The sequence below is a fragment of the Clostridium sp. KLE 1755 genome, assembly GCF_000466465.2.
Classification (GTDB): Bacteria; Bacillota; Clostridia; order Lachnospirales; family Lachnospiraceae; genus Eisenbergiella; species Eisenbergiella porci.
Genome location: NZ_KE992738.1, coordinates 115343 through 201141 on the forward strand (window position 1 = coordinate 115343; position 85799 = coordinate 201141).

The following is an 85799-nucleotide window of genomic DNA, read 5'->3' on the forward strand; positions in this document are numbered from 1 at the left end:
ATGATTGCCCTGAATCTCACCGTTTTCGCCATCATTGTCCTTGGCCTGAACATCTGGACCACCAATGACAATGCGCTTTATTCCGCGGGACTGGGGCTTTCCAATATCACGAAAATCAAGAAAAGCCCGCTGGTGCTCATTTCCGGCGCACTGGGAACCGTGGCCGCCATTTGGCTTTACAATAACTTTACGGGCTGGCTGAACATCCTTAACTGCACCCTGCCGCCTGTGGGCGCCATCCTGATTCTGGGTTATTTCTGCCATAAGGAGGATTATGACCAGGATAAGGAAAATACGCTGGAGGTGAACTGGTTTGCCATTGCCGGCGTAATCCTGGGAGCTGTTGTGGCGAATGTAGTCCCAGTGGGAATTGCATCTATCAACGGAATGGCCGTGGCGGTGGTCTGCTATCTTGTGGGTTTTGCGGCCGGCAGGAAAAAATAACTGTGAAGGCATTGCCAGCAGGAAAAGATAACAGTGAAGGTATCGCAGGCAGGAAAGGAAGAAAGTAAATGCTGATTAAGAATATTCATCTGGAAAACAGTGCGGAAACAACGGATATCAGAATAAACGATGGCGTGTTCGGGGAAATTGCGCCGTCCCTCCAGGCGCTGCCGGGAGAAGAGGTCATTGACGGAACCGGCAAAATGATTCTTCCGCCCTTTATTGAGTCCCATGTGCATCTGGACACCTGCCTGACGGCAGGAGATCCGGTCTGGAATATGTCCGGCACCTTATTTGAAGGCATTGAATGCTGGAGCAAACGGAAGGAAAAGCTGACGAAGCAGGATGTGAAGGAGCGGGCCGGAAGGGCCATCCGCATGCAGGCTGCAAACGGCGTGCAGTTCGTCCGCACCCATGTGGATGTGACGGATCCCAAACTGGTGGCCATGGAAGCCATGCTGGAGCTGAGGGAAGAGCTGAAAAATGAGGTTACCGTCCAGATTGTTGCCTTTCCCCAGGAGGGAATTTTAAGCTATCCCAACGGTAAAGCGCTGATGGAAAATGCTGTGAAGATGGGAGCCGACTGTGTGGGAGCCATTCCCCATTTTGAGTTTACAAGGGAATACAGTGTGGAATCCCTGAATTTTGCCATGGATCTTGCATACCGCTATGACAGGCTGGTGGATGTGCACTGCGATGAAATCGACGACGAAGCGTCCAGGGGGCTGGAGACGCTGGCGGCAAGGGCCTATGAAATGGAAATGTTCGATAAGGTGACGGCCAGCCATACCACTGCCATGCATTCTTATAATAATGCCTATGTGAACCGCCTGATGAGGCTGTTGAAAATGAGCCGTATCAACTTTGTGGCCAATCCGCTGGTGAATACGCATCTGCAGGGCCGCACAGATACCTATCCCAAACGACGCGGTGTAACGAGGGTGAAGGAGCTGCTGGAGGCCGGGCTGAACGTTTCCTTCGGCCATGACGATATTTTCGACCCCTGGTATCCGCTGGGAACCGGAAATATGCGGGATACCGTATTCATGGGCCTGCATGTATGCCAGATGATGGGATATCAGGATATCTGCGATTCCTATAAGCTCATCACCTATAACGCGGCCAGAACCCTGCATCTGGGAGAAAACTACGGCATCCGGGAAAAGAATCCCGCGGATTTCATCATCCTGAACGCGGATAATTTTTACGATGCCCTGAACAAAAAAAGTGAGGTGCTCTATTCCTTCCGGGGCGGGAAAATGCTTGCCAAAACCGTACCGGCGCAGACGGAGATCTGTTTCTAGCCGTCGTCTGTCATCTGAATTTGTCAAAAAGCCGAAAGGCTTTTAAATAACCTGTTTAATACTATACTTATGAGGAGGATTAAAAAAATGGGTGAAAGAACCAAGAAGCAAAAGCTGATTCTCGGCATTCAGCATACCCTTGCCATGTTCGGCGCCACGGTGCTGGTTCCGGCATTGACAGGGCTGAATACGTCAATCACACTGTTTTGTGCCGGACTCGGCACGCTGCTGTTCCACTGGGTAACGAAGAAAAAGGTGCCCGTATTCCTGGGCTCCAGTTTTGCCTTTATGGCAGGAATCATGGCAATTATCGGGGACTCCCGTATGGGGGATCCGGATTTTATGGAGAAGCTGGCCTCGGTCAAGGGCGCGCTTATCATTGCCGGCCTGGTATATGTGCTGTTTGCCGGCCTGATCAAGATTTTCGGCTATGAAAAGGTGAACAAGCTGCTGCCTCCTATCGTGACCGGACCGATTATCATTGTTATCGGCCTGCGTCTGAGCGGCACCGCCATCAACAGCGCTTTTTATTACAACGGAGAATTCAGCCTGAAATCCGTGCTGGTTACGGTGGTGATTCTGACTGTGGTCATCTGTGTATCCATTTTTGCAAAAGGGATTTTCAACCTGATGCCGATTCTGTTTGCCATTATCGCAGGCTACCTTGTCTGCCTGCCGCTTGGCTTCTGCGATTTTACCGCAGTGAGAGAGGCTCACTTCCTTTCCTTTATGGATAAGGACATTGTGGCACAGCTGCTGTGCATACCTCAGTTCAAGCTGGACGCCATCCTCGCCATTGCCCCGATTGCACTGGTTACGATGATTGAGCATGTGGGCGACATCACCACCAACGGCGCCGTGGTAGGCAAGAACTTCATGGTGGATCCGGGCGTTCACAGAACGATTCTGGGCGACGGCCTTGCAACTGCGCTGGCAGGCCTTCTGGGCGGCCCTGCCAATACAACCTATGGAGAAAATACGGGTGTTCTGGCCGTAACCAAGGTATACGACCCTTCCGTTATCCGTATCGCGGCTGTGTTTGCCATGATTCTGGGTATCTTCGGAAAATTCGGCGGATTTATCACAAGCATCCCGTCACCCGTTACCGGCGGCATCAGTATCGTGCTTTACGGTATGATTTCCGCAGTGGGCGTGCGTATCCTGATTAATTCCAGGCTGAACTTCGGCAACAGCCGCAACCTGCTGGTGGCCGCTATCATCCTGGTTCTGGGAATCGGCTGCGACAGCATTCCCGTATACGGCGCGGTTACCATTTCCGGCCTGGCGCTGGCAGCGGTTGTTGGCATCATTCTGGCATTCATCCTTCCCGAAGGGGACGACAGCGTGCTGAACTGACCTGCATAATTTACAGGTTATAGGTAACAGCTCAGAACGGCAGAGCCATGAAAGAAGATATCCGGCCTGGACTGTTACATTTCCAAAATAAAAAGACGTCTGAGTACTTCCGCATAGCGGCAGCATTCAGACGTCTTTTTTCCTTACCGTCAATCTTTCTGTGTAGTAATCCTGATATCCCCGGAGCTGCATTTGATTCGCACCCAGTTGTCAAATTCTTTGTCAAAGGTATAATAGGTATCGCCCAGGTCATGTTTATTTATCCTGATATCCCCGTAATCTGTCTTTAAATCATAACCGAAAGAATCCGTAAGCTGCGTTACAAGCTCCACACTGCCATAATCCGATTTAATATCCAGATTTTTGAAAAGGAAGCCTTCTGCATTCATGTCCCCGCTGCTCAGAGTGAGTCTGGCATTTTCAGAGGTGATACCGTTCAAATCCACATTGCCGTAATCACTGTCCACAGTGAGCACCCCGGTGGAGGACTGCTGCATTTTCAGCGTTCCGCTGCTTAAGAAGAGCGTGGTATTACCTGAGATTTCCGAGTTTTTCAGAATACAGTCGCCATAGTCATCGGAAAGCTTCAGACTTTCCGCCTTCAGGTTATCCGCGGTAAACTTCCCGGAGCTTAGGCTGAAATCCGCGCTGGTACAGGTGATATCCGTAAGACGCGCGTCGCCGTAATCATCATCTATTGTAAGCTGGCCCGTTTTCAGCCCGGACAGCTCCGTTTTTCCGGAGGAGGTGGACACATACACTGTGTCAAGCTGCGTATTTTCCGGAATATATACTGTGAGATATTCTCTTGAGCTGTTCCAGCTGTTGTATACAGTGCCGGAAAAACTGCTACCGAAAAGGAAAAAACGGTTATTACCGTAGTTATGCGGAGGCTGGCTTATGGTCAGGCAGCCGTTTTTCACGCTGATAACAGGCTTCTCCCATGCGGTCAGTTCATATTCCAGAGAAAAATGATCCGATTCTTCAATGGTAATATCAGCATAATCCATCCGTATATCTATCCGTGTGAATGGCTCCAGCTGATCGATTTTATCCGTCTGCACGGAGGGACCGTTGGGCTGGTTGCTTACCAGAGGGGAATAGACCACAAGCCCGTTTCCCGGTTCATAGCCCACGCCGGTCACAGCGCCTCCCAGAAGGCGTCCCGTCAGGGCCAGAAGCATCCCCACCCCGCACAGGATCCCACACACTATAAAGAATGTTTTACGCTTGCTCATTTCGTTCCCCCTTCTTTTTCAGGATACGGCCAAAGAGCCGGGCCATTCCGATAATTGTCCATTTACATGCCAGAACTATGCCATATACAGCTATCAGCCCAAAGCCCGTAAAGAAAAGGCCCATGCCAAAGCAGGTCATTGCAGCTGCGGGCGCGGATAGGAGCACTGTAAAGCCTGCGGCAAAGATCACCGGGCCAAGGACTGCCACACACAGTGCGAGTAAAACAAATGCAGCCAGTATGAGAAGTATGCACAACAGGCACAGCAGCACAAGCGCCAGAAGCAGCAGGGCGAACGGCAGCGCCACCGGCACCGCGCAGATGGCAAGAATTCCAATCCACAGCGCGTTCATATTTTTCCTGATTCCTTTATGCGGTACGGAAGTCTTATCAATTGCCATATTGGTGATAATCTGTTCGGCAGCGTTTTCCGGGCTCCCCAGATCCTCTATGGCCTGCTGTTCCCGCTCCGGCCCCGCTTCATCAAAATATTCCTGAAAATATGCCATGGCCTCCCGGTAACTGTCGCCGGGCAGAATGCGGAGCCGCTTTTCCAGGGCATTCATGTATTCGGTTCTGTTCACTGTTTTTCACCTCCATGGGCAATTTCATATATAGCATTCACATAAAGGCGCCACTCATTTTCAAGATACTGACAGACACCCCGGCCCTCCGGCGTAATCTGGTAATATCTCCGGTTGCGCCCCTGATACTGCTGATCATAGGTTACCACCAGACCGTTTCCCTGCAGCCGCTTCAGAATCGGATACAGCGTGGAATCCTTTGTATTGGTAACAGTTTTCAGCTGCTGGCTGATTTCATATCCATAGCTGTCCCTTTTGCATAATACAGACAAAATCAGATATTCCAGCTGCGGCGTGCTGAGAGGATAAATCATATGACCCCTCCTTCCCCTTTATATATTATCTTATTGTATATATACTAATTTTATATATTATATTACGTATAATATATGCGGTCAACATTAATAAGAAATTATTAAGTATCTTTTTATTACAGTGCAGGCAGGCCTGCGGCATCATAAACGACCACGAACGGGGCTGTTTCCTCTATAAAAAGATCATAGACACCCATCCCATGCTTACAAACTCACCGACGGCTGATTTTTTCCTTTACCCGGCAGACATATTCCTGTCCTGTATTTCATAAGGTTTATTAGAGCCTGTCTGAAAAATCACCGCACCCCTCCGGCCGGATGCGCGGACGCTTCAGACAGGCATCAGGACAAGATAAAGGAGTGGGAACGTGTTTGAGTCAAAAAGCATTCAGGAAACATGCATACAGCTGGACAGCGATATAGACAAAGGACTGACGGAAAAGGAAGCGGCGAGGCGATACCAGGAATATGGAAAAAATGAGTTGAAGGAACCGCGGAAGAAAACTGTGATTGAATCCTTCCTGGAGCAGCTTAACGATCCGCTGATCTATGTGCTGCTTGCAGCGGCCATCATTTCCCTCCTGCTTCATGAGGTGAGCGATGCGGTGATCATAGCCATTGTGGTATTCATGAATGCCATAGTGGGGATGATTCAGGAGGGAAAGGCACAGAAGGCCCTGGATTCCCTGAAAAAGCTGACAAGTCCCAGGGCCTACGTGATAAGGGAAGGGAAGGAGCGGGAGATTCCTGCTTCACAGCTGGTGGTGGGCGATATTGTCTGCCTTGACGCAGGCTGCCAGGTGCCCGCGGATCTGCGCCTGACCAGAACAAGCAGCCTGAAGGTGGAGGAATCGGCGCTTACCGGGGAGTCCCTGCCTATTGAAAAGGACGCCGCCTTCATCGCCAGGGGTGCAGCCGCCTTCGGACGCAGCTCACAGTCCGGGAAAATGTCCGATCTGGCGGCAGCGGATTCCGGCCTGACGGCTGCGGGCAAACGGGAAGCAAAAGTACAGAAGGAGATGCACATTCCCCTGGGAGACCGGTATAACATGGCCTACATGTCCACTATCGTGACTTATGGAAGAGGAGAGGGGATCGTTACCGCCACAGGCATGGATACGGAAATTGGGAAAATCGCCTCCCTCATCAACGAAAGCCATGAGGATATCACTCCCCTGCAGAAACGTCTTGGAGAACTGGGAAAGATTTTGAGCCTGCTTTCCCTGCTTTTATGCGCGGCGCTGTTCCTGATAGCGCTGATTCAGAAGCGAAATATGATTGAAATGCTCATCACCGCCATATCCCTGGCGGTTGCGGCGGTGCCGGAGGGGCTTCCCGCGGTGGTCACCATCTGCCTGGCCCTGAGCGTTACCAAAATGGTGAAGGTGCATACTATAGTCAGAAAACTCCCCTCGGTGGAAACCCTGGGCGCGGTCAGCGTTGTATGCTCGGATAAAACAGGCACGCTGACCCAGAATAAAATGACGGTGGAAACCTGCTTTACCAACCAGAAAATGGTGGGGAAAAAGGAGCTGGCCCGGGAAGAATACCGGGAATTTTTAAAGGGCATGACCCTGTGCAACGACGCCGTGCTGGAAGGCGGGGAACGAATCGGGGATCCCACGGAGCTGGCGCTTCTGGATTTGTCCGCGCGCTACGGCCTGCACCGGCAGGCGCTGGAAAAGGAATATCCGAGAACCAGGGAGCTTGCCTTTGACTCCACACGCAAGATGATGTCCACCTTCCATCAGCGGGGGAACCAGACGGTTACCTATACGAAGGGCGCGCCGGATGAAATCCTGAAAAAATGCACCGGCGTCCTGCTGTACGGAAAGCCTGTGCCCATATCGGACCAGCAGAGGAGGCAGATAAAAAAAGCGGTGGAGGAAATGTCCTCCCAGGCGCTGCGTACCCTTGCCGTAGCCATGCGCACCGGCGGCAGCGGCCCGGTGGAAGCGGAGCTTACGTTTGTGGGGATGGTGGGAATGAAGGATCCGGCCCGTCCGGAAGCGGCGAATGCCGTGGAACGGTTCCGGGATGCCGGCGTCACAACGGTGATGATAACCGGGGATCATGTGGATACGGCCTTTGCCATAGGAAAGCAGCTGGGGATAGTGAGCCGCCCGGAGCAGTGCATGACAGGGGAGGAGGTATCGCATCTGCCGGAGGAACGTTTCCTGAAGAAGCTGGATCAGGTGCGGGTGTTTGCCAGGGTGTCGCCGGAGCATAAGGTGAGGATTGTAAAGGGCTTTAAGGAAAAGGGAAATATCGTGGCCATGACCGGAGACGGCGTAAACGACGCTCCCTCCCTGAAGGCGGCGGATATCGGGATTGCCATGGGAATGACAGGGACCGATGTGGCAAAGCAGGCCTCTGACATCATCCTTACGGACGATAATTTTGCCACGATAGAAAAGGCGATTGTGGAGGGCAGAGGGGTGTATGAGAACATCAAAAAATCTGTGATATTCCTCCTTTCCTCCAATCTGGGCGAAATCATGACCATGTTCTTAGCGGTGCTGTGCGGCCTGGCATCCCCTTTGAAATCCAGCCACATCCTGTGGATTAACCTGATTACAGATTCCCTTCCGGCGCTGGCGCTGGGGGTGGACGACAATGATGAGGAAAGCCTGATGCGCCGGCCGCCCCGGGATCCGAAGGAAAGCCTTTTCGCAGGCGGCGGCCTGGCCTGCACCTGTTTTTACGGACTGCTGATTGCGGGAATCAGCCTGACGGCATTTTTTACCATTCCCTATGCTGTAATTCTTGAAAAACAAATTCCGCTGACCATCAATAATTTTGCCACGGTGCTTTCCCATGAAGCTATCCTGAACCGGGCGCAGACCTATGCCTTCACGGTTCTTGGCATGTCGCAGCTGTTCCATGCGGTGGGAATGCGGGATATGCGAAAGTCCATATTCCGGATGAACCACTTTAACAACAAGCTGATGATAGCGGCCTGTGTGATCGGATTCCTGCTGCAGTTTGCCGTGACGGAAATACCGTTCCTGACGGCGGCGTTCGGAACCGCGCATCTGTCCCTGCGGGAATGGCTGCGTCTTGGAATCCTGGCGGCCTTCCCGCTGCTGGCCCATGAGCTGATGATCCTTTTTTCCTTTGACTTTGTAAAAAAAGGGAACCGGAAGCACAAGCTGCAGGCCAATACCGTTTCGGAATCATAACAGGCGGCTGTCCGAGACGGCGGAAATAAGAACAGACTGAATAAACCGGCCGGAATCCGGCCAGGCTTTATCAGTCTGTTTTTTTAAACTTTATTCTGGCCTGTACAGCCTTTCCAACATATCTGCGATCAGCTTGGTATCGTAATCATTTAACAGGCGGATATACTGAATGGCCCTTTGCTGCTGGGCCGAAGTATGTTCCGTATCGTTAAAAAATTCCATGGGCGTAATGTTGAAATAATCGCATATGTAAAGAAATTCTGTCATGGAAGGCAGAGCCCGGCCGGAGGCAATGCTGTGAATATAGCTTGTACTGTGCCCGAGTTCAATGCTCATTTTTCTCTCTGCAACGTCTTTTTGGAGCCGAAGCTCGGTTATCCGATCCCGAATAAATTGTTCTTCCATGAAATCCGCCTCCCTCCATGTGATAATCATAATATACAATTGTTATAATTACGAATATTTATAGCGTCTGTTATTGTTGAAACGTACGCTGGAATCGTCTATAATGAAGTAGCAGATGCACATAACAGACGTCTGCCGACAGGAGAAAATAATAAATGAATAAAAAAAGTATTTATCGGAAGGTGGCAAAGGAGTATGGGGTAAGCGTCCAGGAAGTAAAACAGGAAATGCAGGCAGCGTTGGAGCATACATACAAAAATACGCCAAATGACGGAATTACCGGAGCGTGGCAGAACAAGGTGCCGAAAAAAGGGGAAATTCCCACCCCGGATGAACTGCTTCGGTATGCGCAGAGGGAATTTTTATGGAAGGAAAACGGAAAGGGTTAAACCGGCTTACCGGCAGTTTTTAAAATGAACATAGTACACAGCAAATAAGAAGCCCCCACAAAAAAATGTGGAGGCTTCTTATTCTTATGAGGGGGGAGATAGTTTAACAAAACTTGTGAGTTATTGTTTCTCTATCTGTTATTTATGATACAGGAAAAGTGTGTCCTAAGTGTGACGCAAATCAAAAAATCTTATAAAAAGTATGAAGGATTTCTTTCCGAAATATAAAAAGAAAGCTTTTGGGGAGACTGTTTAATGAAAATAAAAATAAATAACTGACTTACTATTTACAAAAAGTCAGTCAGTTGCTATAATACACAAAAAGGCGGCAGAACAGCCAATAAAAGGCAGGTGACAGAATGCGGGTAACGAAGGAACCGGAAATACGCCGGGCGGAGCTGATAGAAGCGGCCCGGCAGCTGTTTGACAAAAACGGAATCAAAAACACACAGGTCAGCCAGATTGTGGAAAAGGTAGGCGTTGCCAAGGGACTTTTTTACTATTATTTTAAATCCAAGGATGAAATAGTTAATGAGGTTGTGGATTTGGTAATGTCGGAGCTTAAGGAAGCCTCCCTGAAAATCCTGGCGGATACGCAGCTTACTTTTTATCAGAAAACGTCGGAATTCGTTGCGCTTTATATGCACATGATTGACCAGTTTTCGGGAGATGAGGAAGAGAATCTGGACAGTATGCTGGAAATCATTTCCCATAACCCCATCGCCCAGGATGCCAATGAGCTTCTGCAGGCACAGCTGGAACGGCTGATCCGGCAGGGGGTCAGGGAAGGGCATCTGACCATTGCGTATCCTGAAGAAACCGTCAGAGTCCTGATTTTCGGACTGTTGGCGCAGTCCAGGAAGCGGCTCCTTTCCATGGAACAGGTGATTACGATCGTAGAGCAGACCATGCATCTGCCGGCCGGGTCACTGAAAGACGAGATGGTTTGGCAAAAGGAGCACAGGGCTTTGAACGGACCGCAGTAAAAAGAGAACGGAAAACCAGGAGGAAAATCCTCTGCTCGCAGAGGGCTCTCGCATTCCTTCGGAAAACCAGGAGGATTGAAAATGGCTCAGTATAGTAAACCATTGGATGAAGTAATAAGTGAACTGCACAGCAGCCGGTCGGAAGGGCTGTCGGGTGCGCAGGCTGAGGAGAGGCTTGCGCAGTACGGACCTAACCGGCTGCGGGCTAAGAAGAAGAAAAGCAATCTGCAGAGATTTCTGGAACAGTTCAAGGATGTGATGATACTCATATTGATTGCTGCGGCAGTCGTTTCTTTTATCGTTGCCTGCAACGGCCATGATACATCGGAATTTTTTGAACCGCTGCTGATTCTGGTAATCGTGATTCTGAACGCCGTTATGGGCATGGTGCAGGAAAGCAAGGCGGAAAAAGCCATGGAAGCGCTGCAGAGTATGTCGGCGCCCCATGCAAGGGTTATCCGTGACGGGAAAGAGCTGCTCATTGACGCCGATAAAGTGGTTCCCGGCGACATTATACTGGTGGAAGCAGGCGACAATATCCCTGCGGATGCCAGGCTGATTGAATCGGCCAGCCTGAAATCGGAGGAATCGGCGCTCACCGGAGAATCCGTGCCCAGTGAAAAGGATGCATCTCTTCAAATAGAAGAAAAAGCGCCTCTGGGAGATCGGGCCAACATGATTTATTCCGGCTGCAGCGTGGCCTACGGACGCGGCAGAGCTATCGTTACGGCCACTGGGATGCAGACGGAAATGGGACATATCGCAGGGCTTCTGGAGGGCGAGTCGGATACCCAGACACCCTTGCAGCAGAAGCTGGCGCAGCTGGGCAAATACCTGGGCTTTCTGGCGATTGCCGTATGTGCGGTCATTTTTGTCATTGGCCTGATTGACGGCATGGCCGTGATGGAAATTTTCATGACAGCCGTATCCCTTGCCGTATCAGCGATTCCGGAAGGGCTTCCGGCGATTGTTACCATCGTGCTTTCCATCGGCGTGCAGCGTATGGTGAAGCAGAATGCCATCATCCGCAGGCTTCCCGCCGTGGAAACGCTGGGCAGCGCCTCTGTTATCTGCTCGGATAAGACCGGTACGCTGACCCAGAACCGCATGACCCTGGTGAAGGCCTATGACGCGGCAGAGGATCTGATGGAGGACATTTCCGATGAGGATACGCCTGCCATCCGCAGGCTGCTGCAGTATGCTTCCCTTTGCTGCGATGGTTCAGTGATTGTCAAGGACGGAGAAGTACAGCATATCGGGGATCCCACGGAAACCTCCATTGTATATGCCGCCATGAGAAACGGCAGCCCTAAGGAAACCCTGGCCAGGGAATATCCCAGACTGACGGAGCTGCCCTTTGATTCCGACCGTAAGCTGATGACCGTTGTCTGCAGAATCGATGGGAAAAATGTGGTCATTACCAAGGGCGCCTTTGATTCCATGCTGCCCATCTGCACCACAGGCGATATGAAAAAGGCGCAGGAGCTGGTTGACTCCATGAGCTCCAACGCCCTCCGCGTCCTGGCAGTGGGCTATAAGGAAATCGACAGCGTGCCTGAAAATCCTACCATTGAAGAACTGGAAAGCAATCTTACCTTTATGGGGCTTGTTGGCATGATCGATCCGCCCCGCCCGGAGGTACGCGATGCAGTGGCTGTCTGCCGGAAGGCCGGCATTAAGCCTGTTATGATTACCGGCGACCATGTGGTGACGGCTTCCGCCATTGCAAAGGATCTGGGAATTATGGAGGAAGGCGACGAAGCCATTACCGGCGCACAGCTGGCGCAGATGAGTGAAGAAGAATTGAACCGGAAGGTACGCCATATATCCGTATACGCCAGAGTTTCTCCGGAGGATAAGATCCGCATCGTCAAGGCCTGGCAGGCACAGGGCGAAATCGTTTCCATGACGGGAGACGGCGTAAACGATGCGCCCGCGCTGAAGGCGGCGGATATCGGCTGCGCCATGGGCATAACAGGTACGGACGTGGCAAAGGGCGCGGCGGATATGACGCTGACAGATGATAATTTTACCACCATCGTTTCCGCAGTGAAGGAAGGCCGGGGGATTTACGGCAATATCAAGCACGCGGTGGCGTTCCTGCTGGGAACGAACATCGGCGAGGTGCTGACGGTATTTTTATCCATGCTGTTCTGGAAGCAGAGCCCGCTGCTGTCCATGCAGCTTCTGTGGATCAACCTGGTAACAGACAGCCTGCCCGCCATTGCGCTGGGTATGGAAGCTGTGCCTGATGATGTGATGGAGAAGAAGCCCAAGCCGAAGAATGAAGGCATTTTTGCACATGGGCTGGGCGTGCGGATCGTTCTGCAGGGCGCCATGTTCGCTGCCCTGACGCTGTTTGGCTTCTGGCTGGGATGGAATGAAACGGGCACGGTAGAAGCGGGACGTACCATGGCTTTCATGGTGCTGGCATCCACGCAGGTGTTCCATGCCTTTAATATGCGTTCCAGCCATTCGCTGTTTAAGACCGGATTTTTTACCAATAAGTATTTAAACGGCGCGGCTGCCCTGTCGCTGGTGCTGATTGCACTGATTACCTTTGTGCCCCCGCTGGCGCTGGTTTTCGGCCTGACTGCACTGCCCGGGCATCTGTATTTGACGGCCCTCGGCCTGGCGCTGGTGCCGGTGGTGGTGCTGGAAATCGCCAAGGCGGCGGGGATGATTGCGCATCATCAGTAAGCAAGAGATGGAAATTTTTGCAAAATATATGGAGAAAACAGTCCTGTCACGGATGTGGACTGTTTTCTCCATTTTTTTATGCCCGGAAGTAACACAATATCCATGTTAAAAAAGCGATCCTCCATGCTGGAATCAGTTAACAGATTGCAGGAGACCTAAAAACAGGGTATAATCTTTTAGAGAGAAAGAGCGGATCCTAGTATGAACAGACCTTTACCAATCGGGATTGAAGATTTTAAAAAGTTACGGGACAATGACTTTTACTATGTAGATAAATCGATGTTTATAAAAGAACTGCTGGATAACAGAAGCGGGGGCAGTCTGGTTATGCGCCCACGCAGATTTGGAAAAAACTTAGGCCTCAGCATGCTGAAATACTAATTTGAAAAAGCTTATGATGAAGCAGGCAGTCAAATAGACAAAAAGGTGGTGGATACCTATGCCAAATTGGAAGAAAAGGCGGAAGAGGCTTTAAAGCAGATAGAAGAAAAACAGTATGATGCGGAGCTTCGTCTGGAAGGATACCATACCTTTGTGAAATATGAGATTGCTTTTTATAAGAAGCTCTGTAAAGTGATTAGTAAATATTAAAAAAGGAATTGAGCTATGGAAATCCAGGGTCTGTAGTTACATCCTTGAAAGTTAACCAGTTGGCCGATAGCTGGACAAGTCGCGGATTGGGGGTAAACCAACATGAATGCAAAGTTGAAATTCTTTGGGAAAAGTTATAATACAGGAGGTACCAATGTTTGACTCTGACACTGATTAAGCCCTTTTATATCCACCTGTTTTTCACCATCCTCTGGTTCCTCTTCATGACCTGGCTGTCGCACCAGGACGGCGAACACACCAGCAGAACAAGCCTGGAACTGGCAAACCATATGAAGCACTGGTTCCCGGTCAGGGATATCGGTAAACTTAACCAGCAGCTGAGAAGAGCAGCCCACGTGATTCTCTTTGCCGTTTTCACAATACTCCTGATCGGAACCCTGCACTCGGCCCATGTATCAACAGCCGCCATGGCAGCGGGGCTGATCTTGGCAGTCTTCTGGGGATGGGCGGATGAGGCGACCAAACCGATGATTCAGGGCCGCCATTTTTCCTGGTTTGATGTCCGCCTGAACTGGATGGGAACCGGAATCGGCATCCTGGCCGGAATTCTTCTTTACAGATGATTTTTCCAAAGTCCTCCGGCCGGATCCACTCTCCCGCATCTATTTCTTCTTGACCTTATTCAACTCCGCATTCACCACCTGCAGGGCATTTTCCGGTACATTATCACCCATGCCCATTCCGGTCATCATTTCCATCAGCCCTTCCACGCTTTTTTCGCCCATCATCCCCATCATGCTCTTCTTCAGCTTCATTCCCGTCATGGCATAGAGCGCACCGGCCAGCACAGCTGCGGCGTCCTCCTGGTCCAGAACCTCCTTCACCGTGTCCTTTATGGAAAAGAACCCTTCCGGAAATTCCATAGCCGCATTGGCATCCACAGCCGCAGCCTCGTCAAACCAGTTAGCGGCGCCCTCCATATCGTCCTCATCCTCTTCCGCAGGAAGCGTATAGATTTCAGGCTTTGTCTCCACCTTTTCCAGCGTCATAGTATCGGAACACTCGCCCGCACAGGCGGTCAGGCAGGTAAAACCGTCAAAAAGAGGGACCTGCTCAAACAAAAATACTTTATCACCCTTCAAGGTCTGATATAACTCCCCGTTTACATACAGGCTCACTTCCGGCTGATTGGAATACACCTTCACGCGGGTACTTCCGCCGGCTATGGAAGCTTCCGGGACGCCGTTTCCGTTGCCTTTTTTATTCTCAGCGGGGGTTTTACCATCCAGGCGGTCCGTATCCCCGGGCCGCTGCGCATACCGCCGTCCACACAGATGCACAAAGGGCTCCCTGCTCCAATACGCTTTATAAAGATAAAAAGCATCCTTTTTAATTTTCCGATCCAGCGTCACCAGCCCCTTATTATTCCGGCCTGCAGTGCCGCCTTCGTTGCGCGCCGCGCAGCCGAAATCAAACATATTCCACACATGGGTGCTCCATAAATAGGGGCGGGCCATAAGGATTTCGGCCATGTGTTCGTGGTACTCCGCCTGATAGCTTTCCGAGTAATCCCGGCATTTCGGCTCATCGGGCTGATAGGTTATGATACCCTCCGCGCCGTATTCCGACAGTCCCAGGCAGATTTCAGGATGCTTTTCGTGAAAATTATCCAGCCATTTTTCATTATCTGTGTATTTTCCGCCGTACCAGCCAAAATAATGATTATAGCTTTCCAGATCCGTGATGCCGTGAAGACGGCTGTCCAGGGGAACCATGCTCACATGGGCCATAGTAGTCAGGCGGGTGGGATCGATTTCTTTTACCAGCGCATTCAAATCCTTATGATTTTCCACAAGGCCCGGTTTTTCGCCGGCGATGGTGATTTCGTTGGAAATTCCCCAGAAACAGATGGATGGGTGATTATAATTCTGATACACCAGCTCCTGCATCTGTGTCCGGCAGTTTTCATGCGCCTTTGGGTCGTCGCTCTGGCTGCTGATATAGGGAATCTCCGCCCATACTATAAAACCATATTCGTCACAGGCATCATAAAAATCCCTGCTGTGCTGGTAATGGGCAAGACGCACGGTATTCGCTCCCAGCTCGTGGATGAGGGCGGCGTCCTCATAGTGATCCTGCCTGGTGAGCGCATTTCCTTTATAAAGGCGATCCTGATGGCGGGAAACACCGCGCAGCATCATAGGTTTACCGTTAAGGAAAAATCCCTTTTCAGGATCCACGGCAAAGGAACGGATGCCGAAACGGCAGCTGATCTCGTCCACGGTTTCGTTCCGGTAAACAAGGGCTGCGGTGCAGGTATACAGATAAGGATCCTCCACACCCTGCCACAGATGGGCTTTGGGCAGAAAGACGCTTGTCCCCGGATTTTCGGCAGGCCGCCAGCATTCGGCTGTCTTTTTACCCTGTGCGTCCGTAATGGTATAACATACCGTATAATCGGCATCCGCATTTTTTACCCAGCTCTGCAGCTTCAGGAAGGCGCTTTCCCCATCCGGCTGGGAGGTGACGGAAAGGCCGGGTGCGCCCCAGTATTCCAGGTCAAAGTGTACCCGGGGAACGACAATGAGGTTAACGCCGCGGTACAGTCCGCCATAGAAGGTGAAATCCGCCATACGCGGGTAAATATGAGGGCGGTCGGAATTGTCCGCTGCGATGGCGATCAGGTTGGCTTTCCCTGAGCCTTCCGGGTGGAGATAGTCTGTGATATCCACGGTAAAGGAGGAAAAACCTCCTTCATGATAAGCGGCTTCTTTGCCATTGACGAACACCCTTCCGGAAAGGGAAGCGGCCAGGACCTCCACGTACAAGCGGCTGTCACATAAGCCGGAGGGCGTGGGAAATTCCTTTGCATACCAGCAGGCGCCTCTGTAGTAGCTGCCTTTGCCGTCCTGTCCGTCCACCGCATTCCAGGTATGGGGCAGCGTCACGGTTTCCCAGTCCGCAGGAAGCGTCAGGGGAAGCCCTGTATCTTCTTTTCGGAAGGACCAGTTTTCGTTGAAGGGAATCACTTTTCTCATAGTTGTCTCCTTTTTTTATTTGTAAAATTCCGGGAGGCCGGGGAAAACAGCGCGGCCGGTCATAATTAGTAACGGCCCGGAATTGTCCAGCACGTTTCCAGTTACGATAGTATTACCTATATTTTACTTTTTATCATGGAAGAAAACAAGGCAGGGATAGAATTTGGAAGCTGTCAGGCCATGGGAAATATGGTATAATGTCGGCGTAGCCGACATTATACCTGCGCATACTGTTTTCTGCGTCTACCGCAGAAAATCAGGCGCTGAATTCCGCCGGAGGCCCGTATCCGCGAAGCGGATATGGTATAGTAATAGGGAGTAATTATTCAGCCAGGCCATATCACCACAGGAGGAAAAAAGCGTGTCATTACGTTTTTATACAGGAGCATCCGGCGCGGGAAAAAGCACCGGTTTATATAAGGAAATCATTGCGCGGTCGCAGCAGGAGCCGGATCGGAATTTCCTGATCATCGTACCGGATCAGTTTACGATGCAGACGCAGAAGGATTTGGTGATGATGCATCCGCGGCAGGGGATCATGAACATTGACGTACTCAGCTTCGGACGGCTTTCCCACCGTATTTTTGAAGAGGTGGGGGCGGATGAGCGGCCGGTGCTTGATGATACCGGCAAGAGCCTGGTGCTGCGCCGGATTGCGGGGCAGCTGAAGGGGGAGACGGCGGTCATCGGCGGCAACCTGAATAAGACAGGCTACATCCATGAAGTAAAATCAGCTATTTCCGAGTTCATGCAGTACGGGATCGGTGTGGAGGAGCTGGAAAAGCTCACCGATTTTTCAAAAAAGAGAGGCCAGCTGTACCATAAGCTGAAGGATCTGGGCGTGCTTTACCGGGGCTTTCAGGAGTTTATCCATGAAAAATATATCACTACGGAGGAAACGCTTGATTTGCTTGCCAGGCTCCTGCCGAAATCCCGCCTGGTGAAGGGAAGCGTCATCGCCTTCGACGGCTTCACCGGCTTTACGCCGGTGCAGAACCGGGTTCTTCGGCAGCTGATGGAGCTGGCACAGGAGGTAATCGTAACAGCAGTGCTGGATGGCAGCGAGGATATGTATGATGAAAAGGAGGAGCAGAACCTGTTCCACCTGAGCAAAAAAACGGTGGCCTCCCTGACCCGGCTGGCCGCGGAGGCGGGCGTGGCCAGGGGGGAGGATGTAATCCTGCGGGATAATCCGGTGCCCAGGTTCCGGGACAACCCCTCCATGGCGCATCTGGAAAAACATCTGTTCCGTTACCCCCTAAGGCCTTATGAGGGAGAGACGCAGATTCGGATCATGGAGGCCTCCAGCCAGCGTGAGGAGGTGCGCCAGGTCTGCATTGCGATCCGGGAATATCTGCGCCGTACGGGAAACTGCTACCGGGATGTGGCGGTAATTGCAGGGGATTTGTCGGCCTATGCCAGCTTTTTAGAAACAGAAGGCGGACTTTACGGAATTCCCTTCTACCTGGATCAGACACGGGGAATCGTGCTGAATCCGTTTATCGAATATCTGAAGAGCGCGCTTCAGATCGTGACCCAGGGCTTCACCTACGAATCGGTATTTCACTATATCAGAAGCGGCCTTGCCGATTTTACCCCGGATGAAGCGGACCGGCTGGAAAATTATGTGCTTGCCACCGGCGTGCGGGGGAAAAAGAGATGGAATACACTCTTCGTGCGCAAAACACCGGATATGGAAAATGAACTGGAGGAGCTGGAAGGGCTGAACGAAAGCCGTAGTAAGCTCCTTGACCAGCTGGAGCCTTTGATGGGTCGCTTTGCGGACACGAAGGCGCTGGTGATGGGGCTGTATGCTTTTATCGAACAAAACCAGGTACAGCTGAAGCTGAAGGTCTATGAAGAACAGTTTGAAAAAGAAGGGGATGCGGTAAAGCAGAGGGAATATGCACAGATTTACAGGCTGGTGATGGATCTGCTTGACAGCATCGTGGAGCTGATTGGCAGCGAACCGGTAAAAATGGATGAGTTTTCCAGGATTATGGAGGCGGGCTTCCAGGAAATCCAGGTGGGAACCATCCCTCAGAACGTAGATCGCGTCGTGGCCGGAGATATGGAAAGAACCCGTTTAAAACAGGTAAAGGCGCTCTTTTTCCTGGGTGTGAACGACGGATATATTCCGAAACAGGCGGGAAGCGGCGGCATTATTTCGGATATGGACAGGGAATTCCTGGCGGAAAGCGGGATGGAGCTTGCGCCTACCCCCAGGCAGCAGATGTATATACAGAAGCTGTATCTTTACATGAATATGACCAAACCTTCGGACTGCCTGTACCTGTCCTATTCCCGGATGAGCGGGGAAGGCCGTTCCATGAGGCCGGCCTACCTGATCGATACGGTACAGAAGCTCTTCCCTTCTATAAGAATAGAAAAGCCGGAGGAGCTGCCAAAGCTTGCACAGGTGCAGACGCTGGAGGACGGCAGATCGGGACTGGTGCAGGGGCTGCGGCAGTTCGCAGATGCGAGAATGAAGGAAAACAGCAGGGAGGAGCAGGATTTCCGTCATTTATACCAGATCTATGCTACCGAGGAAAAAACGCGGGACTGGACGAAGCAGATGCGGGAAAAAGCCTTCTACAGCTACCGGGACAGGCCTTTGGCCAGAGAGGCGGCGCTGGCGCTGTTTGGCCGCACCCTGCTTGGAAGCGTCAGCCGGCTGGAGCAGTATGCCTCCTGCGCCTATGCCCACTTCCTGCAGTATGGGCTGATGCTTAAGGAAAGGGAGGGCTACAGCTTTGAGGCGGTGGACATGGGCAACCTGTTCCACGGCGTGCTGGAGATTTTCGGGGAAAAACTGAAGGAAAAGGGCTGGAGCTGGTTCGATTTTCCCAAGGAAGAGGGGGATAGCCTGATAGAGGAGGCGGTGGAGGCCTATGCGGTCACCTACGGAGAATCGGTGCTTTTTGACAATGCGCGCAACCAGTATATTATCACCCGCCTGAAGCGGATTTTGAAGCGGACCGTGTCCACCCTGCAGTACCAGCTGAAAAAAGGAGCCTTCCGGCCGGAGCAGTTTGAGGTGTCTTTTTCCGTGCTGGAAGAGCTGGAATCGGTGAACATTTCCCTCACCGGAGAGGAAAAGCTGCGTCTGCGCGGGCGGATCGACCGGGTGGATGTATGCGAGGAGGAAGACAAGGTTTACGTGAAGGTCATAGACTACAAATCAGGGAACCGGGATTTCAGCCTGGCGGCGCTGTATTACGGGCTGCAGCTGCAGCTGGTGGTCTATATGAACGCGGCGGTTGAAATGGAGGAAAAAGACTATCCTGACCGGAAGGTGGTACCGGCGGCCATGCTATATTACCGGGTGTACGATCCGCTGGTGGAAGGCGAGGAAACGGATACGCCGGAGCAGATCCAGGAAAAAATCCTGGCTGGCCTGCGGATGACGGGTGTGGTAAATGCGGACGAGAAAATCGTGGAAAGCCTGGATCGGGAGTTTGGCACGAAATCCGACGTCATCCCTGTGGAGAGGAAAAAGGACGGTTCTTTCAGCGCCCGTTCCAGCATCCTTGAAGAGAATGATTTCCGGGTCATATCGGATTATGTCAACCTGAAAATCAGGGAAATCGGCAGCGGCATCCTGAACGGAAACATTGCCCTCAACCCCTATGTCCAGTCTGGCGGCCAGACGGCGAAGGATGCCTGTACCTACTGTCCTTACAGCAAGGTATGCGGCTTTGATAAGAAAATTCCCGGCTACCGGAAGCGGGAGCTGGAAAAGCTGGAAGAACAGGAAGCCCTGGAACGGATGAAAGAGGCTTTGGAGACGGAAGGAGAAGACGATGGCAGTGACATTTACACCGGATCAGCAGGCGACAATTGATGCCAGGGACAGCAGCATTCTGGTGTCTGCTGCGGCCGGCAGCGGAAAGACGGCGGTATTGGTGGAGCGGATCATCCAGATGGTGAGCGACGCAGAGCATCCCGTGGATATCGACAGGCTGCTGGTGGTGACCTTTACCAATGCGGCGGCCGCCCAGATGCGCGAGCGAATCACCCAGGCGCTTTCCGGCAGGGTGGATGCGAATCCGGGGAACGCCCACCTGCTTAAGCAGCTTACGCTGATACACAACGCGCAGATTACCACCATTGACAGCTTCTGCCTTTATATTATAAGGAATCATTTTGATGAGATTGACCTGGACCCGGATTTCAGGGTGGCGGACGACGGGGAAATCAAGCTGCTCCAGCAGGACGTTCTGGCGGATATGCTGGAGGAATATTTTGCCGCGGGAGATGAGGAATTCCTCTCCTGTGTGGAATATTTTGCCCCGGCGGGGAAGGAAAAAAGGCTGGAGGAGCAGATTCTCGGCCTGTATGAATTTGCCATGAGCTATCCCTGGCCGGGAGAGTGGCTCACCGGGCATCAGGATGACTATGCGGTTACGGAGGACAGCCTGGATGAATGCAGCTGGATCTTTTTGCTCAAAAGCTATATCCGTTCCATGCTGGAGGAGGCGAAGGAGCTTCTTGCCATGACAAAGCGGCTGTGTGAGGAACCGGGCGGCCCCTATATGTACCTGGATACCCTGGAGGCGGACGGGCTGCTGATAGACAGGCTGCTGGCGGCGGATACGCTGGAGGACATGTATGAGGCGTTTTCAGATCTCACCTTTGGCAGAATCAGTTCCAAGAAGGACGAAAGCGTGTCCCCTGAAAAAAGGGATCAGGCAAAACAGATGCGCAATGGCATCAAGGATCTTTTAAACGGACTTGCAAAAAAATATTTTTCCGCCTCTCCCCGTGTACAGGCGGAACGCATGGCGGAATGCGCGCCCTATGTTTCCAGGCTGCTCGCCCTGACTGAGGACTTCCGTATCCGTCTGGACGGGAAAAAGCGGGAAAAGAACCTGATGGACTTCCACGATATGGAGCATATGGCCCTTCAGATACTGACTGAAAAGACGCCGGAGGGGGTGCAGCCTACCGCCACAGCGCTGGAAATGCGGGAATTTTATGCGGAAATCATGATCGACGAATACCAGGACAGCAACCTGGTGCAGGAATATCTTCTGCGCAGCATTTCCGGGGAAGAGGAAGGAAAATACAACCGTTTTATGGTGGGGGATGTGAAGCAGAGCATCTATAAATTCCGTTTGGCCCGGCCCGAGCTTTTTATGGAAAAATTCGATCGATACGGCAAAACAGAGGGAAAAGAGCGCAGAATCGACCTGAAACAGAATTTCCGCAGCCGCCGCCAGGTGACGGACAGCGTTAATGCCTGCTTTGCCTGCATGATGGGCCGGGATCTGGGCGGTGTGGAATATGACAGGGACGCGGCGCTGTATCCCGGAGCATCCTTCCCGGAGCCTGAAGGGCAGGGGGAAGGGGACGTTTATGAAACCGAGGTCCTGCTGACAGCAGCCGGGGAGGACGGCCTTGATGACCGGGAGAGGGAGGCACTGGCCATTGCAGGTAAAATCCGCCAGCTGACGGGAACGCTTCCTGTCACCGATAAAGAAACAGGGCAGCTGCGCCCCGCGCGCTACTCAGATATCGTAATCCTGCTTCGCACTACGGCGAACTGGGATGAAACCTTTAAGAAGGTGCTGGAGGAATGCGGAATTCCTGTCTATATCACCTCCAAAACCGGGTATTTTGCGGCAACGGAGGTGCAGACGATCCTGAATTTCCTGAAGGTACTGAACAATCCCCTGCAGGATATCCCGCTGTTTGGCGTCCTGAAATCGGAGGCGGCCGGTTTTTCCGATGAGGACATCGCCCGCATGAAAGCGGAAACCGGGGCGGAGGGCAGGCGGCTTTATACCTGCCTGACGGTTTATGCCACAGAGGGCACGCAGGAAGAGCTGAAGGAAAAATCGCAGCTTTTTTTACAGCTGCTGGACCGCTTCCGCCGGTATGTGGCCTACATGCCCATACACCAGCTGATTGAAGAATTCCTGAAGGAAACCGGCTATTTGTATACCGTATCCGCCCTTCCCGGCGGCGAACAGCGCCGGGCTAATGTGGAGATGCTTTTAACCCGTGCGGAAAATTTTGAAAAAACAAGCTATTTCGGCCTGTTTCACTTTATCCGCTACATGGAACAGGTGGAGAAATACGATATCGATTACGGCGAAGCCAACGTGCAGGATGAAAATGCGGATACCGTCCGCATCATGAGCATCCATAAGTCCAAGGGCCTGGAGTTCCCGATCTGTTTTGTGGCCGGCCTTTCCAAGAAATTCAACATGCAGGATACGATGAAGCCTGTCATCATGGATATGGATTACGGCATTGCCCTGGATTACGTGGACATTGACTCCCGCGTCAGGGGAAGCACCCTGAAAAAAGCCGTGCTTTCCGGCAAGCTGCGCAGGGACAGCCTGGGGGAAGAGCTGCGTGTCCTCTATGTGGCCATGACCAGGCCGCAGGAAAAACTGATTCTCACCGGCAGCTGCAAGGACGCCGAAAAGGTGCAGCGCATTCTGGACGAGGGCGGCGCCGGTTTGGTGACGGCATCAGATGCCCCGTACGGCCCGGGGCGTCTTACCTTTACCCTGCGTTCCGAGGCATCAGGCTATCTGGACTGGCTGCTTCCCGCCTGGGCCGTGTGCGGACAGCGGGTACAGATCCTCACCGCATCGGAGCTTCTCCAGGAACAGATGGGAGAGGAGCAGGGCCGCGAGCAGCTGAAGGCCCGCCTGCTTTCCTTTGAAAAAGAGGCCGCAAGGCGTTCCGCCGGGGAGGAAAATGAGGAAATACGCCTGCTCAGAGAACGCATGGAAAGCGTCTACCCTCACGAAAACCTGAAAAACCTGTATACCAAGACCACAGTTTCCGAACTGAAAAAAGCAGGCATGGAGGAAGCGGCCGAGGAAGCCTATCACCTTTTTGAGGAAAAAGAGCTGGTGCCCTACCTTCCTCGCTTTATCCGGGAGGAAGAAAAGGTCAGCGGGACCGCCCGCGGAAGCGCTTACCATAAAGCGCTGGAGCTGTTTCCTTTTGCCGAATACGCAGGAAGGCTGGGGAGGAAGGCTGCCGGCGGAGCGAAGGAGGGGGCGCGGACCGGAGTGTGCGGACAGGCGGAAGGGGATGTGCGGGCCGGAGCGCCTGACCCGGCAGAGGTAAAAGCAATCCTGGACCGCATGGCGGAGGAGGGAACTCTTCTGAAGGAATTCCGCGAAGCCGTAAATCCCGGGAAGATAGCGCAGTTCCTTGAAAGTTCCCTGGCGGCCAGAATGGCGCAGGCGGCGGTCCGCGGCAGACTGTACAAGGAACAGCCCTTTGTCCTGGGCCTGCCCGCCAAAACACTGGATGACAGCTTCCCGGAGGAGGAAACCGTGCTCATCCAGGGAATCATCGACGTCTACCTGGAGGAAGAGGACGGCCTGGTGGTGGCCGACTACAAAACGGATTCCGTCACCCGTCCCCAGGAGCTGATAAACCGCTACCAGGTCCAGCTGGATTACTACGCCCGCGCCCTGGAACAGCTCACCAGAAAAAAGGTGAGGGAAAAGATCATTTACTCCTTTGCACTGGCCGCAGAAGTGCCTCTTGCATAAAAAGAACCATTGCAAAAGAGGTGGAAATCCGATATAGTTAGGAGGTAAGCGGAAGCGGGTAAAATACTTCCGCAGGTTACAGAAGAACGGCATCTTTGCACCGCCATTCATGCAAAAAAGAATACGGTCATACAGATGCCGAAAACACTTTACTCTATGAGGAGGAGATAAAATGAAACTCAAATTTGGTGTAAAAGAAGTTGTTGCTACTGGTATCGGAACCGCTCTTTTTATCGTGCTTACCAACGCACAGATTCCCTTCGGCATCATTCCCAACACCGCCCTGCAGTCCAGAGTCGCTGTCCTGACCTTTTTCTCGGCAGTGTTCGGACCCATCGTAGGCGGCGCAATCGGCTTAATCGGCCATGCATTAGGTGATGCTATTTTCTACGGAAGCATTTACTGGAGCTGGGTATTCCCGGATGCCCTGTTTGGTATTCTCATGGGTGTATTCGCTGCCAAGTTCGCCATCAAAGACGGCGGCTTCGACGGCAAAGCCATCGCCCTGTTCAATGTAGTCCAGGTCATTGCCAATGCGCTCGCCTGGATCCTGCTTGCGCCCGTCCTTGACATCCTGATCTATGCGGAACCTGCCAAAAAAGTATTTACCCAGGGCATTCTTGCATTCATCGGAAACATTATCGTGGCAGCTGTGCTCGGAACCCTGCTCGCCTTTGCCTATTCCAAGATCGGAGCAAAGTCCTCCAGCCTGTCCAAGGAAGACTAATACTTAGTAACAGTTCATGACGATGGCCGTCCTGAACCGTTACCATATTTGATAAAATACCGGATGATGCGGATACTGACATATATAATATGCTTTTATCTGCATCATCCAGCGTTCTCAGAAGGCCTCAGAGCGCTGATTTGACCCTCGCGGCAGCCGCCAAATATCCATGCAGGCATGGCTGTCTGGCCTGTTGCCCGCGGAAATAAAGAGAGGTAAAGGATGAAACCGATTATTGAATTCAAGGATTATACATTTAAGTACCGTTCACAGGTAGACCCCACCCTGTATAATATAAACCTTGCGGTTTATCCCGGGGAAAAGGTTCTGATTGTGGGACCGTCCGGCTCTGGAAAATCAACTCTGGCGCACTGTATCAACGGACTGGTTCCTTTTTCGTTTCCCGGGGAAAGCACGGGAGAACTGCAGGTAGGGGGAGAAGACCCTTCCAGGGCGGGGATTTTCGGAATGTCCAAGCTGGTGGGCACCGTACTGCAGGATACGGACGGACAGTTTATCGGTCTGACGGTGGCGGAGGATATCGCTTTTGCCCTGGAAAATGACTGCGTGCCCCAGGATGAAATTTTTTCAAAGGTTGATGAAGTAGCAGAAATCGTAGATGTGAAGAATCTTCTGAAACATGCGCCGACGGAGCTGTCCGGCGGTCAGAAGCAGAGGGTGTCCATGGCCGGTGTAATGATAGACGATGTGGACGTTCTGTTATTTGATGAACCTTTGGCCAACCTGGACCCGGCTACCGGGAAAAAGGCTATTGATCTGATAGACAAAATCAGCAGGACCACGGGAAAAACCGTACTCATCATCGAACACCGCCTGGAGGATGCCCTGTACCGGGATGTGGATCGGATTGTTGTGGTGGGAGAAGGGCGCATTGTCGCCGATATGACGCCGGATGAACTTCTCTGTACGGATATCCTGCAGAAGGAGGGCATCAGGGAACCTCTTTATATCACAGCCCTGAAACATGCGGGCTGCCAGATAACCGCGGATACCCGTCCCCAGCATATAGAAACCATGGATCTTGCGCCCTACCGGGAAAAAGTGCAGGCATGGTACAAGAAAGCTCAGCTTCCCCCGCCCCGCCCCGGCAAGCAGTCGGCGCTGGAGGTGCTGGATCTGGATTTTTCCTATATTACGGGGAACCCGGTCCTCAGGAATATTGATTTTAAAATTGAAAAAGGCGAGATGCTCAGCATAGTCGGCAAAAACGGGGCCGGAAAGAGCACCCTGTCCAACCTGATTTGCGGCTTTATCAATCCCGACCGGGGAAACATCCTTTTGAACGGGGCCGATATTGCTGACAAATCCATTAAAGAGCGTGGAGAAGTCATCGGACTTGTGATGCAGAACCCCAACCAGATGATCAGCAAACCCATGATATTTGACGAGGTTGCGCTGGGCCTTGCGGTGAGAGGCGTGCCGGAGGCCGAGATTAAGGAGAGAGTCCACGAAACGCTGAAAATCTGCGGCCTGTACCCATTCCGTAACTGGCCCATCTCGGCCCTGAGCTTCGGACAGAAGAAAAGAGTGACCATCGCGTCCATCCTTGTGATGAACCCTGAGGTCCTGATTCTGGATGAACCCACGGCGGGACAGGACTTCCGGCATTACACGGAAATTATGGAATTCCTCAAGGAACTGAATGACCGTCTGGGAATTACGATTATCATGATCACCCATGATATGCACCTGATGCTGGAATACACGGACCGCGCCATTGTCATAGCGGACGGTGAAATGATAGCGGATGATATTCCCGCCAGGGTCCTCACCAGCGAGGCCATTGCGGACAAGGCTTATCTGAAGAAAACCTCTTTATACGATTTGGCGGTAAAATGCGGTATTTCCGACCCGTCGGGCTTCGTGGAAAGATTCATATTTTTTGAAAGGGAGGAGCGGGCCAATGGCTAGAGTGCTTACCTATGCGCCGAAGGATACCTGGATTCACCGGCTGAGCGGCGTGACAAAAATGATTTTCTTCCTTCTGTGGTCAATTGCCGGCATGCTGACCTATGACACAAGGGTTCTGGCCGTTATGCTGGCCTTCAGCCTTGTCATTTTCAAAGTGTCCAAAACCGAGTGGAAGCAGGTGGGAACGGTTTTCAAGTTCATCCTGTTTTTCCTGTTTCTGAACCTGCTTACCATTTTCCTGTTTTCCCCCTTCCAGGGGACTGAAATTTACGGGACCAAAACGGTGCTTTTCCACATTGCAGGCCATTACAGCATGACTACGGAGCAGCTTTTTTATGAGTTTAATATCATGCTCAAATACTTTACGGTCGTGCCTGTGGTTCTGATGTTTATGGTGACCACCAATCCCAGCGAGCTTGCGGCCAGCATGAACCGCCTTGGGATCAGCTACAATATCGGCTATTCCATTGCCATCGCGCTGCGCTATGTGCCTGACGTACAGGCGGATTTTTCCAAAATCAAGCATGCCCAGGAAGCTAGGGGAATCGAAATGTCCAGTAAGACATCCTTTTTTAAACGGCTGAAGAGAATGGCAAACATCATTTTCCCGTTGATTTTTTCCAGCATGGACAGAATTGACGTAGTGAGCAATGCAATGGAGCTGCGCGGATTTGGAAAGAACAAAAAGAGAACCTGGTATATGGGGAAAAAACTGCAGCGCAATGATTATCTTACGCTTGTTTTTGTTATCTGCTTTGTAATTGCAGCTATGGTTTTCACATTTTATGATGGGAGCAGATTTTACAATCCGTTTCAGTGATGGACGGATAACTGTGCATCGGCAGCGGCGGATGCCGGCGAAAAGAATAAAAACCAGGAAGGGGAAGGATTATGAATTATACGATTGCAAACGACAGACTTACAGTACAGATAAGCAGCAGGGGCGGGGAGCTCCAGTCGATTATCAGAGACGGGAGGGAGTACCTGTGGCAGGCGGATCCGGCATTCTGGGACGAGAAAGCGCCTAATCTTTTTCCATATATCGCCCGTATGACAGAAGGAAAGTATACGCTGGATGGCGTGACCTATCATATGCCAATCCATGGTTTTATCCATGTGACGGAGCTGGCGATGGAGGAACAGAGCGGGGAGCGCATTGTTTTCCGGCTGGATGCCAATGAAGAGACAAGAGCCTGTTATCCTTATGAGTTTACATACCGCGTGATTTATGAGTTGGACGGGGATATGCTCAACATCACCTACCAGGTAGAGAACCATGACGGAAAAACCATGTATTTCGGTATCGGCGGGCACCCCGGATTCCTGGTACCCATGGAGGATGGACTGGATTTTGAAGATTACTATCTGGAATTCGGCGGACAGAAGGAATACGATACCCCTGTTAAAATCGGAATTTCACCCACCTGCTTTGTAGACGGCAAGGATACGCCTTATCCCCTTACCGATGGGAATAAAATTCCTCTGAAGCACAGTCTTTTTGATGATGACGCGATTGTACTGACCCATATGCCCAAAACGGTTTCCATTAAATCCGATAAGGGAGAGCGGCGCGTGACGGTGAGCTACCCGGATATGGATTATGTGGGCTTCTGGCATGCCACACGTTCGGAGGCTCCTTATGTCTGCATTGAACCCTGGTCCTCCCTGCCTTCCAGGCAGGATATTGTGGAAGACCTTTCCACACAGCCGGGATTGAAGAGCGTGCAGAGCGGTGGGGTGTACAGGAATAGTTGGAGTGTTGAGATTCTATAGATGGATTTTGATGGATGGAGCAGTGGCTGTGCTTGTTTTGCAATAGAACGAAATATATAAGGTGTGAAGTGTGACGGTCCTGTTGGGTTTTGGCAGGGCCGTTTTTTTGTGGTATAAGTATCATGGATAAAGAAAAGCAGCAGGCGGATTTTGCCTGCTGTTTTTCTTTAGTACAGCTGTTCAGTATTCTTGAAGATGCTTTTTACAATACAAAACAAGACTATATAACGATATAGTTTAGTTGCTGCTGGTAGCCATAACCTTCAGCCTGCCCATCACCTTCTCAACCGGCGGCAGTGCAATCAGAATCACCGTAAGGATTGCTTCCGGAAGGATATAGCTCAGGTTATACAAGGTAGAGGCCCAGATTGCAGCCATGTTTCCTCCAAAATCCCCCACGTATGTAGTGTAGAAAATAAATCCGGAAATTTCATGGAACAGGAAACGTCCTGCCACGCCTACAAGATAACCCTTCAGAAGCCCATGCTTGGATTTGCTGAAGAAGCCGGAAAGGCCGAGCGCGCCGAAGGCAAGCGGGAAGTCCAGGAGCACCTGGGCGGGATGAACCACGTAAGGCCCGGTAATAAACTGCAGTACGCCGTAAGCCAGCGCAGCGATAATGCCTACCTTGGGGCCGTACCAATAGCCTACCAGGCATACGATTAACATGGAAAACAAAGTGATGGAACCGCCGTTGGGAAGGCTGGGCAGCTTGATAACGGTGGCGATGACGGTTGCCAGTGCAATGGCAACGCCAGAATAAACGACCTGCTTTACAGTGATAGAACTTTTACTCATAAAAAAACCTCCTTGGTATTAGTACGCAAAGAGGGGAAACAATGAAAGTAGGCGGCGATAATGACCATTACAGTTATATCGCGGACAATTACAATCATATGACGTTCCTTTGTAAAGGCAAATGTAGAAGGTATAAGCAGTTTTTTATTTGCTTTTACAAAGGTGCTTCCTTACGCCGGTATTACCCGGGTCAAGTGGTAAGGGTCAGAAACCATCGGTTTCAGTCTCAGCAATCGGCTCCCCTAGCGTGCATCTGTATTAAATTCTTTTTTACTATAAACTGGCAGTGCAGAAAAGTCAAGAGTGTATCTGGAAAAGTACAGAAACTTAAAAATGGATGAAAGGACATATAATTACAGAAAAAATGGTTGGCATAATAAAATATAAGAAATAAAGTAACCTAATGTTAAAAATTATCACTAGCCAGAACGGAGTAAAGTAATTATACTATAGAAAAGTAGTAAATAATGAATGGCAGGGATATAAAAGATGATTGACAGGTTGTTTGCAGAACGATTAATTGATAAATTATCACAGTTTACCGAATATAATATCAATATTATGGACGAGGATGGGATTATCATAGCGAGCAGGTTGAAAGAAAGGGTTGGTACATTTCATGAGGTGGCATTTCAGCTTATGAAAGGGGACGAGGACAGCAGGGTCGTTACAAAAGAAGATTTGGACAAGGGTGTAAAATGCGGCGTTAATATGGTGGTTCATGTAAACAAAAGAAAAGAGGGAGTGGTTGGTCTCTCCGGAGATCCACGTGAGATTATGCCGGTTGCCAAGATTGTAAAAATGTCTGTTGAATTGATGCTGGAGTACGAGTCCTACAAGTTTGAAAGCCTGCGAAAATATAATTTAAAGGAACAGCTGGTACATCTTATCCTGTACAGTGATGATTTTGTTAGAGAGGATTTGACAAAATATATCATTGCATTGAATCTGGAAGAAGAGATGGTACGTGTTCCTATCTTGATAGAATGTAAGGATAGTGCGGTAAGTGGCGAAAAACTGAGGATGCTGTTGGAGGATAACAAATTCTTTTCAAGACAGGATTTTGTAGATATTACAAGAGAAGGTTTTCTGGTAATTTTTAAATCTATTGACTGCCCAATCGGATATATTATGCAGGATTATAAGTATATGATTGCAGAGTATTTGGCGTCATTCCTGCAATATATAAGAAATGCAGATATTAGGTCCAGCATATATATAGGGCCGCTGCAAAATGATATTATGTATTACCGACAGGCTTATCTGTATTGTCTGTGGATGCAGAAGAATATAAGAAAATCAGGAAGTTTTTATTTTTATGATTATATTGTAAAATATTTGGAGTCAATGGCATCAATGACTGAATTTCATACGATTTTTCTGATGCTGAGACAGAAACTGGGACAGAAGTTTATTGATAACTATTTGGAGACAATAGGCGCTTTGATTGAGAATGAGTATAATTTAAATAAAGCCAGTGACTGGCTGCATGTGCATAAGAATACATTGGTATACAGGCTGGATAAAATCAGGGAAATCCTGAATATGAATCCCCTTTCAAAAAATTCAGACAGAGAATTTATGGAATGTTTTTATTATTACTTATTAAGAAAATAGTGAAAGATGGAGTAAAGAACGAGTGATTTTCTTTACTCCATTTTTTTGTGTCGCTGACACAAAAAACAAATGAAATCTTTGGTGAAGGGGGACGAGAGAAAAGAAAATGACAAAGCTATAATTAAGACATACAAAAAAGCGGTGAGCAAATCTTTACCTTGCTTAAGTAGGGAAAGCAGAGGTGTTTAAACAGGGAATGGAAACAGCATATCGGGACGCTGAAATAATAATCCGGAAGGCAATTAAAGAGGTATTGCCTGATAAAGCGGTCCGTAGCGTATTAGGCAACAGAAAAAATATGGAGAATGTTTATGTTGTGGCGGTAGGAAAGGCAGCATGGAAAATGGCTCACACATGTCAGGAGATATTTGGGAGTCATATCCGAAAAGGAATTATACTGACGAAATATGGACATTCAAAACAGAATCTGGAGAACTTCGAAATTATTGAAGCAGGCCATCCGATACCGGACAATAATTCAATTTTGGGCACTCAGAAAATTATTGATATGGTAAAAGAATTAACAGAAAAAGATAATATTATTTTTCTTCTATCCGGCGGCGGCTCTTCCCTGTTTGAAAAACCAGTACAGGGAATTACCTTGGAGGATGTTCAGAACGTTACACAGCAGTGCCTAAGATGCGGGGCCAGTATTACTGAAATTAATACAATAAGAAAAAGGCTGTCGGATGTAAAAGGTGGAAAATTTGCAGCATATTGTGCGCCGGCAAAAATATGTGCCATCGTATTATCTGATATCCTTGGAGATAAACTGGATATGATTGCTTCAGGACCTGCTTATGCGGATACCTCTACCTGTGAAGATGCATTCAGTATTATTGAAAAATATGGACTAAAGCTAGACAGTCATATTTTGTCAGCTTTAAAAAAGGAAACACCAAGATGTGTGGATAATGTGGAGACATATTTGACAGGCAGTGTCAGTGAGTTCTGCAAAGCAGCGGCTAAATATGCGAAGGAACTGGGATATAAGCCATATATTTTATCCAACACTCTGGATTGTGAGGCAAGAGAAGCGGGAAAATTCATTGCGTCTATAGCACACACAGTAATAGAAAAGAAAGATTACAGCCTGAAACCGCCATGTGCAATTATTGTGGGAGGAGAAACTATTGTAAAAGTTTTAGGTAAGGGTAAAGGCGGCAGAAATCAGGAAATTGCATTGAGTGCAGCTGTGGGAATCCGTGGACTGGATAATGTGGTAATTTTTGCAATCAGTTCCGATGGAACAGACGGGCCGACAGATGCTGCCGGAGGAATTGTGGATGGCAGGACAGCAGAAAAACTGGAGGCATTGGGGATAAGCTGTGAAGAAGTATTAAAAAATAATGATTCTTATCATGCACTTGATAAAATCGGAGGCTTAATCAAGACTGGAGCTACAGGAACTAATGTCAATGACATAGCAGTTATTTTGTGTAAATAAAGCGAGGTATTATATATGAAAGATTCAATTCATAAGTATTTTCAGATTGGAACTATCCAGTGGATGAGCCATCCTCCGGCAGAATATGAGCTGTTGGATTCTATTAAAACAATTTGCTGTGATGATTACTTTGATGCACTGGAAGTAACCCAGATAAAGGATGCTTTTGTTCGTGAAAAGGCTAAAGAGATGCTGGAACAGGCTCACATGAAGGTTTGCTATGGTGCACAGCCAAGGCTTTTGGGACCGGGGCTCAATCCTAATGATATTAATGAGGAAGGCAGGGAAAAAGCAGAACGGACTCTCCTGGAAGCAGTGGATGAAGCAGAATATCTGGGAGCGAAGGGAATAGCATTTTTAGCTGGAAAATGGGAAAAAGAAACCAGAGAAAAAGCGTATTTACAGTTAATTAAAACAACTGAAAATGTTTGTGAATATGCAGCTTCAAAAGGTATGTCTGTGGAACTGGAAGTATTTGATTATGATATGGATAAGGAAGCCTTAATAGGACCGGCTCCATATGCTGCAAGGTTTGCTGCGGATATGAGGAGCAGATGCAGCAATTTTGGATTAATTGTTGATTTGTCCCATTTTCCTACCACCTATGAAACCTCAAAGTTTGTAATTCGGACATTAAGACCTTATATTACGCACTTCCATATAGGCAATGCGGTAATAAAAAAGGGTTATGAGGCATATGGGGATCAGCATCCACGGTTTGGATTCCCGGACAGTGCAAATGATACAGTTCAGCTGTTGGATTTTTTCAGGGTATTGAAGGAAGAAGGTTTTCTTGATGCAGCTAATCCATATGTCCTTTCTTTTGAAGTAAAGCCCTGGAAGGAAGAAGACGGAGATGTGGTACTTACCGGTACTAAAAGGGTAATTAATAGAGCCTGGGCTATTTTGGAAGATTAAATATTTTAGCTGCAAAAGCAATGGAGGGAATGAATATGAAAATAGTAATTTTGGATGGATATACAGAGAATCCCGGTGATTTAAGTTGGGAAGGGTTTGAAAAACTGGGAGAACTGACCGTATATGACAGGACAGCCAAAGAAGATGTCATTTCCCGTATAGGGGATGCAGAAGCTGTGATTGTCAATAAAACACCCTTAGATAGGAAAGTTTTTGAAGCTTGTCCGCAGATTAGATATGTTGGAGTACTTGCTACAGGATATAACGTTGTGGATATAAAAGCGGCAAGAGAAAGGGGAATACCAGTATGTAACATTCCAACTTATGGTACGACGGCAGTAGCTCAAATGACTTTTGCATTGCTGCTGGAAATTTGTCATCATGTTACAGAACATTCGGACGCTGTAAAAAGAGGGGAATGGACAGAGAATGAGGATTGGTGTTTCTGGAAATATCCTTTAATCGAACTTGCAGATAAGACAATGGGAATTATAGGATTTGGACGGATCGGACAGGCTGTGGGTAAGTTGGCAAAAGCTTTTGGTATGCAGGTAATAGCATATGATGCCCATCAGAATGATTCAGGCAAGGCAATTGGCAAGTATGTATCACTTGATGAATTACTGAAAGAATCAGATGTAATTTCACTCAATTGTCCGTTGTTCCCGGAAACAGAGGGGATTATTAATGAGAAAAATATAAGCAAAATGAAAGACGGTGTTATTCTCATTAATACCAGCAGAGGAGCTTTAATCAAAGAAGAAGATCTGGCAAAGGCATTGAGAACAAAGAAAGTCTATGCCGCAGCGTGCGATGTTGTGTCCAGTGAACCGATTAGTCCGGATAATCCTCTGCTGGGCTGTTATAACAGTATATTAACGCCTCATATAGCATGGGCACCCAAGGAAAGCAGGCAAAGACTGATGGATGTTGCTGTTGCTGATTTAAAAGCCTTTGTTGAAGGAAAATGGATTAATGTAGTAAATTAACTGTTCTGATGCTGGGAGTCAATATGAAAATAAGGATACCTTATGGAAAAGGTTTTTTGGAAACAACAATCAGTGATAAGCGTATAGCGGGAATCATAACGAGTAATTTGGATCGTTATGAGACAGAGGAATCGGAAAATGAAATCATAAAAAAGGCAATGCAACATCCATATGGATGTTGCAGACTGGAAAAATTAGCAAAAGGTAAGAATAAAATTGTTATAATTGCCAGCGACCATACAAGGCCGGTTCCCAGCCGTTTGATTATTCCACTTATGCTTGAGGAAATAAAGAGAGGAAATCCGGATGCCGAGATTACCATACTTATTGCTACCGGATGCCATAGAGAAACAACTCGTAATGAATTGACAGAAAAATTTGGCAAGGAAATTGTAAACAAGATACCTATTGTGATTCATGATTGTGATGCCAGGGAACAGGTCTATTTGGGGAAGCTGCCGTCCGGCGGAGAATTGTTTATTAATAAAATGGCTGCAGAGGCAGATTTGCTGATTGCGGAAGGTTTTATTGAACCTCATTTTTTTGCAGGGTATTCAGGAGGACGAAAGAGTGTTCTTCCTGGGATTGCATCACGAAAAACTGTATATGCAAACCATTGTGCAGAATTTATTGCTGATCCCAAGGCTCAATATGGCATACTTGAAGGAAATCCCATTCATGAAGATATGATTTTTGCGGCTCGAAAAGCAGGGCTTGCCTATATTGTAAATGTGGTAATCAATTCAAGACACAAGGTAATAGGTGCGTTTGCAGGAGATGCGGAAGATGCACATTTGAAAGGAGTACAATTTCTGGAAGGGTTATGTAAAACCGATAAGATAATATCCCCAATTGTGATTACATCAAATAATGGTTTTCCTATGGATCAGAATATATATCAATCGGTAAAAGGAATGGCAACTGCCGAAAACTGCTGTGAAAAGGGCGGCGTCATAATTATGGCAGCAGAATGCAGGGAAGGATGCGGAGCAGAAGGATTTTACAAAACCTTCAGTCAAGAAAAGGATGCTGGAATAATACTGGAAAAAATTTTATCTACCGGAAGAAATAAGACAGAAGCAGATCAATGGCAATCACAGATATTTGCAAGAATTGTTCATAAATTTACAGTAATTCTGGTAAGCGCAGCGGAACCGGAGCTTGTCAGGCAAATGCATTTGATTCCTGCCGATAATTTAGAACATGCTTTGTCAATAGCAGATACCATACTTGGCAGAGAAAAGAAAATCACGATTATTCCGGAAGGACTTACCAGTATCATCAGAGTCTGAGAGTTCCTGTTACTAATAAACAGGATAGAGCTTTTAAGGGTATCAAAACGTTTCAAGAAAACGATAAGATAATAATTTAGAGAAGAAGGGAGGGCAGAAAAAGTAACTGGGGTTTTTATTTATAATTAATTTGGGAGGATTACAAAAATGAACAGATGGAAGAAAAAAATAGCAATTTTGTTAACAGTAGCAATGACAGCAGGAGTGATGGCAGCTTGTGGAAGCAGCAATGAAACACCAGCACAGCCGGCAGCAGAAAGCACGCCGCAGGCAGCAGCAACAACGGGAGAAGAAAATCAGGAAAATAAAGGTTCAGATGGTTTATATGAGCTGGATTTTTACGCATGGTCCAATCCGGATAATATTAAGCCGCTGATAGAAAATTTCAATTCGGACTATGCCGGAAAATATAACCTGGTTTATCAGAAGCTTGCGGATGCCATGACTCTTACGATTAATACCGCTTTGGCTTCAGGAGAAAAAATTGATGTTATGACGCAGGCCAGCCATACCGATTTAAGACAGAGAGCGGATGATGGAGTTTACATGGGACTGAAACAGTTTTTTGATAAAGAAGGATGGGACTACGCAGAAAAACTGGGAACCGCAATTGAAGAAACACAGAATATCAACGGTGATTATTATTCAATTCCTTACTGCAATAATATTAATATGGTGTTCTTTAACAAGAATATGTTTGATGAAGCCGGACTTGAATATCCTCAGTCAGGATGGACCTGGGAAGATTTCAGGGAAACTGCCATTAAATTAACAAGCGGCAGCGGTGCGGATAAGGTATATGGAGCAATGATTGATACAGCAGGCAGCAGCGGCTCCGATAATTACTGGGATTTGATAGCAAGGCAGAAATTAGGTAACAACGCATATTACAACGATGATTTTACAGCTTCAACTTTCGGAAGTGACGAGATGAGGGAAAGTCTGCAGTTCTTTGTGGACATGACGTTTAAGGATCAGTGTATTGTCCCTGTGGAAGAGATTACTGCGTTACAGTATAATAGTGACCCTGTGGGTATGGCAGGACTTTATAATGGAAAATATGCGATGTGGATTGCGCCGGTTTATGGATGTCTTTACCTGAAATCAAGCTATGGTGAGATTCCGGAGGGGACGGATATCGGTATGGTGGATATGCCTACTCCGGACGGTGGACAAACAATCACCACCTGTTATTCTTCAACAGCAAGTATACCGGCTAACGTAGAAAATCCGGAAGCAGCCTGGGAACTTTTAAAGTATATCTGTATTGACAGACCTGACCTGTTTGCCGGTCCCAAAGCGATGCATCCGGCTGTTGAATTTGATAATGAAGAAGATGAACGTGCATTCAATGAAATTATTTTTAAAGAAAAGCCTGGCCTTGATTATGATATGGCAATGGACACAATGATGAAGGATCGTACTCTTGTAAGTAAGGACTGTACTATTAAACAGGGTTATGTGGCAATACAGGAGGGTATGGAAAATATTATGTCTCTTGTGTTCAGTGGTGAAATGGGAGTTGAAGAAGCTCTGAATGAACTTCAGAAGAGCGTGGATGCCGCAATTACAGCTGATTTAGCAAAATAATAACTGATTAATACATAATAATTATGACGATGGCGGGTTATTCCGCATGCTGGTATACTCCTTCTGAAATATTTGATGAACGGAGGAGTATACCGCTTAAAAAAGCCATCTGTCTGATAGGAAGTGATTATGATTTCTGGTTCAAGATTGAAAGGAAAAACAAAATCAGGAACAATGAAACTCCAGACAAAAGAAAATCTGGCAGGCTATTCGTTTCTGGCGCTAAACTTCATAGGATACATTGCATTCAAATTGATACCGCTGGTTCTGGCACTCGGATTAAGCGTAACAAAATGGAATTTTGCATCCGGTTTTAAAAATATGGAATTTGTAGGTCTTGATAATTATGCCAGATTGCTACACGATGATGTGTTTATCCGTTCCCTTATTAACACATTAATTTATGGTGTTGTGCTTGTGCCGGTTGCTATTTTTCTGGCATTGGTATTTGCGGTCATCCTGAATGAATACGTATTTGGCAAAGGGATTTTAAGGTTGGCTTTTTATCTGCCTAACGTATCTTCCATGGTAGCGGTGTCAGTGGTCTGGATGATTTTATTTCTTCCGTCTTACGGCCCGATTAATCAGGTGCTGATGACACTGGGAATTGATAATCCGCCGCGGTGGTTAAACGCTACGAGTACCTCTTTGCTGTCAATTATAATTGTAGGTATCTGGCAGCGTATCGGTTATAATATTATTGTAGTACTTGCCGGACTTCAGGGTATTTCCAAGTCCTTGTATGAGTCGGCGGAAATTGATGGTGCAAACGGTATTCAGAAATTTTTCTATATAACAATTCCTTCCCTGAGCAATACAATGTTCTTTCTGACGATGATATCTTTCATCAGTTCATTCCAGGTGTTTACCCCGGTGCAGGTAATGACAAAAGGCGGACCGGGCAATTCATCATCAGTACTGGTATATTATATTTATAAAAATGCATTCCAGTATAATGAAATAGGATATGCAACGGCTATGGCATGGGTATTGTTTTTCCTGGTATTTATTTTTACAATCGGCAGGATGATATTTACAAGAAAAAATGAAGGATAATAAGGGGGGATTAGATTGAGTTACAGTAAGAAAAAACTGATAGTTAAAATTATATTTACCATAATTATGGGTATCATATCGGTTGCGATGCTGCTGCCCTTTGCCTGGATGCTTTCGGCTTCCTTCAAACCTGATAATACCATTTTTGCCTTTCCTATTGACTGGATCCCGGATAATTTTACATGGAGTAACTATAACAGAGTATGGAATTCCGATGTGCCTTTTTCCACCTTTTTTGGTAATTCTGTAAAGGTAACATTATTATCAGTTGCAGGTGAGGTGTTTACAAGTTCTTTGGCAGCATATGCATTTGCCAAGATTAAATTCAAAGGAAGAGACGTAATTTTCCTAATTTATCTGTCCACACTTGCATTTCCGGCACAGATGATGCTGATACCGAGATTTACCCTGTTTCGGACGATTGGTCTTTACAATACACACTGGGCGTTGATTCTTCCCGGCATGTTTACTGCATTCGGAACATTTATGCTCAGACAGTTTTTCATGTCGATACCGGAAGAGTTGAGTGAATCTGCAAAGATTGACGGTGCGAATCATTTTACAATTTTTTCTAAAATTATATTACCGCTTGCAGTGCCTGCATTCAGTGCATTGATTATTTTTCAGTTTGTATCATCCTGGAATGAATATGAGTCAGCGTTGGTATATATCAGAAGTAAAGAACTCGCCACAATTCCTTTGGGATTGAATTTTTTCAAAGATGAAAATGCATCCAGTTATGGAGCAATTATGGCAGCATCTGTTTGTTCGTTGATTCCTATATTCGCCGTTTTCCTCGTATTTCAGAAACAATTTGTTGCAGGGATTGCCACATCTGGAATGAAAGAATAATGGATAAGACGAATATTCAGCTGGAATAGCATAGTTAAATGCCCATCAGAGGGAGGAGAAAAAGCATTATGGGAGAAAGCAGAAAACAAAGTATCTGTTATTTTGATGTTGAGGGATGTGCAGTTTATGGTAAAAACAAACTGGAAACTGCCATAAAGGAAGCAGGATATCAGGTTGAGGTTTTAAATCATTTTACAGAAAAAAAAGATTTGGATGGTTTTGTTCTTGTCGTAGGAAGTGTAGAGGACCAGCGTGTAGAAGTTCTTTTGAAAAGCACAGGAACAAAGCCTGTGAGAGAGCCTCAAAGCACGATTCGGAAATGGTGTAAAACTGTGGATGGAAACATACTTCTGCTTTCCGGTTCGGATCAGGTGGGACTTATGTACACCCTTTTAGAAATGGCGGAGCAGGTACGGACAGAAGGGGTGGATGCGCTTATTAACGCGGAGGATCAGACAGAGATTCCGGAGAATGAAGTCAGGTGTATGGATCGATATCTTCTGGGACATTTGGATAATGAGTGGTTTTTGTCAGAAGAATTTTGGCGTTATTATCTTGAAAGACTGGCCCAGGCAAGATTTAACCGTTTCTGTTTGATTCTGGGATTTGACACAGCTTATATGTCTCCTCCCTATCCCTTTTTTACAGAAGTAGAGGAATTTCCTCAAATAAGGATGAAGGAATTCGGTTCGGAACAAAGAGAGCAGAATTTGAATATGCTCCGTAAAATTATTTCTCTATGTCATGAGTATGGAATCCAGTTTGTTTTGGCAACCTGGCAGCAGAGACCCTGGACGACAGAACAGGATGAACTGGTATCAGGTCTGCCGGAAGACGAGAATATGCTCAGTGAATATTGCTATTGTGGTATGAAGGCTTTGTTAAAAGCAGTTCCGGATATTGATATTGTACAGTTCAGAGTGAATCATGAGTCAGGGGTGGGAACACAGGTATCTGCGGAAGCCTTCTGGAATCACTGTGCGGATGCGGTTGCCGATGCAGGAAATGAGCTTGGAAAGACATTTACACTTGATTTGCGGGCAAAAGGGCTGACGGAAACGATGGTCAGGCATGCATTTGCAAGAGGACTGAAGGTAGAAGTGCCTACAAAGTACTGGTGTGAACATGCAGCCTTGCCATATCATCTTTCTACAATGCGAAGCGAAGAGCTGGCACAGCTTGATAATTTTAATCATTCACGAAGATATTCTTATGCGGACATGCTGAAAAAGCCCCGGTATTATAATGTGATTTTCAGATTATGGAACTATGGGTCAACCAATCTGTTTTTATGGGGAGATGCAGATTATGCAAGACGTTTTTCCAAGAGCTGCAGTCTGTCCCAGGCTGCCGGATTTCAGGTTAATGCACCTTTATCTCTGAAGTATGGACATGAATTATCACATAAGGAAGCATGGAATACTTTTGCAGATGAGTCATTACGTTCCGGTAAATGGGAAGATGAAAGGTTCTGGATGTGGTATACGATGTTTGGACGGCTGGGCTACCGAACAGATACACATGAAAAGGTATGGCTGAGGGAATTTGATTCCCATTTTGGAAAAGGGAGAGGAAAGATTCTGGAGCAGGCGCTTGCAGAGGCCAGCAAGATTATTCCGATGATTACAACAGTACATATGCCGGTTCATCCGTCACTGCGTTATTGGACTGAGATGAGCACAGGCTTTGCATTGTTCGATGAAAATAATTTATATTCTCCGCAGAAGTATGATTTTCAGAGCGGGATCACTTACGGTTCTACAGAACCCAGTGATCATGGAATGTTTTACGGTATAGAAGAGTATGTAAAGGATTGTGTGAATGGAACAATGGCTGGTAAATATACACCTGTGCAGTATGCGGGATGGCTTCAGACATTAGCTGACGGTGTAGAGGAAAAAATCAGCCAGGCGCAGGCTGTACCGGAAAAAGGAGATAATGCGGAATATAAGGCCTTGCTGGTTGATCTCCGTATGCTTTGTGATATGGCAAGATATCACGCATATAAAATCAGAGCAGCGTTAGAACTGGCCTGGTGGAAACATAATAAAGATACAGCACATTTAAAAGCATGTGAAACTCTATTCAGGAGAGCTCTGAGATATTGGGAACTTCTTTCAGAAAAAGGGGATAAGGCTTACTATCATGATTTGGATTTCAGTTCCGCGGGTTCCAAAACACGACGTGGTACCTGGAGGGATTTGAAAAAAGAACTTGAGGCGGATTTGAATACAATAGAAAAATTATTGGACGGGGCCTCTGTAACTGATACCTTGTATAAAAAGGAAAAAGAAGAAAAAGAATTATGTTTGTCTTCAGAGTTTCCGGCAGAGGTAAAAGCCGGCAGTGATATCAGAATCAGAGTCAGCAAAACTGGTGTTGGAATATGGCCGGATACCCCGGTGCTTCATTACAGACATGTTAATCAGACAGAAGGATTATTCCATACTTTGGTAATGACAGAAACAGGGGAAGGGTATGAAGCAGTAATTCCGGGTGAATATGTGACAGCAGACTGGGATCTGATGGTATACATCACTGTTCAGAAGAGAAATGGTATTTGCAGTATGTATCCTGGAATCTACAATCCGGTATATCCTTATCCTTATCATGTAATTACAGTAGATGATTGATGTATATGATATGAGAATTAAATTATAAACGCAGCAGAACATAAAGGTAGGATTTGTAATGGAAAAAAGATATATAAAGGAAGAAAAACAGACTCCTGTAAATTACTTATGCGATACGATTGTAGCGGGAGGAGGTACAGCAGGCATCGTGGCAGCAATTGCTGCCGCGAGAAACGGAGCCAAAACGATATTAATAGACAGATATGGCTTTGTGGGCGGAACCATGATCAATGGTGCGGGCCCGCTGCATAGTTTTTTTAACCTGTATAAAGCGTTTCCCGGTGTGGAAAAGGTACAGGTGGTCAGAGGAATTCCTGATGAAATAATAGAACGAATGAAACAAAAAGGAGGATCGCCCGGACATCTGGAACAGGAAAAGGGCGGCAGCTATGATTCGGTAATTACTTTAATTGATTGGGAAATATTCAAGGAAGTAGCATTTGAGATGTTGGAGGAATGCGGTGTCACGGTGCTTCTTCATACGATGGTTGCAGATGTAATTAAGGATGAGGATCGGATTACCGGTGTTATTATCGAAGGAAAATCCGGAAGAGAAGCCATATTGGCAGAAAATGTGATTGATACAACCGGTGATGGGGATATTGCAGCAATGGCGGGTGCTCCATTTGTAAAGAGACATGATACAACATCTGTCGGTATGCCTTTTGGAATGATGAATGTAGATATGCCGAAACTTCTGCATTTCCTGGAAGAAAATGATATGGTCAACCAGTTAATCCGGGCGGACAAGGGCAGTGAAACGGATGATGTAATACGTCTTGGCTTCGAATTGAAAAAGATACCCATTTTCAAGGAATACATGGAAAAAAGCGGTATGTGGGGGCCTCTGGGATTTTCATTATATGAAGGAAACTATGGTTATATTAATGCCGCTAACCTGAGAGCTGTGGATGCAACAAATACTGAGGAATTAAGTAATGCGGAAATTAAGCTGCGTCGCCAGATTATGACGTTATCCAGGATGCTTCGGGAACATGTACCGGGATTTGAAAAGGCCTATGTGAGCTGGACGCCGGTGGGGGTTGGTGTAAGGCTGACAAGGGTTATAGAGTGTGAGCATGATATGTCACTTGATGAGATTGTGAACGGAAAGAGATTTCCGGATGAAGTAATGCTGTATGGATTCCATGACTGCGCGCCGCGTATCATGATTAAGGACGGCAAATATTATGGAATCCCTTATCGGGCACTTCTGCCTAAAAAAGTGGAAGGTCTGCTTGTGGCTGGCCGTATGATTACCAGTGAATGGGATGCACATATGTCAACAAGAAATACGGTATCCTGTATGGCTCAGGGACAGGCTGTAGGGACTGCGGCAGCACTTTGCGCAAAACAGGGATGTCTGCCAAGACAGCTTGATGTCGATAAGCTGCGGGAAGTTTTGAAGGAGCAGAATGTCTTTTTAGATTAGGAAAAGGGGAGCAGGACTATGGAATATGTACTTCAATCGGAAAGAAAATTTCCTGCGGGCAAGTACGATGTTATCATCTGCGGGGGTGGAACGAGCGGCGTATTTGCGGCAATAGCGGCAGCCCGAAAGGGGGTAAAAACAGCACTTGTTGAAAGTAAAGGGTATGTGGGTGGAATTGCAGCAGAGGGAGGCTGCGGACTTCATAGCTTCTATAATTTATGGAAGGCGTTTCCTGGAACTGAAAAGAGAAAAGTCGTAAGAGGGCTGCCGGAAGAAATGATTAATAGACTGACGGCGCTGCATGGGGCATCCGGACATAATGAAACTTTAATGAATTACGGTTATGATTCAGATACACTTTGTGTGGATGTGGAAGTGTACAAATATGTAGCAATGCAGATGCTCCATGAAGAAGGTGTTGATATCTATGTCAATACTATGGTGGCGGAGGTATTGACGGAAGGCAGCAGAATTACCGGGGTGGTTATTGTTAATCATCAGGGCAGCCAGGTATTGCTTACCAAAATGGTTATCGATTCCACCGGATATGGAGATGTATGTGCCAGAGCAGGTGTGGACTATACAGAACCCAATGATTATGCAGTCGCAAACAGCATGGGTATTGGGGGTATAGATATTGATAAGTATTATCAGTTCCTGAAGAAGAATGATGCTTTAAAAGAATATGCACTTGGACCACGAAGCGGCCGGGACGGGCAGATTATACGTGTTGACGGTAACTGGAATAAGCTTGATCCTAATTTTGGGAAAAAAGCAGCCGAGCTTGGAATGCATACTGTGACAACAACTTTACATGATAATTATTTTATGTTTATTAAGCTAAACTATCATATGCCGGTAAGCCCGACAGATGTAAAAGAGCTATCCGCAGCCGAGTTTGAATTGCGAAGAAGGCAGTTTGAAGCGTTAAAACTTCTGAAAGAGGTCATTCCGGGGAGCGAGAATGCATTTATTGCGAGAACAAGTCCGGCAGTCACTATCAGAAGAGCAAGATGTATATCATGCGATTATGATATCTCCAACGAGGAAGTGATTAACGGCGTACATTTCAGTGATGACGTATTTTCTTATGGTTTTCATGATGAAGCGCCGCATTTCCAGGTGAAAAATGGTGAAACCTACGGTTTCCCGTACCGTGCAATGCTGGTTAAGAATATGGAAAATCTGTTTGCTGTTGGTATGATGGTTACTTCTGATCACCATGCACATATGTCAACAAGAAATACAGTCTCCTGTATGGCTCAGGGGCAGGCCGCCGGAACGGCTGCGGCACTGTGTGTTAAGCTGAAAAAGGATAACGTCAGAGATTTACCTTATAAGGAACTGTATGCAACTCTTAAAGCTGATAATGTGTGGTTTGATCAGGATCGGCAATAAGAACTTATTCAATTAAATAATAAATTAAATGTGCTGTTTAGCATGTGGATAGGAGTAATTATGAGAGTAAAAGCAGCAGAAGCAATCGTTCAGATTATGGTAAAAGAAGGAATTACAGATGCTTTTGGAATACCGGGAGCAGGTATTAATCCGGTGTATAAATATTTAGAAAACGCACCTATTGCTCATTATGGGATGAGACATGAGGAGGCTTGTACTCATGCAGCAGATGCATATTTCAGAGCCAGCCACAAAATTGCACTTGCGATCTGTACTGCAGGCCCCGGAGCCACCAACTTTGTTACAGGTTTATATACAGCCAATATTGATTCCATTCCGCTTCTGGCAATTGTAGGACAGGCCAATACATGGCAGTTGAGTCAGGATCCGTTCCAGTGTGTTGATATGGTAAGCATTGCTGACACTGTTACAAAGAAGGTGTTCCGTCCTATGAAAGCCGAAGAAATACCGGAAATGATGAGAGAAGCTTTTTATCTGATGAGAGAAGGAAAGCCCGGCCCGGTACTGATAGACTTCCCGCTGGATGTGCAGATGGGGGAATTGGAATTTGATATAGATTCCTACGAACCTAAAGAAATTAATAAAGTAATGCCGGATCCTGAAAAAATTGAAAAAGCGATAGAGATGCTTTCGGAGGCTGAAAATCCGCTTATCATCATGGGCGGTGGTGTACGTCTTGCAGAAGCAGAAGAAGCATTGATTCGTTTTGCGGAAGAATATCAGATTCCTGTGATCACAACCTATATGGCTAAAGGCGGAATTCCTGAAAATCATCCGCTAAATGCCGGCCATGCGGGAATTCAGGTCGGACAGCCAATCGGTAATAAATATCTGCTTGATTCAGATGTTGTATTGGGTATCGGATGCCGTTTTTCCGACAGGCATACAGGTGATCTGAAGGTATACCGCGGAGACAGAAAATTTATACATATTGATATCTGTGAATCCCAGATAGGAAAGGTATTCGAACCGGATCTTGGTATTGTATCAGATGCCGCTGAAGCGATTAAGCTGCTGGAAGAGACTGCGAAGGCAAAGAAGCTTAAGAACTTTTCCAATGAACGTGTGGCTGTTCTTCCGGTATTACGCGAGGAGATGGCAAGAAAGACGGATTATGACAATGTTCCAATTATGCCGCACAGAGTATTCCATGAAGTAAACAGAGCCTTTGATGAAAATACCATGTTTACCACAGGATGCGGAATTGTCCAGATTTGGTCGGGGCAGCTGCAGAAAATAGATAAACCTGGTAAATATTTACCCTCTGGAGGCGCCGGCACACTTGGTTTTGAAATTCCTGCCGCGTTCGGGGCGAAGGTAGCCCATCCGGAAAACTATGCAGTTACAGTTCTTGGTGATTTTGGATTTACCTTTATGGGAGAGGAAATTGCAGTAACAACGGTTTTTGATAAACCTATTATTGTTGTTATTGTAAATAACGCTAATCTGGGGCTAATCCGTCAGAATCAGAAGGGAGCTTATGGTTTTGAGTATGCGGTTGGTATGCCGTATAATCAGGATGGCACGATTGATTACATTAAGGTGGCGGAAGGCTTTGGATGTATGGGCGAGCGTGTTTTTACTCCTGAAGAATTACAGGCAGCCCTTGAAAGAGCAAAAGCTGCGGGTAAAACTTATGTGATTGATGCAATTTGTGTAAAAGAACAGCTGTGTGATATGGGAAATTCTATTGCAGCAATTAAATCCTGGGCATAATGTCAGGAATAGACGGTAAATAGTCAGAGGCAGACGGTATAATATCCGTCTGCCTCAAATTTGTATTTTTAAACCAAATTGTTTGGCCTGTTTTGTTTTTCAAAACCTAATTGTTATTTTTAGAAAATGTTATCATACATAAATAACAATAGGGAAAAAACAGCGGAAAAGTTTGGAGAATACAATGATAGATGCATTACTGGCCAAAAAATTTATTGAAAGAATCACCCAGTACACGGAGTACAATGTCAACATTATGGACGAAAAGGGGATTATTATCGCCAGTAAAAACACCTCCAGAATCGGCACCTTCCATGAGGTGGCACTGCAGATTATCCAGGGGGATAAGGACACTATCATAGTGGATAATGAGAACACCCAGTTCGGCGTAAAAAAGGGCGTCAACATGGCCATTTATTATAAGAAGCGGAAGGAAGGGGTCATCGGAATCACCGGGGATCCGGACGAGGTCATGCCGATTGCATTGGTTATCAAGATGTCGGTGGAGGTCATGCTGGAGCACGAGCTGTTCAAATATGAGAAAATGCAGCGGCGGAATCTGAAGGAGCAGCTTCTAAATATCATTCTTTATAATGAGGATTTGCAGAGGGAGGACTGGGAACGATTTATGGAGCCTCTGCAGCTGAAGGAGGATATCATCAGGATGCCTGTGCTGATAAGCATACAAGGCGGCAGGGATTTGAGGGAAAATGTGCTGAGCGCCTTCCGAAACGGCAGGGAGCATTCCTCCCAGGATTTGATCTGCCTGACCAGGGATGGGGACATCCTTTTATATAAAGCCCTGAATCACCCGCTTCCGGAGCTGATGAAAAATTATAAATATGTGGTAGGGGAAGCCATTGGCGACGGACTGCGGTATATGAGGAGCGCGGGATGCTCCTTTACCGTTTATGTCGGATCGTTCCAGAGTGATTTTATGAATTACCGCATGGGCTATGGGCACTGCCGGTGGCTGAAAAAGAACATGGGAAGGGGCGGCAGCTTCTATTTTTATGATCACTGCAATATGTATTTCATGTCGGTCCTTCCGCTGACGGAGCTGCAGGTGGCCTACTATGCCATTGAAAAAAATTTCGGGGACAAGTTTGTGGACAGCTTTAAGGAAATTATGGAGGCGCTGCGCATGGCCAATTTTAATCTCAACGATGCAAGCAAGCTTCTGCATGTACATAAGAACACCCTGATTTACCGGCTGGATAAAATAAGGGAGATACTGAATGTGGATCCGCTGGGCAATAACAACGACAGGGAATTTGTAAACGGCTTTTATTACTATTTAAAAAGAAAAGAACAGATATACCAGGTCTGAAGCAGAGCCTTTCCGGCTTTGGGTATGCGGCGGCCGGGTTCCAAGAGATGCCTTTGATTTTTGTATTTGAAAAACAAAAATTAAAGGCATCTTTGTTTGCGTAAACATGGGAAAAGCCTCCTTCCCTTCCTATAATGTAGATACAATCTCAGCAAGAGATAAAAAAACAAACGGGAGGGAATTCAATGAAAAATTACAAAAAGATTCTTGCGATGATTCTTGGCACGGTGATGACGGTATCCATGCTGGCAGGCTGCGGCAGCGCAGACAGCAGCCAGACACAGGCGCCTGCGGAAACAGGAAAGGAAACCACAACGGATGCGGCGGAAAGCACGGCGCAGACAGCGGAAACAGGGACACAGAGCGTGGAAGCAAATACCGAATTCAGCGGCACGCTGAAATTGTACGGCCCCGGACTTTTCACAACAGTTGGTGAGGAAGGAAGCACGGATATCGTTACCGGTATTTCCAAGCCCGGCTATAATGTGGTGATTGACAGATGGAAGGAGCTGTATCCCAATGTGGAGCTGCAGATAGAAACCATTCCCTGGGATAACTGGAAGGCTGCCTGCCAGACGGCGGCCCTGTCGGGAGATGTTGATATCATTCTCCACGGAGCATCCATTGTGCCGATTTGCGAACCTCTGACCGCGTATCTGGAAAAGGATCCGCAGGTAAAGGATGCAGTGGGCATGATGGCCATGAGGAAAAATTCCGAGATCGCGCCTCTTTCCGAATATGTGCCTTACGGCCTTACCGTGAATGTCAATCCGGTTATGGTAGTGATTGATAAGGAAATCCTGGAGCATTACGGACAGGCAATCCCGGATTATGAAAACTGGACCATGCAGGACATCATGGAAATTGCCAAGGCTACCACAGGAACCGATCCGGTAACCGGGAAACAGACCTACGGCATGAGCATGATCGCTGCGGCAAGCGCGAATAAGAATTATATCTGGGCGTCCAGGGCTGTGAACAATGATATTTATGAGTGGGGCGACAGCCTGAAAAATACAAAGGTTAACTTTGTGAATGACAAGACAAAGGAAGTGTTCAATTATCTGACAGAGCTTTCCTCTTATGCAAGCCCGGACTACATTGAAGGGCTGGATATGGCCAACGCCTATACACAGGACAATAACCTGGCTATGTTCATTATCGAGGATGTTTACAGCGCTTACAACACAATTAAGGCAGCCGGACTGGAGGATAAATATATGCTGGCAGCCCTGCCCAAGATTGAAGACGGCGAATTTAAGGGAATCACCTCCAGCCATATGGGCGACTGGAACATGGCAATCTGCAATACCAGCACGCAGAAGGACCTGGCCTGGGAATTCATGAAATTCATGGTAATGGACGATGTGGTACAGCAGTGGATTCTGGATACCTATTGTATTCCTGCCAATAAAGAGGCAAGCGGCAAGCTGGGCGAGTATATGCCTGCGGATTATGCGGATCCCATTTCCTATGTTGTAAGCACCAGCCCGCTGGAATTCAGCGCTTCTGCAAACAACTGCTACGACAGCAGCAACTTCGGCACCTTTGCCAATGACCTGACAACCGTGCTGAATGAAATGTTCCAGGGCAACATGGATGCGGACGCTGCCATGGAATACGTAAAGAAAAATCTTGACGATTATATGAGCACATTAAATTAAACCAAGTTAAGGCTATCTGGTCAGGAACCGGAAAAGCATCTGCTTTTCTGGTTCCGCTTATCATAAAAGGAGTTTGTTCAATGAAAGACAGACAGGCGTTGAAATTAAAGATTAAAAAGCAGCTTGTGTGGTATTCCTTTATATTCGTCAGCATCATTACCCTGATCGTGCTGACCTACATACCGATGCTGACTGCCATCAAGTACAGCTTTCATGACATCCAGGTCCTTGGCTTCGGCGAGGATAAATTCATAGGCTTCCAGAATTACGAAAAGATCATGCATAACTCTTCCTTTGTAAAATCCATAGGTAACACCTTCCTGCTCGCCCTCATGAGCCTGGTATCCATCCCTATCGGATTCATCCTGGCCACGCTCATTAACAATGTGGGGAAAAACAAATGGCAGAGCTTTTTCAGGGTGGGGTATTATTTCCCCAATATCATAACGGGTGTCAGCGTAGTGCTGATTTTCCAGGTGGTGCTGAAGGCAAACGGCGGGCTTTTAAATAACGCGCTTTCTATGCTGACGGGCCATGAAGTAGCTATCGGCTGGCTCTCGGATTCCCATTATTCCAGATTCGGCGCAACAATCCTGAGCGTATGGGGAAACATCGGTTATTCCATGCTGATTAATCTGGCAAGCCTGCAGTCCATTCCCAGTGAAATCTATGAAGCGGCGGAGGTGGACGGCGCAAATGCCTTGAAACAGTGGTGGTACATTACCATCCCTCAGATGACCTCCTGCTTCGCCTTCCTTTTTATCACCTCCATTATCAACGGACTGGCCAGGTTCTCGGATCTGTTCATCATCGGCGGCAATACCTCGGCAGGACGTCCCGGCGGCACGCTCCAGACGATTCTGATGTATATTTACCAGTTCAGCTTTGAAAGCCCTCAGTATGGCATCGCCTCTGCGGGAGCCATGATATTGTTTGTCCTAACGTTTGTAATCACGTTAATCAATCTGAAAATGACAGGATTCTTTAAAAAGAAAGAAGCCTGAAAGGAGCATCTATGAAGCGTAAGAAAATTAGGAGAGTTATATTAATCACTGTACTGCTGCTTTTGCTGGTGGTGATTCTGATTCCGCTTGTATGGTGTATCGTTCTTTCTTTTGACAGAAAAGCATTGTCCACACTGCCGGAATTTTCACTGCTGCCCCATGAGTTTTCTCTGTTTAACTATGAGGTAGCCTTCAATACCATACCGCTTGTAAGATATTATATGAATACGATTTTTGTTACCGTGGTACATACCTTCCTTGCCGTATTTTTTGCCCTGATGTGCGGTTATGCGTTTGCGAAAGGGAAATTTGTGGGAAAGCAGTTCTGGTTCATTTTCATGCTGGCGGTTATGATGATCCCTTTTGAATCCAGGATGGTGCCTCTGTATCTGCAGTACAAGAGCTGGGGACTTCTGGATACCTATGCGCCGCTGCTTATGGGAGCCTGCGCTTATGTATACGGCATCTTTTTTGCAAGACAGAATATTGAGGCAATCCCGGATTCCCTGAGAGAATCCGCATATATTGACGGCGCCAGTGAATGGAGGATTTTCCTTCAGATCATTATTCCGCTTTCCAAGCCGCTCATCGCAACCCTTTCCATCCTGCAGATACTGAGCAACTGGAACAGCTATCTGTGGCCTCTGGTCGTGATCAGAAGCTCCGAAAAGCAGCTGATATCCGTAGGTGTTTCCGTTTTCAACGCCCAGCAGGACTCCATTTATTACGGCCCCAGAATGGCGGTTGCCGTAATCAGCGCCATCCCGCTGAGCATCATGTTCCTCTTCCTGCAGAAGTATATTGTGCAGAGTGTGGCGGTAAGCGGCATTAAACAGTAAAGGAAAACAGCAATGGAAAAACAATGGTGGCAGGAAGCCTTAAGAGTGATTCAGTACAATCTGCAGATACAGGACACGGCTCAAATGGATCCTGAGGAAATCGCAGCAAAGGCCCGTGAGGCGGGGGCCAATGCTGTGGTAATAAATGCGGGGGGAATCTACGCCTGGTACCACAGCAGGATCCCTTTTCATCATATCAACGAATATCTTCCTGCGAAAGGGAAGCTTCTGGAGGATCTGATCCGCTGCTGCCATGCGCTGGGGATTAAGGTTATCGGCAGGTTTGACTTCAGTAAAACCGATGATGTGGTTTACCTGCAGCATCCGGAGTGGTTTGTGAAGGACAGGGAGGGAAAGCCCGTATGCTACGGAAGCGGCCGTATGGGCAGCTGGTCGCTGCTGATGTCAACCTGTATTAACGGCGGATACAGAAATGAAGCGTTTGCCGTGAAGGTGATGGAGGAGGCTTTGGATTGCCTGAAGATAGACGGTATTTTCTATAACGCGCCCCATATGGAGGAGTGTTACTGCGAGAACTGCCGGAGAAAGTATCGCAGCCTGTATGCAAAGGAGCTTCCTGAAAATAAGAAGGACTGGGAGCCGGACTGGCAGACGCAGTGCCTTAAGGATAATATGAAACTGCTGTACCGCATCGTAAAGGAACGCAGAAAAGAGGTTCCGGTCATTCTTTACTATGGCACCTACCGCGAGGATGGTACGGGGCTGCCGGAGAATCTGGATCTGCGGTATGAAACGGCGGATATGGTATGCACGGAGGCGCAGGACATTCTTTCCGCGGGAAAGAAGAGGCTCCCTTTTTCCTGGAAGCCTACGCTGAACATGAAGCTGGGGCAATATGCGGGGGAGGCGCCCAGGCCCTTTGGGATCATCCATTCCTGTCCCGGTATGGACTGGAGGCATACGGGGCTTCCGGCGGCGGAGTATGAATTCTGGCTGAGCCAGATTCCGGCGGCCAACGGACAGCTGTGGCATTCGCTCACCGGCTTTGATGCGGTGATTACCGACAAAAGGCTGCTTGCGGTGATGAAAAAAGTGACCCATAAGGCGGCGCTTTCCGACAGCCTGATGCAGGGGGCGGTATCTGCGGCCCGGACCCTTCTTCTGTGGAATGCGGGCATCAGTGAGCTGGGATTTACCCAGGGACTGATGGACTGCCATATACCTTTTGATATCATGGATATCTGGCATATGGATTTGGATCGGATGAAGACCTATAAAACAGTCATACTTCCCGGAGGGTTTCCCACAGACAGCGCTGTAACGGATATTCTGGGAAAATACGTGGAAGCGGGCGGAAGCCTTTATGCGGAAAAGACGGATGCCGCAATTACGCAGGCGCTTGCCGGGCTTTTGGGAATCCGGCCGGAAGCTTGCACGGGGCATGGCATATCGGCTGCCTACGGCGTTTTGGAGCCGGAGGGTGAGGTGTTGAATCAGGCGCTTACGGAAACAAAGTATATTCCTGTGAAAGGGGAGCTTCTTTATGTGTCGGCAGAAAAAGAAGCGGTGAAGCTGATGACATTCATCCCACCCTTTGCACCGCCGGACGGCGTGGGGGCGCCGCCGGAACGCGCCGGCCTGCCGGTAACCCATACCGGGATCCCGCTGCTGCTGGAAAACAGAGTGGGAAAAGGCAGGGTACTTACCGGATTTTTTGAACTGTCCCGTCTGATGCTGGAGATTGGGTTAGAGGATCAGAAACAGCTTTTTGGGAACTGCATTTCCTATCTGAACGGTGAGGAGACGGAATTTGACGGGGCTTTGCTGCCGGAAGGGATTTTTGCCTATCCTTACCGGGCAGGGGAGAAATTCCTTGTGCATCTGGTAAACGGCGTGGGCAGCCGTCCGCTGAAGAATACTGTGGAATGCCATCATCTGGAGTTTGCAGTCAGGGGCTGGAAGGAGGGGAAGGTATCCCGTGTTTTTTCCGCACTGGAGGGCGCGCCTGTTTCCTGGGAGGAAAATGACGGCTGGATCCGGATACGATTGGAAAGCCTTCTTGTTTGGGATATAATTGTAATGGAGTAAAGGAACCATAACAGTTCCTTATCGGGACTGTTACAGCGGCTCCGTCAGTGCTGCGCATTTGCGGGGCTGACCACAGGAAAAACGGGGAGTGCAGCGGATTTATTTATAGGACAGGAAAAAACGAGGGGGACAGGAGCAGATGAGCTGGTGGACAGAAAAAAGATTCAGGATGATACAAAACAATCTCCGGGATATTGATGCGGGGATGGATGTGGAAGCGTATGTGGAAACGCTGAAGGAGTTTGGAGCCAATGTCTGCATGGTGGGATGCGGAGGCATTACCGCATTTCATCCCACAAGGCTGGAATGTCAGAAAACCAGCCCCTATCTGAAAGACGATTTCTTTGGAAACCTTCTGCGCCGGTGCCATGAAAACGGCATCCGGGTGATAGCCAGGTTTGATTTCAGCAAAACGCATATCCAGTTTCTTACAACCCATCCGGAATGGTTCAGCAAGTCCATACAGGGTGAGCCGGTGCTTTACAATGATACGGCGGCGGCCTGTGTCAACGGGCCCTATCAGCAGGAATGCTCCCTGCAGATTCTGGAAGAGGTGATCAGCAATTATCCGGTGGACGGGGTATTTTTCAATATGTTCGGTTACCAGACGAGGGACTACAGCGGCCGGTACGTAGGCATCTGCCAGTGTGAGAGCTGCCGGAAGCGTTTTGCGCTCTACAGCGGCGGCATGGAGCTGCCCACGCAGGAGAACGAGGAAGATCCTGTATATCGGAAATACCAGGAATTCAGGAAGTTTACCACGCAGGATCTGCTGGAGAAAATCTACAGGAAAGTAAAGGAGCTGAATCCGGAAACCGCCGTATGCACCTACAGCAGCAGGCATGTGGATCTGGTGAGGAGCGAGTCCAATTCCGCTGTGGATCGGCCGCTTCCCTTCTGGGCAATGGAAAGCGAAAGCAACGTTTCCTTTGTGCAGGAAACCTTTAACAACAGATTTTCAAGCAACTGCGTGATCAATGCCGTGGATATTTTTTACCGCTTCATGGGAGTCTCACCGTATCTGAATGAGCTTCGGCTTTACGGGGACATGGCGGCCAGGGGAAACCTGGACTGGTGCATCATCGGGGGTTTTGAAACCTATCCTGATAAAATGAATTTTGAGGGAACCAAAAGGGTATTCCGTTTCCATAAAAAATATGAGGACATTTTCAGCCGCCTGCAGCCCTGCGGGGAAATTCTTCTGGTAAATCCTGCGGGGGACGGGGAGGATGCCAGGAAGGAATATCTGGGCATCTATAAAATGCTGAAGGAAGCGCACCTTCCCTTTGAAGTAATGGATGGCAGGGAGACGGAGCTTCTGGCGGAAAAAGCGGATGCTTACCGCGTGATCATCCTGCCGGGAATAAAGGAGCTGCCGATAAAGGCTGCGCAGGCGCTGGAAAAAAGCGGCGCTGTCATCATCGGGACCGGGCTTGCGCTGGAAAAGGATGGGGCGCTTCTTAAGAAGCTGTTTTCCGTAACGCTGAAAGAAAAGCTGGAGCCGGTGCGGGGCAGCTACATGCTCACCGAACCGAAAAGCGTTTTCCGGCATTTCGGAGAACGGGACTGGGTATATCTGGATAAGGAATACCGCTATATGGAACCGGAGGAAGGAAACCGAAATTATATGCCGTTGATTTCAGCCAGCATGTATGGGCCGCCGGAGCGCTGCTTCGGCCATGAGGTGACGGAGCAGAGCTGTGTTTCCATAAGGGAAGGCAAGTCCGTTTATTTTCCATGGATGCCGGGACAGCTCTATTATTCCCAGGGATATGAGGATTTTAAAAATTTGTTCCTGGATGTGCTCTGGAAGGACGGCCTGCAAAGGGAACCGGGGCAGGGAGGACTGATAAGCGTGGAGGCGCCGTCCTGTGCGGAGGTGCTTTTCCACCGCTGCGGGGAGGATAAATACCTGCTGCAGATTTTAAATTACTCCGGATTTAACGGCACTACCTTTTCTGAACCCCTGCCTTTAGAGGCGAGGTTTACCTTCCCCGGGCTGGAGGTGAAGAAGGCCCAGTGCCTGGAGGCGGACGGCAAAAGAAAAATTGCCTGTGACGGTAAACTGAAGGTTCCTGTAAAGGGATTGTATAAGGCGGTACTGATTACTGCAAAGGAGAGGTGAGAATGGAACCCTGGTATCAGAGGACTTTTTTATGGGGACAGGTAAATCTGACCGAGGATGATCCGGTCAGATGCGATCTGTCTTTCTGGCAGGATTACTGGAAAAAGACCGGTGTGGAAGGCGTTATTATTAACTGCGGGGGAATTGTCAGCTATTACCGCAGCCGTTTTTCCTATCAGTATAAGGCGCAGGGGCTTGGGGAGCAGGACTATTTCGGCCTGTGGAACCGGGCGGCCAGGGAAGCGGGACTTACCGTGATTGCCAGAATGGATATCAATTGTACCACGAAGGAAATGTATGACAGATATCCGGAGTGGTACTGCCGGGACAGGGAAGGGCGGCCCATCCTGAGTCAGGGAAGGTATATGGCCTGTGTGAACGGAGGCTATTACCAGGAGTTTATTCCGGAAGTGTTCCGTGAAATCATAGAAAAATATCATCCGGACGGCTTTGCGGACAACAGCTGGGCCGGGCCGGGAATTAAAACCATATGCTATTGTGAGAACTGCAGGAGGCTTTTTTTAGAGGAATGCGGCTGCAGCCTGCCGGAAAAAGCTGATTGGGAGGATCCGGTATACCGGAAATGGGTCAGCTGGAGCTATGCTACCAGAGTGAGAAACTGGAAATATTTTAATCAGGTGACCTCGGACTGTGGCGGGGAGGACTGTAAATGGTTCGGAATGCTGAATGCGGACCCGTTTTCCACCGGGGGAAGGTTTTATGATATCAAAAGGCTGGTGCAGGATGCGCCGTTTATTTTCTGTGATCATCAGTCCAGGGACCGCAGCAGCGGCTTTGCGCAGAATTCCCTGAACGGGGCGCTGCTGCGGCTGGCTGCCGATGAGAATATAATTGTGGCGGAGAGCATGGCGCACTATTACAAAGGAGAGCGTACCTTCCGGCTTTCTGCGGGGCAGCGGCAGGAGGTACGCAAGTGGATGCTCACGGGGCTGGGCGGCGGGATCGCACCCTGGTTCCATTTTGTGGGAGGCGGTACGCAGGATAAGCGGAAGTTTTCCATTTCCCGGGATCTGTACCGTTTTGTGGGAGAAAATAAGAAGTGGTTCAGGAACCGTACAAATATGGCCAATGTGGGCGTGGTATGGAACCAGGAAAGCGCCATTTATTATGGAAGGGACAGGGCGGAGGAACGCAGTGCTGCCAGCTTTAAGGGAATGACGGAAAGCCTGTCCAGGGCGGGAATCCCTTTTCTGCCGATACATGCCGATGATATTGGAAAATATGGGGAGCGCCTGCAGCTTTTGATTCTGCCGAACCTTGCCATTTTAAGCGAAAGCCAGGCGGCGGCGGTGAGGGAGTGGCTTAAGCAGGGCAAGGATCTGCTGCTCACCTCGGATACTGGGCTGTATGACGCGCAGGGGGAATGGAAGGGCGCGGGCGCGCTGTATGAGGATATGGGGCTCAGGGTATGTGGAAAAGAGGAAGGGATTACCGGATCGGGTGAGGATAACTGGATGGTGCATGATAGCCATACCTATCTGGAAATAACACAGCCCGGCCATCCGGTATTTAAGTATACGCCGGACACACAGCTTTTGCCCTTCGGAGGCAGGCTGCGGGTAACAGAAAACGCAGGGGCATTGCAGCCTCTTGGCAGTTACATCCCTGCCTTCCCCATTTATCCGCCGGAATTTTCCTGGATCAGGGAAAAAAGCGGGGAAGCGGCTGTTTATGCCGGAGAATTGGAAAGCGGTTCCCGGGTGGTATATTTCCCGGCGGATATTGACCGCTGCTATGCCAGATACCATATACCGGATCACCGCAGGCTGTTGGAGGGCGCGGTGAGATGGGCGGGGCGGGAGAGCTTTCCGGTTTCCGTGGAAGCGCCGGCCCATGTGAATTGCAATGCCTACCGTCATTTCTGCAGGGAGGACGGAGGGCAGGAGGAAAGTAAGGATGGAAGCAGGAGCAGCGGGCAGGGCCGGGATCGGGAAGGCGGAAAAACGGACTGTCTCCTGATTCATCTGGTAAACCTGGCCGGCTGTGACGTCCCTCTGGGAGCGCTGGAAGCCAATCTTCCTATCGGACCCGTGCGGATAACTTTGCGTGTACCGGAAGCAGGGGAGGAAGCCGTCAGCCTTATTTCAGGAGAGCATATCAGGATAACGGAAGAAAACGGAGAACGGGTAATCCTGCTTTCAAGGCTGGAGGAGCAGGAACTTTTAACCGTCAGCCTGAATTAAAAAATAATAAAAGCACGTGACCGTGCGGAATGGAGCGAATGAAGATGAATATCGTATTATTGGAATCCCTTGGAATTCCGGAAGCGGAATTAAAGAAATATGCACAGGAGCTGGAAAAGGAAGGACATACCTTCCGCGCTTACGAAAAGAACACGGATCCGGCTGTCCAGATAGAAAGGGCGAAGGATGCGGATGTGATTATGCTGGCCAATATGCCGCTGTCGGGCGAAGTCATAAGAAGCTGTCCCTCCCTTCGGTTCATTGATGTAGCCTTTACCGGCGTGGATCATGTGGATTTGGAAGCGGCAAAGGAGAAGAAAATTGCGGTAAGCAATGCTTCCGGCTATTCCAATGAATCGGTGGCGGAGCTGGTGCTGGGAATGGCAATCGATCTGTTCCGTAAGGTTCCCCAGGTGGAGAAGCGGTGCAGGGAAGAGGGCACAAAGGACGGCCTGGTAGGCCGGGAGCTGAAAGGGCATACGGTGGGAATCATCGGTTACGGCGCCATAGGCTCGCGCGTGGCGGAGCTGTTCCATGCCATGGGCTGCAGGATTCTGGCTTTTTCCAGACACAAAAAAGAAAATGTGCCGGATTATGTTACCTATGTGACGCTGGAGGAGTTGCTTGGACAGTCGGATATCGTTTCCCTGCACTGCCCGCTGACGCCTGAAACAAGAGGGCTGATCAATGCGGAGAGGATTACGCTGATGAAGAAAACAGCTGTGCTCATCAATGCGGCGAGAGGACCGGTGGCAGACTCCCGTGCGCTGGCAGATGCGCTGAATGAAGACCGGATCGCAGGCGCCGGGGTGGATGTCTTTGAAATGGAACCGCCGGTGCCGGCAGACCATCCGCTTCTACATGCGAAAAACTGTCTGGTAACGCCCCACGTTGCTTTTGCATCGGAGGAATCCATGAAGCTGAGGGCGGATATTGTATTTGACAGCCTGCAGGAGTGGCTGAAGGGCGGACAGGTCAATACGGTGCTTCCGAGGGCGTGAACAATACAGGAGCTTTGCATATGAATAAATATTGGTATCAGGAGCAAGTAAGAATTTTGCAGACCGTGCTCCGGGAAAAGGACGCCGCGCAGTATGATGCGGCCGCGGTAGTGCAGTACATGAAGGAAACAGACAGCAACTGCCTGGTAGTCAACGCGGGCGGCGTGATGGATTTTTTCCCGAATAAAACGGAATTGGGCAGGCCGGGCAGATTCCTGGGCAGCCAGGATATCCTGAAAAGTCTGGTAAAGGAATGCCATGAAAATCAGCTCCGTATAATTGTGAGAGTGGATTTCAGGGGCGTGGAGAAGGAACGGTACGAGCAAAAGCCCCACTGGTTCGGACAGAATGAGGACGGCTCCCCGCTGATGGGATGGAATGACCGGATTTACAGGCCCTGCTATACCAGTTTTTACGGAAGCGGCCATGCGGAGGAATTTATCCGGAAGCTGTTACAGGAATATGATGTGGACGGCGTGTGGGAAAACTGTGTGATCTTCGGTTACGGCCCCTGCTATTGTCCCGGCTGCAGAGAAAGCTTCCGGGCCTACAGCGGCAGGGAGATTCCCTCCGGCGCCGACTATGCTTCCGGGGAATTCCGGGAATACAGGGAATGGAAATCCATCCATGCCAGGCAGCATATGGACAGGATGCGGTGCACGGTAAAAAGCTTCGGGCAGGATAAGGCATATGTCTCCGAAATCTTCGGCATGTACCATGTCTCCACATCCCTTACCTCAGGAATCGATCTGTATGACGCCAAGGATAAATTTGATTTTCTGGTCAGCCCGCTGTTCCTGGACGGCAGCGCGCAGCCGGAGAAAAAATATGAGGATTACAGCCACGCGGCTTCCGGCATCCGTTTTTTAAAGGCCATTGCGCCGGAAAAGCAGAGCGTCGCCCTTTCGGGAGGGAATGGAACAAAATGGCGGTACGTAACAGCGCCCCGCCTGGAAAACCGGATATGGCTGTGGGAAGCGGTCAGCGCGGGAGGAAACCTGTGGAACAACTACTTTAACGGACAGTATCCGGGAAACGCCGTGGACAGAAGAAATGCGGGCGGGGAAAAGGAAATTTACCATTACCTGAAGGAAAACGCGCCGTTTCTGAACGGGCAGATACCGGAAGGGGAAACAGGTATCTTTTATTCCAGGGCCACCCGGGATGTGTGGGGAAAGGACAGTATGGCGGAGGATGAATACGGGACCTTCCTCCGGGGCGTGGAGCGGGTTTTGTTTGACTGCCATATCCCTTACCGTTTTGTGCCGGATCTGGATTTTTCCTATGAAAAATTAAAGGGGCTTAAGGTGCTGCTGCTGCCCAATGCAGCCTGCCTTAGCGAAGAGCATATGGAGGTTATCCGCCGTTTTGTGGAAAACGGCGGCGGGCTTGTGGCTTCCTTCAGGACCTCCCTTTATGATGAAAAAGGACGCAGACGGCCGGATTTTGGCCTGAAGGATGTGTTCGGCTGTTCTTTTACAGGAATTGTCAAAGACACCAGATGGGACAGCTACCAGAAGGTGAGGATGGCGCACCCGGTTTTTGCAGGCATGGATATTGAGCGGACGGAAATGATAATGAATGAGGAGGAGACTCTTCTTTGCACAAAACAGAAGGCGGATTATGATATGGCGGCCTCCTATGTGCCCCCGATTTACAACCAGCCGCCGGAATATGCCTGGATACCGGAGGAAGAGACGGAATATCCCACCATACTGACAGGACAGTATGGAAAAGGCAGGGTGGTCTATTTTTCCAATCAGACGGATAAAGCCTGCTTTACAAACGGCCATGAGGATTTTATCAATACCTACCGGAACGCGGTGGAATGGGCGGCAGGCGGGAACTTCTCTTTCACCGCCCGGGTGCCGGAGAGCGTGCACATTTCCCTGACCTGTGATTGTAAGAAGGGCGGCAGGAAGGTAATTTCCTTTGTGAACACCACCTCAGGGCCTTTCCGGCCAATACGCAGCCTTCAGCCGGTATATGATCTGGAGGTAAGGCTTCGGGGCGTTTCCCTGAAAAATGCAGAAATCCTGCGGGAAGAAAGCCGGATAGAAGTGGAAGAAGAGATGGTGCAGAAAGACAGGGAAATCGTGATCCGGATTCCCTGCCTGCAGGAATTTTCAGCCGTATTTCTGGATACGGAGGAAGGAAGAGAAGGCTGAAGGCCCCTTTTAAACGACTGATTGATGCAGTATCGCAGGCGTTCCTGCGATATACAGGAGGTATATGATGAAAGAAAATATAGAAGCTTATTTTCAGGTGGGAACCATTTTGTGGATGAGTTATCCGCCCGCCATGTACGGACAGTCCTTCGGAAGCTATGAGGACTCGCTGCTTAAGGTTCTCAGGGATGATTTTTTCAGCTGTATTGAGCTGACGCAGATCAAGGACGATAAGCTCAGGGAACGGGTGAAGCACCTGCTTTCCCAGTCCCATATGAAGGTTTGCTACGGCGCGCAGCCCAGGCTGCTTTCCACCGGCTTAAACCCCAATGATATCGACGAAGAAGGACGAAAAAGGGCGGAGGAAACGCTGCTTGAAGGAATCGATGAGGCCGCTTATCTGGGGGCTGAAGGGATAGCCTTCTTGGCAGGAAAATGGCAGGAGGAAACAAAAGAGCAGGCCTATGGACAGCTTTTGAAAACCACGATTCATTTGTGTGAGTATGCCAAAAGCAAAGGAATGTATGTGAACCTTGAGGTGTTTGATTATGACTGTGATAAAGCAGCGCTGATAGGCCCTGCGCCGCTGGCGGCAAGGTTTGCCGCGGATGTGAGGACAAAATGCCCGAATTTCGGACTGCTTGTGGATTTGTCCCATTTTCCCACCACCTATGAAACGAGCCGGTTTGTGATACAGACCCTGCGCCCCTATATCACCCATCTTCATATAGGAAACGCGGTGATGCAGCCCGGCTGTGATGCCTATGGGGATAAACACCCCCGTTTCGGCTATCCTAACAGCGCCAATGACACGATGGAGCTGCTTGACTTTTTCCGGGTTTTAAGGCAGGAGGGCTTTTTCAGGAAGGAAGAGCCGATGGCGCTGTCCATGGAGGTTTCCCCAAGGCCGGAGGAGGATGCGGATATCGTGCTGGCAAATACAAAAAGGGTGATCAAGAGAGCATGGGCGCTGCTGGAGGATGAACCGGAATGAAAACAGGTATGAAGATAGTGATATTAGACGGATTTACGGAAAATCCCGGTGATTTAAGCTGGGATGGGCTGAGGGCCTGCGGGGATCTTACGGTTTACGACAGGACGCCGGCCGATTTGACAGCACAGCGTATGCAGGGCGCAGAAGCCGTGTTTACCAACAAGACCATAATTTCCGCGGAAATCATGGAGAAATGCCCGGCGTTGAAATTCATCGGAGTTCTGGCAACCGGAGTGAATATTGTGGATATAAAGGCCGCCTCCGACAGGGGAATCGTGGTATCCAACGTACCGGCCTACGGTACGGCTTCCGTGGCTCAGTTTACCATGGCGCTTCTGCTGGAGCTGTGCCATCATGTGGGCGCCCATTCCCAGGCGGTAAAAAATGGGGAATGGGGCAGCTGCCCTGATTTCTGCTTCTGGAAGTATCCGCTGACAGAGCTTGCCGGAAAAACAATGGGCATTATCGGCTTTGGCAATGTGGGACGGACCGTTGCACGTATGGCGCTTGCCTTTGGGATGAAGGTGCTGGCGTACAGCCACCATGAAATTCCGGGAGAGCTCTTAACGGATGGAATCAGAAGCGTGGATTTGGAAGAGCTGTACCGGCAGGCGGATGTCATATCCCTGCACTGTCCGTTGTCTGAGAAAAATACCGGAATGATCAACAAACAGTCCATTGCCAGGATGAAGGACGGCGTTTTCCTGATCAATACGGCCAGGGGACCGCTGATTAATGAAGCGGATTTGAAGGAAGCCCTGGAAAGCGGCAAGGTGGGAGGCGCTGCTGTGGACGTGATTTCCCGGGAACCGGCTGCTGCGGATAATCCGCTGCTGAAGGCCCCCAATATGATAATAACGCCTCATATTGCCTGGGCTCCCAGGGAAGCCAGGCAAAGATTGATGGATATCACCGTGGAAAACATGAAGGCCTATCTTGACGGCCGGCCGATACATGTGGTGAATATGTGAGAAAAACGAATCGGCAGTTTTGCATATTTACTGTGCTGGCTGTCGCAAAATGATTCAGACTTAAAGAAGAGGAACCGGAGAATGAAAATAGGATTTATCGGATTGGGAATCATGGGAAAACCCATGTGCAAAAATTTATTAAAGGCAGGGCATGAGTGTACGATATATGATATTGTAGAAGAAGCGGCCGGTGAAGCTGCCAAAGCCGGCGCAGTGAAATGCGAAAGTGCCGCGCAGGCGGCTTCCGGCAGAGAGCTGGTAATCACCATGCTGCCCAATTCCCCGCAGGTAAAGCAGGTGGTTCTCGGAGAAAACGGTATCGCGGACGCCATGGACGAGGGCTGTATTTTTGTGGACATGAGCTCTATCGCCCCCCTGGCATCAAAAGAAATCGGCGCGGCCCTGGCTGCTAAGAATATCGAGATGCTGGATGCCCCTGTTTCCGGCGGGGAGCCAAAGGCTGTTGACGGGACGCTTTCCATCATGGTGGGCGGAAAGAAAGAGATTTATGACAAAGTGAAGGAGGTGCTTCTGTGCATGGGAAGCAGTGCCGTATACTGCGGAGATCTGGGCGCGGGTAATACAACGAAGCTGGCCAACCAGATTGTGGTGGCCCTTAATATTGCAGCCTGTGCGGAAGCCTTTACTTTATCCAAGAAGGCCGGCGTGGATCCGGAGCTTGTTTTTGACGCCATCCGGGGTGGGCTGGCCGGTTCTACCGTTATGGACGCCAAGGTACCTATGATGCTTGACGGCAATGATAAACCGGGCTTTAAAATCGATTTGCATATCAAGGATTTGAATAATGCATTGGAAACCGGGCACGGTGTGGGAATGGGACTGCCGCTCACCGCACAGGTGATGGAGATGATGCAGCAGCTTGCGGCGGATGGATTTGGAGGAAAGGATCATAGTGCACTTGTTAAATACTACGAGAAGATGACCGGAGAATCCATCAGGCGCTGATTATCCGGTCAGGCCCATAAAAATTTTGCTGCGAGGAAAATGGTATGCGTGAGGATGCTTTTCAGATTATACAAAAAACAATAGCCGATTGCCTGCCCGACAAGGCGGTCCGGGATTCTCTCCAAAAGCTGGACTTTACCGGGAAGGTTTACGTGGTCGCCATCGGGAAGGCCGCATGGGTTATGGCCAAAACGGCCTCTGTTTTTCTGGCTGACCGGCTGGAAAAGGGAATTATTATAACAAAATATGAACATTCCAGAGGTGCGCTGGACAAATTTGAAATCATAGAAGCGGGGCATCCCACGCCAGATGAAAATTCCGTTCTGGGCGCCGGGAAGGCTGTGGAGCTGGTAAAGGAGGCGACGCAGGAGGACACGGTGCTTCTCCTTCTTTCAGGAGGCGGTTCCTCCCTGGTGGAGCTTCCCATGCCGGGACTCACCCTTGCCGACATTCAGGAGGTAACCAGGCAGCTGCTTTTCTGCGGCGCAGGGATTACGGAAATCAATGTGCTGCGCAAAAAGCTGTCCGCCATGAAGGGCGGCAAATTCGCCAGATACCTGAAAAAGGCAAAGGCATATTCCATCATCCTTTCCGATATTATCGGGGATAATGATGATATGATAGCCTCAGGCCTGACCTATCCCGACGATTCCACAGCGGAGGAGGTAAAGAAGATTATAGAAAAATATCATCTGCAGCTGGAAAAGAAGGTGGAAGATATTCTGCTAAACAGCCAGCCCTGCCGGGACATCCAAATCGAAAACCATGTGGTGGGAAGTGTAAAGGATCTTTGCCGGGCGGCAGCAGAGCATGCAAAAGAGCTTGGCTACCACCCCTACATACTGACAGCCTCCATGCAGTGCGAAGCCAAAGCCGCCGGAAGGTGGATTGCTTCCTATGCCTCCTCGGATTATGAAAAGCCCTTTGCCGTCATTGCGGGAGGCGAGACTGTTGTGAAGGTGATCGGAAAAGGCCTGGGCGGCAGGAACCAGGAGCTTGCCCTGAGCGCAGCCAGGCAGCTGAGCGGCAGGGAGGATGCCCTTTTGTTCTCCTTAGGCTCAGACGGAACCGACGGCCCCACCGACGCGGCCGGGGGAATTGTGGACGGAAGCACGGTAGGCCAACTGGAACAGCTGGGGGTGGATGTGGATCAGGTGCTGAAGAACAACGACTCCTATCATGCGCTTAAGCTGGTGGACGGACTGATAATGACCGGGGCTACCGGGACGAATGTGAATGATGTTGCTGTTTTGCTGTGCAGATAATAGGAAGTGACCAGAACTTAATTCTTCTGCATCCATTATCGGAGAACCACTTCAAACTGGGTTACCCGGGTTTGAAGCACAAAGTTCACGATGAATGCGCCCTTGAACTTGATGAACAGGCAGTTACCTTCGCCAAAGGCTGTAGGTTCCGGATTCACCAGATGGCGGAGGAGACCCATATTTGTCAGATAGATTTTACAGGGAAAAATATGCAATTCAACCAGGGAACACAACATGCAATCACATTTTTATAATGTTTTATGTGTGTCTCATCACACTTTTATAAATAATTATGGAACAAAACATGCAAAGAGAAGGACAGGACTACACTATTCCGTGGAGTTCGGTCCTTCTTGTCATAGTAGCTAATATGAGATTGCACATGTGCTTATGGCAGAAACGGAAGCAAAAAATTAATCTATTCAGCCGGCTCCGATTTACGACCCCGTAGACTTATAATGCCTCACTCCCACCCGCCAAAGCAGATAACACGGCAGCAGAAACACCACCCCCGCCCCCGGCAGCAGCCCATACCACCATTTTCCCCGCCCCAGCACGAAAAGCAGCGGATAATACTGCACACAGGCATAAGGAACCACAAAGGTTGCGAACAGAAGAATCTTCTTCCCATAAATATCAAAAGGATATTTCCCATATTCTCTTGCCCCGTCCGTGAGCACATTCATAAATTCCAGCCCTTCCAGCGTGAAAAAGCAAATAGCCGCATATATCAGGAAAATTCCCGCAAACAGAGCGGTTCCTCCCAGGAGCATAAAAATAAGGACCACGATTCTGGAAAAGCTCCAGTCAACCGTACCCACAGAAAGACTGTAAGCAAAAATAATCACAGCCTGTACCATACGCCCCAGCCGCGTAAACTCAATGCGCTGTCCCAGCACCTGAAGCACCGAACTGCGGGGACGCACCATAATCCGGTCGAAGGTTCCATTCCCAATAATGGAGGAAAACTGGTCAAACCCTCTTGCAAATGTCTCCGCCAGGGAAAATTCCATCAGAAGGATACCGCAGCACAGCAGCACCTCGCCATAGCCGTAGGCCCTTACGTTCCGGAATCTTTGGAACATAAAATACATGCCCAGAAACACATTAAAGGATGCCAGAAACTGCCCCAGGGCAGTCAGGAAAAAGGAGGTTTTATACTGCATGGTGCTTTTGAGCTGTATCATAAAATACTGCTTATATAAATGCAGGCTGCCGGTCAGTCTTTTAATCAGCCCTTCAAACAGTTTCCCGTCCGGCCCATTTTGATTTTTAGGAATTGCCATATTCATACGCTCACCCTCCCTGCACCACGATCTTTTTCATTGCCCTGTATTCCAGTGCCTTACCGCATGCCAGCATGGCGAAAAACCAGAAAATCTGCAGAAAAACAGCCCTTTGCAAGGCCGCCCCTGCCAAATCCCCGCTGTATACCCGCAGAGCTACATTCTGCATGGCGGCAAAGGGCAGCAGTTCCATCACCTTCCTCACCGCATCGGGAAAGAAAGGAAGCGGAATGATTGCCCCCTGGAAAAACTCCACCATAGACAGTGAAACAAGCCGTATGCCATCCGGCGAAATGGTAAAAAACGAGAGCATATAAATGATCATGCAAAAGGCCACCACATTCAAAAGCCCCAGCGCCAGTGTCAGGAGGAACACAAGGAAGCAGGCCGGATTTGCCGGCGCGCCAAGCCCGTAGGGAGACGGGATGAAAACCGCAACAAGAAGAATGGGAAAACAGCGAAGTACGGCGCGTGACAGCCTTGTCGCCAGGCTTCTGGAAAACCACATATTATAGATTCCAAAGGGCCTGCATAATTCATAGGAAATATTCCCGTTTTTAATGGATTCGAAAATTTCCCCTTCCATGAGCCAGGCCATAAACAGCGCCAGAAATGCCTGCTGCATCCAGATATAGGAGCTTGTGGCCTGAAGGGTCATGGGAAAGGAAGAGGGATCCGAATCATAAAAAGCACGGAAGGTAAGGATTTCCATAACTCCCCAGAAAAACTGTGTGACGATCCCGGCCAACGCCGCCGCCCGGTACTGCAGTCCCGTATTAAAACGCAGGCGGAAAAAAGAAAGATATTTTTTCATGGCCGCCCTCCTAAATATCATACTGCTGATACAGGGAGGCCACGGTTTCGTCAATGCTTTCACCGCCCCGGCGGATATCGTCCAGCGTGCCGTCCATAAGGATCCTGCCTTTCCCGATAAGCAGAATCCTGCTTGCCAGCGCTTCGATGTCCTGCATATCGTGGGTGGTGAGAATCACCGTGGTATGATGCTCTGCGTTAAGACGCCTGATAAAATCCCTGACAGCCAGCTTGGAAACGGCGTCCAGCCCGATTGTCGGCTCGTCCAGAAAAAGAAGCCTTGGAGAATGCAGGAGAGAGGCCGCGATTTCACAGCGCATCCGCTGGCCCAGGGAAAGCTGCCTGGTAGGCGTGCGCAGAAGCTCGGACAGATTTAACAGCTCCGTCAGCTCCTCCCTGTTTTTCCGGTAAACGGCATCGTCAATGCGGTAAATATCCTTTAAAAGCTCAAAGGAATCGGCCACAGGCACGTCCCACCACAGCTGGGAGCGCTGTCCGAAAACCACGCCGATATCCGCCACATGCCGGATTCGGTTTTCCCAGGGAATCCGGCCGTTTATGACGCAGGTCCCGCTATCCGGAGTCAGAATTCCGCTGAGGATTTTGATTGTGGAACTTTTCCCGGCGCCGTTGGGCCCTATGTAGCCAACCATCTCTCCGTCCTGAATCGTAAAGGAAACATCGTCCAGCGCCCTGATTTCCTCATATTCACGGTGGAACAGGCTGTGAAAAGCGTTGATAAAGCCCGCGTCGCGCTTGGCAACACGGTAGGTCTTGGTGATATGCGACACTTCGATCATGTAAAAAAGTCACCCCTTTCCGGTGGTATACATTGCAGTGTTTCCGACAGGCATTAGTCCAATGTGGCCGTAAAATGGGCAAAAATGTGGCAGGCCATCACCGGCAGTTCGGCGGCATCGGGAGAATACCACAATAGTGCGCTAAGTCAGAACACATAATAATGTATACGAATTAAAAACATAACAGGAACAAAAAAGAAATTTTTCCGGTATTTCCTTCTCCAGAAGGTACCGATTAAGAAACGGGGATAGCTCCCTGTATAAAGAACAATGAGAGGCTGCTTGGAGCACAGCATCACTGTCTGAATTTATCAGAACCGTCATTTTTTATTTATGGACGGACTTATAGAATAGCATTTCACCGTACAGGAGTCAAGAAAATAGCGTACAAAAATAAAGGATAAAAATTGTGCAATTATCCCAAATATTGTATTTTTATTGCAGCTGAACAGTTCCTGCTTCATTTAAAAAGGTTCAATAAAGATTTTTGACTTCCGTACCGAACTTTGCTATAGTGGGAAAAAGATATGGAGGAAAATCCTCTGCTCGCACAGAGTTCACATTTTGCTCCGCAAAACAAGGAGGAAAATCCTCTGCTCGCATGTAGCTCGCATTTTGCTCCGCAAAACAAGGAGGAAAATCCTCTGCTCGCATGTAGCTCGCATTTTGCTCCGCAAAACAAGGAGGATTGGCATTGTTTTCTTATATTTTATTTGATCTGGACGGAACTGTCAGCGATCCGAAGGCGGGAATCACCGGCAGCGTGCAGTATGCGCTGCGTGCGCTTGGTATTGAAGAGCCTGATTTGGACAGGCTGGAGCCGTTTATCGGGCCTCCGCTGCGAGACAGCTTTCAGGAATATTACAATCTGAATGAAGAGCAGACGGAGTTTGCGGTAAAAAAGTACAGGGAACGTTTTTGTGCAAAGGGGATTTATGAAAATATTTTGTATCCGGGGATGAAGGAGCTGCTGAACCGGCTGAAGGAGTCGGGCTGTCATCTGGCTGTGGCCTCCAGCAAGCTGGAGGTTTCGGTGACAGAGATCCTCCGGTATTTTGCTATCGGGGATTGTTTTGAAGTTACCGTGGGAAGCGAGCCGGATGGAACGCGGAGCAAAAAAGAGGAAGTGGTGGAGGAAGCACTGCATCGTTTTTTCCCGGACGGTAAGGTCCCATTCGATGATATTGTTATGGTAGGCGATAGGAAATTTGACATTGTTGGCGGAAAAGAATACGGGCTTCATCAAATCGGCGTTACTTATGGATATGCGCCGGAAGGGGAGCTGGAAGAAGCCGGGGCGGAATATCTGGCGCACAGCGTGGAAGAGCTGGGACGGATACTGCTTGGGTAGGGCGCAGTCAGGAGGAGTAAGAAATGAACGGAGAAAAAAGCAGGTACACGTATATTTTGTTTGATTTGGACGGAACGCTGAGTGATCCGAAGGAAGGAATTACCGGCAGCGTACAGTATGCGCTGAAGGCTCTCGGGATAGACGAGCCGGATGCGGATAAGCTGGAGCCTTTTATCGGTCCGCCGCTGAAGGACAGCTTTCAGGAATTTTACGGATTGAATGAGGAACAGGCGGATTTTGCAGTGCAAAAATACAGGGAACGCTTTAAGGATCAGGGGATTTTTGAAAATACTCTTTATCCGGGCATGAAGGAGCTGTTAAAACGACTGAATGAAGCCGGCTGTGTGCTGGCTGTGGCCTCCAGCAAGCCGGAGGTTTTTGTCAACCGGATTCTGAATTTTTTTGATATCGGCGATTGCTTTAAGGTAGTGGTGGGAAGTGAGCTGGACGGCACGCGCAGTCGGAAGGAAGAAGTGGTTTCGGAGGCGTTGGGACGTTTGTTTCCGGACGAAAATGTTCCATATGAAAGCATCGCCATGGTGGGGGATCGGAAATTCGACATTTCAGGAGCTCTGGAGTTCGGCCTTCATCCGATAGGAGCCGCCTATGGTTATGCCGGGGAAGGCGAGCTGGAGGCGGCCGGGGCGGAGTATATCGCGGAGAATGTAGAGGATTTGGGCTTATTTTTATTAGAAGGAAAAATGTGAGCTGACAGGAGCGGATATGAGAATCGGCGGAAAGAAAGAGACGGAAAAGAATATAAAAGGCCGTGCAGATAAAAATACGGTGTATAGAGCGCTTTTTTCCGTATTGGGGGCGCTGCTTGTGTATGAAGCGGGGAAAATGGCAGGCCTGCTGTTGGCAGGAGCACTTATCGGCGGCGGGGAAAATGCGGAAGAAATGCTGAATTCAGGTCTGACCGGGGGGCTTGCAAACCTGATTATGATTCTCACCGGAGGGGTGGCCTGTTTTGCGCTATGGAAGCCGTTTCTTCATTTTCGGCCCGCAAAACGGACGGATCGGAAAGAAATACTGCCGTTTTTTATCATGGCGGCGGCGCTGGCGCTGGGGTTGAATATCCTTATGGCATTTCTGCAGCTGGATCGGTTTTCCGAAACGTTCCGGGAGGTATCCCGGGCCCAGGCCGATGTGCCGCTTTGGCTGGGGATAGTGCTTTACGGCCTGGCAGCGCCTTTTTCCGAGGAGCTGGTTTTCCGGGGCATCATTTATGGAAAAGCCAGAGATATCTTCGGGGCTCCGGCGGCCATGGTTTTTTCCGGCCTGATATTTGGAATTTATCACGGGAATCTGGTGCAGGGTATCTATGCAGCATTTCTGGGAACCGTGCTTGCATGGACGATGGAACATACGGGAACCCTGCTGGCGCCCATGATATTCCATGGGATAGGGAACATAACCGTGTTCCTTCTTATCGACGCGGCAGGCCTGGGCGGGGCGCTGGCAAGGCCGTGGATTTGTGCGGCGATTCTTTTTATCAGCGTGGTATGCTTCCTGCAGCTGATAAAGGGCGGTAAAGCAGGAAAATCTCAAAGCTCCATCCTGTAAAGCAGCTCATGCTGCTTCTTCACCCGTTCCTTCACCTGCGCCAGAAAGGATTCCGGCCCCAGTACCTTTACCACGGGCCCGAAAGAAAGCACATCAATCAAAAGCTCGGTTTCATCCGCCGAATCATAATAGATCGAGCAGAGCCAGCAGCCGTTTTCCTCATCATATTCCGTATGCTTTTCATAGCTGGCAAAATGGAGCATGCACCGTTCCAGAGAGTTACGTTCGCCGCTGATTTGCAGCAGCACAGGCTCCGCAGCCCGGCTCACCGGCTGGAATCTGTATCCGGTGACAGAATCCGGGACATGTTCGGAGGAAAGCCGGCATTCCCTGATTTTTGCAAAATTCAGAAGCGTGTTGATACGAAAGGTGCCGCGGCTGTACTTCAGGCAACAGAGGCGGAACTTATCATCCTTGGAAGAATACTGTATCTGATAAGGCGCCGCTTCAAAGCTGCGCGTCTGCCCCTCCTTTCCTTCATAGGTGACCAGAAGGATTCTCCCCTCCCGCAGCGCACAAAGCGCTGTCTGAAAATGTGCCCGGTACACCTCCGATTCCACAGGATCCCCGTCCGTGTACCGATCATAATAATGAAAATCCCCATCATTGTACAGCGGCTGTACCTGGGAAAGCTCCCGGGTCAGCCTGGCGATATCCTCATCCGTAAGAAACAGCCGGATTCGCCGATCCCGGAGAAGCGCCTTCAGCCACGACTTCTGCAGGCTGCTTAACGGCGTCCGGGGAGCCTGGGAAAGCCTGGAACGATACTCCTTTTCCCCAGCTTCCTCAAGCAACGGCCAGGCGCCTGAGGTCAGCTTTGGCAGAATGGCAAGAGCCGTCTCCTGAAAGCCATGCGACAAAGCGATTTCTTCCATCCTTTTTGCGGAAACAGGCGTATTCTGCGCCTCCGCCAGAATCCGCCGCACCACATCAAAATAACAGCTGTATATTTCATGAAATAATTCCATTGCAATTCCCTTCCGCATTCCGCAGCGCCTTACATTTCAAACTGCGGCAATCCTGTAAACGCAGCGCGTTCCCGTACTATGGCTTTCTGGTACGCCCGCGTCCTCTCAGCAGTCTTCGTCCTTTTCTTCCTCCTCAGAAGGCCCCAGGCCATCCCCGCTGCAGTACATCCGGTACATCCGTTCCCAGTCAACCGTAATTTTATCTATGGATGCCTGACTGCTGCCCTGTATATCCAGAATTCTTCCGGTAAATGTTTTCACCCACGAAAGCATTTCATTGGTATCAAAAAAAGCGCCGCTGTAAAGATATTCATTTTCCCGTATCCTCAGAACCTCACCGCCCCGGCCCTCTCTGGTCAGCCGGTTTATAATGTAAGGCTCCTTTTTTTCATCAATCCACAGCTTGATTACGACCTCCTCCAGCCGGGAATTGCTGCCGCCGAAGGAAACACCCCAGCAATGCGCCAGATTCCGCGCCAGCTTTTCAGCCAGCTCCTCATAGTACGGACATGCCTCCAACAGGCGCAGCTTCACAATACAATCCAGGCGCACATTGTTAAAACGCCGCCCCATCTCCTGGTAAACGCATAAATACCGCCTTCCGGTCCGTGTGCTGACAAAAATCTTCAGCGGCACGCCCTCCAGGGAAGACATCCGTCCGCTGCGGCTGCCCTTAACCTCCATGCAAATCCGCCGCCGCTCCCGGATTCCGGACAGCGCCTCCGCCAGAACCCCGTCCTCCAGCGTATGTACAATAAAGTGATGCTTCCACTGGAAATAACAATTCTCCTCCCCGGCCTGATCTAACAGCGTGCTTCCCACAAAGCCAAAGGGCGCGGCCTCCTGAAAAAATTTCACCGCATCCAGCAGGCGTTCCCGGATACCAGAGTCCTCCGGCCCTTCCAGAAAACCGTCTGCCGTGGAGTAGACCAGCGCCTTTCCCTTTTTCTCAGAAACGAGCAGCCCCAGCTTCTCATATTCCCGAAGCTTCAGCCGCACCGTCTGGCTGTCGAACACACAACCATAAACCTCTGAAATTTCATCACAGACCTCCCCCGCCGACAGCCCCTCTCTGTGCTCCATGAAAAGATCCAGGATAAAAAAATGCAGCAGCAAATCATTATCCGTAAAGCTTTTGGATTTCCACGCGGCAAACAGAGGGTTCCCGGCCACCGATTTCCCATCCACGCTGATATATACATGCTTTCCCTTCCCCGTAAACCCGGCCTTTGTATACTCCCCCAGCCAGCTTTCCACCCGCCGCCTTTCATTATCATAGGTTCTGGCGCTCTTCGCATCAAAGTCACTGCGCACCTTAAACCCATAAACATAGAACTGGCGCATATAATCCCTTATTTTATCAAAATTCTTAATTAATTCCTGAAATTCGCTCATGGCAAAGCTCCTGTGTCGGGTATATTTTTCAAAATGCCGAATCTATGCACTGCTGTCCGGTTCCTGTGTCCTGGCTGCATCCAGGATACCGACTATATTCAAATTATACGATCCTCGCAACTTTTTTTAAATGATAAAAATTTCCAAAACCCATAAAATGAGCATGTAACCGAGATACCTATACAAACACAAAAAGAATTGGAAAGGGGATGAAGATATGTTTGTTATGTATGAACCTGATAACATGAAGGTTCCGGTAAAGGTTTGGCTGAAAGAGGAAAGCGATTTGGAAAAGGGGTGCATGGAGCAGGCGTATCATCTCTCAAGACTTCCGTTTTTACATAAGTGGGTGAGCCTGATGCCGGATACGCATACCGGGATGGGGATGCCAATCGGCGGTGTGATTGCGGCGGAGGATGTGGTGATTCCCAATGCGGTGGGCGTTGATATCGGCTGCGGCATGGCTTATACGGAAACGAACATTAAGGTGGAGGATATCCGCGGGGTAATGACCGGAAACGGGAGCTTGCTGCAGGCGATTATCGGAGATATTATGCGCAATATTCCAGTGGGCTTTGGTCATCATAAGACTGTAATGCCGTGCTATACCCTGGATATGGCCTTTGAGGAGATGGAAAAATATGAGGAGGACGCCGAGCTTCTGGGACAGCTGGAGGCGGGATATTTCCAGATAGGGACGCTGGGAGGCGGAAATCATTTTATTGAGCTTCAGGAGGATGATAATGGCTATCTGGCAGTGATGCTTCATTCAGGAAGCCGTCATTTCGGAAAATCCGTGTGCGATTACTTCCATACTAAGGCTCGGGAACTGAACCGGAGATGGTACAGCGAGGTGCCCGATGAGTACCGGCTGGCTTTTCTGCCAGTGGATACGAAGGAAGGGAAGCAGTATCTGCACTGGATGCAGCTGTCCATGGATTTTGCCAGGGAAAACCGGGAGAAAATGCTTCTGGCCGTGAAGGCGATTCTGGAAAAATGGATTGGGAAATATACCGATCTGCAGCTGGAATTTGCCGGTGATATTAACTGCCACCATAATTATGCGGCGCTGGAAAACCATTTTGGAAAAAATGTGTGGGTGCACCGCAAGGGTGCCGTGCGGGCCGGAAACGGTGAGCTGGCGGTGATTCCCGGGGCCATGGGGAGCTACAGCTATGTGGTGATGGGAAAAGGAAATCCCGACAGCTTCTGTTCTTCCTCCCATGGAGCAGGCCGCCAGTATTCCAGAAAGGGCGCCATGCAGGCTTTCACTTGCGAGGAGGTAATTCTGGATCTGCAGAAAACAGGCGTGATTCTTGGAAAAAAGAACAAGAGCGACGTGGCCGAGGAAAGTCGCTTCGCCTATAAAAATATTGAAGAGGTCATGGATAACCAGACCGATCTGGTGGTGCCGGTAAAACGGCTGAAAACCATAGGAGTAGTGAAAGGCTGAAACTGCCTGAGGTTCGCCTGCCGCAGCGTATCCGGGAAAACCGGACGCTGCAGCGCGCCTCAACGGTGCCGTTTGTCTCTGACAGGATGGCATGCCGGGCAGTGGGCATAGATGATATCCGCAAAAAACGGATACGCTAAAAGACATGATGTGTCGTGGGTTCGAATCCCACCGTGCTTCGTCACGTAGCTAAGCTGGTATAGCAATCATTCAGAAACATCTTATCAATGTTTCAACCAACCGGAAAAGAGAACTGTCCCGTTCCGGCCCGGGAAAAAAGGAAGGAAATGCCGGCAAAACGGCAGGTACCGGCCGGATTTTCCGAAAAAGGCAGTCCCTTTTGAGCCAGCGTCCCTTCGGATACCGTTTTTTTTGGGAGCAGCGCCGGGAATCAGCACCTTTGATTTCCCGCCTCTGTCTGAGGCGATATACGGGCCGGCGCCGCCGGACTTACGATCGCCTTGTTCCGGAGAAACTGAAGGAAGGACCCGCACAAAAGGGATGGGACGGGGCAGATATCTTTTTTCAAAAAAGAAAAAATCATGTGGCCTGCAGCAAAAATCCAATATCAGTCCAAGTATCTGATTTGTTGTGAAATCGCTGCCTGGCAGCAAATAAATATGGAAAGGAAGTGCTGCTATGACACACTATATTATCAAAGAACAGGAAGCCGGCTATCTTTGCCGAAACGGAAAGTTTCTGCGCCTTCTGGCTGCCGGTAAATATACATATCCCAAAGCCCTTGGCTATGACGTACAAATCGTACCAATGAGCGGGGAGGTAAAAACCTGCGGCATTCCGGAGAATATCCTCATGCAGGATAAGGAGTTTTCTGCACGCGTGGTAAAAGCCGCTGTGCCGGACGAATGCATTGCCATCCGTTTTGTCAACGGGGCATACAAGGAAGTGCTTACAAAGGCGGAAACCCTGTTCTGGAACGTTTATGAAAAAAACGAATTCAAACTGGTGGATATCACCCAGCCCTGCATGGAAGACACCCTTCCCCGCATCTATATGGACCTGATGCCCGTAAAATTCTATAAAAAAATCACCATCAAGGATGGGGAAACAGGTCTGTTGTATTTTGATATGCACTACGAAAAAAGGCTGGCCACGGGCACCTATTATTTCTGGAATTACGGACGGGAAGTAACCTGCAAGATTTTCAATATGAAAATCCAGCAGCTGGATATTTCAGGACAGGAAATCCTTACCGCCGACAAGGTGGGCATACGCCTGAACCTGGTGGTAAACTACCGGATCACCAATCCGGAAAAACTGGTGGAAAAGGTGGATGGCGTATCAGGCCTCCTCTACACCAGGGCCCAGCTGCTGCTCAGGGAACAGGTAGGCCGTTTCCGTCTGGATGAACTGCTCAATCAGAAAGAAGAGCTGTCTGCTGTTATTCTGGAAAAAATGAAGGCGGGACAAGAGGAATACTGCGTGGAAATCGTAAATGCAGGCATCAAGGACATCATCCTCCCGGGAGAAATCCGTGAAATCATGAACACCGTCCTGGTAGCGGAGAAAAAGGCCCAGGCCAACGTCATTATGCGCCGGGAGGAGGTGGCATCCACAAGGAGCCTTCTGAACACGGCGAAGCTGATGGAAGAGAACAGGACGCTGATGCGCCTGAAGGAAATGGAGTATCTGGAAAAAATCTGCGATAAGGTGGGTAGCATAACACTGAACGGCGGAAAAAGCGTTCTGGATCAGCTGTCGGAGCTGACGGCAGGCCGCGATGTTACCTGAAAAAACAGCGCGGCGCCTCTGCCGGAAAACTGCAGTATCCGGCAGGCGGCCGAAGCCTGCGGATTTTCCAATAGGGCTCATTTTTACAGGATGTACAGACGGTTTGTGGAACACTTGCCGTCGATGGAGGCAAAAGCTTAGCACAACTTATGATTCTTTTAATTTTGTATTAATATTCCCAATAAAAAATGCAAAAAAGTTTGTTTATGGTAAAATAAAAAAGAGAAGAATTCAGGACGGATTTTCCGGCTAATCGGATAATGCGCCTTTCTTTAAAATAGTAATACAGCCCGGCCGGATGAGTACATAACAAGAAACACCCGCGCATTTATGCGCAGATGGGAGGAATGATGAAAAGAAAATCTCCAGCAAACCATAAAAAAACATTTCTACTGAAAAAACATATCAAATGTTCCGGAACACAAAGACTGCCGGTTCTCCTTTTGCTGCTGTCCCTTGTTGCAGCGGCAGTTCCCGCCTGCGGCAAAGCCTCACAGCTGCCTGCATCAACCATGGATTTGACAAAGGAATACCGCAGCGGAAGCAAAAAAAATGAAACAGTAGAGATCGGAGAAGATTTCGCCCGGGCTTACTGTGAATTTTCTCTTGGGCTGCTCAGGGATGCCGTAAACAGTGAGGTACAAACCAACGAGATACAAAACAACGAGGCAGAAACCATCGAGGCATAATCCAGCGGAGAAGCTGCCGACACCGCGCAGGCTGATGGAACGCGCAATCTCATGATTTCACCCATTTCCGTCCTTCAGGCGCTGGAAATGACGCGAATTGGGGCAGGATCAGGGACATTGGAGCAGATGGGCATGACCATGTATCCGGGAATGGAGCCGGAGCAAGGGAGAAAACAGCTGCTTTCCTGGGCGGAAGGCCTGCCAAGTGCGGACGGCGCCGAAATGAAGCTGGCCAATTCGGTCTGGATCAACACGGAAAATGAACAGTTTCAGCCGGATGCTGAGTTCCTGAAACGAAATGCGTTGGAATCCGGGGCGTCAGTTTATGGCGCTCCCTTCGATGAAGCCGCCTGCAAGGCGCTGAATCAATGGGTGGAACAGAATACGGACGGAATGGTAAAGGACATCCTTGACAGAATTCCCAGGGAAGCCATCATGTATCTTGTAAATGCTGCGGCATTCGATGCAAAATGGGAAAAACCCTATCAATCCAGTCAGGTGGGGAAAGGGACTTTCACGCGGGAGGACGGCAGCGAAAGCGAGGTTCCCATGATGTATTCCATGGAATCCGTATTTTTGAAGGGAGAACACGCTGTTGGTTTTTGCAGGCCCTATGCATCAGGATACTATTTTGCAGCGATTCTCCCGGAGCAAGGATGGACTTTGCAGGAATATATCAGGCAGCTGGATGGGGAAGCTCTGCGGAATATGTTTACCAGCCCTGTAGAAGCGGCAGTGGAAACCGCGCTTCCCAAATTTAAGGGAGAATCGAGCCTGGAGCTGTCGGATACCCTGGCAGGAATGGGAATGCCGCTGGCCTTTGATTCCGGTCTTGCTGATTTTTCAGGAATCGGCAGCTGTGAAGGCGGGAACATCAGCATCAGCCGCATACTTCATAAGACGTATATTGAAGTGGACGAGCTGGGGACAAAAGCCGGGGCGGCCACGGTAGTGGAAATGGAGGCCGGGGGAGCATATACAGTGACTGAAAATGTGATTCTGGACCGTCCCTTCCTTTATGCCATTGTAGATAAGGAAACGGATCTTCCTATATTTATAGGAATCGTGGAAGACCCGGCAGCGGAATGATTACCATAAAAACAGGAGGAGAAAAATAATGGCAACATGGATGGTTCATTTAAGAGTTGCGGAACAGATGCTTGAAGTATTTCCCAGGCTGGAACGGCAGGAGTTTATTGTGGGTAATATCGCTCCGGACAGTGGCGTGCCCAATGAGGACTGGTCGGTTTTCACACCGGATACCAATACCTCGCATTTTAAAACGGACGGAGAAATTGATATCCCTAAATTCCTGAATAAATATATGACCGGGGAAAAATGGGCTGCCTATGGAGAAAAGGCGAAATCCTTTTTCCTCGGATACTATGTGCACCTGCTTACGGATGAGCTGTGGCGCGATGAAGTGGTATATCCGACGATAGAAAAGCACCGGGAACTTTACGACAGGGACAGGATGGAAGCCATATGGACCTTCAAAAAGGACTGGTACGATCTGGACCATCTTTTTATCAGAAACCACCCTGATTTCCAACCGTTCCTGGAGTATGAAAATGCGGTTGGTTTTCAGAACTGTTTTATGGAGGAATTCGCCGGGGATGCTTTTGACAGACGCAGAATTTATATTACAGGTTTTTACAGAGAGCCTCACGAAGACCTGGATCGTGAATATCCCTATCTGTGTGAAGGGGATATGCAGGTTTTTGTAGCAAAGGTGCGCCGTGTCCTGACGGAGCGCATTACCCGGGAAAACTGGCTGGAAAATGAGCCGGCAGGTTAACATGTCGGGCTATAATTTCCACCGGACCTTCAGCTTCATGGCGGGTATGACAGCCAACGAATATATTCGGAACCGCAGGCTGTCGCTGGCAGGACAGGACTTGCTTGCCACGGGGCAAAAGGTTATTGATGCCGCCTATAAATATGGTTATGATTCGCCGGAAAGCTTTTCCAAGGCCTTTACCAGGTTCCATGGAGTATCGCCGAAAATGGCAAGGATAAAGGGAACGCAGCTTCGTCTGTTTAATCCGCTGGTTATAAAAATAACATTGGAAGGCGGTTTGGTTATGGATTACAGAATGGAAGAAATGAAGTCGCAAAAATTTATTGCGCTGGTCAGGGAGTTCAGCAATGAAATTATCAATGATGAGGAAAATCATGAGATACCTGATTTCTGGACGGAATGCTACGTAAAAAAACTGGTGGAACCCCTGAGGAGCCTGCGCCCGGAGGGGAAAAAGGATCTTTACGGCCTGTGCAGCCCCAAAAAGGAAAATGAAACAACCTTCCGTTACGGAATCGGCATTGCTCTGGACGAGGATACCGGTGCCTGGGAGGAAAGCAGTCTGACCGCAGCCGGGTACCAGATATGGGAAGAGGAGCCGCAGACCTATGTGGTTTTCAAGTGCTTCGGTGAGGACGGCAGCAGCATCAGTGAAATGTGGGGTAAATTCTATAAGGAATTTGTACCGCAGATGGGCTATGAGGCCGTAGACGCTACAGATTACGAGGTTTACTATGAAAACGGGGAACCGGGACTGTTCTGCGAGCTGTGGATTCCGGTGCGCAGAAAATAGAAAAGCATATTACAACTGTTCAGGACAGCACATCTCCATGGATGGCCCTGCCATTCATGAAGCATCTGTAGTATACTGAAAGCGCAGCTGCCAAATATTTATAATAGGAAGGTATAGAAAGAAGTACGCTTCAATCGCCCAACCTTCAGGCAAAATAATCTACAGGCGCGGTTAAGCGCGGATAGGAGCAAAATGACGGAAAAAGAAAAATTATATGCAGGCCTGTTATATCAGCCCGGCGACCCCGAGCTTGTGGCTGACCGTGCAGTGACTGTAAAAAAGCTGTACGAGTACAACAATCTGCATCCGCTGGATCTTGAGGCGCGGCAGGAAGCCATACGCGGCCTGCTGGGCAAAGCGGGGGAAAACTGTGTCGTGGAGCAGCCGCTTTTTTGTACATATGGCTACAATACTACAGTAGGCAAAAATTTTTTCATGAATGTAAACGGTAAGCTTATGGACAGCGGTAAGATTACGATTGGCGACAACGTATTTATCGCGCCGGATGTGTGCATTGTAACGGAAGAGCACGCAATGGATGTAGAGCAGCGGGTGGCCGGGCTGGAATACACACATCCGGTTACGATTGGCGACAACGTCTGGATTTGCACCGGGGCCATTATACTGCCGGGCGTAACAATCGGAGCGGACAGCGTAATCGGAGCGGGCAGTGTTGTCACAAAGGACATACCGCCCAGGAGCCTGGCCGTTGGAAATCCCTGCAAAGTGATCCGTACGCTATAATTTCATATCCCGGATACAAAAAGCAACCTGATAGGGAAAAAGATCGGCAGTAGTTTTCAGCTCATTGTCCAGAAGCCTTTTTATGTTCTGGATCCGGTAATTTACCGTGTTGCGGTGGGTGTAGGTGTCCCTGGAAACCCCGATCAGGCTGCGGTCATTTGCGATATAGCTGCGCAGGGTTTCCACATAGCCGATGGTTTCGCCGCTGCCGGAATGATGAAGCCTGTCATATTCCTCCAGGGGGCCAAGCAGCCTGTCGGCATAGTCCTTTAAAATCTCCGGATCGTCGGAGGAAAAGAGGATGCCGAAAAAGCCCATCTGATCAAAGTCAACCACATCCTTTTCCATGCGGAAAGCCATCTGGGCCGCAATACGCGCGCGGCCCAGCGCACGGCTCAGGTTCCGTATGCCGTGGCATTCCGGGCCAATTCCCAGGCAAAGCTGCTTTCTTTCAAAGAAATAGGAAAAAATGGTCCGGATCTGCGAGGTCAGTTCCGCCACGGATTCCTCCGGGAAATCATTGACGGCCAGGACGTAGTATTCCTTTACGTCCATGAGAAAATAGGGGTAGCGGATTTTTGTCCCGTTCTGCCACAGGCCGAACACGTTTTCCAGCTTCAGCGCGGCCTGGCGGAACAGGACCTTTTCCTCCGCCGTATACTGGGGCTGCATATAGAAAAGCCGGAAAGTGCCGTCCAGATGGTAGCGTATCCCGATTTCCTCCAGGAAGTCATCAGGGACATCCTTGCCCTTGAGAAGCCGTTCAAACATGATTCCGTATTGTTCCTCTTTCCTCACCTGCTGCATGATGCGCATGCAGTAATCCTGGGTAAGCTCGGTGATGGAGATTTCCCAGGGCATTTCAAGAAGGGGAAAATTGTGCGCTTCGCACCAGTCGATAACATCCCGGGGCACCTGCTTGAGATACATTCCCGTGTTGATGATGATGCCGGCGCTTTCCGCCTTTTTCATGGAAGCGACCAGATGAAGCAGCCAGCCGTCAATCCGGGCCTTCAGCCCGGTGGTGACAGCCAGCTCCTCTCCGCTGAAACGGTTGATTATCGTTTCATCCTCAAGCATGTGCACCCAGCCGATTACGTTGTCCATCCCATTTTTTCCAGCTAAAATGCGCAGCTTATACTTCTCTTTTGTCTCTTCGTAAATTTCCCAGAACCGGATTGCCATACAATTTCCCCCATGTTTTGATGTAAATGCAGCCAGAACCTCAAAATATGTACTGATAGTACATAAACATGCCTTTTTTTTCAGACTACCAGATTATGGACGAAAAGTCCATATAATTATATATTGTAATTGAAAAGGAACGTAAGCAGACGTACCGGAGGAGGTTATGTTATGAACGCATTCAGCTTTGATATCACAGACAATTCCCTGATTGTTAAGCAGGAAAACACGTACCCGGAATGGGTGACCACAGAGCGTTTTTACAACTGTGAGAACTTCGGACAGATTTTTGTGAAGGGTGAACCCTTCCTCAGGAAAATGTTAGGAAGAAAACAGAACAAAAGATAAAATTTTGTGCTTTTAATACAAAAAGAGAAAATATTACAACGAAAAATAATGCCTCTGGACAGCTGGTGTCCGGAGGCATTATTTTTATCGGGCGAAGGGAGGGACTCTGTTTCCCGGCAGTAGTTTGCCCCTGTGCGCATGGCGGTTGGATATGCCATATATGCCCTTCCATCACAAAACAGCCTGAAGGAGCAGGCCTAAAAGTGCAGCTTTTTGTATAATTCCGTAAACATATCCCTGCTTTTAAAGATCAGCAGGCCGGTAAGCATCAGGAAGCTGATGCCGCCGCAGAGCACGGAGAGATATACCACCTGCGCTGCGCCCAGCGCCAGCAGAAGGGCGGGAAGCAGGCCGATAAGGCCGGCTAAAATGTAATAGATCATATATTCCTGCACCGGCAGCTTCTGCACCTTTGTGATAATCAGCATGGAAAGCTGGATAAGCATGCAGACCGCAGGAAGCACATAGTCAACGGACCAGCCGTGCCAGCCTGTGCACAGATCCCAGATCACACATACGGCAGGCAGGAGAAGCATCTGCCAGACGGCGTTTTTCAGCAGGTTATGCCGTTTGAAAAAGCCCAGGGCAAGCGCGAGCCACATGCTCAGGGCGCCGCCGATGACATAGACGGACCAGCGCAGGGAGGGCGTGAAAATCAGATTCACCATTACCGCGGCGCAGGCAGCGGCGATGCAGGAGAAGGAAAACCACTGGAAAAAACGCAGGCCTTTATATTCCGGCGTTTTTTTTGCGGGGAAACGGTCCTCCAGCAGTTCAGCCTCCAGGCCGAAGCCTTTGAGAATCCGGAAAAAATTCCGTTCAATATTCTGATCCTGAAAGCAGGAGGCAAAGCTGAGAACCAGGTCGTCCTCAAAGGAACACATGCTCAGCTCTATTTTCGGCGTGCTGGTAAATACGCCGAACCTGCGGATGTAGGGAACGTATTCCCGGGGGAGGGAAACCACGCCCAGATTGGAAAAAATGGCCGTTACGTCATCTTTGGCAAGCTGTACGCCCAGCTGCATCCCCAGATTTTTAATTTCCAGAGGGGCAATGCGCAGCAGCGGGTTTTGCTCCAGGCTCATCAGGCTGCTCATGCGCTGGCCCAGGCGATCCTTTGTCAGTTCTTCCTTAAAATATGCTTTTACGCTTTCCACCACATCCCCAAAGGAATATTCCTCCTCCGGGAAAAGATAGCCTGGTTCGATCCATCCAAAAAAGTTCAGCATGGAAGAGGAGGGGAAATATTTCCGGAGGTTCACAGGAACCATGAGCACGACAGGCTTTTTGCGCTGCCGCCGGCTCATTTCCTCGTGAATCGCACATAGGAAGACCGCGGTGAGGAAGACGGTCATGGAAACGCCGTATTCCTTAGCCTTGCCAAGGAGCGCCCGGCAGGAAACCAGCCCCTCCGTAATGTTCAGGCTCCCATAGCCCGTCCGCGCGCCGGACAGCTGGAAGGAATGCACTTTTTTCCCCGAGCCTTTTTTGGGCTTCTTATAATACTTTGCGAAGCCGTCGGATTCCTGATCCTGCAGGGTCATATCCTCTTCGGTAAAAGAAACGTCGGGAAGGCCGTCGGCCTCATGCCGGATGAGAAGATAGTTTTTTACCAGCTCCTTGAGAAACTGTATGGCGCCGGTGCCGTCCGTGAGCGCATGGAACACTTCGAAATTAATCCGGGTTTTATAGTAATTTACCTGAAAAAGAAGGGTCTTTCTGTCTCTGATATACAGATTCAGGCAAGGCGGCTCGGATTCCTCCTTTACCACCGGCTTCAATTCACTTTTCTCAAGATAATACCAGAACAGGCCTTTGCGCATGACGGACAGGAAAACCGGATATTTTTCCATGGTTTTATCCAGGGCCGCCTGCAGGGCTTTACCTTCCACAGGCTCCTTTAATTCACAGTAAAAGCGGAAAACCCGCGTATCTTTTTTATTGCTGGTCGCCGGAAATATCTTGGCTGCATTGTCCAGCTTTCTCCAATGAGCTCGTTTGCTGCCAAACACTGTTATCATTCTCCTTCAGAAATTGATTGATGAGGGTGAAGCTTTCCTGTACGTGGTAATATTTGATGCCAAGGGCGAAAAAACCATGCAGCGCATCCTTGATTCTGTGGATTTCCACTTCATTTCCGGCTTCCCGGAGCCGTTCTCCGTAGGCTTCCCCTTCATCCCGCAGGGGATCGAACTGGGCCGTAAGTATTAGCGTCCGGGGCTGACGGGACAGATCCTGTGCAAGGATGGGGGCAAAATAAGGATTCAGCCGGTCGGCCTCCGTACCCTGGTAATATTCCAGATACTGGCAGAGCTTCTGCCTGGTAAGCAGGAAATCAGTTCCGTTTTCCTGCACGGAGGGGAAAGGGGAGGCTTCCGAGTAATCGCTGTTTACGGCGGGGTAGATCAGGATCTGCTGCTGCGGCATGAATTCGCCCTTGTCCCTGGCCATCAGGGAGAGGGCTGCCGCCAGGTTGCCGCCGGCGCTGTCGCCGATGAGGGTGATGCGGGACGGATCCACATTGAGCAGAAAACGGTTCTTATAAATCGCCCGCGCCACAGCGTAGCAGTCCTCAAGCCCCGCAGGGAAGCGGAATTCCGGCGCCAGCCGGTAGCCTACGGAAACTACCGCGTGCCCCGTATCCCTGGCAAGCCCCGCGCAGACCCGGTCATAGGTATCCACACTTTCCGTGATCCAGCCGCCTCCGTGCAGGAACAGGAGCACCGGAAGGGTATTCCCCTCCATTCCGTTCCGGGAAGGCAGCTCTTCGCCGGGCAGATAGATGCGGGTGGGAACCTCATAGTCTCCATTGTAGATCTTCGTGTCTATGGTCCTGTAAAAACGCTTCAGCGGATCGATTGCCTTGATATTGGCAAAAGCCCTGGAGGACTGTACGTTAATGTCGCCGTAGGACAGCGCCTTGAGGACGGTGCGCATCGCTTTGTTGATTGCCATCTGTAAGTTTACCCATATTCTGCGCCGCAGAATTCCTTTTCTTACGAAAAGAATAACACCCCGGGCTGGAATTGTAAATGTACGGTCGAAAAACAGCTAAAAATTTTTGCTTAAATTGCACAAAAGGCTGTCGGTAATTGTCATTATGTGGTACAATTTTAACATAAGAAATTAGAAAACAGGGGGAAACATTTATGGCAAAAGAAATGATTGCGATGCTTCTTGCCGGCGGCCAGGGCTCCCGATTGTATGCCCTGACGCAGAAGCTGGCCAAACCTGCAGTTCCTTTTGGCGGAAAATACCGTATCATCGATTTCCCGTTATCCAACTGCGTGAATTCCGGTATTGATACGGTGGGAATCCTGACCCAGTATCAGCCCATGGTGCTCAACGAGTACATAGGAAACGGTCAGCCATGGGATTTGGACCGTCTTTACGGCGGAGTGCATGTCCTGCCGCCCTACCAGAAGGCATCCGGATCGGACTGGTACAAGGGAACTGCCAATGCGATTTATCAAAACATTCCTTTTATTGAACGCTATAATCCGGAATATGTGATTATTCTTTCAGGAGATCAGATATGCAAGCAGGATTACAGTGATTTCCTGAGGTTCCATAAGGAAAAGGGCGCGGAATTCAGCGTGGCCGTCATGGAGGTGCCCTGGGAGGAGGCTTCCCGCTTCGGTCTGATGGTGGCGGATGAGAACGATAAGATCACCGAATTCCAGGAGAAACCGAAGAATCCCAAATCAAACCTGGCTTCCATGGGTATCTATATTTTCAACTGGGACGTGCTTAAGAGGTATCTCATAGAGGATGAGGCGGATCCGGAATCGGAGAATGACTTTGGCAACAACATTATTCCCAGCCTGCTGCGCGATGGCCGTGAGATGTATGCTTATCATTTCAGCGGATACTGGAAGGATGTGGGAACCATCGCCTCTTTGTGGGAGGCCAATATGGAGGTCCTGGATCCGGAGCACAGCGGAATCAACCTGTTTGACGATAACTGGAAAATATACAGCAGGAACAGCGGTATGACCGGCCACAAGATTTCTTCCGAGGCAGAGGTGGAGAATTCCATGATTACGGACGGCTGCCGTATCGGCGGC

Annotated in this window: 66 protein-coding genes, 1 pseudogene and 1 riboswitch (1 of these 68 cut by a window edge); of the genes and pseudogenes, 53 read left to right on the forward strand and 14 right to left on the reverse strand. The window is 49.1% G+C overall.

What is annotated here, in order from left to right; all coding sequences use genetic code 11:
- The 3 genes from codB to HMPREF1548_RS19710 form a co-directional block, all read left to right on the forward strand.
- Window positions 1-444: the 3' end of a cytosine permease gene (gene codB, locus HMPREF1548_RS19700; RefSeq protein ID WP_025488833.1), read on the forward strand. It extends 804 nt beyond the left edge of the window; only the last 444 of its 1248 coding nucleotides appear in the window; its start codon lies beyond the left edge, outside the window; its stop codon occupies window positions 442-444.
- Window positions 445-512: 68 nt separating this feature from the next.
- Window positions 513-1748: a cytosine deaminase gene (gene codA / locus HMPREF1548_RS19705; protein ID WP_021638257.1), complete on the forward strand. Its 1236-nt coding sequence runs from the start codon at window positions 513-515 to the stop codon at window positions 1746-1748.
- Between the two features lie 87 nt (window positions 1749-1835).
- Window positions 1836-3104 (forward strand): uracil-xanthine permease family protein, encoded by a 1269-nt coding sequence (locus tag HMPREF1548_RS19710; protein ID WP_025488835.1) that lies wholly within the window; start codon window positions 1836-1838, stop codon window positions 3102-3104.
- A 149-nt stretch (window positions 3105-3253) separates the two neighbouring features.
- On the opposite strand, the gene HMPREF1548_RS19715 is transcribed toward HMPREF1548_RS19710, so the two are convergent.
- Genes HMPREF1548_RS19715 through HMPREF1548_RS19725 form a run of 3 tightly spaced genes read right to left on the reverse strand, consistent with a single transcriptional unit; the run spans window position 3254 to window position 5239 of the window.
- Entirely contained in the window at window positions 3254-4342 is a 1089-nt protein-coding gene (locus HMPREF1548_RS19715) for a DUF4097 family beta strand repeat-containing protein (RefSeq protein WP_021638259.1), read from the reverse strand.
- Window positions 4329-4925, reverse strand: coding sequence for a DUF1700 domain-containing protein (locus HMPREF1548_RS19720; protein ID WP_035323006.1), 597 nt, complete (start codon window positions 4923-4925; stop codon window positions 4329-4331). Before HMPREF1548_RS19720 ends, HMPREF1548_RS19715 begins: the two co-directional genes overlap by 14 nt.
- The gene (locus tag HMPREF1548_RS19725) at window positions 4922-5239 is read right to left on the reverse strand and encodes a PadR family transcriptional regulator (RefSeq protein WP_021638261.1); all 318 of its coding nucleotides are present in this window, start codon (window positions 5237-5239) and stop codon (window positions 4922-4924) included. The genes HMPREF1548_RS19720 and HMPREF1548_RS19725 overlap by 4 nt, the downstream gene beginning before the upstream one ends.
- A gap of 368 nt (window positions 5240-5607) precedes the next feature.
- Here HMPREF1548_RS19725 and HMPREF1548_RS19730 point away from each other — a divergent pair, with 368 nt between their 5' ends.
- Window positions 5608-8421, forward strand: a complete 2814-nt coding sequence (locus HMPREF1548_RS19730; RefSeq protein ID WP_021638262.1) for a cation-translocating P-type ATPase — start codon at window positions 5608-5610, stop codon at window positions 8419-8421.
- 90 nt (window positions 8422-8511) lie between these two features.
- On the opposite strand, the gene HMPREF1548_RS19735 is transcribed toward HMPREF1548_RS19730, so the two are convergent.
- Window positions 8512-8826, reverse strand: coding sequence for a helix-turn-helix domain-containing protein (locus HMPREF1548_RS19735; RefSeq protein WP_025488839.1), 315 nt, complete (start codon window positions 8824-8826; stop codon window positions 8512-8514).
- A gap of 155 nt (window positions 8827-8981) precedes the next feature.
- Here HMPREF1548_RS19735 and HMPREF1548_RS19740 point away from each other — a divergent pair, with 155 nt between their 5' ends.
- The 6 genes from HMPREF1548_RS19740 to HMPREF1548_RS19760 all read left to right on the forward strand — a co-directional run bounded on the left by HMPREF1548_RS19740 (window position 8982) and on the right by HMPREF1548_RS19760 (window position 14076).
- Complete coding sequence (locus tag HMPREF1548_RS19740; protein WP_021638264.1) at window positions 8982-9215, forward strand: sporulation initiation factor Spo0A C-terminal domain-containing protein; 234 nt, start codon at window positions 8982-8984, stop codon at window positions 9213-9215.
- Between the two features lie 359 nt (window positions 9216-9574).
- Window positions 9575-10201: a TetR/AcrR family transcriptional regulator gene (locus HMPREF1548_RS19745; RefSeq protein ID WP_021638265.1), complete on the forward strand. Its 627-nt coding sequence runs from the start codon at window positions 9575-9577 to the stop codon at window positions 10199-10201.
- A gap of 81 nt (window positions 10202-10282) precedes the next feature.
- Window positions 10283-12901 carry a calcium-translocating P-type ATPase, PMCA-type gene (locus HMPREF1548_RS19750; RefSeq protein WP_021638266.1) on the forward strand — a complete coding sequence of 873 codons (2619 nt, stop codon included), beginning with the start codon at window positions 10283-10285 and terminating at the stop codon, window positions 12899-12901.
- A gap of 201 nt (window positions 12902-13102) precedes the next feature.
- On the forward strand, window positions 13103-13282 hold the full coding sequence (locus tag HMPREF1548_RS19755) for an AAA family ATPase (RefSeq protein WP_021638268.1): 180 nt from the start codon (window positions 13103-13105) through the stop codon (window positions 13280-13282).
- Between the two features lie 66 nt (window positions 13283-13348).
- Window positions 13349-13492, forward strand: a complete 144-nt coding sequence (locus HMPREF1548_RS29620) for a hypothetical protein (RefSeq protein ID WP_162162446.1) — start codon at window positions 13349-13351, stop codon at window positions 13490-13492.
- 158 nt (window positions 13493-13650) lie between these two features.
- Window positions 13651-14076 (forward strand): VanZ family protein, encoded by a 426-nt coding sequence (locus HMPREF1548_RS19760; RefSeq protein ID WP_021638270.1) that lies wholly within the window; start codon window positions 13651-13653, stop codon window positions 14074-14076.
- A gap of 39 nt (window positions 14077-14115) precedes the next feature.
- On the opposite strand, the gene HMPREF1548_RS19765 is transcribed toward HMPREF1548_RS19760, so the two are convergent.
- On the reverse strand, window positions 14116-16491 hold the full coding sequence (locus HMPREF1548_RS19765; RefSeq protein ID WP_021638271.1) for a glycoside hydrolase family 2 protein: 2376 nt from the start codon (window positions 16489-16491) through the stop codon (window positions 14116-14118).
- A gap of 361 nt (window positions 16492-16852) precedes the next feature.
- Between HMPREF1548_RS19765 and addB the strand changes: the two genes are divergently transcribed.
- From addB to HMPREF1548_RS19795, 6 genes are all read left to right on the forward strand, one after another.
- Entirely contained in the window at window positions 16853-20335 is a 3483-nt protein-coding gene (addB, locus tag HMPREF1548_RS19770) for a helicase-exonuclease AddAB subunit AddB (RefSeq protein ID WP_021638273.1), read from the forward strand.
- On the forward strand, window positions 20295-24017 hold the full coding sequence (addA, locus tag HMPREF1548_RS19775) for a helicase-exonuclease AddAB subunit AddA (RefSeq protein ID WP_021638274.1): 3723 nt from the start codon (window positions 20295-20297) through the stop codon (window positions 24015-24017). Before addB ends, addA begins: the two co-directional genes overlap by 41 nt.
- Before the next feature lie 172 nt (window positions 24018-24189).
- Window positions 24190-24744, forward strand: coding sequence for an ECF-type riboflavin transporter substrate-binding protein (locus tag HMPREF1548_RS19780; protein ID WP_021638275.1), 555 nt, complete (start codon window positions 24190-24192; stop codon window positions 24742-24744).
- A gap of 222 nt (window positions 24745-24966) precedes the next feature.
- Window positions 24967-26676: an ABC transporter ATP-binding protein gene (locus HMPREF1548_RS19785; RefSeq protein WP_021638277.1), complete on the forward strand. Its 1710-nt coding sequence runs from the start codon at window positions 24967-24969 to the stop codon at window positions 26674-26676.
- On the forward strand, window positions 26669-27496 hold the full coding sequence (locus tag HMPREF1548_RS19790; RefSeq protein ID WP_021638278.1) for an energy-coupling factor transporter transmembrane component T family protein: 828 nt from the start codon (window positions 26669-26671) through the stop codon (window positions 27494-27496). The genes HMPREF1548_RS19785 and HMPREF1548_RS19790 overlap by 8 nt, the downstream gene beginning before the upstream one ends.
- Window positions 27497-27567: 71 nt before the next feature.
- Complete coding sequence (locus HMPREF1548_RS19795) at window positions 27568-28449, forward strand: aldose 1-epimerase family protein (RefSeq protein WP_021638279.1); 882 nt, start codon at window positions 27568-27570, stop codon at window positions 28447-28449.
- Window positions 28450-28686: 237 nt separating this feature from the next.
- Here HMPREF1548_RS19795 and HMPREF1548_RS19800 read toward each other — a convergent pair whose 3' ends face one another.
- Complete coding sequence (locus HMPREF1548_RS19800; RefSeq protein WP_021638280.1) at window positions 28687-29247, reverse strand: energy-coupled thiamine transporter ThiT; 561 nt, start codon at window positions 29245-29247, stop codon at window positions 28687-28689.
- A gap of 150 nt (window positions 29248-29397) precedes the next feature.
- A riboswitch (TPP riboswitch) is annotated at window positions 29398-29501 on the reverse strand.
- Between the two features lie 235 nt (window positions 29502-29736).
- On the opposite strand from HMPREF1548_RS19800, the gene HMPREF1548_RS19810 reads away from it, so the two are divergent.
- The 25 genes from HMPREF1548_RS19810 (at window position 29737) to HMPREF1548_RS19930 (ending at window position 64788) form a co-directional block, all read left to right on the forward strand.
- Window positions 29737-30864: a CdaR family transcriptional regulator gene (locus tag HMPREF1548_RS19810; RefSeq protein ID WP_021638281.1), complete on the forward strand. Its 1128-nt coding sequence runs from the start codon at window positions 29737-29739 to the stop codon at window positions 30862-30864.
- Between the two features lie 181 nt (window positions 30865-31045).
- Window positions 31046-32311 (forward strand): glycerate kinase type-2 family protein, encoded by a 1266-nt coding sequence (locus tag HMPREF1548_RS19815; protein WP_320920271.1) that lies wholly within the window; start codon window positions 31046-31048, stop codon window positions 32309-32311.
- 15 nt (window positions 32312-32326) lie between these two features.
- Window positions 32327-33229, forward strand: coding sequence for a sugar phosphate isomerase/epimerase family protein (locus HMPREF1548_RS19820; protein WP_021638283.1), 903 nt, complete (start codon window positions 32327-32329; stop codon window positions 33227-33229).
- A gap of 35 nt (window positions 33230-33264) precedes the next feature.
- Window positions 33265-34218, forward strand: a complete 954-nt coding sequence (locus tag HMPREF1548_RS19825; RefSeq protein ID WP_035323007.1) for a D-2-hydroxyacid dehydrogenase — start codon at window positions 33265-33267, stop codon at window positions 34216-34218.
- 23 nt (window positions 34219-34241) lie between these two features.
- Window positions 34242-35510, forward strand: a complete 1269-nt coding sequence (gene larA, locus HMPREF1548_RS19830) for a nickel-dependent lactate racemase (protein WP_035323089.1) — start codon at window positions 34242-34244, stop codon at window positions 35508-35510.
- Window positions 35511-35657: 147 nt separating this feature from the next.
- A complete protein-coding gene (locus HMPREF1548_RS19835) occupies window positions 35658-37100 on the forward strand; it encodes an ABC transporter substrate-binding protein (RefSeq protein ID WP_021638286.1) in 1443 nt (480 codons plus the stop codon).
- 129 nt (window positions 37101-37229) lie between these two features.
- Window positions 37230-38156 (forward strand): carbohydrate ABC transporter permease, encoded by a 927-nt coding sequence (locus tag HMPREF1548_RS19840; protein ID WP_035323008.1) that lies wholly within the window; start codon window positions 37230-37232, stop codon window positions 38154-38156.
- Between the two features lie 15 nt (window positions 38157-38171).
- Entirely contained in the window at window positions 38172-39008 is an 837-nt protein-coding gene (locus tag HMPREF1548_RS19845) for a carbohydrate ABC transporter permease (protein WP_021638288.1), read from the forward strand.
- A gap of 68 nt (window positions 39009-39076) precedes the next feature.
- Complete coding sequence (locus HMPREF1548_RS19850) at window positions 39077-41641, forward strand: hypothetical protein (RefSeq protein WP_035323009.1); 2565 nt, start codon at window positions 39077-39079, stop codon at window positions 41639-41641.
- Window positions 41642-41699: 58 nt separating this feature from the next.
- Window positions 41700-43073 (forward strand): FAD-dependent oxidoreductase, encoded by a 1374-nt coding sequence (locus HMPREF1548_RS19855; RefSeq protein WP_021638290.1) that lies wholly within the window; start codon window positions 41700-41702, stop codon window positions 43071-43073.
- A gap of 18 nt (window positions 43074-43091) precedes the next feature.
- Window positions 43092-44471 carry an FAD-dependent oxidoreductase gene (locus tag HMPREF1548_RS19860; RefSeq protein ID WP_021638291.1) on the forward strand — a complete coding sequence of 460 codons (1380 nt, stop codon included), beginning with the start codon at window positions 43092-43094 and terminating at the stop codon, window positions 44469-44471.
- Window positions 44472-44531: 60 nt separating this feature from the next.
- Window positions 44532-46208 carry a thiamine pyrophosphate-dependent enzyme gene (locus HMPREF1548_RS19865; RefSeq protein WP_035323011.1) on the forward strand — a complete coding sequence of 559 codons (1677 nt, stop codon included), beginning with the start codon at window positions 44532-44534 and terminating at the stop codon, window positions 46206-46208.
- A 184-nt stretch (window positions 46209-46392) separates the two neighbouring features.
- On the forward strand, window positions 46393-47538 hold the full coding sequence (locus HMPREF1548_RS19870; RefSeq protein WP_021638294.1) for a CdaR family transcriptional regulator: 1146 nt from the start codon (window positions 46393-46395) through the stop codon (window positions 47536-47538).
- 185 nt (window positions 47539-47723) lie between these two features.
- The gene (locus HMPREF1548_RS19875) at window positions 47724-49202 is read left to right on the forward strand and encodes an ABC transporter substrate-binding protein (RefSeq protein WP_021638295.1); all 1479 of its coding nucleotides are present in this window, start codon (window positions 47724-47726) and stop codon (window positions 49200-49202) included.
- 80 nt (window positions 49203-49282) lie between these two features.
- Window positions 49283-50206 carry a carbohydrate ABC transporter permease gene (locus tag HMPREF1548_RS19880; protein WP_021638296.1) on the forward strand — a complete coding sequence of 308 codons (924 nt, stop codon included), beginning with the start codon at window positions 49283-49285 and terminating at the stop codon, window positions 50204-50206.
- 11 nt (window positions 50207-50217) lie between these two features.
- Window positions 50218-51045, forward strand: coding sequence for a carbohydrate ABC transporter permease (locus tag HMPREF1548_RS19885; protein ID WP_021638297.1), 828 nt, complete (start codon window positions 50218-50220; stop codon window positions 51043-51045).
- A 12-nt stretch (window positions 51046-51057) separates the two neighbouring features.
- Window positions 51058-53094: an alpha-amylase family protein gene (locus HMPREF1548_RS19890; RefSeq protein WP_021638298.1), complete on the forward strand. Its 2037-nt coding sequence runs from the start codon at window positions 51058-51060 to the stop codon at window positions 53092-53094.
- A 139-nt stretch (window positions 53095-53233) separates the two neighbouring features.
- Window positions 53234-55219, forward strand: coding sequence for an alpha-amylase family protein (locus HMPREF1548_RS19895; protein WP_021638299.1), 1986 nt, complete (start codon window positions 53234-53236; stop codon window positions 55217-55219).
- A gap of 2 nt (window positions 55220-55221) precedes the next feature.
- Window positions 55222-57423 (forward strand): alpha-amylase family protein, encoded by a 2202-nt coding sequence (locus HMPREF1548_RS19900; protein ID WP_021638300.1) that lies wholly within the window; start codon window positions 55222-55224, stop codon window positions 57421-57423.
- Window positions 57424-57467: 44 nt separating this feature from the next.
- Entirely contained in the window at window positions 57468-58424 is a 957-nt protein-coding gene (locus HMPREF1548_RS19905; RefSeq protein WP_035323012.1) for a 2-hydroxyacid dehydrogenase, read from the forward strand.
- 20 nt (window positions 58425-58444) lie between these two features.
- Entirely contained in the window at window positions 58445-60592 is a 2148-nt protein-coding gene (locus tag HMPREF1548_RS19910) for an alpha-amylase family protein (RefSeq protein WP_021638302.1), read from the forward strand.
- A gap of 67 nt (window positions 60593-60659) precedes the next feature.
- Window positions 60660-61586, forward strand: a complete 927-nt coding sequence (locus HMPREF1548_RS19915) for a sugar phosphate isomerase/epimerase family protein (RefSeq protein WP_035323013.1) — start codon at window positions 60660-60662, stop codon at window positions 61584-61586.
- Between the two features lie 8 nt (window positions 61587-61594).
- The gene (locus HMPREF1548_RS19920; protein WP_025488857.1) at window positions 61595-62557 is read left to right on the forward strand and encodes a D-2-hydroxyacid dehydrogenase; all 963 of its coding nucleotides are present in this window, start codon (window positions 61595-61597) and stop codon (window positions 62555-62557) included.
- A gap of 81 nt (window positions 62558-62638) precedes the next feature.
- Window positions 62639-63523 carry a 2-hydroxy-3-oxopropionate reductase gene (garR, locus tag HMPREF1548_RS19925; protein ID WP_021638305.1) on the forward strand — a complete coding sequence of 295 codons (885 nt, stop codon included), beginning with the start codon at window positions 62639-62641 and terminating at the stop codon, window positions 63521-63523.
- Window positions 63524-63567: 44 nt separating this feature from the next.
- Window positions 63568-64788: a glycerate kinase type-2 family protein gene (locus HMPREF1548_RS19930; protein ID WP_021638306.1), complete on the forward strand. Its 1221-nt coding sequence runs from the start codon at window positions 63568-63570 to the stop codon at window positions 64786-64788.
- A 437-nt stretch (window positions 64789-65225) separates the two neighbouring features.
- Here HMPREF1548_RS19930 and HMPREF1548_RS19940 read toward each other — a convergent pair whose 3' ends face one another.
- Genes HMPREF1548_RS19940 through HMPREF1548_RS19950 form a run of 3 tightly spaced genes read right to left on the reverse strand, consistent with a single transcriptional unit; the run spans window position 65226 to window position 67687 of the window.
- Window positions 65226-66080, reverse strand: a complete 855-nt coding sequence (locus HMPREF1548_RS19940) for an ABC transporter permease (RefSeq protein WP_021638309.1) — start codon at window positions 66078-66080, stop codon at window positions 65226-65228.
- A 4-nt stretch (window positions 66081-66084) separates the two neighbouring features.
- Window positions 66085-66888 (reverse strand): ABC transporter permease, encoded by an 804-nt coding sequence (locus HMPREF1548_RS19945; protein ID WP_035323015.1) that lies wholly within the window; start codon window positions 66886-66888, stop codon window positions 66085-66087.
- A gap of 10 nt (window positions 66889-66898) precedes the next feature.
- Complete coding sequence (locus HMPREF1548_RS19950; protein ID WP_021638311.1) at window positions 66899-67687, reverse strand: ABC transporter ATP-binding protein; 789 nt, start codon at window positions 67685-67687, stop codon at window positions 66899-66901.
- Between the two features lie 694 nt (window positions 67688-68381).
- Between HMPREF1548_RS19950 and HMPREF1548_RS19955 the strand changes: the two genes are divergently transcribed.
- Genes HMPREF1548_RS19955 through HMPREF1548_RS19965 form a run of 3 tightly spaced genes read left to right on the forward strand, consistent with a single transcriptional unit; the run spans window position 68382 to window position 70604 of the window.
- Window positions 68382-69038, forward strand: a complete 657-nt coding sequence (locus HMPREF1548_RS19955; protein WP_035323016.1) for an HAD hydrolase-like protein — start codon at window positions 68382-68384, stop codon at window positions 69036-69038.
- 23 nt (window positions 69039-69061) lie between these two features.
- Window positions 69062-69745, forward strand: coding sequence for an HAD hydrolase-like protein (locus HMPREF1548_RS19960; protein WP_021638316.1), 684 nt, complete (start codon window positions 69062-69064; stop codon window positions 69743-69745).
- A gap of 16 nt (window positions 69746-69761) precedes the next feature.
- Complete coding sequence (locus HMPREF1548_RS19965) at window positions 69762-70604, forward strand: CPBP family intramembrane glutamic endopeptidase (RefSeq protein ID WP_021638317.1); 843 nt, start codon at window positions 69762-69764, stop codon at window positions 70602-70604.
- On the opposite strand, the gene HMPREF1548_RS19970 is transcribed toward HMPREF1548_RS19965, so the two are convergent.
- A complete protein-coding gene (locus HMPREF1548_RS19970) occupies window positions 70586-71572 on the reverse strand; it encodes a WYL domain-containing protein (protein WP_035323108.1) in 987 nt (328 codons plus the stop codon). The genes HMPREF1548_RS19965 and HMPREF1548_RS19970 overlap by 19 nt on opposite strands.
- Window positions 71573-71677: 105 nt before the next feature.
- A complete protein-coding gene (locus HMPREF1548_RS19975; protein ID WP_021638319.1) occupies window positions 71678-72967 on the reverse strand; it encodes a WYL domain-containing protein in 1290 nt (429 codons plus the stop codon).
- Between the two features lie 217 nt (window positions 72968-73184).
- Between HMPREF1548_RS19975 and HMPREF1548_RS19980 the strand changes: the two genes are divergently transcribed.
- The 7 genes and pseudogenes from HMPREF1548_RS19980 to HMPREF1548_RS20020 all read left to right on the forward strand — a co-directional run bounded on the left by HMPREF1548_RS19980 (window position 73185) and on the right by HMPREF1548_RS20020 (window position 80199).
- Window positions 73185-74420, forward strand: a complete 1236-nt coding sequence (locus tag HMPREF1548_RS19980; protein WP_021638322.1) for an RtcB family protein — start codon at window positions 73185-73187, stop codon at window positions 74418-74420.
- Window positions 74421-75059: 639 nt separating this feature from the next.
- On the forward strand, window positions 75060-76172 hold the full coding sequence (locus HMPREF1548_RS19990; protein WP_021638324.1) for a slipin family protein: 1113 nt from the start codon (window positions 75060-75062) through the stop codon (window positions 76170-76172).
- A 350-nt stretch (window positions 76173-76522) separates the two neighbouring features.
- A complete protein-coding gene (locus HMPREF1548_RS20000) occupies window positions 76523-76861 on the forward strand; it encodes a hypothetical protein (protein WP_035323017.1) in 339 nt (112 codons plus the stop codon).
- A 36-nt stretch (window positions 76862-76897) separates the two neighbouring features.
- Window positions 76898-77950 (forward strand): annotated as a pseudogene (locus HMPREF1548_RS20005) (serpin family protein); the annotation flags it as partial.
- Between the two features lie 28 nt (window positions 77951-77978).
- Entirely contained in the window at window positions 77979-78659 is a 681-nt protein-coding gene (locus HMPREF1548_RS20010; RefSeq protein WP_021638329.1) for a zinc dependent phospholipase C family protein, read from the forward strand.
- Entirely contained in the window at window positions 78643-79455 is an 813-nt protein-coding gene (locus tag HMPREF1548_RS20015; protein ID WP_021638330.1) for an AraC family transcriptional regulator, read from the forward strand. Before HMPREF1548_RS20010 ends, HMPREF1548_RS20015 begins: the two co-directional genes overlap by 17 nt.
- A 192-nt stretch (window positions 79456-79647) precedes the next feature.
- Entirely contained in the window at window positions 79648-80199 is a 552-nt protein-coding gene (locus HMPREF1548_RS20020) for a sugar O-acetyltransferase (RefSeq protein WP_021638331.1), read from the forward strand.
- Here HMPREF1548_RS20020 and HMPREF1548_RS20025 read toward each other — a convergent pair.
- On the reverse strand, window positions 80194-81384 hold the full coding sequence (locus HMPREF1548_RS20025; protein WP_021638332.1) for a PucR family transcriptional regulator: 1191 nt from the start codon (window positions 81382-81384) through the stop codon (window positions 80194-80196). The genes HMPREF1548_RS20020 and HMPREF1548_RS20025 overlap by 6 nt on opposite strands.
- A 171-nt stretch (window positions 81385-81555) precedes the next feature.
- Between HMPREF1548_RS20025 and HMPREF1548_RS29630 the strand changes: the two genes are divergently transcribed.
- Window positions 81556-81732, forward strand: a complete 177-nt coding sequence (locus HMPREF1548_RS29630) for a hypothetical protein (protein WP_021638333.1) — start codon at window positions 81556-81558, stop codon at window positions 81730-81732.
- 197 nt (window positions 81733-81929) lie between these two features.
- Here the strand turns inward: HMPREF1548_RS29630 and HMPREF1548_RS20030 are convergent, their stop codons facing one another.
- Both HMPREF1548_RS20030 and HMPREF1548_RS20035 read right to left on the reverse strand, forming a co-directional pair.
- Complete coding sequence (locus HMPREF1548_RS20030) at window positions 81930-83753, reverse strand: DUF6320 domain-containing protein (protein ID WP_330406260.1); 1824 nt, start codon at window positions 83751-83753, stop codon at window positions 81930-81932.
- On the reverse strand, window positions 83671-84687 hold the full coding sequence (locus tag HMPREF1548_RS20035) for an alpha/beta hydrolase (RefSeq protein WP_021638336.1): 1017 nt from the start codon (window positions 84685-84687) through the stop codon (window positions 83671-83673). Before HMPREF1548_RS20035 ends, HMPREF1548_RS20030 begins: the two co-directional genes overlap by 83 nt.
- A gap of 194 nt (window positions 84688-84881) precedes the next feature.
- Here HMPREF1548_RS20035 and HMPREF1548_RS20040 point away from each other — a divergent pair.
- A partial coding sequence (locus tag HMPREF1548_RS20040) for a glucose-1-phosphate adenylyltransferase (protein WP_021638337.1) occupies window positions 84882-85799 on the forward strand: 918 nt, incomplete at its 3' end.

Bases quoted from the DNA above. Each gene is read 5' to 3' on its own strand.
- codA (WP_021638257.1), top strand. From the start codon at position 513: ATGCTGATTAAGAATATTCATCTGGAAAACAGTGCGGAAACAACGGAT.
- HMPREF1548_RS19710 (WP_025488835.1), top strand. From the start codon at position 1,836: ATGGGTGAAAGAACCAAGAAGCAAAAGCTGATTCTCGGCATTCAGCAT.
- HMPREF1548_RS19715 (WP_021638259.1), bottom strand. From the start codon at position 4,342: ATGAGCAAGCGTAAAACATTCTTTATAGTGTGTGGGATCCTGTGCGGG.
- HMPREF1548_RS19725 (WP_021638261.1), bottom strand. From the start codon at position 5,239: ATGATTTATCCTCTCAGCACGCCGCAGCTGGAATATCTGATTTTGTCT.
- HMPREF1548_RS19735 (WP_025488839.1), bottom strand. From the start codon at position 8,826: ATGGAAGAACAATTTATTCGGGATCGGATAACCGAGCTTCGGCTCCAA.
- HMPREF1548_RS19740 (WP_021638264.1), top strand. From the start codon at position 8,982: ATGAATAAAAAAAGTATTTATCGGAAGGTGGCAAAGGAGTATGGGGTA.
- HMPREF1548_RS19745 (WP_021638265.1), top strand. From the start codon at position 9,575: ATGCGGGTAACGAAGGAACCGGAAATACGCCGGGCGGAGCTGATAGAA.
- HMPREF1548_RS19750 (WP_021638266.1), top strand. From the start codon at position 10,283: ATGGCTCAGTATAGTAAACCATTGGATGAAGTAATAAGTGAACTGCAC.
- HMPREF1548_RS19755 (WP_021638268.1), top strand. From the start codon at position 13,103: ATGAACAGACCTTTACCAATCGGGATTGAAGATTTTAAAAAGTTACGG.
- HMPREF1548_RS19765 (WP_021638271.1), bottom strand. From the start codon at position 16,491: ATGAGAAAAGTGATTCCCTTCAACGAAAACTGGTCCTTCCGAAAAGAA.
- addA (WP_021638274.1), top strand. From the start codon at position 20,295: ATGGCAGTGACATTTACACCGGATCAGCAGGCGACAATTGATGCCAGG.
- HMPREF1548_RS19780 (WP_021638275.1), top strand. From the start codon at position 24,190: ATGAAACTCAAATTTGGTGTAAAAGAAGTTGTTGCTACTGGTATCGGA.
- HMPREF1548_RS19785 (WP_021638277.1), top strand. From the start codon at position 24,967: ATGAAACCGATTATTGAATTCAAGGATTATACATTTAAGTACCGTTCA.
- HMPREF1548_RS19790 (WP_021638278.1), top strand. From the start codon at position 26,669: ATGGCTAGAGTGCTTACCTATGCGCCGAAGGATACCTGGATTCACCGG.
- HMPREF1548_RS19795 (WP_021638279.1), top strand. From the start codon at position 27,568: ATGAATTATACGATTGCAAACGACAGACTTACAGTACAGATAAGCAGC.
- HMPREF1548_RS19800 (WP_021638280.1), bottom strand. From the start codon at position 29,247: ATGAGTAAAAGTTCTATCACTGTAAAGCAGGTCGTTTATTCTGGCGTT.
- HMPREF1548_RS19810 (WP_021638281.1), top strand. From the start codon at position 29,737: ATGATTGACAGGTTGTTTGCAGAACGATTAATTGATAAATTATCACAG.
- HMPREF1548_RS19820 (WP_021638283.1), top strand. From the start codon at position 32,327: ATGAAAGATTCAATTCATAAGTATTTTCAGATTGGAACTATCCAGTGG.
- HMPREF1548_RS19825 (WP_035323007.1), top strand. From the start codon at position 33,265: ATGAAAATAGTAATTTTGGATGGATATACAGAGAATCCCGGTGATTTA.
- larA (WP_035323089.1), top strand. From the start codon at position 34,242: ATGAAAATAAGGATACCTTATGGAAAAGGTTTTTTGGAAACAACAATC.
- HMPREF1548_RS19835 (WP_021638286.1), top strand. From the start codon at position 35,658: ATGAACAGATGGAAGAAAAAAATAGCAATTTTGTTAACAGTAGCAATG.
- HMPREF1548_RS19840 (WP_035323008.1), top strand. From the start codon at position 37,230: ATGATTTCTGGTTCAAGATTGAAAGGAAAAACAAAATCAGGAACAATG.
- HMPREF1548_RS19850 (WP_035323009.1), top strand. From the start codon at position 39,077: ATGGGAGAAAGCAGAAAACAAAGTATCTGTTATTTTGATGTTGAGGGA.
- HMPREF1548_RS19855 (WP_021638290.1), top strand. From the start codon at position 41,700: ATGGAAAAAAGATATATAAAGGAAGAAAAACAGACTCCTGTAAATTAC.
- HMPREF1548_RS19860 (WP_021638291.1), top strand. From the start codon at position 43,092: ATGGAATATGTACTTCAATCGGAAAGAAAATTTCCTGCGGGCAAGTAC.
- HMPREF1548_RS19865 (WP_035323011.1), top strand. From the start codon at position 44,532: ATGAGAGTAAAAGCAGCAGAAGCAATCGTTCAGATTATGGTAAAAGAA.
- HMPREF1548_RS19870 (WP_021638294.1), top strand. From the start codon at position 46,393: ATGATAGATGCATTACTGGCCAAAAAATTTATTGAAAGAATCACCCAG.
- HMPREF1548_RS19875 (WP_021638295.1), top strand. From the start codon at position 47,724: ATGAAAAATTACAAAAAGATTCTTGCGATGATTCTTGGCACGGTGATG.
- HMPREF1548_RS19880 (WP_021638296.1), top strand. From the start codon at position 49,283: ATGAAAGACAGACAGGCGTTGAAATTAAAGATTAAAAAGCAGCTTGTG.
- HMPREF1548_RS19885 (WP_021638297.1), top strand. From the start codon at position 50,218: ATGAAGCGTAAGAAAATTAGGAGAGTTATATTAATCACTGTACTGCTG.
- HMPREF1548_RS19890 (WP_021638298.1), top strand. From the start codon at position 51,058: ATGGAAAAACAATGGTGGCAGGAAGCCTTAAGAGTGATTCAGTACAAT.
- HMPREF1548_RS19895 (WP_021638299.1), top strand. From the start codon at position 53,234: ATGAGCTGGTGGACAGAAAAAAGATTCAGGATGATACAAAACAATCTC.
- HMPREF1548_RS19900 (WP_021638300.1), top strand. From the start codon at position 55,222: ATGGAACCCTGGTATCAGAGGACTTTTTTATGGGGACAGGTAAATCTG.
- HMPREF1548_RS19905 (WP_035323012.1), top strand. From the start codon at position 57,468: ATGAATATCGTATTATTGGAATCCCTTGGAATTCCGGAAGCGGAATTA.
- HMPREF1548_RS19910 (WP_021638302.1), top strand. From the start codon at position 58,445: ATGAATAAATATTGGTATCAGGAGCAAGTAAGAATTTTGCAGACCGTG.
- HMPREF1548_RS19915 (WP_035323013.1), top strand. From the start codon at position 60,660: ATGAAAGAAAATATAGAAGCTTATTTTCAGGTGGGAACCATTTTGTGG.
- HMPREF1548_RS19920 (WP_025488857.1), top strand. From the start codon at position 61,595: ATGAAGATAGTGATATTAGACGGATTTACGGAAAATCCCGGTGATTTA.
- garR (WP_021638305.1), top strand. From the start codon at position 62,639: ATGAAAATAGGATTTATCGGATTGGGAATCATGGGAAAACCCATGTGC.
- HMPREF1548_RS19930 (WP_021638306.1), top strand. From the start codon at position 63,568: ATGCGTGAGGATGCTTTTCAGATTATACAAAAAACAATAGCCGATTGC.
- HMPREF1548_RS19940 (WP_021638309.1), bottom strand. From the start codon at position 66,080: ATGAATATGGCAATTCCTAAAAATCAAAATGGGCCGGACGGGAAACTG.
- HMPREF1548_RS19945 (WP_035323015.1), bottom strand. From the start codon at position 66,888: ATGAAAAAATATCTTTCTTTTTTCCGCCTGCGTTTTAATACGGGACTG.
- HMPREF1548_RS19950 (WP_021638311.1), bottom strand. From the start codon at position 67,687: ATGATCGAAGTGTCGCATATCACCAAGACCTACCGTGTTGCCAAGCGC.
- HMPREF1548_RS19960 (WP_021638316.1), top strand. From the start codon at position 69,062: ATGAACGGAGAAAAAAGCAGGTACACGTATATTTTGTTTGATTTGGAC.
- HMPREF1548_RS19965 (WP_021638317.1), top strand. From the start codon at position 69,762: ATGAGAATCGGCGGAAAGAAAGAGACGGAAAAGAATATAAAAGGCCGT.
- HMPREF1548_RS19970 (WP_035323108.1), bottom strand. From the start codon at position 71,572: ATGGAATTATTTCATGAAATATACAGCTGTTATTTTGATGTGGTGCGG.
- HMPREF1548_RS19975 (WP_021638319.1), bottom strand. From the start codon at position 72,967: ATGAGCGAATTTCAGGAATTAATTAAGAATTTTGATAAAATAAGGGAT.
- HMPREF1548_RS19980 (WP_021638322.1), top strand. From the start codon at position 73,185: ATGTTTGTTATGTATGAACCTGATAACATGAAGGTTCCGGTAAAGGTT.
- HMPREF1548_RS19990 (WP_021638324.1), top strand. From the start codon at position 75,060: ATGACACACTATATTATCAAAGAACAGGAAGCCGGCTATCTTTGCCGA.
- HMPREF1548_RS20000 (WP_035323017.1), top strand. From the start codon at position 76,523: ATGAAAAGAAAATCTCCAGCAAACCATAAAAAAACATTTCTACTGAAA.
- HMPREF1548_RS20010 (WP_021638329.1), top strand. From the start codon at position 77,979: ATGGCAACATGGATGGTTCATTTAAGAGTTGCGGAACAGATGCTTGAA.
- HMPREF1548_RS20015 (WP_021638330.1), top strand. From the start codon at position 78,643: ATGAGCCGGCAGGTTAACATGTCGGGCTATAATTTCCACCGGACCTTC.
- HMPREF1548_RS20020 (WP_021638331.1), top strand. From the start codon at position 79,648: ATGACGGAAAAAGAAAAATTATATGCAGGCCTGTTATATCAGCCCGGC.
- HMPREF1548_RS20025 (WP_021638332.1), bottom strand. From the start codon at position 81,384: ATGGCAATCCGGTTCTGGGAAATTTACGAAGAGACAAAAGAGAAGTAT.
- HMPREF1548_RS29630 (WP_021638333.1), top strand. From the start codon at position 81,556: ATGAACGCATTCAGCTTTGATATCACAGACAATTCCCTGATTGTTAAG.
- HMPREF1548_RS20030 (WP_330406260.1), bottom strand. From the start codon at position 83,753: ATGATAACAGTGTTTGGCAGCAAACGAGCTCATTGGAGAAAGCTGGAC.
- HMPREF1548_RS20035 (WP_021638336.1), bottom strand. From the start codon at position 84,687: ATGGCAATCAACAAAGCGATGCGCACCGTCCTCAAGGCGCTGTCCTAC.